We start from the raw sequence: 113,662 nt of genomic DNA on the forward strand, positions 1-113,662 counted from the left end.
TAGCCGCAGCCCACGCCCAGTGTTCTGTGCCCAAAGACTCCCGCCCTGCCGCTTCACCGCATTCCTCGCAATGCTCAACCCCAAGCCGAACCCGCCATCCCCCGGCCGCGAGCCGTCGAGTCGAATGAACGGACAGAAGATCCGCTCCAGATCCGCCTCAGCCACCCCGCCGCCCTCATCTTCCAGCCACAAATGCCAGAAGTCGCCGTCACGTTGCCCGCTGAAACGAACGATACCGCCACTCGGCGAATGACGAATGGCATTGCGCAGAATGTTCTCCAGCGCCTGCGCCAAGGTGTTGAGATTGCCCCGAACCCAACAGGACGAATCCACCGCGCACTGCAACTGGCTCGCCGGCCAGGCACTTTCATAACAAGCGTTTTCCGTGAGCATTTCCCACAGCGCCTGGACCTGGATCGCTTCGTCGGGCAACGGTGCGCGCTCGGTGTCGAGCCAGGCCAGTTGCAGAGTGTCTTCTACCAGCCGCTGCATGCCATCGACTTCCCGCCCGATGCGCTCGCGCAATTGCGCCAGCCCCTGCTCGCTTTCGCTGGCGACCCGCAGACGGCTCAGCGGCGTGCGCAGTTCGTGGGACAAGTCGCGCAGCAATTGCTGCTGCAGGGCCACAGTGCTTTGCAATCGCTCGGCCATGTGGTCGAAGGCCCGACCCAGCTCTCCGAGTTCATCCGAACGTTTGGTGGTGCTGCTCGACAGACGCACATTCAACTGGTCGGCGCGCCAGGCATTGGCCTGCTCGCGCAATTGATTCAACGGCACGACCAGCAGCCGATACAGGCCGACGCACAGCAACAGCGTGAACAATCCCGGGATGATGCCGTTGGTGATCACGCGCCAGAACAGCCTGTATTGGCCGGGCATGAAGCGCTGGGGCAGTTCGATGACCAGGCTGCCAGCCGTCGAATCGCCGGGAAACGGCACGCGCAGCCACGGCAGGCGTTTCTTGTGAATGGGCCAATCCAGGCCGCGCAGGAAAGTCAGTCGCTCGATTTCCTGGTCAGTGAGCGGCTGGCTGCTTAGGGACTGCAAATCACCGCTGATGACGCCAACCCAGCCTGTTTCACGCTGTTTCATACCATGCAGCCAGGCATCGACGCCCGCGCTCTGCTCCGAACGCCACGCCTGCTCGGCCTCGGCGGCATACCCCGTCAGCGTGACTCGGGCCTGATCCGACAAAAACTGGTTTCGCTGCTCCATGTAGCGCCCCCAGGACCAGCTCAGCCAGATCATCAGCAGACAGAACGCCACCAACAGACATGCCAGTTTCCAGAACAGCGAGTGTCGGCCCGGCAAGTCAGAGCATTTCATCGCCGGCACTCAACACGTAACCCTTGCCCCAGACCGTACGCACTTCCCGCTCGGTGTAGCCGATGCCCTTGAGTTTGCGGCGGATCTGACTGATGTGCATGTCGAGGCTGCGGTCATGGGCGGCAAAACCGCGTTGCAGCACGTGCTGATAAAGGAAGGCTTTGCTCAGCACTTCATCGCCATTGCGATTCAAGGTGTCCAGCAATCGATACTCGCTGCGGGTCAGGCCGGCGGCGAGTTCGCCATAGGAAACGTCACAGAGTTCGTCATCGAAACGCAGGCTGTCGACCGAGGACGTCGCCGCTGCCCGCTCCGGCCGACGGTCGAGCGCCACCCGGCGCAGGATCGCTTCGATGCGCACACGCAACTCGGCCATGCTGAAAGGCTTTGGCAGGTAATCATCGGCCCCCAGGCGAAAACCGCTGATGCGATCCGCCTCGGCGCCCAGCGCCGACATCAGCACCACCGGGGTCGAATGGCTCTGGCGCAGTTGCGTCAGCACGTTCAACCCGTTCAACCCTGGCAGCAAAATGTCCATCAGCACCACGTCGAAGGGTTGTTGGCGGGCAATGTCCAGGCCTTCCCGGCCGTTCTGGCACCAGGTCACCTGAAAACCGCACCGGCCCAGATGCTCGTGCACATAAGCGCCGAGCACGAGATCGTCTTCAATGGACAGGATGCGAGGATGGCCAACAGAGATGGGAGTCATGAGTATCTGCAAATAATTCTCAGTTGGAGATTATTCAAGATTGCCTGACGTTGGGCAACCCAAGGTTTGCCCGTGGCGCGAAAGCGCCGGTCCGGCCGAAGAATGACGACATCAATTTTACGAAGATTGCCTGCCTGCAAATCGCTACACTGGCCCGATGGCGCGTGCCGGACGCACGTGCAGGTCAATCAATAGCTGGATGCAGGAGAGATGCGTGCTCAAGAAACTGGGAATTAAAGGCCGCGTGCTGTTGCTGACCCTGTTGCCGACCAGCCTGATGGCGCTGATCCTGGGTGGCTATTTCACCTGGATGCAGCAATCCGACCTGCAAACCCAACTGATGCAGCGCGGTGAGATGATCGCCGAACAGCTCGCGCCCTTGGTGGCCCCGGCCATGGGTCGCAAAGACAACGAGCTGCTGGAGCGTATCGCCACCCAGTCGCTGGAAACACCGGACGTGCGCGCCGTGACCTTCCTCGCCGCCGACCGTACGCCCGTAGCCCACGCCGGCCCGACCATGCTCAACCCGGCGCCGTTGGGCAATGGCTCAAAAATGCTGCGCCACAGTGGCAACGATGCGACACGCTATCTGCTGCCGGTCTTTGGCAAGCACCGCAACCTTGCCGGCGACCTGATACCGGATGAAGCCGACCGACTGTTGGGCTGGGTCGAACTCGAACTGTCCCACAGCGGCATGCTGCTGCGCGGTTACCGCAGCCTGTTCGCCAGCCTGCTGCTGATCAGCGCGGGCCTGGCCGGCGCGGCGCTGCTCGCCTTGCGCATGGGCCGGACCATCAACCGGCCGATCAGCCAGATCAAACTGGCGGTGGCCCAACTCAAGGACGGCCATCTGGAAACCCGTCTGCCACCCCTTGGCAGTCAGGAACTGGATGAGCTCGCGTCCGGCATCAACCGCATGGCCGGCACGTTGCAAAACGCGCAGGAAGAGTTGCAGAACAGTGTCGACCAGGCCACCGAAGACGTGCGCCAGAACCTGGAAACCATCGAGATCCAGAACATCGAACTGGACCTGGCGCGCAAGGAAGCCCTGGAAGCGAGCCGGATCAAATCCGAGTTCCTGGCCAACATGAGCCATGAAATCCGCACCCCGCTCAATGGCATTCTCGGCTTCACGCACCTGCTGCAAAAAAGCGAGCTGACCCCGCGTCAGCTCGACTACCTGGGCACCATCGAAAAGTCCGCCGACAGCCTGCTGGGGATCATCAACGAGATCCTCGACTTCTCGAAAATCGAGGCCGGCAAGCTGGTGCTCGACAATATTCCGTTCAACCTGCGCGACCTGCTGCAGGACACCCTGACCATCCTCGCCCCGGCCGCCCATGCCAAACAGCTTGAGTTGGTGAGCCTGGTGTATCGCGACACGCCGTTGTCGCTGGTGGGCGATCCGCTTCGGCTCAAGCAGATCCTCACCAACCTGGTGAGCAACGCGATCAAGTTCACTCGCGAAGGCACCATCGTCGCCCGGGCCATGCTCGAAGAAGAACACGAAGACAGCGTGCAACTGCGCATCAGCATTCAGGACACCGGCATCGGCCTGTCGAACCAGGATGTGCGCGCGCTGTTCCAGGCGTTCAGCCAGGCTGACAATTCGCTGTCCCGACAGCCAGGAGGCACGGGCCTGGGTCTGGTGATTTCCAAGCGCCTGATCGAACAGATGGGCGGCGAGATCGGTGTCGACAGTACGCCGGGCGAAGGTTCGGAATTCTGGATCAGCCTCAGCCTGCCCAAGACCCGCGACGACGCCGAAGACCTGCCCGGCCCGCCGCTGCTCGGGCGCCGCGTCGCGGTGCTGGAAAACCATGAACTGGCCCGTCAGGCCTTGCAGCATCAGCTGGAAGATTGCGGCCTGGCTGTCACGCCGTTCAATACCCTGGAAAGCCTGACCAATGGCGTGACCGGCGCGCATCAGACCGATCAGGCGATCGATCTGGCGGTGCTCGGCATCACCAGCAACGACATGCCACCGGAGCGCCTCAACCAGCACATCTGGGACCTCGAACACCTGGGCTGCAAAGTGTTGGTGCTGTGCCCGACCACCGAACAGACGCTGTTCCACCTCTCGGTGCCCAACCCGCACAGTCAGCTTCAGGCCAAACCGGCCTGCACCCGCAAGTTGCGTCGGGCATTGTCCGATCTGGTCAACCCGCGCCAGCAGCGCAGCGAGCCCGGCGAACCGGTATCGAGCCGCGCACCGAAGGTGCTGTGCGTCGACGACAACCCGGCCAACTTGTTGCTGGTGCAAACCCTGCTCGAAGACATGGGTGCCAAGGTGCTCGCGGTCGAAAGCGGTTACGCGGCAGTCAAAGCAGTGCAAAGCGAGACTTTTGACCTGGTGTTGATGGACGTGCAAATGCCCGGCATGGACGGACGTCAAAGCACCGAGGCGATTCGTCAGTGGGAAAGCGAGCGGCATTGCACGCCGCTGCCGATCGTCGCCCTCACCGCCCACGCCATGGCCAACGAAAAACGCGCGCTGCTGCAAAGCGGCATGGACGACTACCTGACCAAACCGATCAGCGAACGGCAACTGGCCCAGGTGGTGTTGAAGTGGACAGGCCTGGCGTTGCGCAATCACGGGCCGGAGCGCTCCAGCGACAGCCATGGCGGCGCCCATGAATTGCAGGTGCTCGACCACGACGAAGGCTTGCGCCTGGCCGCCGGCAAGGCCGATCTGGCCGCGGACATGCTGGCGATGTTGCTGGCCTCCCTGGAAGCTGATCGCGAGGCCATTCGCCTGGCCCGGGAAACCAATGACAACAACGCCTTGATCGAGCGTGTCCACCGCCTGCACGGCGCGACTCGTTATTGCGGCGTCCCGCAACTGCGTGCCGCCTGCCAGCGCAGCGAAACCCTGCTCAAGCAACAGGACCCCAAAGCCCCCGGCGCCCTGGAAGAACTCGACCGTGCGATCAACCGCCTGGCCGCCCATGCCCGGATAAACGCTTGATGCAGCGCAATGGCGCCGGCCAGCATCGGCGCTAAGCTCACCGGGTTCTGTTCGTCGCGGCACCATTCCAGGTGTGGGAGCCCCTCGCCACAGCCGTTCGCACAATGGAACGGTGCGCGGCCACACAGGACTCGAAAAATATCAGGAGGACTGTATGCGCACGATTCTTTTCAGCAGCCAGACCTACGACCGTGACAGTTTTCTCGGCACCGAACTCCCTGCCGGTATCGAGCTGCACTTTCAATCGGCGCGGCTGAGCCTCGATACGGTGGCGCTGGCGGAGCATCACGAGGTGGTCTGCGCGTTCATCAATGATGACTTGAGCGCGCCGGTGCTGGAACGTCTGGCAGCGGGCGGCACACGCTTGATCGCCCTGCGCTCGGCCGGTTACAACCATGTCGATCTCGCGGCGGCGAAGCGTTTAGGGCTGTCAATTGTGCGGGTCCCGGCATACTCGCCGCACGCGGTGGCCGAGCACGCGGTGGCGCTGATCCTGGCGCTCAACCGCCGCCTGCACCGTGCCTACAACCGTACCCGCGAAGGGGATTTCAGCCTGCACGGCCTGACCGGTTTCGATTTGGTGGGCAAGACGGTCGGCGTGGTCGGCACCGGGCAGATCGGCGCAACCTTCGCGAAAATCATGAACGGTTTCGGTTGCCGGTTGCTGGCCTACGACCCCTACCCCAATCCGCAGGTCGAAGCCCTCGGCGCCCGCTACCTGAGCTTGCCGCAATTGCTGGCCGAGTCGCAGATCATCAGCCTGCACTGCCCGCTCAATGAGCAGAGCAAACACTTGATCAACCGTGAATCACTGGCGCACTTGCAGCCCGGCGCGATGTTGATCAACACCGGACGCGGCGGCCTGGTGGACACGCCGGCGCTGATTGATGCACTGAAGGACGGCCAATTGGGGTATCTGGGGCTGGATGTCTATGAAGAGGAAGCGCAGCTGTTCTTCGAGGACCGCTCCGACCTGCCGCTGCAGGACGATGTGCTGGCGCGGCTGCTGACCTTTCCGAACGTGATCATCACCGCGCACCAGGCCTTCCTGACGCGCGAAGCGCTGGACGCAATTGCCACGACCACCCTGCAGAACATCGCAGCATGGGCCGCTGGCACGCCGCAGAATCAGGTCGAGGGCTGAGCCGGTCAGGCCTTGGACAAGAGAATCATCAGGCCCAGCCAGCCGAAACCCAGCAAGCGTTGCCCCACGGAATGCCCGCGACGCAGCAGGAACCAGACAAAAAACGGCGGCAGGAAAAAAATCATCAGCTTCAGCCACAGTTCCACCGGACGCACGCCGTTGGAGGCGGGCATCGGCGCCGCCATCTCGATTGGGGCTTCGGTTTTGCGTTTACGCCCGAATGCGGCCGGGGTCACCCTGGCCACTTTCTCATCCTCCGGTAAACGCCCGAAAGAAAGGGGTGCCTGCACAGGCGCTGCCGTCGAAGTGGCCGCTTGCACCGTTCCCGCCGGTGCACCGCAATGAATGCAAGCAGGCGCCGTGGAGCTGATACGTTGCTTGCACTCATAACATTCGATTAACGCCATGTCCGTTCCTTAGAAATGCAAAAGCGGCAGTGTGCCATGAGTCGACCGGTGATTTGAACCAGATCGAAGGTCATCTGCGCGCGCCATGCTGCGAGCAGGCCCGTGATAGCATACCGCGCATATTTGGAGGACCCATGGTCGAACACGATTTCCGCTATAGCCTGATGAACCCGCAACACACCCTCACCGAATGCCGCGCCCTTGTGCCGGGGCGTTATCAAGTCACCGGCAACGGCGGCTCGATTCGTAATAACGACGTGCTGGTCGTGACCCTCAAAGGTGCCAAGGACCTGTCCATGCGCCTGACCGTGGAAACGGTTCGCCACTTGATCAACCCGCCCGGCCAATGGGTCGCAGTGGCCAGTGGTCCGGTGTTCGGCGAATTGGCGATCCACACCTGGAAAGTCAACTGCGACAGCTGCGCCAAAGAGCTGAGCTTTGAGTTTGCGGTCGATGCCAAACTGGGCAACAAGGCAGAAAAACCTGCCGCCACTGCGCGCATTGCCGAGCTGGGCTGGACCACCGTTGGCGAGAAGCACCTGTGCCCGACCTGCCAGGAGCCCGCGTGATGAAACACCTCGCCCTGACCGCCCTGGTTGGTGCCAGCCTGCTGGGCTGCGCCGCCGAGCCGGTGAAATTGCAACAAAACCGCAGCTACATCCTGGAATGGATCGGCGAACGTCCACTGATGGATTACAGCCACCTGACCATCACCCTCGGTGAAGACGGTCGGGCTTACGGCAATGGCGGCTGCAACCACTGGTTTGCACCGTACACGCTCGAAGGTGACAAGCTGAGCTTCGGCAAAATCGGCAGCACCCGCAAAATGTGCGCACCAGCCGTGATGGAGCAGGAAAAGCGCTTCATGCAGGCCCTGGAAAATGTGCAGCGCTGGGATGTTTCGCCGATCGAACAGATGCGCTTCTGGCCGGCCGAAGGCAAGCCGTTGCGTTGGTGGCTTGAAGAGGGTTGATAACCCCGAGCTGTGGCCAAGTGAATACCTGTGGCGAGGGAGCTTGCTCCCGCTGGGCTGCGCAGCAGCCCTAAAACCCGTCACCTCGGTTCATCAGGAACACCGTTTGTACCGGTTTTGCGACTGCTGCGCAGTTGAGCGGGAGCAAGCTCCCTCGCCACAAGATCCATGCGCAGTCACTTGACCGCTTGCAACGCCTCAAGCTTGGCCATCACTCCCGCCGCCGTCTGCTCGCCCATCAATTGCTCGCGCACCTTGCCTTTGTTGTCGATGATGTAGGTCACCGGCAACGCTTCGCTGCGCGGCAACTCGAAAAGATCCGCCGGGTCCGACGCCAGCACGGTGAACTTGATCCCCAGTTTCTCGCTGGCGCTTTTCAGCTCTTCCCCCTGCACATTGTCGAAATTGACCCCGAACACACCAATCTTCTTGTCCTTCAACTGAACGGCCAGCTCATTCAACTCCGGGATTTCGGTACGGCACGGGCCACACCATTCCGCCCAGTAGTTGAGCACCACCCATTGGTTGTCCAGACGTTCGGCGGCGACTTTCTGGCCGTTCTGGTCGATGCCATAGTCGTTGCCACAGCCCCCCAGCATCAACGCACCGATGATCGCCAATGCTGCTGCCAGTCGTCTTGTCATGTCGTAATCCTTGTTCAAAATTGAATGCGCCTGCGACCCATCGCCTCCCGAGGTTCTGGATTACGCGCTGCACAGTTAGAATAGCCGCCACCTTACGCAAGATGCGACCCGCACATGACCGATCTGACGCTTTATCACAACCCGCGCTGCTCGAAATCCCGCGGTGCGCTCGAACTGCTGGAAGCCCGTGGCCTGACCCCGACCGTGATCCGCTACCTGGAAACGCCGCTGGACGCCGCGCAAATCCAGAGCCTGCTGACCAAACTCGGCATCAGCGCCCGGCAACTGCTGCGCACCGGCGAGGACGAATACAAGACTCTCAACCTGGCCGACAGCAGTTTGAGCGAGGAGCAATTGATCGCCGCCATCGCCGCCAACCCGAAACTCATGGAGCGACCGATTCTGGAAGTCGGCGACAAAGCCATCATCGGCCGTCCGCCGGAGAATGTGCTGGAGTTGCTGCCGTGAGCGCGCCGTACATTCTGGTTCTGTATTACAGCCGCAGCGGCTCGACCAATGAAATGGCCCGGCAAATTGCCCGTGGCGTCGAGCAGGCCGGGATGGAAGCGCGCCTGCGCACGGTGCCGCCGATCTCCACCGAATGCGAAGCCGTGTCGCCGGACATCCCCGATGAAGGCGCGCTGTACGCCAGCCTCGACGACCTGAAGCACTGCGCGGGCCTGGCCATGGGCAGTCCGACCCGGTTCGGCAACATGGCCGCGCCGCTCAAGTACTTCCTCGACGGCACCAGCAATCTTTGGCTGACGGGGGCGCTGGTGGGCAAACCGGCCGGGGTATTCACCTCCACCGCAAGCCTGCACGGCGGTCAGGAAACCACGCTGCTGTCGATGATGTTGCCGTTGCTGCACCACGGCATGCTGATTACCGGCCTGCCGTATAGCGAATCGGCCCTGCTGGAAACCCGTGGCGGCGGCACGCCGTATGGCGCCAGTCATCATGCCGGGGCGGATGGCAAAAGCGGTTTGAACGAACATGAAGTCGCGCTGTGCCGGGCCTTGGGCCTGCGTCTGGCGAAGACTGCGCAGAAACTGGGGAACTGACGTGGCGAAAAAGCCGAAGATTCTGCCCTCGATCGAATGGCTCGAACCGCGGGTCCGGGCGATGCGCGCGATCAGCCTGCTGTGCTTTTTCGGGCTGGTGGGGCTGCTGTGCGCCTATTATCTGGTATTTGCCGACCTGCACGGCGCCCGGCCGTGGGTGATTTTGCTGATCGAACTGGTGCCCCTGCTATTGCTCGCACCGGGGATGATCATCGGCAGCGCACGCGGGCATTCGTGGATGTGTTTTGTGGTGAATCTGTATTTCATCAAGGGCGCACTGGCCGCGTATGACCCCAATCGGCAGCTGTTTGGCTTGCTGGAAATGGGCGCGAGCCTGGCGGTGTTTTGCTCGGCGCTGTTGTATGTGCGGTGGCGGTTTCAGTTGAATCGCAAGTTGGCGGGTGAAGGCGAGATCTCCGCCGCCTGATCTGACGCCTTCGCGGGCAAGCCTCGCTCCTACAAGGGCTGCACCGCACCTGTAGGAGCAAAGCTTGCTCGCGAAGGCCACGACTCGGTCTTAATGATTGACGGTGTACGCCAGCATCATCGAAATCTGGCTCATCGGCCGGCCGCCACTCTGTTCATGCCACTGGTTGAACACATCCTGCACCAACGCCAGGTCCCGCTGGCTGGTCGGCACCTTGTCGACGATCTTCTGCGCGTTCAGCCCCGCCACCACGTCATAGCTCGGCACAAACGTATCCTTGCCGACCATGCGCAAGAAACGCGGCGCCGACAACCCGCCCAATTGATGGCCGCGCTTTTTCAGGTACGTCCACAGCCCGACGATGTCCGTCACCGGCCAATCGGCGACCAATGCGCCGAAGCTGCCCTTCTCATGCGCCACGTCCAGCACGAACTGCGCATTGCGCGGCACGCTCTTGAGCTTGCCCAGGTGTCGGATGATCCGCGCGTCCTGCATCAGGCGCTCAAGGTGTTCGGCGCTCATCAGCACCACCTTTTCCGGGTCGAACTTGAAGAACACTTCTTCGAACGACGGCCACTTGGCGTCCACAAGACTGTGTTTGAGGCCGGCGCGAAACACGCGCAGGGCCATGGTCGAGAGATAACGATCGTCGCTGATCTTGCGCAGTTGCGCCGGGGTCTTGGGAACGGGCAGATGGGCTTCCAGTTCAGCTGCTGAACCGAAGCGATTCAGACAGTATTCGTGCAGCCACTTGTAATCGCGCATGCCCTCTCCTGGAGGTTGAAACAAAAAACAATTGCAGGAGTGAGCCTGCTCGCGATAGCGGTGTGTCATTCAACGTTGATGTCGACTGACACGACGCAATCGCGAGCAGGCTCGCTCCTACAGTTTCTGATTAGAGGTTGACCACGTTGACGAACCGCGAGGCGGCGGTTTCGTCGATCTTGAGGCTGGTGAAGTCGAACAGGTTACGGTCCGCCAGTTGCGACGGTTGCACGTTCTGCAAGCTGCGGAAAATGCTTTCGGTGCGGCCCGGGGTCTTGCGTTCCCACTCTTGCAGCATGTCCTTGACCACCTGACGTTGCAGGTTTTCCTGGGAGCCGCAGAGGTTGCACGGGATGATCGGGAATTGCTTGAAGTCCGAGTAGGCCTGAATGTCTTTTTCGTTGCAGTAGGCCAGTGGCCGGATCACCACATTGCGGCCGTCGTCGGCGCGCAACTTCGGCGGCATGGCCTTGAGCGAACCGTTGAAGAACATATTAAGGAAGAATGTCTCGACGATGTCGTCGCGGTGGTGACCGAGGGCCATTTTGGTCGCGCCGATTTCGTCGGCAAAGGTGTAGAGCGTGCCGCGACGCAGGCGCGAGCACAACGAGCAGGTGGTCTTGCCTTCCGGGATCAGCTCCTTGACCACCGAGTAAGTGTCTTTCTCGACAATGTGGTACTCGATGCCCAGCGTTTTCAGATAGGCCGGCAACACGTGTTCAGGGGAAGCCTGGCTGTTTCTGGTCCATGTTCACGGCCACGATCTCGAACTTGATCGGAGCGACCTTCTGCAAGTGCAAGAGCACGTCGAGCATGGTGTAGCTGTCCTTGCCACCGGACAGGCAGACCATGACCTTGTCGCCGTCTTCAATCATGTTGAAATCGGCAACAGCCTCACCCGCCTGACGGCGAAGGCGCTTTTGCAGTTTGTTCTGGTTGACCGTGAGAGTGCCCATGACGCGAGATCCGTAAGGTGTGACGAAAGGCCGGCATTTTACGCAAAAACCCACCGTCGGCGAAGTGCCTGGCGACTGCACTTTATCTGAGCTGAGCATACCCCTGTGGCGAGGGAGCTTGCTCCCGCCGGGTCGCGCAGCGGCCCCAAAACCATCCTGCACCATAGGGTCAGTCAAACCCCGTCGGCCGTTTTTGCGACGGCTGCGCAGCCGAACGGGAGCAAGGTCCCTCGCCACATTGGTCGCGCAAGACCCTACGGCGATTAACAGCAGGGTTTACAGCGCAATTTGCTCTAACGCCCTACAACCTGCGCCGTGAAGACCTTTCTATACTGCGACATAAGGTCGCATACATATCCAGACCTTTTACTTACTTGGCCACTTTGGCCTGTAGGCGCTCCACTGGGGGGCGACGGTAAAAACAAGAGGAGTGACTGGCATGATCCATCACGTAGTGGGGCTCTTCACCCACCCCGACCAGGAATGGAAAGAAATCCGTGGCGACCAAGAGGAAAGCATCAGCCACATGTACCTGACTCACACGCTGATTCTGGCGGCAATTCCCGCTGTGTCGGCGTTTATCGGCACCACTCAGGTCGGCTGGGTCATCGGCAATCGAGCGCCGGTCATGTTGACCCAGGAAAGCGCGCTATGGATGACGATCATGTCGTACCTGGCGATGCTCGGCGGCGTCGCGGTCATGGGCGCATTCATCCACTGGATGGCCCGTACCTATGACGCCAATCCAAGCCTGGCACGCTGCGTTGCATTTGCGACCTATACCGCGACCCCGCTGTTCATCGGCGGTCTGGCGGCGCTGTACCCACATATGTGGCTGGGGATGATCGTCGGAACGGCGGCCATCTGCTACACGGTGTACTTGCTGTATGTGGGGCTACCCACTTTCATGAACATTCCATCAGACGAGGGCTTCCTGTTTTCCAGTTCGGTACTTGCCGTAGGCCTGGTGGTGCTGGTCGCCATCATGGCGTTTACAGTGATTGTCTGGGGACTCGGCGTGGGGCCGGTCTACACCAATTAGCAACTCACCACCCAAAAACAAGATCTGCCAACACAGGCCGCCGCAAGGCGGCCTTCTAATGTGTGAGGGGTAACGACCATTCGGCGCCTCGGCGATTCGCAAGGCCCCAGGGTTGCGGCATACTCGACGTCTCTGGAGATCCATCAAGCATGCCCGAGCAACTCAATACCCGCGTCGAAGACTGTTATCAGCTGGCCGAATCCTTTTTCAAACGAACTTTCAAACGCCCCGTGGTGAGCCTCAAGCTGCGCGGTCAAAAAGCCGGTGTCGCGCATTTGCACGAGAACCTGCTGCGCTTCAATCCGCAGCTGTACCGGGAAAACACTGAAGACTTCCTCAAGCAGACCGTGGCCCACGAAGTCGCGCACCTGATCGCCCATCAACTGTTCGGCGACCGCATTCAGCCGCACGGTGAAGAGTGGCAATTGATCATGCGCGGCGTGTACGAACTGCCGCCCAATCGCTGCCACACCTACGACGTCAAACGCCGCAGCGTGACGCGCTACATCTACAAATGCCCGTGCGTCGACAGCGATTTCCCGTTTTCGGCCCAGCGCCATGGCCTGGTACGGCAAGGGCGGCGGTATTTGTGCCGGCGGTGCCGCAGCACGTTGGTGTTCAGTGGGGAGATGCGGGTCGAGTAGTCAGATTTGTGGTGGCGGTGCCGGACTCATCGCGAGCAGGCTCGCTCCCACAGGTATTGATTTCGAGCACAAGCTTTGTGAACGACACAGATCCTGTGGGAGCGAGGCTTGCCCGCGAAGAGGCCGGTACAGACGCTAGAGAATCACCTTGGCACGGCGCAATTCTGCAATCCGCTCAGCACTCATCCCCAACTCCCCCAACACCTGATCCGTATGCTGTCCCAACACCGCGCCGATATGCCGCGGCGCCGGCAACCCCTCGGAAAACTTCAAAGGACAAGCCATCTGCGCCTGAGTCGAACCGTCCCCCCGCGGCACCTGCGTCACCAACTCCCGCGCCTGCAACTGCGGATGCTGCACCGCCTCAGCCAAATTCAGCACCGGCTCGACACACGCATCGACCCCGGCAAACAACTCGCACAGTTGCGCAAAGTCATGTTTCTCGAATTCGGCTTTCAACTCATTCTTCAGTGCCTGTTGCTCGGCGGGTTTGGGCGACAGGCCCTTGGCCGCCAGCTCCGGCCGCCCCAGCGCGCTGCACAGTTGCTGCATGAAGGCCGGTTCCAGACTGCCCACCGATAACCAGCGCCCGTCCCGCGAACGGTAGTAGTCGTAGAAGCTGCCGCCATTGAGCATCTGATCCTCCCTGCCCGGCTCCACACCACAGGCCAGGTACCCGGCGCCGGCCATGGCGTTCAGGCTGAAGGCGCAGTCGGTCATGCTCACATCCAGATGCTGCCCCACCCCGCTGTGCTGGCGAGCGATCACCGCCGCCAGCAACCCGATCACTCCGTGCAACGAGCCGCCGGCGACATCTGCCACCTGCATGCCCAATGGCAGCGGCCCGCTCTCGGTGCGGCCGGTGTAGCTCGCCAGCCCCGCCAGCGCCAGGTAGTTGATATCGTGACCGGCGCGGTCCTTGTAGGGGCCGCTCTGGCCATAACCGGTAATCGACACGTAAATCAGCCGCGGATTGATCGCCTTCAAGGCTTCATAGCCCAGGCCCAGGCGTTCCATCACACCGGGGCGGAACTGTTCCAGCACGATGTCGTGGTCCGCCAGCAATTGCTTGATCACCTCCAGCGCCTCGGGCTGCTTGAGGTCCAGCGCCAGGCTGCGCTTGTTGCGATTGAGGTAGGCGTGGCTGGCCGACACCCCGTGATCGTGCGGCGGCAACACCCGGAGCAAATCCATACGGGTCGGCGATTCGATGCGCAGGACTTGCGCGCCCATGTCCGCCAGCAACAACGAGGCAAACGGCCCCGGCAGCAGTGTCGAGAAATCCAGAACCTTGAGTGATGCCAGTGGACCGGGCATGAGCGACCTCCGTGAACGATGCCTTCAGCCTAGGCAGGCAAACGCATTGCAGCAATCACCTGAAGTGTCAGCAGCTGTGACCGTTGCGCTCAAATCACGGGCAAGAAAAAACCCGCCGAAGCGGGTTTTTCAATGCAGCCAGTCTTACTTGACGTTGCTAGGGGTTGGGCCTTCGGCCACGCCCAGGTCGTCTTCTTCACGGGTGTCGGAGATACCGCGACCACCGGAAGCCAGCTCGACTTGCAGCTTGTCTTCGTCCAGCTCTTTCACCCACTTGGCCACGACCAGGGTCGCAACCGCGTTACCGACCAGGTTGGTCAGCGCACGGGCTTCGGACATGAAACGGTCGATACCCAGGATCAGCGCCAGGCCGGCAACCGGCAAGTGGCCAACGGCCGACAGGGTTGCTGCCAGCACAATGAAACCACTGCCGGTCACGCCTGCAGCGCCTTTGGAGGACAACAGCAACACCAGCAACAGGGTGATCTGGTGGGTGATGTCCATGTGGGTGTCGGTCGCCTGAGCGATGAACACAGCGGCCATGGTCAGGTAGATTGACGTACCGTCGAGGTTGAACGAGTAGCCGGTCGGGATTACGAGGCCGACAACGGACTTCTGTGCACCCAGGCGTTCCATTTTGATCAGCATGCGCGGCAGAGCGGATTCCGAAGAGGAAGTGCCCAGTACGATCAGCAGTTCTTCACGGATGTAGCGAATCAATTTGATTACGCTGAAGCCGTGCGCGCGGCAGATGCCGCCCAGTACCACGAGCACAAACAGGATGCAGGTGATGTAGAAGCAGATCATCAGCTGACCGAGTTGCACCAGCGAGCCAACACCGTAGGCACCGATGGTGAAGGCCATCGCACCGAACGCGCCGACTGGAGCGAGCTTCATGATCATGTTGATGATGTTGAACATCACGTGGGCAAAGCGATCGATGAAGTCCAGAACCGGCTTGCCGTAGGCACCCAGGCGATGCAGGGCGAAACCGAAGATCACCGAGAACATCAGCACTTGCAGGATGTCGCCGTTGGCGAAGGCGCCGACGATGGTGTTCGGGATCACATTGAGGATAAAGGCAACGATGCTCTGGTCTTTACCGGCCGAGATGAAGCCAGCGATTTTGCTGGTGTCCAGAGTCGTCACATCGATGTGCATGCCGGCGCCCGGTTGCACGACGTTGACCACGACCAGACCGATCAGCAAGGCAATGGTGGAGACGATTTCGAAGTACAGCAGCGCATAGCCACCGGTCTTGCCGACCGATTTCATGTTCTGCATGCCGGCGATACCGCTGACGACCGTACAGAAGATGATTGGCGCGATGACCATTTTGATCAGTTTGATGAACCCGTCACCCAGTGGCTTGAGTGCCACACCGGTCTGCGGATAGAAGTGACCGAGCAGGATGCCGATGGCGATAGCAACGATCACCTGGAAGTACAGGGATTTATACAGTGGCTGACGAGTCGTCATTGCAAAGTTCCTCAAGAGTGCCCCGTGACAACATCCGTCTGTTGCCCAAGACACTTCAATTGCGAACCCTCCTGCACTGGAGGGATTTGTTTTGTCGAGCTGCGCAACGGCAGGCATCTGCTTGTTGTATCGCAAGGCCCGTGCCACCTTTAAAAAAATGCCTGCATGCCTTTTGACATCAAGGGTTACAGGTCCAGCCTTGCCACTGACGGGTTACCACAATGTGGCGGATTTCCGCCCATCGACCAGGTCTCGTCCTACAATTTGGCGGATATCCGCCTGTTCATAACGAGGGTCGACAGCTACCATCCGTCGTTCATTGGGTCGGACCTGCCTGCCATGCGTGAACGCACCATCGCCAGTCATTTCGCCCGTGCCGCATTAGGTGGCGCGCGTCGGTTGGGTTATGACTATTCAAATCTGCTGCAACAACTCGGCATCAGCCCCGAGTTGCTGGATGAGCCACGGGCGCGAATTGCGCCGGAGCAGTTCACGCGATTGATCCAGGCGTTGTGGCTGGCCCTCGACGACGAATACCTCGGTTTCGGGCCGACGCCCAGTAAAACCGGGACCTTCGCAATGATGTGTCACGCCGTGATCCACTGCCGCAACCTCGATAAGGCGCTGCATCGCGGTTTATTGTTTTACAGCCTATTCCCTGACGGTCCGCGCCTGACCCTGACCCGCGAAGACGAATGGGTCCGCCTGAGCCTCGACGATTCAAAGTTCCAAGACCCTGATCATTTCCTCACCGAAAGCCAACTGATGGTCTGGCACCGGCTTGGCAGTTGGCTGATCGGCCAGCGCATTCGGCTGGAGCAGGCGACGTTCAGTTATCCAAAGCCCGAACACGGCGCCGAATACGATTTGCTGTTCCCCTGCCCCATGGAGTTTTCCACGGCGCAGAGCAGTTTGCTGTTTCACAGCCGCTACCTGCACATGCCGTTGTTGCAGGACGAACGCACGCTCAAGCATTTCCTCCAACATTCTCCCGCCGACCTGCTCTCGCGCCCGGATGACGGCGACAGTCTGAGCAGCCAGTTGCGCCGCTTGCTCAGCCGCGACAGTGCACGCTGGCCGGACCTGGAAGCGGTGGCTGCGCACCTGCACATCAGCCCGCAGACGTTGCGTCGGCACTTGCGCGAAGAAGGGTCGAGTTTTCAGGAATTGAAGGATCAGTTGCGCCGGGACATTGCGATTTATCACTTGGGGCGAGCAGATCTGTCGTTACAGCAGATTGCCGAGCAATTGGGGTTTTCCGAGCCTTCGGCGTTTCATCGGGCGTTCAAAAAATGGACCGGGTTGACGCCGGGCGCCTATCGCGCGCAAGAGAACTGAATCTGCGTTGAATTGGCCGGCCTCATCGCGAGCAGGCTCGCTCCTACAGGTGATCGGTGTGAACGCAAATTATGCATTCACCGAAGATCTCCTGTGGGAGCGAGCCTGCTCGCGATGAACGATGATGCGGTCTGCCTGAACGAACGACTACGGCGGATCAAGCCTGTCCAGCATCTGAAACTGGTTTTTGGGTTGAATTGACCGGCCTCATCGCGAGCAGGCTCACTCCTACAGGTGATCGGTGTGAACGCAGATTATGCATTCACTGAAGATCTCCTGTGGGAGCGAGCCTGCTCGCGATGAACGATGACGTGGTCTACCCGACTGAACGACTACGGCGGATCAAGCCTGTCCAGCATCCGAAACTGATTTTTGGGTTGAGTTGACTGGCCCCATCGCGAGCAGGCTCGCTCCTACAGGTGATCGGTGTGAACGCAGATTATGCATTCACTGAAGATCTCCTGTGGGAGCGAGCCTGCTCGCGATGAACGATGACGCGGTTTGCCTGACTGGACGTCTACGGCGGATCAAGCCTGTCCAGCATCCGAAACTGATTTTTGGGTTGAATTGACCGGCCTCATCGCGAGCAGGCTCGCTCCCACAGGTGATCGGTGTGAACGCAGATTATGCATTCACCGAAGATCTCCTGTGGGAGCGAGCCTGCTCGCGATGAACGATGACGCGGTCTGCCTGACTGAACGTCTACGGCGGATCAAGCCTGTCCAGCATCCGAAACTGATTTTTGGGTTGAATTGACCGGCCTCATCGCGAGCAGGCTCGCTCCTACAGGTGATCGGTGTGAACGCAAATGATGCATTCACTGAGGATCTCCTGTGGGAGCGAGCCTGCTCGCGATGAACGATGACGCGGTCTACCTGACTGAACGACTACGGCGGATCAAGCCTGTCCAGCATCCGAAACTGATTTTTGGGTTGAGTTGACTGGCCCCATCGCGAGCAAGCTCGCTCCTACAGGGGATCTGCGGAGCATGCACTTTTCGCGAGCGCCGCAGATTCAATTGTAGGAGCGAGCCTGCTCGCGATGAGGCCCGAAAAAACACCGCCAACCCCTCGATCAAACCACCGGAAAATGAATCCGGAACGCCGCCCCGCCCATCGGCGAATCCCCCAGCGTCAGCTTCGCGTTGTAGCTCTCGATAATGTCCTTGACCACCGCCAACCCGATCCCCTGCCCCGGGTGCTGGCGATCCAGCCGCTCGCCCCGTTGCAGAATCCGCGCCCGCTGATCCGGCGGCACGCCCGGACCGTCGTCTTCAACGCACAACTCGACCCCGCTCAGGGTTTCGCGCACGCTGATGCGCACTTCGCTCAGGCACAGGCGATAGGCGTTTTCCAGCAGGTTGCCCATCATCTCCAGCAGCGCACCCTGTTCGATCGGCACGTAACACGGCTCCGGCAGGTTGAAAGCAACGCGCACGCGCTTGTCGCGGTAGACCTTGTCCAGCGTGTCGCACAGACTTTGCAACACCGGCTGCAGGCGCACCTGGTGGCGTACCAGCCCACTTTTACGCAGGCTGGCGCGTTGCAGTTGATAGCCGATCTGCTGGCTCATGCGCTCGATCTGGGTTTGCAGCAACCAGGCCTGATCTCGGTTTTCCGGGCGCTGGGCCATGTCTTCGCTGACGCCTTGCAGCACGGTCAGCGGGGTTTTCAGGCTGTGGGCCAGGTCGTCGAGGGAATCGCGGTAGCGACTGCGCTGCTCGCGTTCGCTGTGCAGCAAGCGGTTGAGGGAGCCGGTCAGGCGCAGCAGCTCACGCGGGTGTTGTTCGCTGAGGCTTTCGCGGGCGCCGCTTTCGATTTCGTCCAGCTCCTGACTGAGCCGACGCAAGGCCTGCAAGCCCCAGGTCAGGCCGATCCACAGCAGCGCCAGCAGCACCAGCAACGCGGCACCGAAACCGAGGTAGAGGTTTTCGCGCAGGCCTTCGAGGGTGACTTCGTACTCGTGCACCGGTTGCAGGGCGACGATGCTGAACGCCGCGCTTTTGCCGCTGAGCAGTTTGACTTCGACGTCGTAGACAAAGAATTCCTGACCATCGGCCTCGCGAATGCGCGCGAATTCGTTGCCGCGTCCGTCGTAACGCGGTTTGTAGTTGATCTTCTCTTCGCCGGTGGCCTTCGAGCGCCAGACCAAATGACCTTCGCGGTCATAGATGTAACCGAGCAAGCGGCTGTCAGTCAGGTTGAAGCGCTCATCGGGCAACTGCGCCGGCATCTGCAGGGCGTTGTTTTCCACCCGCGCGGCGGAAATCAACGTGTTTACGTCCGACGCCAGGCGTTGCTCGATGGAATCCTGCAACGCCAGGCTGAACGCGCCCTGCATCGCTGGCAGCAACGCCAGCATGAACAGCACCGCCAGGGTGGCGGCGGCCAGCATCAAGCGGACACGAAGGGAGCGAATCAAGTGCAGCGCTCATTGAACAGGTAGCCGAGGCCACGCACAGTGTCGATCGGTTTGAAACCGGCCGGGCCTTCGAGTTTGCGCCGCAGACGGCCGACCAGCACTTCGATGACGTTCGGATCGCGCTCGTCGTCGTCCGGATAGAGCTGCTCCATCAAGCGGTCCTTGGCCACCACTTGCTGGTGATGGCGCATCAGGTACTCGAGGATTCGATACTCGTAGGCGGTCAGCGCCAGCGGTTGTTCATCGAGGGACGCTTGTTTGCGATTGAGGTCGAGCAGCAGCGGCCCGGCGACGATGGTCGACTGGGTGAAACCGCTGGAGCGGCGCAGCAAGGCATTCAGGCGCGCATCGAGCTCTTCGAACTGGAACGGCTTGACCACGTAATCGTCGGCGCCGGCGGCGAGGCCTTCGACCTTGTCTTGCCAGTTGCCACGCGCCGTGAGGATCAGGATCGGGAAGGCCTTGCCACGCGAGCGCAGATGACGGATCAGGTCGAGCCCGCTCATGCCCGGCAGGCCGAGGTCGATCACCGCCAGGTCGTGGTTGAACTGCTCGGTCTGGTACAACGCCTCCTCGGCGTTGGCCACGGACTCGACCACGTGGCCGCTGTCCGTCAGGCGGGTTTGCAGGTGATGGCGCAACAGCGCTTCATCTTCGACGACCAGCAGTTTCATAACGCTCTCCTAGGCAAATCGTTATCTCCAGCAGCACAGTTCTCAGTCACACCGCAGAACCCTGTAGGAGCGAGCCTGCTCGCGATGGCGCCAGCACATTCGACATTGATGTCGACTGACACGCCGCTATCGCGAGCAGGCTCACCCCTACAGGGATTGCACTTATCAGAAAGCGTAGTTCGCCGACAGGTAGGTCTGGGCGCTGCTGGTCAGGTCCAGCGAACCCTGCTTGCTGCCACCGCGCTCGCTCATCTCGGTGCTGGCGTTGCTGCGCAGGTAACGGTAACCCAGTTCGACCGAGGTGTTTTGCGACACTTGCTGCAATACGCCAACCTGGCCGCCAATGGCGTAGCCGATGTTGCTGTCGCGGCTGAACCCTGGGGACTCCTGGGTCATTTTGGTCAGGCCGGCCGTGGCACCGCCGAACAATTTGGTGCTGGCGCCTACCGGGTAGAACAGATCGTAGCTGCCCAACAGGTTTTCCTGACGCAGTTTAATGCCATTGTGCGAACCCGACACGTTGTCGTAAGTGGCGTAGTAGCGGCCCTCGCTGTTTTGCTGGCCCAGACGCACACCCCAGGTGGTGTCCTTGCCGATCACGCCGTCGGCGTTCGGGTGGTTGAGGTTGTCGTTCAGGGCGTGGGACTTTTTGACTTTGTCGCTGGTCTGTCCAAGAGTAAGGCTGGCGAAATTATCGTTGGAAGCGAAAGCCGCGGTGCTTGCGCCCATGACGGTGAAAGCCAGAAGCAGTTTTTTGAAGTGAGTCATTGGGGAATTTCCTCATGCGCTATTTGCTTTTTGGGTACGGGGCAAGGTTACGCACCCACCCCTGAACTCCCCCTGAACGCACTCTGAACCTAAGCTGAATCAACTCCACCCGGCTGTTTTGATGACTTTTATGCAGGAGCATCCGACCATGCGCGTTTTCCTCGCCCTCGTATTACTGGCCTTGAGCGGGCTCAGCCACGCCGAGATCAAGACTCAGGAGATTCCCTATCAGAGCCCCGACGGCACGAAGCTGATCGGCTATTACGCTTACGACGATGCTATTAAGGGTCAACGTCCAGGCGTGGTGGTGGTGCATGAATGGTGGGGCCTCAACGATTACACCAAGCGCCGCGCCCGTGATTTGGCCGGACTGGGTTACAGCGCGCTGGCCATTGATATGTATGGCGATGGCAAGAACACCGAGCATCCCAAGGACGCCATGGCCTTCATGCAAGCGGCGTTGAAAGACAGTGCCGCGTCCAGCGCCCGCTTCCAGGCCGGGCTCGATTTGCTGAAGAAACAGCCACAGACCCATCCGGATAAAATCGCTGCCATCGGTTACTGCTTCGGCGGTGCCGTGGTGCTGAATGCAGCGCGTCAAGGCGTTCCGCTGGCGGGCGTGGTGAGTTTCCACGGCGCGCTGGCGACCAAAACGCCCGCAACACCGGGCAGCGTGAAAGCGAAAATCCTGGTGGAGCATGGTGCGCTGGACAGCATGGTGACGGCGGACAACGTCGCGGCGTTCAAGGCTGAGATGGACAAGGCCGGGGCCGACTATCAATTCGTCAGCCTTGAGGGCGCCAAGCATGGGTTCAGCAATCCAGATGCGGATCGGTTGGGCCATGGCGATCATGGTGGGCCGGATATCGGGTACAGCAAGGCGGCGGATGAAAAATCCTGGGCGGATATGCAGGCGTTCTTCAAAAAAATCTTCGGTTAAGCAGAAGATCGAGGCGTGGCCTTCGCGGGCAAGCCTCGCTCCTACAGGGCTTGTGTCGTTACGCCATTTCGTGATCGGCTCAAACCTGTAGGAGCAAGGCTTGCCCGCGAAGAACGATAACGCGGTCTACGTCAGGGCTACCCAGCCCGAAGGCAACCCGGCAAAATGCGCGACATGAATGCCACCCCCGCCCTGCCCGTCTGCTGCACCCCGCTCGATGCCCATTGGCCGCTGCCGTTTGTGCTGCCTGATACGGTGCTATTGAGCACGCACTTCGATACCTCGCAACTGGCCCTCGATGATTTCACGCGCAGCGCCATCGAGCCGCCAGCGAGCATCCAGCGCTCGGTTGCCAAGCGTCAGGCCGAGTTTCTGGCCGGTCGGGTCTGTGCCCGGGCGGCGTTGCAGAAGCTGGAAGGGCTGAGTTTCAGCCCGGCCATCGGCGAAGACCGGGCACCGGTCTGGCCTGCGCATATCAGCGGCTCAATCACCCACAGCACCGGCCGGGCCGCAGCGATTGTCGCGAACAAGACCCACTGGCGTGGATTGGGGATGGACCTGGAAAACCTGCTAAACCCTGAACGGGCCGAACGCCTGGCCGGGGAAATCCTTACCCCGGCGGAATTGCAGCGCATGGCCGCAGGTCATCGTGATCAGTTGGCGATGCTGGTCACGCTGACGTTTTCGGTGAAGGAGAGTCTGTTCAAGGCGCTGTATCCGATTGTTCGGCAGCGGTTTTATTTTGAACATGCGGAAGTGCTGGAGTGGAGCGAGAGCGGTGAGGTGCGGCTGCGATTGCTGACAGATCTGTCCAGCGAGTGGCGCAATGGCACGGAGCTGGATGCGCAGTTTGGGGTGGTGGATGGGCAGTTGTTGAGTCTGGTCAGCATCAGGGCTTGAGGATTTTTGGTGTTGGCTCGGGCCTCATCGCGAGCAGGCTCACTCCTACAGAGGATCTTCGGTGTCGCACAGATCCATTGTAGGAGTGAGCCTGCTCCGGGCGGCGTTCCGACGATGAGGCCAGCCCAGACAACCGAGATCTCACCGCCTCTCCTGATTCCTCGGCCAACTCAGGCTGAAGCACGCCCCGCCCAGGCTCTTGCTCTTGCTGATCAACGCCCGCCCGTCATGCCAATGGATAATCCGCCGCACAATGGACAGTCCCAAGCCATGCCCGCCCGACGCCCGTGTACGGCTGTCATCAAGGCGCAGGAACGGCGTGAAGATTTTTTCCCACGCCGACTCTGGCACGCCCGGCCCGTCATCTTCGATGTCCACCCGGCAACGCTGCTGCCCCACCTGATAACTGACCGTCACCCGCGACGAGGCATGGCGCATGGCATTGCTCACCAGGTTCTGGATCGCCCGGTGTAAATAGCGCGGCTCGGCCTCGACCCAGGCATCGTCACAATCGGCGGCGGACAGGCACAACCCGCGCTGCACGGTGACGTCGGCGCGTAGCGGTGCCAATTCCTCGATCACTTGATTGACCAACGCATCCAGATCGATCCGCTGGAAATTCAGCGCGGGCGAGCCCTGCTCCAAACGCGCGTAGGTCAGCATTTCGTCCACCAGCTTGTCGAGGTCCTCGATGTCGTGGTCCATGCCTTCGCGGTATTTCTCCAGGGCCTGTGGCGTGGTGGCCGAACCGATCATCTCCAGGCCAAAACGCAGGCGCGCCACCGGGGTGCGCAATTCGTGGGACACCGCGCGCACCAGTTCACGCTGGATCGCCAACAACTGTTGCAAGTGCTCGGCCATGCCATTGAACGCCGAGGCCAGCCGCCCCACCGAATCCGCGCCGCGCGCCGGCACGCGGGTTTCCAGGCTGCCCTTGGCAATGCGCGTGGCAGCGGCTTCGAGACCACGCAAGCGACGCTCAAGTTGTCGCACCAACAGATAGACGATCAAGCCGATCAGGCTCAAACCAAGGGCCGCGATCAGCACCAACCATTCGGGCGGATAAGGATTCATCTGGTACAGCGGGCCGATTTCCAGGACCCACGGCGTGCCGACCATGCCGGCAAACACCCGGATCGAGTCACCGCCCTTGCCCAATGCCATCACCGTGTCGCCTTCGGAGATCCGGCGGCTCTGGTCCTCGTCCATGTCCGCCTGGTCGACGGTGACCAGGCGCAAGTCGAAACCGAAGCCTTTGTCTTGTTTCAATTGCGCCAGGCGCTTGGGCTGCTCAGCCACCGGCACGCGCACCAGTTCGTCGGCCAGCAGATAGATAGTCGCTCGCGCCAGTTGCTCGCTGATCTGCTGGACTTCTCCCGTCAAAACCAACTGCTCCTTGTCGCTGACCAGCCGATACACCTTCGCTGCATGCGGGCCGGTCTGTTCCACCAGCGCCTGGCCGCGCAGCACGCGGGTACGCTGCGTCAGGTCGAGGTCGGTCTGGGCGAAGGTCTTCAGCGCCAACGGAATCCCCAGCAAACGCTCCCACACCAGCAAGGCCCGGTGGCGTTCGGTTTCGTTCATCGGTTGCAGGTTGTCGGCCATCAGCGAGAAGGTGCCGTGGGCCAGGCGTTCGCGGTATTGCTCACTGCGCACCTGGTTGAGCAGGTGCAAGGCCAGTACGCCAAGCACCGCGACCAGAATCAGCGCCGCACACATGCCGCCGTAGATACGCAGGAAGATCGAGTTCACAGGGTGCAGGCTTCCGGAACGAACAGATACCCTTTGCTGCGGATGGTCTTGATCAGTCGTGGATGCTCCGGATCGTCGCCGATTTTGGGACGGATGCGCGAGATGCGCACGTCGATGGAGCGATCCTGGCCGTCATAGCCGATGCCGCGCAGGGCGGTGAAAATTTCTTCCCGGGACAGGATGCGCCCGGCGTTGGCCACCAGCAGCCACAGCAGATCGAATTCGGCGCTGGTCAGCTCGATGCCGTTGTCGTTCAGCCAGGCCTCGCGCAATGCGTTGTCCACCACCAGCGGGCCGAACTGCAGGCGTCGTTGTTTTTCCGGGGCCACCTCAGGGGCTTCACTGCGGCGCAACAGCGCCTGGATGCGCGCCAGCAGCAGGCGCGGACGCACCGGTTTGCACACGTAATCGTCGGCCCCCAGGTCCAGGCCAAGAATCTGATCGGTATCGTCGGTGCGGGCGGTGAGCATCAGGATCGGGCCGTCATATTTATTGCGGACCTTGCGGCAGATGCTCAGGCCATCTTCGCCCGGCAGCATCAGGTCGAGGATCACCAGGTCCGGCTTTTCATTAATGATGCGGGCCGCGGCCAGGGCGCCATTGCCCTCGATCGATACGCGCAGGCCATTGGCTTCCAGGTAATCGCGGGTCAGTTCGGCCAGACGCTGGTCGTCCTCCACAATCAATATCTGCCAGGCTTCTTGCTCCACGGTGACCTCTGCTTGCCAACAACACTTATAAGGAAGGATCCGCCCGTCTTTTTGTAATGATTGGGGAGGATAAGAATGCATACACACTGGCCGATTGTATAAACGCCGAACGCCGAGAACACAAGCCGGCAAATGCGTTCGGACAACCCGGATTTTTGTGATAGGGTTCGCGCCCTTAAAAATCCGAATGACTGTTTTCAATCGCTGAAAATCAGTGAAAAACGGTTCGCTCCCGCTAGGTCGCGGCCTACACGCCTGTTCCTTCTTTCACACACAATTTACGCACAGGTTTATCCACAGGTAGTACGTTGCAACACCCTCCAAAACGCATTATCTTGTAGCCCGGCGCCAAAAAAACCCTACATGTAGGGTTTTTGCTTAAAAAGCCTAACCACATTTCAGACCAGAAACTCAAGCGCTTTATTGCTGTTTCCGGTTGAACCAAGCGTGAATTTGAAAGCCCAAACCGCACCTGCGGATGGCACCGTTTTTTGAGGCCAGAACAGCCGGAACGGTACGGGTGTTGCAGTCATTACTGTCACCCTGAATGGAATCCGGTTTCGGGCCCTGGCTCGAGACCAAAGACTTCGGCAAGGAAGCGGCATCATTAGCCTTTTCCTACTGTCCCGAAGTTGTTATGCCCGAGGCCCCTCGGTTGTAGTGCTTCAGGACAGAACGGTGGGCACCATGAAGGTGCTCAAACAAACATAGAGAATGTGGAGACACTCCCCCATGCAAACCGACACAACTCGCGAGAACCCGCAGGGCACCTTGCCGCAGGCCGCTGATTCGACTTCGGATCTGTCCGCCACCGCGCCTGGCCAACTGCGCGTGATCAAGCGTAACGGCACTGTCGTTCCTTATACCGATGACAAGATCACCGTCGCGATCACCAAAGCGTTTCTCGCAGTTGAGGGCGGCACCGCTGCCGCCTCGTCGCGAATCCATGACACCGTTGCGCGCCTGACCGAACAAGTCACCGCGACCTTCAAGCGTCGCATGCCTTCGGGCGGCACCATCCACATCGAAGAAATCCAGGACCAGGTCGAACTGGCCCTGATGCGTGCCGGCGAGCAGAAAGTGGCCCGCGACTACGTGATCTACCGTGACGGTCGTTCGAAAGAACGCGCTGCCCACGCACCGGCCGAAGAAGCGGTCAACGCTCACCCGTCGATCCGCATCACCCGCGCCGATGGCTCATTTGCGCCTCTGGACATGGGCCGCCTGAACACCATCGTCACCGAAGCGTGCGAAGGACTGGAAGAAGTCGACGGCGACCTGATCCAGCGCGAAACCCTGAAAAACCTGTACGACGGCGTGGCCCTGACCGACGTCAACACCGCCCTGGTGATGACCGCCCGTACCTTGGTCGAGCGTGAGCCGAACTACTCGTTCGTGACCGCTCGCCTGCTGATGGACACCCTGCGTGCCGAAGGCCTGAGCTTCCTGGAAGTCGCCGAAAGCGCGACCCACCACGAGATGGTCGACCTGTACGCCAAGGCCTTGCCTGCGTACATCGCCAAGGGTATCGAATTCGAATTGCTGAACCCGGTCCTGGCCACCTTTGACCTGGAAAAACTCGGCAAGGCGATCAACCACGAGCGCGATCAGCAGTTCACTTACCTGGGCCTGCAAACCCTGTACGACCGTTACTTCATCCACAAGGACGGTATCCGCTTCGAACTGCCGCAAATCTTCTTCATGCGCGTGGCCATGGGCCTGGCGATTGAAGAGAAGCAGAAAGAAGACCGTGCCATCGAGTTCTACAACCTGCTGTCGTCCTTCGACTACATGTCGTCGACCCCGACCCTGTTCAACGCCGGCACCCTGCGTCCACAGCTGTCGAGTTGCTACCTGACCACCGTGCCGGACGACCTGTCGGGCATCTACCACGCGATCCACGACAACGCCATGTTGTCGAAATTCGCAGGCGGCCTGGGCAACGACTGGACGCCGGTTCGCGCATTGGGCTCGTACATCAAGGGCACCAACGGCAAATCCCAGGGCGTTGTCCCGTTCCTGAAAGTAGTGAACGACACCGCCGTCGCCGTTAACCAGGGTGGCAAGCGCAAAGGCGCTGTCTGTGCCTACCTGGAAACCTGGCACATGGACATCGAAGAGTTCATCGAGCTGCGCAAGAACACCGGTGATGATCGTCGTCGTACCCACGACATGAACACCGCCAACTGGATCCCTGACCTGTTCATGAAGCGCGTCTTCGATGACGGCAAGTGGACCCTGTTCTCGCCGTCCGAAGTACCGGACCTGCACGACCTGACCGGCAAGGCTTTCGAAGAGCGTTACGAGTACTACGAAGCCCTGACCGAGTACCCGGGCAAGGTCAAGCTGTTCAAGACCATCCAGGCCAAAGACCTGTGGCGCAAAATGCTGTCCATGCTGTTTGAAACCGGCCACCCATGGCTGACCTTCAAAGACCCGTGCAATCTGCGCAGCCCGCAGCAGCACGTCGGCGTGGTTCACAGCTCGAACCTGTGCACCGAGATCACCTTGAACACCAACAAGGACGAGATCGCCGTTTGCAACCTGGGCTCGATCAACCTGCCGAACCACATCGTCAACGGCAAGCTGGACACCGCCAAGCTGGAACGCACCGTGAACACCGCCGTTCGCATGCTCGATAACGTAATCGACATCAACTACTACTCGGTGCCACAAGCGAAGAACTCCAACTTCAAGCACCGTCCGGTCGGCCTGGGCATCATGGGCTTCCAGGACGCTTTGTACCTGCAGCACATTCCTTACGGTTCCGACGCGGCCGTCGAATTCGCCGACAAGTCGATGGAAGCGGTCAGCTACTACGCGATCCAGGCTTCCTGCGACCTGGCCGACGAGCGCGGCGCCTACGAGACGTTCCAGGGTTCGCTGTGGTCCAAAGGCATCCTGCCGCTGGATTCGCAACAGATCCTGATCGAGCAACGTGGCCAGAAGTACATCGACGTTGACCTGAACGAATCCCTGGACTGGGCACCGGTTCGTGCCCGTGTGCAGAAAGGCATTCGTAACTCCAACATCATGGCCATCGCACCGACCGCGACCATCGCCAACATCACCGGCGTATCGCAGTCGATCGAACCGACCTACCAGAACCTCTACGTGAAATCGAACCTGTCGGGCGAATTCACCGTGATCAACCCGTACCTGGTTCGCGACCTGAAGGCTCGCGGTCTGTGGGACTCGGTCATGATCAACGACCTGAAGTACTACGACGGTTCGGTGCAACAGATCGAGCGCATCCCGCAAGAACTCAAAGAGCTCTACGCGACCGCCTTCGAAGTGGACACCAAGTGGATTGTTGACGCGGCAAGCCGTCGTCAGAAGTGGATCGACCAGGCTCAGTCGCTGAACCTGTACATCGCTGGCGCTTCGGGCAAGAAGCTGGACGTGACCTACCGCATGGCCTGGTACCGTGGTCTGAAAACCACTTACTACCTCCGTGCCCTGGCCGCAACCAGCACCGAGAAGTCGACCATCAACACCGGCAAGCTGAACGCTGTTTCCAGCGGCGGCAACCACGGTGAAGATTCGGTCCTGGCAGCGCCTGCCGGCCCTGCTCCAGTACCGAAGGCTTGCGCCATCGACGAGCCGGATTGCGAAGCTTGCCAATAAGCTGAGCCGGTGAGCGCCGCAAGGCGCTTACCTGGAGAGCCCCCGATCAGTCCTCTGGATTGTCGGGGGTTTTCTTTTGCCCCAAGGAAAGTGGTGACCGGGCTGACGCCTTCGCGAGCAGGCTCGCTCCTGAACTGGACAGGCGCCGCACTGAAGATCCTTTGTAGGAGCGAGCCCGCTCGCGTAGGGGCCATCACTGACAACGCAACATTCGGCACTCGAGACAAATCCCGCTCATAAAAAAGCCCCTCTCACGAGGGGCTCTTTATTCAGCGCGAACCAGCATCAGGTCATCTGAATGATGGTCTGCATGATGGTGCTCTGAGTGGAGATGGTCTTGGCGTTCGCCTGGTAGTTGCTCTGCGCCTTGATCAAATCGACCAGTTCGTTGGTCAGGTTGACGTTGGACTCTTCCAGGGAGTTGGACACCACCGCACCCAGCGTACCGGTTTTCGGAGCATCGACACCCGCCTCGCCCGAGGCGAAGGTTTCTTTCCAGCGCGTACCACCGATGGGCTGCAGGCCTTGCTCGTTGGCGAAGCTCGCGACCGCCACCTGGCCGATGGCCTTGGTTTGCTGGTTGCTGAAGTTAGCGGTCATGACACCGGTTTCGTCGATGGTCAGGCTGGAAATCTGGCCAGTGGCGTAGCCGTCCTGAAACTGCTGGGTACGGGCAGTCGGCGAATTGTAAGAGGTGGTCTTAGTCATGTCGAAGGACAGGCCGCCAGTGGCCGCAACCGAACCGTTAGGCCCCCAGACTTTTGGCGTCACGTTGGCATTGGTCACCACGCCTGGCACCCAACCGGTCAACTGGAAGACTTTACCGGTCACAGCAAAGCCAGGACTGCCGGTCATGGTGTTGACGGTGCCGTCAGAGTTGAAGGTCACGTTGGCCGTCACTGGCACCGGTGGCTCGGCGGCCGGGTTGGACGGCGAACGACCGTCGACGTAGGTGTACACGGTCCACGCGTTGGTACCGGTTTTCACGTAGTACTGGTCCAGGTTGTGCTGGTTGCCCTGGCTGTCATAGATATGCGTGGAGATCGGCTTGTTGTAGCTCAATGGCTCGGCCGGGTTGAACGGTGTAACGGTCGGCAGGGTTTCCGAGGAGTTCAGGTTAATCGTCTGGTCGACGCGAGTGGTGGCCTTGGGCGACAGGCTCGAGGTGTCGATTTTCAGGTCGGTCAGCACGCCATTGATGATCTTGCCGTTGTCATCAACGCCGTAACCTTGCAGGCGGTTGCCGTTGTTGTCGACCACGTAGTTTTCGGCGTCAGTCTTGAACGCACCGGCACGGGTGTAGCTCAGGGAACCGTTGTCGCTGAGGATGAAGAAACCGTTGCCCTGGATGCCCATGTCCAGCACGTTGCCGGTGTTGTTCACGTCGCCCTGGCCGAACTGCTGGGAAACGTTGGCCAGACGCACGCCGTTGCCGACGGTCTTGCTGCCGGTACCCAGGCGAGTGGCCGAGTACACGTCTTCGAATTCTGCACGGGAAGATTTGAAACCGGTGGTCGCGACGTTGGCGATGTTGTTGCCGGTCACGTCCAGTTGTTTGTTGGCTGCATAGAGACCGCTAAGGCCGATATTGAAAGACATATTCCACTCCTTTGTGCCGTGTTAGTCGGCTCTATATACCAATGGTCTGTACTTTGGACAGGGCGATACTGCCCAGGCCTGCGAGGTTCAGCATCAACTCACCGCCGGTCTGGCTGATGGTCACGCTGTTGACGGTGGCCGGCAGGTAGGTCACCAGCGCGGTCGCCTTGCTGTCGTAAGTCGCGGTGGCGGCAAATTTGTACGTGCCCGCCTTGGCCACTTCGCCCGCATCGTTCTTGCCGTCCCAGATGAAGCTGGCGTTGCCGGCCTGCTGGCTGCCCATGTCGATGGTGCGAATCACTTTGCCATCGGCGTCGGTGATCTTGATCGTCACCGGATCCACCGATGCCGGAACCACGGCCGTGCCGTTGAAGCTCTTGGAGGTATCGACCACCGCTGTGTCGGTCTGCGCGACCACCGAGCGGCCCACCAGCGAAGATGCTTGCAGCGCTTGCGACGAGTTGTAGTTGCCGGCAATGCCGCTGACCGTATCGTTCAGCGTGGTGATGCCTTCCAGGCTACTGAACTGTGCCAGCTGAGCCACGAAGTCACCGTTGTCTTGCGGCTCGAGCGGGTTCTGGTTCTTCAGCTGGGTAACCAGCAATTGCAGGAACGCGTCCTTGCCCAACGCCTTCTTGCCGGTGGCGCTGTTGGTGGCCGAGGCCAGGCCGTCGCTGCTGGTGTTATTGGCCTTGACCGAAGAGTTGGCCAAGACGTCCTTGATGTTCACGCCGCTGGTGGTATCGGTAACACTCATCTGAGTCGCCCCTTATCACTGACCGAGGGTCAGGACCTTCTGCATCATGGTTTTGGCGGTGTTCATCATTTCAGCGTTGGTCTGGAACGAGCGACTGGCGGAAATCATGTCGGCCATTTCTTCGACGACATTGACGTTCGGGTAGTAGACGTAGCCCTTGGCATCGGCGGCCGGATGGTTCGGCTCGTAACGCGCGTCAAGGTTGCTTTGGTCTTCGACCACGCCCAGCACTTGCACGCCTTGGCCGGCGGCGTCCTGGTTCTGGAACAGCGAATCGCTGCCGCCGCTCTGGCCGCCCTGGAACATGGTGGCGAACACCGGGTGACGGGCGCGATAGGTCTGGTCGATGCTCGACGAGACGGTTTCGGCGTTGGCGATGTTCGAGGCCACGGTGTTCAAGCGCGTGGTCTGCGCGCTCATGCCGCTACCGGCAATGTTGAAAACACTGGATAGGGACATGACTTACTCTCCGCGCAGGGCTGACATCAGCCCTTTGAATTTGCTGTTGAGCAGGGTGAAGCTGGCCTGGAAGCCGACGGCGTTTTCCGCGTAGTTCGACTGTTCCAGTTGGGCGTCCACAGTGTTCTGGTCGATCGACGGCTGCATCGGCGTGCGATACATCAGCGACTCGTCGCCATTGCCCAGGCCTTCGGCCTCGATATGGCGGTTGTTGGTCATGTTCAAGGCAAACGTACCACCCTTGGTTTTCTCGTTCTGTGCGGCGAGCACTTTGGAGAACTCCAGGTCCCGAGCCTTGTAGTTCGGGGTATCGGCGTTGGCGATGTTGTTGGCCAGGACTTCGGCACGCTGAGCGCGGAAGCCCAGGGCTTGTTCATGGATACCGAGCGCTTTATCGAAGCTGATGCTCATGTCGGGAAACCTTCGGGTGACCTGATTTTTCGTAACAGAGACATAGCAAGTGGCGTGCCAATTCAAAAAACCCCGGAAACCGGGGCTTTGCCGGCAGTGGCAAGACGGCAATGCCAGAAAAGCGGCAACCGATTTCCGCCGCCTGCCGCTTTTCTGCCGCTTATCACCCTCTAAAGAACACCACCATCCCTGTGGGAGCGAGCCTGCTCGCGATAGCGGTGTAACAGAAACATTGATGTTGGCTGACACGACGCCATCGCGAGCAGGCTTGCTCCCACAGGGGGATCGTGGTGATGTCAGGGAAATCATCGGGCAAAAAAAACGGGAGCCCCTGAGGACTCCCGTTTTTTGATGCGGCCAACGAATCACTTCGCCTGGTAAATGATCCCCGGGCTGCACTGGACCATCTGGTAATGATCCGGCAAACCGTTCAGCGCTTCGGAGGCGCCGAGGAACAGATAACCGCCTGGCTTGAGCGTGCTGTGAATACGCAACAGGATGTCTTTCTTCACCTCGGCGGAGAAGTAGATCAGCACGTTGCGGCAGAACACGATGTCGAACTTGCCCAAGGCCGCGTAGCTGTCCAGCAGGTTGAACGAGCGAAACTCCACGCGACTCTTGATCGGCGCCTTGATCGCCCAGCGCCCCGGCCCCTTGGGGTCGAAGTAACGCTGAAGACGCTCGGGCGACAGACCACGGCCGATGGCCAGGCTGTCGTACTCGCCGGTCTTGCAGTTGGTCAGCATGGTGCCGGACAAGTCGGTCGCGACGATTTGCGCGCCCATCTTCAACTGGCCCATGTTGACGCGCTCGAACTCATCGATCGACATCGACAGCGAATACGGTTCCTGACCCGACGAGCACGCCGCCGACCAGATCCGCAAGCGCTGGCCGGGGGCCGCCTTGATCGCTTCGGGCAACACCTTGTTCTTCAAGACTTCAAACGGATAGGTGTCACGAAACCACAGGGTTTCGTTGGTGGTCATGGCATCCACCACCATCTCGCGCAAACCGCTGCGCGGCTGGGTCTGGATGCGCTGAACCAGCTCACCCAGGGATTTGATGCCTTGCTGCTCCATCAGCTTGTTGAGACGGCTCGAGACCAGGTACTGCTTGTTTTCACCGAGCAAAATGCCACAGGCTTTTTCCAGGAATACCCGGAACTGTTCGAAATCCAAATTACCCGTAGACAAAGATGCCGCCTCTTAAATCGTGTTGACCGCCAGGGGCAGAAGGCCCCTAGCTGATATCTGCTGCTTTGATCCGGTCGACTACCCGGGATGCCAGGTCATCAGGACGGAATTTTGCCAGGAAGTCGTCCGCGCCGACCTTCTTGACCATTGCCTGATTGAATACACCCGACAACGAAGTATGCAGGATGATATGTAGCTTTTGCATGCGCGGGTCGTTGCGGATCTCGGCCGTCAGGGTGTACCCGTCCATTTCCGGCATCTCGATGTCGGAAATCATCATCAGGAACTCTTCTTCCGGCTTCTTGCCCTCATCGACCAGCTTGCGCAAGTAATCCAGCGCTTGCCTGCCGTCGTTCAATGCCACCACTTCAACGCCGACCGTTTGCAGGCAACGGGTCACCTGCTTGCGCGCCACCGACGAGTCATCGACCGTCAATACCCGCAAGGACAGCGCCTTGTGCTGGGTTTCGACATCCACCACGCCGACCGAAATCGCTTCCGGTGTCGGCGCCACTTCCGCCAGCACTTTCTCGACGTCGATGATTTCGACTAACTGATTGTCGACCCGAGTCACAGCCGTCAGGTAGTGATCGCGTCCCGTGCCCTTGGGTGGCGGATGAATCTCCTCCCAGTTCATGTTGACGATGCGCTCCACCGATCGCACCAGGAATCCCTGGGTCTTGGTGTTGTACTCCGTGATGATCACGAAGGGATTGCTTTGATCTTTAAGTGCGCCGGAGCCGGTCGCCATCGCCAGATCAAGAATCGGAATGGTCGCCCCCCGGATATTTGCCACACCGCACACGACAGGACTGGACTTGGGCATCAGGGTCAGTTTGGGGCATTGCAGCACTTCCCGAACCTTGAACACGTTGATCCCATACAGCTGCTGGCCGTCGAGACGGAACAACAACAGCTCAAGGCGATTCTGCCCAACCAGTTGCGTGCGCTGGTTTACTGAATCCATTACACCAGCCATGCACTGACTCCTACACCAACGCTTAAGTGTGTTGCGACGCACATTTATTGCTAAACGGCACGGCGCTTGCTTTTTAACTCTTATGAACACAGAACCGACATTTTTCCGACGCCTGACATCAATTACCCGCAAATTGCTTTGCGCAATGTCGGCCATCTGCCTGTTCAACGCTGGCAGCCCTGCCCTTGCTGACGCGGTTACCTTGCCTGACATGCTTATCGGCGTCACTCAGGGCTTTCTTGAATTCACCGTAGAAGACTATTTGGCTACCAGTCAAACGGAAGGACGCTACGAAATCGAAGTCAACCAGCTCGATCCGCGACTGCGCATGCCCATGTGCGACAAGGAATTGACAGCCACCCTGGAGAGCCCGGCGACCCCGATCGGACGGGTCACGGTCAAGGTCCGTTGCGACAGCACATCCCCCTGGACAGTCTTCGTGCCCGCTCAAGTCCGCCTGTTTCGGGACGTTGTCACCACCACCCGGCCGCTCAAACGCGCCGGGGTCATCGAGCCCGGCGATGTCATGTTGCGCGAGCGAGACATCAGCCTGATCAACCAGGGTTATTTCACCTCCCTGGAACAAGCCGTGGGGCAGAAACTTACCCGACCAACGGTCGCCAATCAGGTCCTAACGCTGGTCCATCTCGAACAGGCGGAAGTCATCAGCAAGGGCGACCAAGTGGTGATCACCGCCCGCAGTGGTACGCTCAGTGTGCGTATGCCGGGCGAAGCCCTGTCCAACGGCGGCCTGCGTGAACAGATTCGTGTGAAAAACCTCAACTCCCAGCGGGTCATCAAGGCGCAAGTCATCGCGCCGGGCCAGGTGGAAGTTGCCATGTAGAACAATCTGCTGGTGAAAGATGGCGCGCCGCCCGGCTGTTCCCTAAACTGTGCCGCAGGCAGGACAAGCGCTGGCGCATGCAAGCTCATTGATAAATGGGCCTAAAGTTTTCGCAGGGAGAGCCGAAAACATGGCAAGCGTCCAAATACCCAGAGGTTTTTTACCATGGTCATCGATTTCAGCCGTTTGAACAGTTCCTCGTCACTTACCGGTAGTACGCGTACCAGCACCGCGAAGGAAACCGCCGAAACCGGCACATCCGCGCCGCTGAATACCCCGGCCGAACAGGCCAGTACCGTCAAAAGCGGGGAATCGGTACACCTCAGCAATGAGGCTCAACAGTTGCAGAAGGTCACTGACAAGCTGCGCGATCAGCCTGCCGTCGACAACGCCCGCGTGGCCGAGTTGAAAGCAGCGATTGCCGATGGCAGCTATAAAGTCGACAGCAACCGTGTAGCCAGCAAACTGCTCAACTTCGAAGCCCAGCGCTAGGCCACGGCCTGCGCCAGGCTTTTGGACGCTTAAACCCCAAGGCCAGCCATGCACGACACTAATTTACTGCAACTGATCACCGACGACTTTGCTCCAGCGCAACGCTTGCTGGAGTTACTGCAAACCGAGTCCCTCGCCTTGCACGGTCGCGACATGCCGCTGCTCGAAGATATTCTGGCGCAGAAGCAGGCAATGATCATTCTGCTTGAACAGCATGGCCGCAAGCGCAGTGAAATCCTCGTCAGCCTCAATCTGCCGGCCGATCGCAGTGGCCTGGAGCAACTTGCCAGCCAGTCGAGCATCGGCGATCAATTGCTGGAACAGAGCGAGAAACTGACCGATCTACTGGCTCAATGCCAGGCAGCCAACGTCAGTAATGGCCAGTCGATCCTGGTCCAGCAGGCCGCCACGGCCAATCAGCTGAAAATCCTCACCGGCGGCGAACCGCCAGCGCTTTACGATGCCCGCGGATCAACCTCCAAGCTCGCAAAGCCGCGCCCGCTTAGTCAGGCTTGAGCCTGTTGATGAGCACGCTCTATCAAGACGCCTCACATGCTGGCAGTATGCTAGCAAGTCGCAGTCAAATTTTGCCTGGAGAATGATGAACCGTGTTCAATGCCTTAAACGCGGACGATGCTCCGCAGCCACCCAAGGTGCTATCCACGCCGATGGAAATCGCCGGTAACCTGCGGCAGCTGCAAGAAAGCCATGATCCGCTGATCATCACGTTCCATGAGCGCACCCAACGCTTCCAGAGCTATCTGGTGAACGTTGATCGCGACAGCAATTCGATCGCCCTGGATGAAATGATCCCGCGTGACGGGGAACGTTTTCTGCTGGCCGGAGAACCATTCAAGGTTGAAGGCTTTCATGACGGCGTGCGCATCGCCTGGGAAAGTAACGGTACGCTGACCATCGATGAGTCCGGCGATGCTCGCTGCTATCGTGGCCCACTGCCCGCTGAAGTGATCTATCACCAGCGCCGTAATGCGTTCCGTGCGGCGTTGAAACTGGCGCAACTGGTCAACGTCGAACTGGGCGGTGAGAAACTCAAATCGACCTTGGGCGGCAAGCTGCTGGACATCTCGGCCACCGGCTGCAAACTGCGTTTTGAAGGTGACATCACCGGCAGCCTGCAACTGGGCCAGGTCTATGACCGCTTTGTCGCCGCCCTGCCCTTCGGCAACATGACCGCACCGGTCGAATTGCGTTACCTGCACTTCGAAGAGAGGATCTCCACCACCTTCGCCGGTGTTCGCTTTCATAACATGAGCGGTCTGGTGCAGCGGCAAGTCGAACGGTTCGTCTATCAGCTACAGCGTGAAGCACGCCGTTTCGACAAAGACGACATGTAATACGGTGCTTCAACAAAAAACGGGCAGTCCCTTGCGGTGACTGTCCGTTTTTTTATGCGCGGGTTTAGGGCCTGGCTTCAGTGAAGCTTTGCTCACGCCCCGCATCCGGGTCTTCTGATGGTGGATCGGTCTCGGTCTCGGGATCCGGCTCTGGTTCAGGCGCAGGTTCCGGGCTGATCGGATTTTGCATCTGATCCTGCACCACCTGCTCATCGACCCGCGGGTCAAGGCATGCCACCAGTGGCGAACTCGACATGCTGTCCGGCATAGCCACGTGATGCAACGGCGCATCTTCCACCTGATGCAGGTTGGTGACGGCTTTCGGGCGAATCCGCCACACCAGCACCAACGCGAAGAAGCTGAAGAAGGCATACAGCATGTGGCTGCCGAACAGCTTCATCAGGACCCCGGCCACCAACGGCCCGATGCTGGCGCCCACGCCGTAAGTCACCAGCAACATCGCTGTCAGGGACACGCGACGATCACCTTCGACGTGGTCATTGGAGAAGGCCACCGCCAGCGGATACAGGCAGAACATCACCAGCGAACAGAAGAACCCGGCGACGAACAGAACCTCCAGCGGCACCTGCTGCATGATCGCCAGCGGCAACGCGGTCAGGGCCAGGACCACTGCAAAACAGCGGATCAACAACGCCCGGTCATAACGGTCAGACAGCCAGCCCAATGGCCACTGCACCAGCAGCCCGGCAAAAATGCAGCTACCCATGAACAGACCGACCTGCTCGGTGGACAATCCTTGCTGCGAGGCATACAGCGGCGCCAGACCGTAGAAGGAGCCAATGATCAGCCCCGCGCCCAGCACCGTGCTCAATGACTGCGGCACGCGCTTGATGAAGAACCGCGGCTCCATCGGCGCCGGATGCAATGGCGCCGGGTGAATCCGCCGGGTCAAGGCCACCGGCACCAGACACAGCGCGAAGCACAAGGCGACCAGCATCAGCAGCTCCAGGCCCAGGGCCGGGTGCATGACCAGAATCAGTTGGCCCAGCACCAGTCCCAGGTAGGACGCGATCATGTAGCCGCTGAACACCGTGCCACGCTGGGACGCTTCGGCCTGCTCATTGAGCCAGCTTTCGATCACCATGTACTGGCACATCATGCCGAGGCCGACGATCACCCGCAGGAATATCCACGCTGGCAGCCAGTCGACCAGACCGTGGCCGAGCACCGCCGCGCCGACAATCCCGGCGCAGGCCGAATAGGCGCGAATATGCCCGACCCGGGCGATCAGTCGGTGACCGATCTTGCCACCCAGCACCAGGCCGAAATAGTTGGCGGCCATCAACGCACCCACCCACAAGCTGTCGACGTTATCCGCCGCCAGACGCAAGCCCAGGTAGGTACTCAGCAAGCCTGAGCCGATCAACATCATCAGCGAGGCAAAATAAAGCGCTCGAAAAGGTTTCCAGATTTGGCGCATCGGCGTTCCGAGCGGCTCCTTGCGGTAAGAAACGGGCTATCCGAAAAGATAGCCCGAAGACGACAGGTCGTCAGGCCTGGGTGGCCAGAACACGGCGCTCCCAGGGGGTAATTTCATCAAAGAAGCTGGTCAACTCCATGGTCTTCGAAGCGACGTAGCCTTCGATGAACTCCTTGCCGAACAGTTCCTTCGCCAATTGGCTACGTTTCAGACGTTCAAGAGCGGCATGCAAGGTACACGGCAACGAAAGATTATCCGGGACTTCGAATTCGCCCTGGATCGCCTCGCTCGGCTCCAGTTCGTTCTCGATGCCATACAAACCGGCGGCAAGACTGGCGGCGATCGCCAGATACGGATTCGCATCAGCCCCCGGCAAGCGGTTTTCGACCCGACGGGCGGCTGGTGAACTGGCCGGAATGCGCAATCCGGCGGCCCGGTTGTCGTGGGACCAGCAGGCATTGTTCGGCGAAGCATACGGATGGCACAAGCGCTGATAGGAATTCACATTCGGCGCAAACAACGCGGTGAAATCCGCCATGCCGGCCTGTTGGCCACCAATGAAGTGACGGAAGGTCGCTGTCGGTTGGCCTGCCGCGTCGCTGAACACATTTCGTCCGTTGCCGATCTCGACGATGCTCTGGTGAATGTGCATCGAACTGCCCGGCGTGTGCGCCAGCGGCTTGGCCATGCACACCACGCTCAGGCCGTGCTTGAGCGCGACTTCCTTGAGCAGGTGCTTGAACAGGAACGTCTGGTCGGCCAGCAGCAACGGATCGCCGTGCAGCAAGTTGATCTCGAACTGGCTGACGCCCATCTCATGCATGAAGGTGTCGCGCGGCAAACCCAGGGCCGCCATGCATTGGTAGACTTCGCTGAAGAATGGCCGCAGACCGTTATTGGAACTGACACTGAACGCCGAATGACCTTCCTCGCGCCGACCGTCCAGGCCCAACGGCGGCTGGAACGGTTGCGTCGGGTCGGGATTGGGCGCGAACACGAAGAATTCCAGCTCGGTCGCCACCACCGGCGCCAGGCCCAGCGTTGCGTAACGGGCGATCACCGCCTTGAGTTGGCCACGGGTCGACAGCTTCGAGCTTTCGCCGGTCAGTTCATCGGCGTCGCAAATGGCCAGTGCCCGCGGTTGCTGGCTCCAGGGCAGGCGGTGGATGTGTGCCGGGTCAGCCACCAGCGCCAGGTCGCCATCATCGCTGCCGTAAAAGCGTGCGGGCGGATATCCGCCCATGATGCATTGCAGCAGCACACCCCGCGCCATCTGCAAACGCCTTCCTTCGAGAAACCCCTCGGCGGTCATTACCTTGCCCCGAGGCACGCCGTTCAAATCCGGCGTGACACATTCAATCTCATCAATGCCCGTCAATCGCTGTGCGAGTGAACGCTGGCCATCGGTTGTCATGACGCAATCCTTTGTAATTGTGCGAGCCGCGAACGGCGACCCGTACAAAATAGGCTCCGCCTGTTCGGAATATCAAGCAGCGCCACACAAAAAGAAACGTCAGGGCAAACAGAGGCTGAACACCCCACCACCCAACGGCCCGCCGTTGCTGATCCGGGTGCGTCCTTCCACGCCATTGCGCTGATGCAAGGCGGCGATCCGTCCGGCGAAATACAAGCCCAGGCCTGTGCTGCCGCTGCTGTGGTTGATGCCCTGCACATAATCGGCCTGACGCTCGATCATCTCGACCGGATAACCGTCGCCATCGTCGTTGATGGACAGCACCAGTTCGCCGGCCTCGTCGCCGACACTGATCAGCAATGACTGGCGGGCGTAACGAATGGCGTTGTTGATGCAGTTGGCCAGCACCGAGGCCACCAGCTCGCGATCGAAGAAACCCAAGGGGCTCAACGGGTCGACTTCATAAGTCGCGACAATGCCGCGACTGGCGAACACTTCCTGATGAGCGGCCAGTTGCGCTTCGATGAAATCATCCAGCTCATGGTAGGCCGGCTGCAACGGCATCTGATTGACGCCCAGTTTGTACAGCCCCAGCAACTGCACCAGCATGCCGTTGAGGTGAGCGAACTCGTACTCGATGACGCCCTGCTCCGGGCTGTGCCGCTCGGGATCGGGCAAGCGGGCCAGCCATTGGCTGTGGGCTTGCATCAGCAGGGTCAACGAGTTCTTCATGTCGTGCACGGTGGAGGCAATCACCGTCGAAAAATCCAGTGCAGAGTTGTCGTGGCTCATCCGCTGAACGCCTTGATTTTCAGTTTCTGAAAGCGCGGATACCGCGCGTCGGTGTCGGGCATCATGCCCACCAGTTTCAGGCAAGCCCGGCATTCATCGAGCTCGGCCGACGCTACGCTGGTATCGGTGCCGTGCAGCAGCGATTGCGCCATGTTAAGGGCGATACTGATGTTCTTCGGTTGCAGCGCCAGCGCTTTGCGAAAGATTGCCCGGGCTTCGACCAGGTTGCCGGTCTTGTACACCTGCACACCCTGTCGGTTGAGGTCGGAGGCCGCGTTGCTCTGGCTGAGGATCGTCGGGTCATCGGTCAGTTTGGCGATCCCTTGCATCACCACCGGATCGTCACCGTAGATTTCCGCACAGTTTTTCAACATCGTCGCGCCGGCGCTCGCCTGGCCGAGCATTTGCAGCTGCTTGGCCACCAGCAGCGCGGCTTCGGCGCTCATGAACTGCTCCATGCCATCGAGGCGCATCATCGCCTGCTCGGTGAGCTTCTCGGCGGTTTCGGCGTCGTTGAGCAACAGGCTGGTGGCTTTCATCAGGCGCGCACGAATTTGCAGGCCAGGATCAGACGGGTTTTCCTTGGCCACCAGACTGAGGGTCGTGTTGATCTCCAGTCGGGTGCGGGTATCCAGGCCTTTCTCGCTGCCTTTGCTGATCAACGCATGGGCCAGGCCGAGGTTGCTTTCGGCATCCTTGAAGCGTGACTGCGCGCCTTGGGACACGGCCTGGCGATAAGCCTTTGAGGCCGTATCGAAATCTTCGTTGGCCATCGCCAGTTTGCCCAGCAGAGCTTGCCGGCGCACCGCCAGCGGCGACAGGCGAATGGCTTCTTCCAATACTTTCTGCGCGCCCTTGGTATCCCCTTCGGCCACCAGCACATCAGCCATGCCGTCATACAGCGCCGGCATCATCGGAAACACTTTCAGGGCTTTTTCGTAAACGCCTTTAGCCTGGCTGACCTGGCCACGCTTGAACAGCAACTTGCCCAACCCGGCAAACGCCCACGGCAACGGCCGATCGGCAATGATGCTGTCGTAGAGACGTTCCAGCGCTTCGTTTTGATTCAGGTCGCGCAAGGCGTCCGCGCGGTAACGCAGGCACAGCGGCGAATAACGGATGTCCTTCTTGCACAGCTCGATGCAGGCATTGAGCACTTCGAGCGGTTTGCCACGATCGAGCGCTTGCAGGATCGGCTTGAGCAGGTTCTTGCGCTGCTCCAGACGCTCCAGGCGCTGGGCCAGGCCGGAACGGTTGAACGGCTTGGTCAGGTAAGCGTCGGGTTCGTGTTCCAGCGCGCTGAGCACCATGGCCTGGCTGGTTTCGGCAGTGACCATGACGAACACGCTTTCATGGCTGATCAGCTTTTCGATCATCAAGTCTTCGAGGACTTGCTGGCCGTTCTTCTTGCCGTCGCCGAGGTGAAAATCCTGCAGGATGAAATCGTAGGCCTTCTGCGAACACATGCGCAGCGCCTGCTCCCCGGTGTCTGCGGTGTCGACGTCCTTGACCCCCAGTTCACGCAGCATGGACCTGACGGAACTGCGGAAATCCGAGAAATCATCGACGATCAGAAAACTCTTTTGGTGATACGACAGCATCGAAGATTTCCAGGCAATTTGAGAAGAAGACAATGACCGTTCGGGTTATCGGCCAGGAGTGCCGTTCCCTTGAGAACTCCAGCCAATCAAGTGTCTCTAAATATTTGAAGGTGTTATTGAAAAACGGGATTATGCTGCTTTATTGACGCGCTTTTTATAACCGAAGATATCAATAGACCGCAGTCGCCGACTAAGGCAGAAGAAATGACCAGCACCCCCCAGCACTCGGCCCCGGCTCCTGAGCGTAAGGCCCTGAAGCCCAGCACCCTGGATTTTCCAGTGGTAGGCGTTGGAGCGTCGGCGGGCGGGCTGCAAGCCATCAAACTGTTTTTCGAGAACATGCCGCATGACAACGGCATGGCGTTCGTGATCATTCTTCACCTGTCGCCCGATCACCAGAGCATCGCGGACAAGATCATCCAGGAATCGACCCGGATGCCAGTCCTGCAAGTCACCAAAACGGTGCCGATCGAGAAAAATCACGTTTACGTCATCTCGCCGGCTCAGCGGCTGACGATGAATGACGGGGTGCTTGAAGTCAGCAGCAACGACCCGCACGGGTCTCGGCACGCCTCGATTGATCTGTTTTTCCGCGACCTGGCCGAAGTCCACCGCGAGCGCGCTTTCTGCCTGGTGCTGTCAGGCAGTGGCTCCGATGGTGCGGTCGGGCTGTCGCGCATCAAGGAACACGGTGGCATCACCATGGCCCAGGCACCGGAAGATGCCGAGTTTGACGGCATGCCTCGCGCTGCCATCGAAACCGGCAATGTCGATCTGGTGTTGCCGGTGGTGGAAATGCCGCAAAAGCTGCTGGAGCTGTGGCGAAACTCACAGGAAATCAGCCTGCCCACCGCCAACGACCCGGACCTGCAAACGTTCGCCTCCGTGTCCGAGCGTGACGCGGCGCTCGCCGAACAGCTGCTCCATGACATCCTGATCCAGCTGCGCACCGGCACCGGCCATGATTTCAAGCACTACAAGCGCGCGACCGTGTTGCGGCGGATCGAGCGCCGGATGCAGGTCACGGCCCAACCCGACCTGGGTGCCTATTTCCGCTTCCTGCAAAACAATCCCGACGAAACCAAAGCCCTGCTGGGCGATATGTTGATTGGCGTGACCAACTTCTTCCGTGATCGCGAGGCGTTCGAAGCCCTGGAGCGGAACGTGCTGCCGCAACTGGTCAGTGCCGCCGTGTCGGCGCAGCCCGAGAAAGAAGAAATCCGTGTCTGGTCCGCCGGTTGTTCAACGGGCGAAGAAGCCTACAGCCTGGCGATGCTGCTCAACGATCAACTGCAACTGGACGCCAGCAAAGCCTCGCTGCAACTGTTCGCCACCGACATTGACGAGCGCGCCATCAGCATCGGCCGGGCCGGTCTGTACCCGCAAGCGATCGTGACCGATGTGCCGCCGACGCGCCTGCGGCATTACTTCGTCAAGGAAGATGACCACTACCGGATTCGCAAGGAAATTCGCGAAAAGGTCCTGTTTGCCAAACACAGCCTGTTGTCCGATCCGCCCTTTTCGCAGATTGACCTGATCGTTTGCCGCAACCTGCTGATCTACCTGGATCGCGAAGTGCAGCGTGAAATTCTGCAAATGTTTCACTTCGCACTGCGTCCGGGCGGTTTCCTGTTCCTGGGCTCTTCCGAGAGCGCCGATGCTTGCCACGAACTGTTCGCTCCGGTGGACAAGCGCAACCGGATCTTCCGCGCCAAGACCGGCACGACCAATAGCCGACGTACCCCAACCATGCCGCGCGGCGGGTATGTGCGCAGCAATATTTCCCGTGAGACGCCGCAAAACGCGGTGCAGCGCAAACTGTCCTTTGCCGACATCCATCAGCGCGCCCTCGAAAGCGCGGCGCCACCGAGCATGATTGTCGATGCCAACGCCGACATCCTGCACATGAGCGATAGCGCTGGGCGCTTCCTGCGCCATGTGGGCGGCGAGTTGTCGCGTAACTTGCTGACGCTGATTGTTCCCGAGTTGCGTCTGGAGATTCGCACCACGCTGTTTCAGGTCCAGCAGAGTGGCCTGGTGGTCAAATCCCGTGCGGTGCCGATCAGCCGGGACAACCGGCGTTACAAAGTCGACCTGATGGCGCAGCCTTATAAGGACGAAGAGTCGGACGGCGAGTTTGTCCTGGTGATTTTCGAAGAGGCCGAAGTCGATCCCTCGGAACAGGCCGCCTCGACCCTGACGCAAACCGAAAGCCAGGTGCTGTCCAACCTTGAACGCGAACTGCAACGCACCAAGTTGCACTTGCAGGACACCATCGAACAATCGGAAGTCTCCAGCGAGGAGCTGAAGGCCTCCAACGAAGAAATGCAGGCAATCAACGAAGAGCTGCGCTCGGCCACCGAAGAGCTGGAAACCAGCAAGGAAGAACTGCAATCAATCAACGAAGAGTTACTGACGGTCAACTTCGAGCTGAAAACCAAAGTTGAAGAAACCGACAAGATCAACGACTACCTGACCAACCTGATCGCCTCCACCGACATCGCCACGGTGTTCGTTGACCGCAACATGCGGATCAAATGGTTCACTCCGCGCGCCACGGACATTTTCAGCATGTTGCCGGTGGATACCGGGCGCTCCTTGCTCGACATCACCCACCGACTGCACTACGACGACCTGGCCCGTGATGCAGCGCTGGTCTTCGAGTCATTGAACATGATCGAGCGCGAAGTCAGCAGCACCGACAAGCGCTGGTACATCGCCCGCCTGCTGCCCTACCGCTCCAGCGAAGACCATATCGACGGGACGGTGCTGACCTTCATCGACATCACCAAACGCCGCGCCGCCGAAGAAGAACTGCGCCTGGGCGAAGAACGCATGCGTCTGGTGGCTGAAAGCACCCGCGATTACGCGATCATCACGCTGGATGAACAAGGGGTGATCACCAGCTGGAACAAAGGTGCCGAGTTGATCTTCGGTTATGGCAAGAGCGAAGCAGAGGGGGCTTATTACGACTTTATTTTCTCTGAAGAGGACCGCGCCAGCGGCGTGCCCGAGAAAGAACTGCAGACGGTGCGCGACCATGGGCGCAGCGAGGACGAACGCTGGCACTTGCGCAAGGATGGCAGTCGGTTCTTTTGCAGTGGTGAGGCGACGTTGCTCAGCGGTGACAACCTCCGAGGCTACGTGAAGATTGCCCGGGACCTGACCGGCCACAAACGTCAGCACGAAGCGCAAAGCCTGGCGCTGGCCGAGACCCGCAACACCAATTACCTCAAGGACGAGTTCTTCGCGGTCATGTCCCATGAGCTCAAGCACCCGCTGAACCTGATCCAGCTCAACGCTGAGTTGCTGCGTCGCCTGCCGGTGACCAAGTCCGTGGCTCCGGCCGCCAAGGCCGTCAATACGATCTGCGATGCCGTCAATAGCCAGGCCCGGATCATCGATGATCTGCTGGATGTCGCCCGTGTCCGTACCGGCAAACTCAAGCTACAACCCGTCGCCACCGACCTGGTCAGCGTGCTGCGTGATATCCACAGCGTCGTGCTCAACGAACGGCACGAAACCACGGTCGAGTTGCATGTGCCTTCAGAGCCGTTGATGGTGCATGCCGATCCGACACGCCTGGAACAGATTATCTGGAACCTGGTGAACAACGCGCTGAAATTCACCCCGCCCAATGGCCACGTGCAACTGATCGCCAGCCAGGACGGGAACAGGGTGCGGCTGGACGTCAAAGACAACGGCACCGGCATTGCCGCCGAGAACCTTGAGCACGTGTTCGATCTGTTCGGGCAGGCAGAGAAGCAACATGCCACGCACAACCGTGAAGGGCTGGGGATCGGCCTGTCGCTGGTCCGCCAACTGGCAGAAGCACAACACGGCTCGGTTGAAGTGAGCTCACCCGGGTTGGGTGCAGGGTGCACGTTCAGTGTCTACTTGCCGATGGCCAAGACTGATCATGACGCTCAAACCGCTACGCAGGTCGACGAGGGGGCCGGACGGCTGAGCGGCTTGACCATTCTGCTGGTCGACGACTCTGCCGAAGTGCTGGAAACCTTGAAGATGCTGCTGGAAATGGAGGACGCGCAAGTGATTGCCTTCGACCGTCCGGTGGCCGCGCTGGACGCCGCAAAAGGCACGCACTTCGACCTGATCATTTCGGACCTGGGCATGCCAGTCATGAACGGTCACGAACTGATGAGCGCTTTGCGGCAACTCCCGCTGCTCAGGGATGTGCCGGCCATTGCGCTGACGGGCTATGGTGCTCAAAGCGATATTCAGAAATCCCGGCAATCGGGCTTCGACCAGCACATCGGCAAACCGGTGTCCTACGATGAACTGATCGAGACCATCGAGGAACTGCGACGCTCCTCGAGCCTGTCGATCGGCAAATGACTCAGCGCAGATAGGCGCGTTGCACACTGATGCGCCGATCAATCGCCTGCCGCAGGCGCTCCTTGTGGTCCGCCCACACCCCGGGGTCGACTTTGGTGGCGCGCATCAGCTCAAGCATCGCGGCTTTGGCCGCCAGGTACTCCGACCAGGCGTCTTCGGAACGGATTTTCAAACGCTCCCGTTCGGTCATCTCCATGCGCCGCAAGGCCAGTGTCGGTTCATCGGTAATCACCGGGGCCAACGTCAATTGCACCCGATGCGGCGCGACAAACGCTTGGCTGTCCGCCACCAGCTCTCTTGCCCGCTGAGCGCCCCACTTCAATGCGGAACAATAATATTCACCTACCGCCCGGTCATGAAACTCCTCGCAAATCGCCCCGCCACCGTCAGCGTATATACCGATGAACACCTGCGTGACGCCCCCATGACCGACCCGTGCCTGCACCTCGACCTGCACACCATCGCTGAGCACTTCTTCATGGGTATGGTGAAGTAGCCTGCTGTTGGTCCATAACCAGAAATGTGCACCTCTGTGTCGCATCGCGTCACTCCTTGAATGGTACGAGGAGTAAGGCACAGCAACGATGGACTTGCCATGTAGGTCGTCGGGTCGACGGGCATAAAAAAGCCCCGCTGGAGGATTCTCCGGCGGAGCTTTTTATCACAGCGCAGGGCTGTAAATCAGGTGGTGTCCCAGGGCAGGTTCGAACTGCCAACCTTCCCCTTAGGAGGGGGATGCTCTATCCAATTGAGCTACTGAGACACAGATCGCCCCGCTGGGATGCGGTGCGATAGACGGCGAGCATGTTAACGGCCAGGCCTGCTTTTGTCATGTCGTCCGTAGGGCTTTTTAAGTGTAGGCAGCCGCCCCTTGTCATCGTGGCTTAATTTACCGTGCAAATTGCATCCTCTCAAAATGCCATCATTGCAATTTGCAACGACGGCCTCTTAAAGTAATAAGTTAATTCTTTGTTTTTAAAGGATTTAATTGCCGTTAGACTCTTGGCACGCGGGCTGCTTTAGCTGTTCTCACGAACAACCGAGGTTAGCCTCATGAACAGCGTCCTTTTACTCTCGAATGCAATCGCTCTTACCGTCCTGCTGGGTGGTCATTTTGCCGCCGAGAACGACGCTGTGCAGATTGCGCAACGAATGCCGCATTACCTCCAGCTGCAAAAAGCCCCGCAATTGGCGGTCATGAACGATCAGCGCGGCTTTGTTGGCCAGGACGTAAGCCAGCAAAATTATCTTCCGGTGTCTCAGACTTCGGAACGCTTGGTATTTTGAATCACCCTATCAGGAGCACAGCAATGTCCAAATCAGCCGCAGGATTTTTGATCCTTGCCTTACTGAGCGGCATTCTTCATCTGTCATTGGTCCCGGACACGGTTGCCACCGTACCCCTGATCGCCTGCGGCGTTTTCGGCGCGTTATTCGTGCTGGCGCTGATTATCGGACGCAAAATCAAATTCGATCCGGTTCTGCGCTGACGTTCAGCAATTTCAGAAGATTGGCGACGGTGACGGCAATCTCGCCAGAGTTGTCGAGTCGGTAGATCTGCGAATCACCGAGAGGATCCTCCGCTGTAAATAACCTGTTGCGGCGCAATCTGGCTTCAATTTCTGCAAGGCTCTCACGGCCTCGCTTCATCAGTCGCTCGCGTAATACCTCATCCTGGACCGTCAACAGCACCGGCAACAATGTCGGGTAGCGTTGCAGTGCCTCGGCCAGGTGGCCACGAGAGCCATTGACCAAGACATGACGACCTTCTTCCAGCCAATGGTCGATCTGGACCGGAATGCCGTAATCCAGGCCATGAGCGTGCCACGACAGCGCAAAGTCACCCTTGTCGCGGCGTTGTTCGAACTCCTCGCGAGAGACTCCGATGGCATCTTCGCCTACGGATTCAGCCGAACGCGTAATGACCCGTCGTACCACTTCGCCGTTTATCGAGCGTAAAGGTTGTCGAGCCGCTTCGATGAGGCTGTCTTTGCCGGATCCGGAAGGCCCCATCAAGTAAATCAGCCTGCCATCCATCCTGAATCCCCCCCCTGTGCGGGTCTGCCACTAGTAAATCGGCCATTTGCCACTATCCTGTATAAGGTAAGGACCAAGGATCGAATCCGCGTAGCATGCACCTTCAGGCGTCTTCGGGCATCACCTGACGGGAAGAGCACGTGGTCAGCGATACGGGCAGGGACCAAAGTTTTCTAACCAGTCCACATTTTCGATAAAGGTGCTGGCATAACGCCTTTACCCAGCTCAATATTTGTCACAGAATTGACGCCAATGATCTGGCTGCTTTGAGGCATGATGCGAGCCTCTATCAATTCAGGTTGAACATTTGGCCAGAGAGCTTGTCCTATCAGACATCCTGCGGCCAATCCCGAGAACCGCTCCCCTGAACTAACCGGTTAAATATATGCGCCCATTGAAACAGGCAATTTATTCCAGCCGTACGGCTGACAAGTTCGTCGTACGTCTGCCAGACGGAATGCGTGAACGCATTGCCGAGGTGGCTCGCAATCATCATCGCAGCATGAACTCCGAAATCATTGCGCGCCTTGAGCAGAGTCTTATTCAGGAAGGTGCACTGGGCGAAGAGTTGAGCATGCGCCTGGACAGCCCGGAGCTGTCATTGCACGAACGTGAACTGCTGCAACGCTTCCGCCAACTCTCCCATCGTCAGCAAAATGCTCTTGTTTCGCTGATTGCCCATGACGCCGAAATGGCCGCAGACGCTTCCTGATTCGACCCGAAAGCCAAGCCAGCATAATCGCTGGCTTTTTTTTGCCTGAAATTCGGCCATAAAAAACCCGCCGAATTGGCGGGTTTCTTAAAGCAGGCAAGTCAGAGCAGGAAAATCGTTGCCAGCCCGAGGAAGATGAAGAACCCGCCGCTGTCAGTCATGGCAGTGATCATAACGCTGGCACCCATCGCCGGATCGCGCCCAAGCCGCGCCAGAGTCATCGGGATCAAGACCCCCATCAACGCCGCCAGCAACAAGTTAAGCGTCATGGCGGCGGTCATCACCACCCCGAGGGACCAACTGCCATAAAGCAGATAGGCCACAACGCCAATCACGCCCCCCCAGACCAGGCCATTGATCAAACCGACGGCCAGCTCCTTGCGCATCAATCGCGAGGTATTGCCGGTGCTCACCTGGTCCAGCGCCATGGCTCGAACGATCATGGTGATAGTCTGGTTGCCCGAGTTGCCACCGATACCGGCCACGATCGGCATCAATGCCGCCAGTGCCACCAGTTTTTCGATGGAGCCCTCAAACAGGCCGATCACCCGGGATGCGATAAACGCGGTGATCAGGTTGACCGCCAGCCAGGCCCAACGGTTGCGCAGGGATTTCCAGACCGAAGCGAAGATATCTTCTTCTTCGCGCAGACCCGCCATGTTGAGTACTTCGTTTTCGCTCTCTTCACGGATCAGGTCGACCATTTCATCGATGGTCAGACGGCCGATCAGCTTGCCGTTCTTGTCGACCACAGGCGCCGAGATCAAGTCGTAACGTTCGAACGCCTGAGCGGCGTCGTAGGCATCTTCGTCCGGGTGAAAACTCACCGGGTCGCTGGCCATGACTTCCGAAACCTGCTTTTCCGGATCGTTGACCAGCAAACGCTTGATCGGCAGCACGCCCTTGAGCACGCCGTCGTAGTCGACCACAAACAGTTTGTCGGTGTGGCCCGGCAGCTCTTTGAGACGACGCAGATAACGCAAGACGACTTCGAGACTGACATCCTCACGGATGGTCACCATCTCGAAGTCCATCAGCGCACCGACTTGCTCCTCGTCATAGGACAACGCGGAGCGGACGCGCTCACGCTGTTGACCATCGAGGGTTTCCATCAGTTCGTGGACGACGTCTCGCGGCAGCTCGGAAGCCAGGTCAGCAAGTTCGTCGGCGTCCATGTCCTTGGCCGCAGCCAGGAGCTCGTGATCGTCCATGTCGGCGATCAGGGTTTCACGAACCGAGTCGGATACTTCGAGGAGAATGTCGCCGTCGCGATCAGCCTTGACCAATTGCCAGAGCGTCAGACGATCGTCCAGCGGCAAGGCTTCAAGGATGTAGGCAACGTCGGCGGAGTGCAGATCATCGAGCTTGCGTTGCAGCTCGACGAGGTTTTGCCGGTGTACCAGGTTCTCGACCCGGTCGTGATGCGGACCTTCCTGGCGATGAGTCAGGTCTTCGACCACCCGCTGGCGCTGCAGCAGCTCAACGACTTGAGCGAGGCGGTCCTGCAAGCTTTCCTGCGTTTTCTTTACTTCTACTTCAGACATAGGCGAACTCCACTCCCAGCAGCGGGGCACGCCGGAAGGATCAATCAGTCAATTCATGATTGGAAAAACGGGATACTGAGTAACTACTGGGTAAGTCCATGGAGGTATTCCACAAGCCCCGGCGGGGCTGACGGGCGCAATGATACACCGCCCGACGGTTTTAAACGTCAAAAAATCATGGCTGAAACAAGCGGTTGCAAGACAAAGCTGAGCGCAGTCCTGATCTCTCCAACTGCGACGACTCATTCTGAAAAGAAAACACACCCTCATCGAAAAATGTAGCGGCTACCCTGACATGGACCGTCATGGAGGACGTTTAATGCCATCGATTGCCTTTTATTTTTTACTGCTTGCCCTGCTCTGCCTTTCACCCCGGTTGCAGGCAACCATCCTTCACCGTTGCGAAGCACCCGACGGTCGCCTCACCTTCACAACCCTGAGTTGCGCGGAGGGTGAAAGCTTCTCGCAGCAAGAGGTGCGCACTTTCACGCCCGGCAACGCGATAGCGCTCATGCCTGAGGCTGACGTTCGGGAGACACCCTCGACGAAAACCGGAAGGAAGGAGCCAACCATTGTCGGCCAGACTGAGGACAAGTGCGCAAACCTGATAACCGCCAAGGAACGTCGCGAAGCAATCATCAATCAACGGATAGTCGCGGGCATGACACAACAGGACGTCGAGAGCGCCCTGGGCAAGCCGGACAAGATCAGTATCAGGAATTCCGCAACAAGCTACCGCTACGAACTCAAGCGAGGTCGCAGCGCACATGTGGAGTTCGACGAGAAAGGATGTACAAAGGGAAAAGCCAAATCCCGGACGGCAAAAAGCCCGCGTTAAACGCGGGCTTTTTGGTGTTTGGTGCACTCGACAGGATTCGAACCTGTGACCGCTCGGTTCGTAGCCGAGTACTCTATCCAGCTGAGCTACGAGTGCATTTGTGTTTTTATACCAGATCACAACTGGTTGGAGCCAAGTCATTTGCATTGCTGCAAACAACTCTTAAATGGTGCACTCGACAGGATTCGAACCTGTGACCGCTCGGTTCGTAGCCGAGTACTCTATCCAGCTGAGCTACGAGTGCATTTGTTGCCGCGCATTATAGGCCGTCTAATCTCTATGTAAAGCACTTTTTCTAGTAATTTCAAACACTTACCGAAAAAGCCAGATTACAACGTACTACGCAAATAATGGCGGAGAACGGGGGATTCGAACCCCCGACACCCTTTTGAGGTGTACTCCCTTAGCAGGGGAGCGCCTTCGGCCACTCGGCCAGCTCTCCGCAACACGGGGCGTATATTAACCAGCTTCTTCCCCGTTTGCAAACATAAAAAACGATAAAAATTAATGGCTTGGTTCGTCGTCCTTCTCTTTCTTGATCCGCAAGTAGATTTCCTCACGGTGAACCGCAACCTCTTTAGGTGCGTTAACGCCAATACGCACTTGATTTCCTTTGACGCCGAGCACGGTCACGGTGATTTCGCCATCACCAATAATCAGGCTTTCTGCGCACCGACGAGTCAGAATCAGCATACCTTTCTCCTCACGCATTTCATTTCAGGGACAACAGTCTGCAAAAAAAAGGCACTCGACCTACAACCGGAAAACGATCGCAGCCCTACATGCCTGAGTATTGACCAGCGCGAGCAAAAGAACAGTTCCTGGGTCGCGCCATTCAAAAAAGACAAAGGGCGCGGTCAGACCGCGCCCTTTGGCAAACGCATCACTCGCCTGTTCGGGCCGGTGCGTCCAGTTCGAAAGCTGTGTGCAGAGCGCGCACAGCCAGTTCCAGATACTTCTCTTCGATCACAACGGAGACTTTGATTTCCGACGTCGAGATCATCTGGATGTTGATGCTTTCTTTCGCCAGGGATTCGAACATGCGGCTGGCCACGCCTGCGTGAGAACGCATGCCGACGCCGACGATCGAGACCTTGGCGATCTTGATGTCACCGACCACTTCACGGGCACCGATCTCGCGAGCGGTGTTTTCCAGCACGGTTTGTGCGGCCTGGAAGTCATTGCGGTGCACGGTGAAGGTGAAGTCGGTGGTGTTATCGTGCGCAACGTTCTGCACGATCATGTCGACTTCGATGTTCGCGGCACTGATCGGGCCGAGAATCTTGAATGCAACGCCCGGGGTGTCTGGCACGCCACGGATGGTCAGCTTGGCTTCATCGCGATTGAAAGCGATGCCGGAAATGATCGGCTGTTCCATGGTTTCCTCTTCATCAATAGTAATGAGGGTGCCCGGACCCTCCTTGAAGCTGTGCAGTACGCGCAGCGGAACGTTGTACTTGCCGGCGAATTCCACCGCACGGATCTGCAACACCTTGGAACCGAGGCTGGCCATTTCCAGCATCTCTTCGAAGGTAATCTTGTCCAGGCGCTGGGCCACGGACACCACACGCGGGTCGGTGGTGTAGACGCCATCGACATCGGTGTAGATCTGGCATTCGTCGGCCTTCAAGGCCGCCGCCAGCGCCACGCCGGTGGTGTCGGAACCGCCACGACCGAGGGTGGTGATGTTGCCATGCTCGTCGACGCCCTGGAAACCGGCGACAACTACCACACGACCTGCCTTCAGATCACCGCGAATCTTCTGGTCATCAATCTGCAAGATACGCGCTTTATTGTGCGCACTGTCCGTCAGAATCCGCACCTGGTTGCCGGTGTAAGACACCGCAGGCACGCCGCGCTTGATCAGCGCCATGGCCAACAGTGCAATCGTCACCTGCTCGCCCGTGGAAACGATCACATCCAGCTCACGCGGAACCGGTTGGCCATCACCACTGATTTGCTTGGCCAGATCGATCAGACGGTTGGTTTCGCCGCTCATTGCCGACAGGACAACCACCAGGTCATCGCCGGCATCGCGGAATTTCTTAACCTTGTCGGCGACCTGCTCGATTCTCTCGACAGTGCCGACTGAGGTGCCTCCAAATTTCTGTACGATCAAAGCCATTTCAAAGCCGCCTCTGCCCATGAAGGGCGCCCAAATAATCACTCAAACAGCGTTCCCGCCCGCCACTAGACGACGGGCCGGACACCCTGCCTTATAAACCCTGCTCTACAAATGGAACCGTCAGGGCCAGTGCCGCGTCCAGTGCGCCAGCGTCAGTACCACCGCCTTGCGCCATGTCTGGACGACCACCGCCCTTCCCGCCCACTGCCGCAGCGGCTTGCTTCATCAAATCACCGGCTTTGAGTTGGCCAGTCAGGTCTTTGGTTACGCCTGCAACCAGAACGACCTTTTCCTCATGGACACTGCCGAGCAGGATCACTGCGCGGCCGAGTTTGTTTTTCAGCTGATCGACGAGCGCCAGCAGCGCCTTGGCGTCCTGACCGTCCAGACGCACGGCCAGCACTTTCACGCCTTTGACGTCCAGGGCAGAAGCCGACAGATCGTCGCCCGCCGCGCTGGCCGCCTTGGCCTGCAACTGCTCGAGTTGCTTCTCCAGCAGACGGTTGCGCTCCAGCACAGCCGACAGCTTGTCGATCAGGTTATCGCGGCTGCCCTTGACCAGGTTGGCCGCTTCCTTGAGTTGTTCTTCTGCAGCGTTCAAGTAAGCCAGTGCCGCAGCACCGGTGACTGCCTCGATACGACGCACGCCCGACGCAACACCGCCTTCGCTGATGATTTTCAGCAGGCCGATGTCACCGGTACGGTTGGCGTGGATGCCACCGCACAGCTCGACGGAGAAATCACCGCCCATGCTCAGCACGCGCACGTTGTCGCCGTACTTCTCGCCAAACAGCGCCATGGCGCCTTTTTTCTTGGCGGTTTCGATGTCGGTTTCTTCGGTTTCAACGGCGGAGTTCTTGCGAATCTCGGCGTTGACGATGTCTTCCAGGGCCTTCAGTTGCTCAGGCTTGATGGCTTCGAAGTGGCTGAAGTCAAAGCGCAGGCGCTGACTGTCGACCAACGAGCCTTTCTGCTGAACGTGATCGCCCAGCACTTTACGCAACGCCGCATGCAGCAAGTGAGTGGCCGAGTGGTTCAGCGAAGTGGCGTGGCGCACCTCGGCTTCAACGTGGGTTTCAACCGGCGAACCGATGATCAGGCTGCCCGATGCCAACACACCGTGGTGCAGAAATGCGCCGCCGGTCTTGGTGGTGTCACGCACGTCGAAGCGGCCACCGCTCGATTGCAGATAACCGCAATCGCCGATCTGGCCGCCGGACTCAGCGTAGAACGGGGTCTGATTGAGAACGACCACGCCCTCTTCGCCTTCACTCAGTACGTCGACCGCCTGGCCTTCTTTATAGAGGCCAACAACTTTCGCCGAACCGCTGGTGGCTTTGTAACCGGTGAATTCGGTGGCCACATCAACCTTGACCAGGCTGTTGTAGTCCATGCCGAAGGAACTGGCGGAACGGGCACGGACGCGCTGGGCTTCCATTTCGCGTTCGAAGCCTGCTTCGTCGATGGTCAAGTTGCGCTCGCGAGCGATGTCGCCCGTCAGGTCCATCGGGAAGCCGTAGGTGTCGTAGAGCTTGAACACCACATCGCCCGGCACCACGTCGCCTTTGAGTTCGGCCAGATCCTGCTCAAGGATTTTCAGGCCCTGCTCCAGGGTCTTGGCGAACTGCTCTTCTTCGGCTTTCAGGACGCGTTCGATATGTGCCTGTTGAGCTTTCAGCTCAGGGAAGGCTTCGCCCATCTCGGCAACCAGGGCCGCTACGATCTGGTAGAAGAAGCTGCCCTTGGCGCCCAGTTTGTTGCCGTGACGGCAGGCGCGACGGACGATCCGGCGCAGCACATAACCCCGGCCTTCGTTGGACGGCAGCACGCCGTCGGCAATCAGGAAACCGCACGAACGAATGTGGTCAGCCACGACTTTCAGGGAAGCCTGAGCGTCGTTGGTGCAGCCGATAGCCTTGGCCGATGCGCTCAGCAGACTCTGGAACAGGTCGATTTCATAGTTCGAGTGAACGTGCTGCAGCACGGCACTGATCCGCTCCAGGCCCATGCCGGTGTCGACCGACGGCGCTGGCAGCGGGTGCAACACGCCATCGGCGGTGCGGTTGAACTGCATGAACACGTTGTTCCAGATCTCGATGTAACGGTCGCCATCTTCTTCCGGCGAGCCCGGCGGGCCGCCCCAGATGTCGGCGCCGTGATCGTAGAAAATCTCGGTGCAAGGACCGCACGGGCCAGTATCGCCCATGGTCCAGAAGTTATCGGAAGCGTATGGCGCGCCCTTGTTGTCGCCGATGCGGACCATGCGCTCGGCCGGAACACCGATCTCCTTGGTCCAGATGTCATAGGCCTCGTCATCGCTGGCGTAGACGGTGACCCAGAGCTTTTCCTTCGGCAGGTTCAGCCACTGCTCGGAGGTCAGGAAGTTCCAGGCGTAGGTGATCGCGTCGCGCTTGAAGTAATCACCGAAGCTGAAGTTACCCAGCATTTCGAAGAAGGTGTGGTGACGGGCGGTATAACCGACGTTTTCCAGGTCGTTGTGCTTGCCGCCGGCGCGCACGCATTTCTGGCTGGAGACAGCGCGGGTGTACGCGCGCTTTTCCTGGCCCAGGAAGCAGTCCTTGAACTGGTTCATCCCCGCGTTAGTGAACAGCAGGGTTGGGTCGTTGCCCGGAATCAAAGAGCTGGAGGCTACACGGGTGTGGCCTTGCTCTTCGAAGAAGCGAAGGAAGGCTTCACGGATTTCTGCGCTTTTCATTAGGTTCTTCCACGGAGGCTGCGGCCAAAGGCCTGTACGAAACGTCAACAGACGAAGCGACGGCAAAGGGCCGCATTATATCGGCCCAGCGCGCGGGGTACAGCGTGTTTATACGATAGAAACGGTCAATTGGACCGCCAAGGCGATCAGTTGCGAGAAAACTCGACGAATGTCGCGACGACCTGCTCGATTTGAGCGCGGTCAACGTCCATGTGCGTGACCATCCGCAGGCGTCCGGCAGCGCTCAGCTTGATGCCACGCTCGGCGGCAAAGGCCTTGATCGCCTCGGCCTTGTCGCCCATGTTCACGTAAACCATGTTGGTCTGCACCGGCTCGACTTCGTAACCGGCCTTTTGCAGTCCGTCGGCCAGAAATTGCGCATTGGCATGATCGTCGGCCAGACGCTGAACGTTGTTATCCAGCGCATAAAGCCCCGCCGCGGCCAAAAGACCAGCCTGGCGCATGCCACCACCGACCATCTTGCGCAGGCGACGCGCCTTGCCGATCAACTCTGCCGAACCACACAACACCGACCCGATCGGCGCGCCCAGGCCTTTGGACAGGCAGACCGAAACCGAATCGAAGTGCTGTGTGATCTCGCGGGCATCAACACCCAACTTGACGGCCGCGTTGTAAAGCCGAGCGCCGTCCAGGTGCAGCTGCAACCCATGTTCACGGGTAAGACTGCGTGCCTGGGCGAGATATTCCAGCGGCAGGACTTTGCCCTGCATGGTGTTTTCCAGCGCCAGCAACCGTGTACGAGCGAAATGGAAGTCGTCCGGTTTGATCGCGGCGACGACGTGCGCCAGGTCCAGCGAGCCGTCAGCCTGCACTTCCAGCGGCTGCGGCTGGATCGAGCCAAGCACCGCCGCGCCGCCACCTTCGTACTTATACGTGTGCGCCTGCTGGCCGACGATGTATTCGTCACCCCGTTCGCAATGAGCCATCAGGCCCAGCAGATTGCTCATGGTGCCCGTCGGCACGAACAACGCAGCGGCAAACCCCAACCGTTTTGCCAGTTCCGCTTCCAGGCGGTTGACCGTCGGATCTTCGCCATAGACGTCGTCACCGGTGGGCGCACTGGCCATCGCGTCGAGCATTCCGGCGGTCGGTTGGGTAACGGTGTCGCTGCGAAGATCGATAACGCTCATGAATCTGGCCTCGGTAAGCAGGGGAAAATCCCTTTCAGGTAGGAATTACTGCGGTCATGACAACGATTAATCAACCCCAAGCGAAGGAAAAGACCCGTCAAGTGAGCGAAAAAGTCGATAGCAATCATCAGATAGCAGCAATGCACAGGCAGGAAATATGTGTTAAAAAAGCTGCGCCGCCAAACAATCTGGCGGCAAAACGTTCTCAGGGCGGGGTGCAACTCCCCACCGGCGGTAATTGCGCGCAATGCGCATAGCCCGCGAGCGCTTGGTGACAGACACGGCTTCGGTGGTGTCTGGCGGCAAGGTCAGCAGACCCGGTGTGATCCCGGGGCCGACGGTCATAGTCCGGATGAAGAGAGAACGGGATTGGCGCCAAAGGGCCGTCCGCAGGCATTCGTGCGAGCGTGCGTACCCTTAAATCCCATTCGATTCATATGCCCTGTTTTTTACATAAACAGGAGTCAGAACATGCAACCCACCGCAATCGATAGCAAAAGCAAAAACCATCAGGGCGAGCGCGTTGCGTTCATCCAGGCCTGCTGGCACAAGGAAATCGTCGACCAGAGCCGTAAGGGCTTCGTTGCCGAAATGATTGCCCAGGGTTATCAGGAATCGGAGATCGATTTCTTCGAAGTCGGCGGCGCCTTTGAAATTCCACTGCACGCCAAGCTGCTGGCCAAGTCCGGCCGTTATGCCGGCATCGTCGCGGCGGGCCTGGTGGTCGACGGCGGCATCTACCGTCACGAATTCGTCGCCCAGTCGGTGATCAGCGGCCTGATGCAGGTTCAACTGGAGACTGAAGTGCCGGTGTTCTCGGTGGTTTTAACCCCGCACCACTTCCATGCCGGCGAAGAGCATCAGAAGTTCTTCTTCGAGCATTTCGTGCATAAAGGCCAGGAAGCGGCGAAGACCTGTGCCGATACGCTGCACAAGATGCGTGCGTTGCGTCGCAGCGAGCCTCGCGCGGTAGCCGTCTAAACCCCGAGCCAGCCCCCGTAGGAGCGAGGCTTGCCCGCGAAGGCGATTTTAAATTCAACATCAATGTTGATTATGAAATCGCTTTCGCGGGCAAGCCTCGCTCCTACAGGGGACTACTGTGTCTGTTATGCGAGGTTTTCGTCGGTGGCGGGCACGATCAGGATGCCGGCGCGCAGGCCGTTTTTGACCTTGGGGTTCGGGAAAATGATCCGGGCGCCCTTCTCTTCGATGATCCAGCGGGTCTGGGCGATGTCTTCGGCCAGTACGTAACCCACGTCCAACTCCGAAAAGTTCTCGATGTCCGCCGGCAGGTTCAGGCGGAAGCTATCGCTGTGCTTGATGATTTCCCGCGCCACGCTGAACAACTGCAAACCGTCCAGGCCTTCGTCGGTCACCGCAGGCTCGGTGCCTTCGATAATCTGCTGGAGACGGGTTTCAAGCAGCGAGACGTTCACACCGTCGTTCTGCCCAAACGGCCGCGCCTTGCCCAGCTCAAGAGTGAAAGACTCGGCAGCGAGCTTGTCGTAGGTGTAAGAGCTGAACACAATCGACGGCTTGTTCTGCAACAGCACCGCTTCCATACCGGCAGCACGCAAACGGGCCAGCTCGAGGCGTGAATGCTGGCGCCCCTCTTTCCAGGGATACAACGCGAACTGCTCGATTTTCGAACCACGAATCGCGGTGTGCAGGTCGTAATGCAGGCGGCTGCGATCCGGCAGGCTGAAAAAACTCGCCGCCAGCCGCTCCAGTTCACAGGCGCGCAGGGCTTCGGAGCCGCTGGTTTGTTCGTGACGGCCGTTGAACAGCCGATTGACGTCCTGCTCGACGAAGCGCTCGCCTTTGCGAATCGCTTCCGGGTTGCCGAACAGGAACAGAATGCGTGCGCGCGGCTTCAAGTCGCCGCGAGCGATGTCATGCAACAGGCGATCGAGCAACTCGATCGGCGCTGTTTCGTTGCCATGGATACCCGCTGACAGCAGCAGGTCCAGGCCATTGTCGCGCGCCTCAGGCGGCCGGACTTCCAGCGCACCTTCGCTCAACCAGCGCATGCGCACGCCTTCGACAGTCAGTTGAGTCTTCTCCGCCGGTTCGCGGCCGGCGAGGGTCAGTTCAAGCAGTTTGCCGAGGGCGAGCATAGAGCGATTTCCTTAGTGGTCGTGTGCGCAATCCGGGCCGTGCACGTGGTCTTCGTCGCCGACTTCAGCCGGTTCCATTTCCAGTTGCAGACTTACCAGATTAGTCGCCAATGGGCGCAGCAGCAGGTTTGCGTATTCGGCATCACCTTCTTCAACGTCCACGCCGATCAGCAGCTGGCCGCGGCCGTCCTGCTGGATCCACAGCTCTTTGCCTTGCCACAGGACCGCGACGCGGGTGCAGGACGTTTCCAGTTGCGTGCCGTCGGTGTCTTCAAGGATCAGCTGCAGGGTATCGCTCATGTTTTTTACGCTCTCGACGTTCAATTGATCTGGAAAGGATAAACCGCGCCCAGTTTAAGGATTTGCGTCAGTTCATCCAGTGCCGTCCGGCACTCAAGCAGCAATTGCGGGTCCGCCAGGTCGGTTTCGGCCATGCGGTCACGGTAGTGCTTGTCGACCCATTCGGTCAGCGTGCCGTACAACGGTGCCGTCATGATAACCCCTGGGTTGACCGCCGCCAGTTCGGTTTCATTCAGTGCGACACGCAACCGCAGGCAAGCCGGGCCACCGCCGTTCTGCATACTTTGTTTCAGATCGAAAACCTTCACTTCGCGGATCAGGCCGCCGGAGCTGGTCAAACCTTGCAGATACTGCCAGACGCGTTCATTGCCACGGCACTCTTCCGGCACGATCAACAGCATCGAACCGTCAGGGCGGGTCAGCAATTGGCTATTGAACAGGTAGGAACGAACGGCGTCTTCGACGGTAACGGCAGAACGCGGGACGCAAATTGACTGGAATTTCCCACCGACTTTTGCAAGTTTGCCCTGCAGTTCAGCGAGCATCTGCTCGGTGTCGAGGAACGCGTCCTCGTGATAGAACAGCACCTCGCCGTTACCTACCGCGATCACGTCGTTGTGGAAAACGCCCTGATCGATCACCGATGGGTTCTGCTGGGCGTAGACCACGCCGTCATCGCTCAAGCCGTGCAGGCGAGCAACGGCTTGCGAGGCTTCAAGCGTCTGGCGCGCCGGGTACTTCTGGGGAGCCGGGTAGCGGGTGTCGAATGCGCTGCGCCCGAACACGAAGAACTCGACGCCGGCGTCACCGTATTCACGGCAGAAACGGGTGTGGTTGGCCGCACCTTCGTCGCCGAACTGCGCCACCGCCGGCAAGGCGGCGTGGTGAGCAAAGTGTTTCTGGTCAGCGAACATCGCCCCCAGCACGCGGCTGGTGGTCGGGTGTTCGATGCTGCGGTGGTATTTGCAGTTGAGGTTGGCAGCGGTGAAATGCACGCGGCCATCCGCAGTATCGGCACTCGGGCTGACCGTGGCGGCGTTGGCCACCCACATGCTCGACGCCGAGCAACTGGCGACCAGCAAGGGCATCGCATCTTTGGCGGCTTTCTCGATCACTTGCGCGTCGGTGCCGCTGAAGCCCAGACGGCGCAGGGCCGCAACGTCAGGACGTTCCTGGGGGGCCAGAACGCCTTGCTGAAAGCCCATTTCCATCAGCGCTTTCATTTTCGCCAGGCCTTGCAGCGCGGCTTCCTTCGGGTTCGAAGACTGCTGGCTGTTGCTCTGGGACGCGACGTTGCCGTAGGACAAACCGCCGTAGTTATGGGTCGGCCCCACTAGACCGTCAAAATTGACTTCATAGGATTTCATCAGCGAGGCTCCACGAGAATCTGTTGTTATGGCTTCAGTAACTATTCAGTAAGACCGCGTCGCGGCCATCGCCAGCAAGCTGGCTCCCACAGTGATGGGGTCGTACACAAAATGTGTGAACACCACCGAACCTGTGGGAGCCAGCCTGCTGGCGATGGACATCACGCCATCTTCACGCCAGGCGTAAGCGAAGCAGGCAACACCAGGTTCGGCGTTTCCAGCGAGGCCACCGGGTACGCGCAGTAATCTGCGGCGTAGTAGGCGCTGGCGCGGTGGTTGCCCGAAGCGCCGACGCCGCCGAATGGCGCGCTGCTCGCGGCGCCGGTCAGCTGCTTGTTCCAGTTGACGATACCGGCACGGCTTTCCAGCCAGAACTGCTGATAACGCGCTTCGGAATCCGACAGCAAACCAGCCGCCAGCCCATAGTCCGTGTCGTTGGCTTCAGCAATCGCCGCTTCAAAATCAGCGTAGCGGATCACTTGCAGCAACGGGCCGAACAGCTCCTCGTCAGGACGATCGGCGACAGCCGTCACGTCCAGGATGCCCGGTGTCAGCAACGCGGCTTGCGCCTGAGGCTGAGTCATTTCCAGCAGCGCCACGGCGCCATTGGCCAGCAGATGCTCTTGCGCATCCATCAGCGCTTTCGCCGCGCCGAGGGAAATCACCGAGCCCATGAACGGCGCCGGTTGCTGGTCAAACGCACCGACTTCAATCGTCGAACTGACCGCCACCAGACGCGCCAGCAACGTGTCGCCCCAGGCGCCCTGCGGTACCAGCAAGCGACGGGCACAGGTGCAACGCTGGCCGGCGGAAATGAATGCCGACTGGATGATGGTGTAAACGGCAGCATCGAGGTCTGCGACCTGATCCACCACCAGCGGGTTGTTACCGCCCATCTCCAGGGCGAGGATCTTGTCCGGACGACCGGCAAATTGCTGGTGCAGGTGATTGCCGGTGCGGCTCGAACCGGTGAAGAACAGACCGTCGATGCCCGGGTTCGCCGCCAGGGCGATACCGGTTTCGCGAGCGCCTTGCAGCAGGTTCAACACACCCGCCGGCAGACCGGCTTCGATCCAGCACTTAACCGTCAGTTCGGCGACTTTCGGCGTCAGTTCGCTGGGCTTGAACAGCACGCTGTTACCGGCCAGCAGTGCCGGCACGATGTGACCGTTCGGCAAATGCCCCGGGAAGTTGTAAGGCCCGAACACCGCCACCACGCCGTGTGGCTTGTGGCGCAACACGGCGGTGGCGTCGCCCAGCGGACCGCTCTTCTCGCCGGTACGCTCGCGGTAGCTCTGCACCGAGATCGCAATCTTGTTGACCATGCTGGTCACTTCCGTTGCGGCTTCCCACAACGGCTTGCCGGTTTCCTCACCAATGGTGCGGGCCAGTTCGTCAGCGTGGTTTTTCAGCGCGGCGGCAAAGGCTTCAAGCACAGTAATGCGCTCGTCCAGGGTGCGACGGGCCCAGCCCGGAAACGCCTGACGAGCAGCCTGCACGGCCGACTCAACCTGAGCGGCGGTCGCGCCTTCGCCGGTCCACAGCACTTGCTGGGTCACCGGGTTCAGCGACTGGAAGGCTTCGCCCTGACCGGCCAGCCATTCACCTGCGATGTATAGCGAATTCATTATTTCGACTCCCTGGCAGCAGACAACGGAACGGCGCGCACTTGATCACCGGCGTTGAGTTGAAGACGTTTGGCGGTCAGCGGATCAACGACCAACGTACCGGCGGCGAAGCGTGCTGGCGCGGCAGTGATGCGGCAGTCTTCGCGCTTGCGGTTGTGAATCAGGAACGGAGTAGCGTCATCACCCGGCGTGCCGATGGCCAACACCAGTGCCTGGCTGTCGCGCACGGCGCGGATCTTGCCGGTTTCGCACTCGACCGCAGGGCCGGCGTCGAAGATGTCGACGTAGCCTTGGTAGCTGAAACCTTCGCTCTTGAGCATGGCCAGCGCCGGCTCGGTGTCAGGGTGAACCTGACCGATGACGTTGCGCGCGTCTGGCGACAGAAAGCAGGTGTACAGCGGAAATTTCGGCATCAGTTCGGCGATGAACGCCTTGTTGCCCACGCCAGTCAGGTAATCGGCCTGGCTGAATTCCATCTTGAAGAAGTGACGGCCCAGGCTTTCCCAGAATGGCGAGCGCCCGGCTTCGTCGGACACGCCGCGCATCTCGGCAATGATCTTGTTGCCAAACAGCTGCGGGAACTCGGCGATGAACAGCATCCGCGCCTTGGCCAGCATGCGGCCGTTGAGGCCCGTGCGGTAATCGGCGTGGAGGAACAGCGAGCACAACTCAGAGTTGCCGGTCAGGTCGTTGGCCAGGAACAGCGTCGGGATCTCGCGGTAGATGTTCAGTTCTTGCGAAGCGCTGACCGTCAGGCCGACCCGGAAGTTGTACCAAGGCTCACGCAGGCCGACAGCGCCGGCGATGGCGGAAATGCCCACCACGCGGCCATCATCGTCTTCGAGCACGAACAGGTAGTCTGCATCGCCCCGCCCGGCTTCACCGCGAAAGGTCTTCTCGGCCCAGCCGACCCGATGGGCCAGACGTTCTTCGTTGGCCGGCAAGGTGGTCAGGCCGGTGCCGGTGCTGCGGGCCAGGTCGATCAGAGCGGGTAAATCGCTGCTGCGTACAGGACGAACGATCATGCTATCTCCTCAAACGGGCCGCTTGCGCCACCCGCGAAACTTCGCTGCTTTCTAAACACTCAAGCAGTCGTTAAACCGCCACCAGGCGCACGCTCGCACCCTCACCGACGCCCAGGGCTTCGGCCGCTTCCAGATCCAGGGTCACGGGTTTGCCCGGCGCGTAATCGAGCTCAAGCAATACAGCGCGGTAATCCTGCAACTGGGCGTTGGCCACCAGGTACTGACGACCGACACCTTTGACCGCCTCGCCGATTTTCACCGGCACCACACGGCTCTGCGCGATCGAACGGATCCCGGAGACGCGGGCATGCAACGTCGGGCCGCCGTCGAAAATGTCGATGTAGTGATCGGTCTCGAAGCCTTCGCGCATCAGGATGTCGAAGGTGATCTGGGCTCGCGGATGCACCTGGCCCATCGCTTCTTGAGCGGTGTCCGGCAGCAAAGGCACGTAGATCGGGTAATGCGGCATCAGTTCGGCGAGGAAGGTCCGGCTCTTCAGGCCGCACAGACGCTCGGCTTCGGCGTAGTTGAGGTCGAAGAAGTTGCGACCGATGGCGTCCCAGAACGGCGAGTCGCCATTTTCGTCGCTGTAACCGACGATCTCGGTCACCACGGAATCGGCAAAGCGCTCCGGATGGCTGGCAACGAACAGCAGACGACCACGGGAGTTGAGCTCGGCCCAAGGCGAACCCACCAACTCGCGCTGCACGTAGAAACTGGTCAGCAAGCTGTTGCCGGTCAGGTCGTGGCACTGCGAGAGCACGTGAATCTTGTTATGAATCTTCAGCTCGCGGGAGGCGTGCACGAAGGTTTCATTGCGAAAGCTGTAGAACGGCTCGGAGTAACCGGCGGAGGCAACGATTGCAGAGCAACCGACCAGTTTGCCGGTGGTCGAGTCTTCGAGGACGAAGAAATAGCTTTCTTCGCCGTTGAAGCTGACTTCCGCGGAAAACGAGGCTTCGCTTGCGGCGATCTTGTCGCTCAGGCGTTCAACGTCATCCGGCAAGGAAGTGACACCAATCGGGCTGTCCGCAGCCAGACGCTGTACCTCGCCCAGATCAGCCATTTGCGCGGGGCGCATCACCAGCATGGTGTCACTCCTTTCTCGTAACTCTTTTGGGGGAAATAAGCCGAACCCTTGCAGGAGCGAGGCATGCCCGCGAAAGCGGTGTGTCAGCCAATAACAAGGGGTCTGACACGCCGCTTTCGCGGGCAAGCCTTGCTCCTACAGAAGAGCGGGTCCGGCATAAAAATTGGGTTCGACGCCTGAAATGTCAGGCGCCGAAGGGTCTATCAGGCTTGCGTCAACTTGGCCACAGCGCGTTCGAAGCGGTCCAGGCCCTCGTCGATGTCTGCGTCTTCAACCACCAGGCTTGGGGCAAAACGCACCACGTCGGGGCCGGCTTGCAGAATCATCAGGCCTTCACGCTCGGCGGCGTTGAAGACGTCTTTGGCCTTGCCTTTCCAGGCGTCGCTCAGTACACAACCGATCAACAGGCCCATGCCGCGGACCTTGGTGAAAATGCCGTACTTCTCACCGATCTGCTCAAGGCGCGCCTTGAACTTGGCATGCTTGGCCTTGACGCCGGCCAGCACTTCAGGGGTATTGACCACGTCGATCACCGCTTCCCCGACCGCGCACGCCAGCGGGTTGCCGCCGTAGGTGGTGCCGTGGGTGCCGACGACCAAATGCTTGGCCAGGTCTTCGGTGGTCAGCATCGCCGCGATCGGGAAACCGCCGCCCAGGCTCTTGGCGCTGGTCAGGATGTCCGGGACTACGCCGTAATGCTGATAGGCGAACAGGTGGCCGGTGCGACCCATGCCGGTCTGCACTTCGTCGAAGATCAGCAGCGCGTTGTGCGCGGTGCATAGATCGCGAGCGCCTTGCAGGTACTCAAGCTCAGCCGGGATCACACCGCTTTCGCCCTGGATCGGTTCCAGAACCACGGCGCAGGTCTTGTCGGAAATGGCGGCTTTCAGCGCAGCCAGATCGTTGTACGGCACGTGGGTGATACCGGTGATCTTCGGACCGAAACCATCGGAATACTTGGACTGGCCACCGACGTTCACGGTGAACAGGGTACGGCCGTGGAAGCTGTTGAGCGCGGCGATGATTTCGTACTTCTCGCTGCCGAACCGATCAAAACCGACGCGACGGGCCAGCTTGAAGGCGGCCTCGTTGGCTTCGGCGCCGGAGTTGCAGAAGAAAGCACGCTCGGCAAAGGTGGCGTTGACCAGCTTATGCGCCAGGCGCAAGGCCGGCTCATTGGTGAACACGTTGGACACGTGCCACAGCTTGTTCGCCTGCTCGGTCAAGGCACTGACCAGCGCCGGGTGCGCATGGCCCAATACGTTAACGGCAATCCCGCCAGCGAAGTCGATCAGCTCGCGGCCAGACTGGTCCCAGACATGGGAACCGGCACCACGCACTGGAATGAATGCGGCAGGCGCGTAGTTGGGAACCATTACCTGGTCGAAATCGGCGCGTTCTACCGCAGCGTGCTCAACGGACATCGGAGTCTCCTGAAGAGGAACACTCGCCGGAAACTGGCGAGCGATGGGGGGATTGTAAGGACAGTTTTCAGCCCGGCCTTGCCGCCAAGCGACAACTTCTTATAGCGCAAACCCCGGTTTCAGCCGGGTTTACGGCAATGCGACATATAGGGTCGCAAAGGCGCAGTTTAAACCGCCGGCACAGGTTATAGGCAGGCTTGTCGAGCGGTGCGGTAAATATGTACCGCACCCGCCCCGCCATCGTCTGTTTTGCTGGCGACTCATCCAAACGCTAAGGGAATAGCGCATGAGTCGACACGAAAACGATCGCCCTTCAAATGTCGGTGGCAATGAATCCGCCACGCAACCGGACGATCACTACCATCATCTGTTCAACAACCTGCCGACCTGGGTATTGGAAGCCTCGCCCGCGACACGCGATGCCCTCAAAACCGCCTCGCTTGCCGCGCCGCACTGGCACGGCACCGCGACATCCCTGCAACACCAGTCGCTGAAAAAGCTCAGCCAGGAACATTGGACCCAGCGAAATCGTCTGGACTCAACGCTGTCGAGGCTGCAAAGCGCACGCGCCTTCGCCGAAGCGTTGCTAAGCGCGGCCTTGAAAACCCGGTTTGATCTGGAACTGGACGTTAAAACCACCTTCCTGCGCCTGTACATTCCACAAGCCGTGCCCTGGTTCGGGATCAAGACGGGCGCTGCGCGCACCTGGACCGTGTCGCTGCTCGACGCCGCCTTGCATAACTTTCAGGCATCGGAAATGGCGGCGGATGCTTACGAGCCCGCCTCGACGTTCATTACCGAACCATCGCCCGCAGGGCAGTTCGATACGCTGCCGGCGGTCAAACAGAAACTGACCATCGCTGCCTTTGTGAGGCTGTGCCGGGAACTGGACATCGGCGCCCGCTACACCACGTACCTCAAAGACAATCTGGGGCTGACCAACCCGGTGGCCGGCGCGATGTTGAAAGCGAAGGTGATCAGCTCGCATAAAACGGCACTCAAAGCCGCGCTACAAATGGCTCAAATCCGCAAGGATATTCCAAAGGATGCCTATCACTCGATCCTGCGCCTTGTGGAAGGTCGTTCCGGGGCGCGACTCAATGGCCAGCCGCTGTACGGTCATGACCTGACCCTCATGTCCTCCTCCCTGACCGGGATTGTCGTTTTCGCGCCGAGCCTGGAGCGCGCGCGCAAGGGAACACGGATCATTGCCTACATTCCCGACGATCCCGAGCACCCGCTCAAGGAGTACCCGAACACCCTGGCGTTCATGACCGAGCTGACCCGCAAGCTACGCGCCCCGGCCTACCAGACGTTCTTCAGCCGCTTCGTCGAGCATAAGGAAAGGGGCCCTTTTTTTGCTGATCTCAACCGCCGCCTCCAGCACGTGACCTGGCATCAACACAAGCGTGGCGACCCACTGCCGAGCTGGCGCGAAACACCCATCGACAGGCCCAACCTGCGGTTTTCAATGACGCCGTTCAGCGCGGACCTGTGGAACTATCTCTATCAGCGCCAACTGAACAAGATCCTCAACGACGCCAGCACGCTGGCCGTCTCCACCGCCTCCGCCGACCGAAATGCGCGCTGGGCTTTGTGGGATGCCGTCAGCAAAGTAGCTTCGACGCTGCTTGAAATCGCAACATTCGTGGCATTGCCGTTCGTCCCGTTTCTTGGCGAAATAATGCTGGGTTATATGGCTTACCAGTTACTCGACGAAACCTTCGAAGGCATCGTAGACCTGGCCGAAGGACTGAAAACAGAGGCGGTCGGGCATTTGATTACACTCGCTGAAACAGTGGTTGAGGTGGGCACATTCGCGGTGGGTGGTGCGATCGCTGCCGGCGCCTTCAGCCGTTTGCTTTCGCGCGAAGCGGTCGCGCTGGTCGACCCGCTCAAACCCGTCGCAACGCCGAAAGGAAAAACCCGCTACTGGAAGCCGGATCTGACCCCTTACGAACAGGCACAGCGTTTGCCCGAAGGCGCCAAACCCGATCAGCTTGGCCTCTATCGCCACGGGGGCAAGACGCTGCTGCCTCTGGAAGGAAAACTGTATGCCGTGAAACCCGATGGCACCTCCAACGCGTTTCAGATTGAGCACCCGACCCGCGCCGATGCTTATCAGCCTTCTTTACTGCACAATCACCACGGCGCCTGGCACACCGAGCTGGAACAACCGCTGGAGTGGGATCGGGAAACGGTCATGCGTCGAATCGGCCAGGGTGTCGAGTCGTTCAGCAACGCCGAGCGCGAGCAGATCCTGCGGGTCAGCGGTTTCCACGACAACGCCGTGCGCGAAATGCATGTCGAACATTACCGCCCGCCTTCGCTGCTGACCGACACGATCAAGCGTTTCAAGATCAACCGGGACATCGACACCTTTATCGAGCAGATCGGCAGTGATCAACCCGAGCACTACCGAAAGGCTGATTCGACCCTGCAACATCAACTGCTGAGTGGCTACGACGGCTGGCCTGTCGACACGCCAATGCCGACAGCGCAAGCCCAAACATCAGCCTTCAGACAACGGACCGCAGAACTGGCCCGGGATTACCGCAAATCGCTGTTCGATCTGCGTTATCGCGCGTTGGAAAAAACCGATGACCTGCGGGTTCAGCGGCTGATCGATGATGTGCGGGGGTTACCTACCGATATCGCCGAGGAACTGGTGAGCAATGCGTCCGGCACAGAACTGAAACAGCTGCACAACGGCCGCACGCCACAGCGTCTAAAGGATGCCGCGCTCAAAGCAATGGAGGCCGTGCGTGCCATCCGAGCCTCTGAAGGTTTTTATTCCGAAGCGCTGGACACCACCGACACCCACCGACTGGCCTTGCAAAGCCTGAACTCACTGCCCGATTTACCAGCCGGGTTGCGTATCGAAGTGCGGGACTACTCGGCCGAGGGGGCTTTGCGCGACAGCATTGGCCAACCCGATGCGCCCCTACAAAAAATACTGGTTCGCGCTGAAGACGGGACTTACCACGTACACCAAGACTCGGATTCGTCGCCGGAGGATTTTTATCAGGCCTTGTTCCGGGCGCTGCCGGATGCGCAACGCAACAAGTTGAACCCTTCGATCACAGATGCCCAGGCACTTAAACAACGCATCGCCGAACACGCACTGGAGCAACCGGCCTTACGCAGGCTGTTTGCAAAAAATCCCCATCGGAAACCGTTCTATGACCCGACCACCATGCGCCTGCCCGGTGGTACCGAGGGCTACAGTCGAATCGCCCGCGAGACACCGACGCTCAACGACCGGGTTCGCGAGGTTTACCCCAACCTGCCTCAGGAAGAAATGCAGTCCATTGTCCAGACACTGCAACTTCATCCCGATGGTGCTCGCGTAGAACTTTCACGCTTGAGGAGGGAGTTGGCCCGACTGCATCAGGACCTGCGCGCCTGGGTCAGTGATTCCCCCACAACCCATCCTGAAACCGGAAGCCCGCTCAGCGAACTGGATCAACAAGCCGAGCGAAACAACCGCCGGTTGCTGGCCCAGGAAATCCAGCGCAGCTGGCGTCGACAGTCCGACCGGGATTTCGACACACCGGAGGGGGTGACCCAATATGTGCTCAGGTTTGCAGAGCCGATCCTCGGCGACTTGCCGTCGTTGACTGCCGATTTCAGTCATGTGTCGCAGCTGTCCCTGGAAGGCACCCGCAGCGCACAGGCCATTCCCGCGTTTCTACGAGGTTTCAGTGGGCTGCGCCGCCTGGAATTGCGCCGCTTTTCCCTGAACACCCTCCCCGACGCCATCAGCCAAATGCCCGACCTTCACGCCTTGGTCTTGAGCGATTGCGGCATCCGGGTCGACGCCGCCACGTGGTCGAAGCTGGCGTCAATGAAGCAACTGGCCATGCTCGACCTGTACAAAAATCCGTTTGAAACCCTGCCGCATATCGACACGATGAGCGAGCTGGCGCACCTGGACCTGAGCGACACCCGCCAGACAGGGATTGCGGCCAGCCTTCTGCAACACCCGAAGCTTCAAACCCTCCTGCTGATGAACAACCACATCAGCGAGTTGCCTGCCGGGTTATTCGAGAGTTCGCTTTACGACAAGCGCGGCCTGCACCTCACCAACAACCCGCTGTCGAACAGCGCGCGAGAATTGATCAAGCAACACCACTTCGAAACCGCCTACGACATGGGCGTCTATGCACCCGAAGCCGATATCGATCGGGTCAAGGCGCTGTACCCCAGCATGGAAATCGAGCAGGCGAGCGAGTTCGTCTACGAATTGCCGGGGACTCTGGAGGATGGCCGCAGCTATTTGACGCGCCTTGAACAAGAGCTCACCCAGCTGAAAAACGATTTGTCCGCATGGACCGCCGATGTTCCGCAGCAGGACCCGGTGACGGGCGAACCGTTCAGCGACGAGCAACTCGTTGCCGAGCAAACGAACCGCGACGAATTCAAGCAAGCGCTCGAGAAGTGCTGGCAGCGCGAGTCGGAACTGGATGAGTTCAACGAAGCACTTGAGCCGACGTTCGAACTCAGGGTCCGTCCGGTCATCAATGGAGAACTGCCGACCTTGAGTGCGGATTTCAGCCATGTTTCCGCGCTTGAGGTTGACAGTGCCGAGGGCGCAACACGCCTGGGGCGTTTCCTTGAGTCCTTTCTCAACCTCAAAAGCCTGCGGCTGCGCGAGTGTGACCTGGGTGACATTCCCGATTCGGTGTTCAAGATGGGACGCCTGCGCTCGCTGTCGCTCCCCGATTGCCGGGTCAGCCTGTCAGCGGAGTCGGCAAGTGCATTGGCGGGAATGGAGCAGCTTGATTACCTCGACCTGAGCTTTAACCCGTTGGGGCGCACGCCGGATCTAAGCCAAATGCCCGACTTGTCGACCGTGCTGCTCAACGACACCGGCATCACTGACATACCCGACGGCCTGCTTCAGCTGGCGGATCTCGACTGGGCTGACCTGAGCATGAATGCAATAACCGAGGTGCCCAGCGACCTGCTGGAATTGCCGGTGGAAATTGCTGAAAACATCACCTTGAGAGGCAATCCGTTTTCCCAGGAAAGCCTCGCGCGACTGGTCCGCTTCTTTGAACTGACCCGTGCGGATTTTGGCGTGGAGGAGGTTATCAACCGAGGGGAAATACAGGTGTCGACCTCAGAGGGTTCCGAGATCGACGAGTAACATCAGCCGCGCTCGGACGGCACCGACGACAACTCGAATGGACTGCTGCTGCGCCGCTGGTTGCGATCTTCCCGCGGCGTGGCACCGAAGAAGTTGCGGTAGGCGCTGGAGAAATGCGGCCCCGATGAGAAGCCACAGGACAGGCCGATCTGAATGATCGACTTGCTGGTTTGCATCAACATCTGCCGGGCCTTGTTCAGGCGAAGTTCCAGGTAGTACTGGCTCGGCACGCGGTTGAGGTATTGCTTGAAGATCCGCTCCAGTTGTCGACGGGACACGCACACGTGCTGGGCGATTTCATCGGTGGTCAGCGGCTCTTCGATGTTGGCTTCCATCAGCAACACCGCTTGGGTGAGCTTCGGATGGCTGGAACCGAGGCGGTTCTGCAGCGGGATGCGCTGGCGTTCGCCACCCTCGCGGATACGCTCGACTACCAGTTCTTCCGACACAGCGCCGGCCAGTTCGGCGCCGTGATCACGGGCCAGCACGGCCAGCAACAGATCGAGTACCGACAAGCCGCCACACGCGGTCAGTCGATCACGATCCCAATCGAACAGATGGCTGGTGGCGATCACTTTAGGGAAGCGTTCGGCGAAATCGTCCTGCCAGCGCCAATGCACGGCAGCGCGGTAACCGTCGAGCAAACCCAATTGCGCCAACGGGTAGACACCGGCAGACAAACCACCAATCACGCAACCGGCACGCACCAGTTGTTTCAGCGAACTGCTGAGCGCCGGCGCGAGGGTGGTCGGCGGCTCATCGGCGAGCAGAAACAGCTTCTGGAAGTTTTCGAGCTTGCCGGCCCACGGCTCACCCGGCAGTTGCCAGGCGCCTTCGGTCGGTGGTTCGGCCTGCAAAAACGACAATTCGTAGACAACATCCGGATGCACACGCTGGGCAACACGCAAGGCCTCCTCAGCCAGCGCAAGCGTCAGTGCTTTAGTGCTGGGCCAAATCAGGAAACCAATTCGATGGGCAGTCATGGCGGGCAATCCGAAACGAAAACAGTGATGAAGGCATGGGCCAATGCTAGCCCGTAAATGAACGCAAATCTCGAAACCTGCAGCATTCCCCTGTTGGAGCGAGGCTTGCCCGCGAGAACGGTGGTTCAGTCAACATGATTGCTGTCTGAACCACCGCATTCGCGGGCAAGCCCCGCTCCTGCAGGGATTGGGACCAGCCTTTAGGTTGCGAAGCATGCACTATCCCGGTGCGCAACGGGAGTTCGGTTTACTTCAGGCTGCCCGACAGGAATTGCTGCAAGCGTTCAGACTGTGGATTGACCAGCACTTCACGCGGGTTGCCGCTTTCTTCAACGATACCTTTGTGCAGGAACACCAGCTGATTCGACACTTCACGGGCGAAGCCCATTTCGTGCGTCACCACGACCATGGTCCGGCCTTCCAGCGCCAGGGCCTGCATCACTTTCAGTACGTCGCCGACCAGTTCCGGGTCGAGGGCCGAGGTCGGTTCGTCGAACAGCATCACCTCAGGCTCCATCGCCAGCGCACGGGCAATCGCCACGCGCTGCTGCTCGCCGCCGGACATGTGGCCCGGGTAAGCGTCTTTACGATGGGCCACGCCGACCTTGTTCAGGTAGTGCTCGGCTTTTTCACGGGCCTCGGCCTTGGACATGCCCAGCACGTGAACCGGCGCTTCCATGATGTTTTCCAGCGCGGTCATGTGCGACCACAGGTTGAAATGCTGGAACACCATCGACAGGCGTGAGCGCATGCGTTGCAGCTGTTTCGGGTCAGCCGCTTTCAGCGCGCCGTCCTTGTTCGCCACCAGTTTCAGCTCTTCGTTGTTGAGCAGAATCTTGCCCGCGTGCGGCTGCTCGAGCAGGTTGATGCAGCGCAGAAAAGTACTTTTGCCAGAGCCACTGGAGCCGATGATGCTGATCACATCACCAGCCGCCGCTTTCAGGGACACGCCCTTGAGCACTTCGTGACTGCCATAGCGTTTATGCAGGTCTTGGACTTCAAGTTTGTACATGCGGTCGGTTCTCACAAAAACAGTCAGTCAGTCGTTGAGCAAGCGCCCGTGACGCAGCGCTTCGCGCCCCGCCACCTTGGCCAGCCAGAAACCGGGTTGGGCATAACGCAGCCGTTCAATGGCAAACAGCACCCCGGACGTACCAGCACACACCGTGCTGACCCGATCCGATAACGGATCGATCACTTCGAAAATCTCGTCGCCGGCTTCGATCCACTCACCGGGTTTACGCAAAAAGCTGATCACACCCGGGTGCGGCGCGAACAGCAACTCGGTGCCCTCGAACGGCATGCCTTCGCACGCCTCTTGCGCAGGCTTGGGCCATTCGCCGCTGATCAAGCCTTGCTCGGCGAGGAACGCCAGAATGCCTTCGGCATAAGCCTCGGCCTCCGCGCGACCGGTATCAGCCTGACCACCCAGTTCGATGGTCGTCGCCAGACAGGCCAGCGGAATCTGCGCATCCGGGAACTGACGCGACAAACGCAGCCACGGCAGCGAGCACGCCTCGTCAAAGGAACTGCCGCCGGAATCTTCCGCCAGCAGCCCCACTTTCACGTTCAGGTGCGCGGCGAGCGAACGCCATTGCGGCCAGTGTTGCGGCAAGGCGTACATGTGCAGCGCCGCTTCGGCATCGCAATGCAAATCCAGCACGACATCAGCGGTGCAGGCGTGGCTGAGCAAGATGCGCTGCATGCCTTGCAACTGGCTCGCCGCCGGAGGCAATGCCGCCAGTGCGTCGCTCATGGCTTGGCGGATCAAGCGGATATTGGCGTGCGGATCATCGCCCAGGTGCCCGTCCAGCTCAGCGGCCACTGGCGCGCTCAGCTCGACGAAATCGCGGTTGAAATTCTTGCCGCTGCCCGCTTCGAAACGACCTTGATGGCTGCCTTGCAACAGTTGACCGAGGCCCAGTGGATTGGCCACCGGCACCAGCTCGATCACGCCGTTGAGCAGGCCTTGGGCTTCGAGTTCGGCCAGGCGCTTTTTCAGCTCCCAGGCCGTGCGCATTCCCGGCAGTTCATCGGCGTGGAGGCTGGCCTGGATGTAGGCCTTGCGCTCGCCACTGCCGAAGCGGAACACCGAGATCTGGCGCTCGCTGCCCAGGTGGTTCCACGGCAATGAATGATCGATGCGTTCCATATCAGTGCTTCCGCGGGGCCAGATAGCCCAGCCAGCGGCGCTCGGCCAGTTTGAACAGCTTCACCAGAATGAAGGTCAGGCACAGATAGAACACGCCGGCCGTGATGTACGCTTCGAACGGCAAGTAGTACTGAGCGTTGACCGTGCGCGCGGCACCGGTGATGTCGATCAGGGTCACGATGGACGCCAGACTGGTGGTCTGCAGCATCATGATCACTTCGTTGCTGTACTGCGGCAGCGCCCGGCGCAGAGCCGATGGCAGCAGGATGCGCTTGTACATTTTGTAGCGCGACATGCCCATGGCCTTGGCCGCTTCGATCTCGCCGTTCGGCGTGGCGCGCAGGCTGCCGGCGATGATTTCAGCGGTGTAGGCGCTGGTGTTGATCGCAAAGGCCAGGCACGCACAGAACGTTGCACTGGACAGCCACGGCCACAAGAAGCTTTCACGTACCGCTTCGAACTGCGCCAGACCGTAGTAGATCAAGAACAGCTGCACCAGCATCGGCGTGCCGCGGATCACGTAGGTGTAGAGCCAGGCCGTCATGTTGACGACGGCGTTCTTGGAGACGCGCATCAAGCCCAGCGGCAACGCACACAGCAGGCCGAAAAACAGCGACAGCGCGAGCAATTTGAGGGTGGTCACCAGGCCGCCGAAGTACAGCGGCAAGGCCTCCCAAATGACGTTGTAGTCGAAGATCATAGATCAGCCGCCCTTACGCCTACCGAGTAGCGCTTCTCAAGGTGACGCAATGCCAGCAACGAGACACTGGTAATCACCAGGTACATCGCCGCCACTGCGAGGAAGAAGGTGAAAGGCTCGCGGGTGGCGTCTGCCGCCTGCTTGGCCTTGAACATCATGTCTTGCAGACCCACCACCGAAATCAGCGCGGTGGCCTTGGTCAGTACCAGCCAGTTGTTGGTGAAGCCCGGAATGGCCAGACGGATCATCTGCGGCACCAAAACCCGGAAGAACACCTGGAAACTGCTCATGCCGTAGGCCATGCCGGCTTCTGCCTGACCTTTGGGGATCGCCATGAAGGCGCCGCGGAAGGTTTCCGACAGGTACGCGCCGAAGATGAAGCCCAAGGTGCCGATACCGGCGGCCAGCGGGTTCAGGTCGATGTAGTCGTCAAAGCCGAGCATCGGCGCCACGCGGTTGAGCAGGTCCTGACCACCGTAGAAAATCAGCAGGATCAGTACCAGATCGGGAATACCGCGGATCACCGTGGAATACAGGTCGCCCAGCCAGGCCAGCCAGCGAACCGGCGACAGACGCAATGCCACGCCGATCAGGCCCAGAAAGATGGCCAGGACCATGGAGGACAAGGCGAGCTGAAGCGTCAGCCATGCGCCATCGAGGATGACAGCCCCGTAGCCTTTCAACATGATTCAGGTCCTCGAATGTTGGGATGAAAAAATGGCGCAAACCTCAGAGATCCTGTTGCTTGCGCCATTTCGGACTTGTCGCCGGGACGTGTTACTTGCCGTAGATGTCGAAGGCGAAGTATTTGTCCTGGATTTGCTTGTACTTGCCGTTCTCGCGAATGGCAGCGATCGCGGTGTTGATCTTGTCTTTCAGCGCGTCGCCCTTGCGAACCGCGATACCCACGCCGTCGCCGAAGTATTTGACGTCGGTGAAGGCCGGGCCAACGAAGGCGAAACCTTTGCCAGCGTCGGTTTTCAGGAAACCGTCATCGAGCAGCGTAGCGTCTGCCACGGTGCCGTCGAGGCGGCCAGCGGCCACGTCGAGATAGATTTCGTTCTGCGAACCGTAAGGCTTGATCTCGGCACCCAGCGGGGCCAGGACTTCGCGGGCGAAACGCTCGTGGATCGAACCACGTTGCACGCCGATGTTTTTGCCCTTGAGCTCAGTCAGGCCGTCGCTGACTTGAGTGCCGGCCTTCATGACCAGGCGCGCCGGGGTGTTGTAGTACTTGTTGGTGAAGTCCACGGATTTCTTGCGGTCTTCAGTGATCGACATGGACGACAGGATCGCGTCGATCTTGCGCACTTTGAGCGCCGGGATCAGACCGTCGAACTCTTGCTCGACCCAAGTGCACTTGACCTTCATCTCTTCGCACAGAGCGTTGCCGATGTCGTAGTCAAAACCAACAATGCTGCCGTCCGGTGCTTTGGAAGCAAACGGAGGGTAAGCCGCTTCGATACCGATTTTCAGAGGTTTTTCATCAGCGAAAGTCGGCAGGGACAGCACGGACAGTGCCAGGGCGCCAAGCAGCACGAGTTTCTTCATCTTGGGACTCCATCGGTAAAGGGCTAAAACGGCAGAGTGAGCGACAGCCCAATATGCGAATGAGTGGAACCGCAAAGCGGTGCTGCGTCGTAGGAACCGCGCGCTTTTTTCAACGCGAGCCACAACGAGCGAGTGATCGGCATTCTAACGACAGGCCCGAAGCCGATATTTCTTCAATGCGACAACTAATTACAGATGCACCGAGAAAGCCGCTTGAGCGCGTTGACAGCCCTGCAAATTCATGCAAGAGCAAAAGACAGTGAACCGATCACTGCTGCAAATTGCGGGCCTATTATTGGCAAACCCTTCTAATCCGGCAAGCGCAGCGTTGTGTCTTATTTTTTAGCCGGGCTGGAGAGGCCCGGGAGTGGGGGTTGGCGTTTCCCAATGCCCCGCATCGGAGCGCGCGGTTACACATTCAGTTACTTGAAGGGTGGAGGGTAACAGTGGGAAAGCGCCTACAAGTGAAGTCGATAATTATTGGCCGTTGTTTATTGAGTGCCTGACAGATCGCCATCGCTAGCAGGCTAGCTCCCACAGGGATCTCCAGGGGATTCGCAATTTGAAACGAGCGCAGTTCCCTCTGTGGGAGCTAGCCTGCTAGCGATGAGGCCCGACCGGCCAACACAAAAACCTCAGACAAAAAAAGCCCCATCCGGCACAACACCGGATGGGGCTTTTACTGACTCAGAGATGTCGGTTAAGCGACATTCATGATCTTGTGCTCATCAATCAAATGCTGCACCACACCCGGATCCGCCAGGGTGGAGATATCACCCAACCCATCGTATTCGGCAGTCGCAATCTTGCGCAGGATCCGGCGCATGATCTTGCCCGAACGGGTTTTCGGCAGCCCCGGTGCCCACTGGATCACGTCCGGCGAAGCAATCGGACCGATCTCTTTACGCACCCAGTTTTTCAATTCCAGACGCAGTTGCTCGCTCGGCTCTTCACCCGCGATCAACGTGACGTAGACATAAATGCCCTGCCCCTTGATGTCGTGCGGCACACCGACCACGGCCGCTTCGGCAACTTTCGGGTGCGCAACCATCGCGCTTTCGATCTCGGCGGTACCCATGCGGTGGCCGGACACGTTGAGTACGTCGTCCACACGCCCGGTGATCCAGTAGTAACCGTCTTCATCGCGACGTGCGCCGTCACCGGTGAAGTACATGCCACGGAAGGTCTTGAAGTAGGTGTCGACGAAGCGGTCATGGTCGCCGTACAGCGTGCGCGCCTGGCCTGGCCACGAATCGAGAATCACCAGGTTGCCCTCGGCCACGCCTTCGATGATGTTGCCCAGATTGTCGACCAACGCTGGCACCACACCGAAGAACGGACGTGCTGCCGAACCCGGCTTGAGGGCGTGAGCGCCCGGCAGCGGGCTCATCATGTTGCCGCCGGTTTCGGTCTGCCACCAGGTGTCGACGATCGGGCAACGGGACTTGCCCACATTCTTGTAGTACCAGTCCCAGGCTTCCGGGTTGATCGGCTCACCCACCGAACCCAGCAGGCGCAAACTGCTGCCATCAGCACCTTCAACAGCGGCTTGACCCGACGCCATCATCGCGCGGATCGCGGTCGGTGCGGTGTAGAGGATGTTGACCTTGTGCTTGTCGACGATCTTCGCCACCCGGGTGATGTCCGGATAGTTCGGCACGCCTTCGAACAGCAGCGTGGTCGCGCCGTTGGCCAATGGGCCGTAGACGATATAGCTGTGGCCAGTGACCCAGCCGACGTCGGCGGTGCACCAGTAAACTTCGCCCGGGCGGTAGTCGAACACGCGCTCGTGGGTCATGGCGGCGTACAGCAAGTAACCGCCGGTGGTGTGCTGCACGCCCTTCGGCTTGCCAGTCGAACCGGAGGTGTAAAGGATGAACAGCGCTTCTTCAGCACCCATCTCTTTCGGCGCGCAGACACTGCCCGCCACTTTCATCAGGTCTTCGTACCAGATGTCGCGATGCTGGTTCCACTTGATGTTGCCACCGGTGCGCTTGCACACGATGACTTTCTGGATGCTGCTGGTTTCCGGGTTGGTCAGCGCGTCATCGACGTTGGTCTTGAGCGGGATCTTCTTGCCGGCACGAATGCCTTCGTCAGCGGTGATGACCACTTTGGATTTGCAGTCGATGATGCGACCGGCCAGGGCTTCCGGCGAGAAACCACCGAACACCACCGAGTGAATCGCGCCGATCCGGGTGCAGGCCAGCATGGCGACCACGGCTTCGGGGATCATCGGCATATAGATAGTCACCACGTCGCCGCGGTGCACATCCTGGCCGCGCAAGGCGTTGGCGAACTTGCAGACTTGTTCGTGCAGCTCGCGGTAGGTGATGTTGCGGCTTTCGGCCGGGTCATCCCCTTCCCAAATGATCGCGACTTGATCGCCGCGCTCGGCCAGATGACGGTCGAGGCAGTTGTAGGAAACGTTGAGGGTGCCGTCGGCGAACCATTTGATGTCGACATGGTGATCGTCGAAGGAGGTCTGCTTCACCGTGGTGAAAGGCTTGATCCAGTCGAGGCGCTTGGCTTGCTCGCGCCAGAAGCCGTCCGGGTTGACGACCGACTGCTGGTACATGGCTTTGTAGGTTGCCTCGTCAGTCAGCGTATTGGCCAGAACCTCGGGACGAACGGGATACAGAGAAGCCGCACTCATCTTTCTTACCTCGGTGGAATAGTTGTTTTTGTATGGCCCCAGTTGTAGCCGGGCCGGGCCTATAGAACCATTCGACGATGGTAGTAACAAGCCCCTACAAATTACCGTGATAAGCCTGGAATGCGCCGCTAAAAGCACATCAAACCCCTGTGGGAGCGAGGCTTGCCCGCGAAGAACGATAACGCGGCCCACCTGAAAAACCACATCACCGAGATCGCCAATTGTTCGGTTTTTACCACCTTAATCGGTGATTGTTACGAAATCTGTCAAAGGTGTTTATCAAAACCCCACCTATATGAATGCCCCCCCCACGCCTAAAATCAGCCCGCCAACAAGGCAACGTGATTAACCAAGTTGCAGCCCCCACGAAGGCCGTTAATCCAAGACTCTTTAATCAAGCTCCACACGCAATCCCAAAAAGGTTGCGTGACCCCATTCGACCTCTAAAAGGTAAATCTGAAATGAAAGCTTTATTAGTTCTGGCCCTCAGCAGCCTGTGCGCAACCGCCATGGCAGACGAGGTCCCGACTGATGTCGCACAGCAGAAACCCGCCATCGAGGAATACACTTACTCGACTCACCTGGACATCGCCAAAGTTATCTCCATGAGTGAAGTTCCTAATGTGTGCGAAGTTGTTCCGGTGAAAATGGAATACGACGACTCCCAAGGTCAACGCCACATCCTGCGCTACAGCATCATGGGCAACGGCTGCACTAACGGCTGATCACCCGCCCGCCTCTTAACGGTTCGACCCATCCGCCCCGCCCTTTCAAGGCTGATGCAGCGCCGAACCGTATATATCGATTAATACGATTATTTTAAGCGTTTATTTGCGCTTTTTAATCAAATTAGTTGGCGTAGCATTCACTCCATACCCAAGGCACAAAACGCCAACGAACCTGGAGCACTACCATGAAAACCAAACTGATCCTCGCCCTGACCCTTTCTGTTCTGGCCGCCAACACCTTCGCTGCTGACGGTTTCGACCGCACTGTCGCTTCTGACGGCTACGACCGTACCGGTACGGCTTCCTTTGCCGCCGATGGTGCCGATCACGTCGGTGCAGCCAAACTGGCTTCGGATGGCTTCGATCACACCGGTGCCGCCAAAGTCGCCGCTGACGGCTTCGATCACACCGGTGCGGCCAAACTCGCTGCCGATGGCGCCGATCACGTCGGTGCGGCACGCCTGAGCTGATCATCGAGCGTGACTTTACAGCCCGGCTTCGGTCGGGCTTAGTTGTGTCTTGAACCACCGAAAACCGATTCAAAACACAACATGTAGTGAAAAACCGCTTTTTTTGCCTATTTTTTGAACAAAAAAGTAGCGCATCAAAATTTATGAAAAAAAATCTTAACCCGCGATCTCCAGCCAAAGCCCTGTAAACCCTCGCTCCGACCGAAAAACCCGCCTTCTCGACCGCTCCATGCGCGGATTCGCCCCACCACGGCCGCAAAAATTTCCCTATAATGCCGGCTTAAACGGGCCTGCAATATTCCCTTACAGGGATAACAGCCAGTCTGAAGCCCACGCCGACGTCCTCACCGATTTCTGCGCCCCTCAGAGGCTCTCGGAACCCCGTAAAAATTTATGTTTATTTGCCTGCGTGTACCGCTGCAAAAAACGCTATCCAACGCGGCCAGTACGGCCGTGTGAAAAATAACCAATCAGTTTTCACACGGGCATCTGGCCCTCACGCAGGAGACGACACGTCATGCTGAGCTGGGACGAATTCGACAAAGAAGACAGCGGCGAGACCGTGGTAAAAGGCGCCAACGCCGGCCACGCGACTGAAGCCAACATGGACCGACTCGACACCGCTGGTGGTGTCGCCGCTCAAGAAGCTCGCGCCGTTACCGCGAACGACTCTGCCGCCATCGCCCGTGCCAAAGCAGCCCTGGACAACCTCGACATCGCCGAAGGCCTCGCCGAACTCGAAGGCGCCTCCGCCCGCGTCGCTGTCGACGAAAAGCGCATGATCAACTGCCGCGCCGACCTCAACCAACTCGTACCGTTCAAGTACGACTGGGCCTGGCAGAAATACCTGGACGGCTGCGCAAACCACTGGATGCCGCAAGAAGTCAACATGACCGCCGACATCGCCCTCTGGAAAGACCCGGAAGGCCTGACCGACGACGAGCGTCGCATCGTGATGCGCAACCTCGGCTTCTTCTCTACCGCCGACTCCCTGGTTGCCAACAACCTGGTCCTGGCCGTGTACCGCCTGATCACCAACCCGGAATGCCGCCAGTACATCCTGCGCCAGGCCTTCGAAGAGGCGATCCACACCCACGCCTACCAGTACTGCATCGAATCGTTGGCCATGGATGAAGGCGAGATCTTCAACATGTACCACGAGATCCCATCGGTCGCGAAAAAAGCCACTTGGGGCCTCAAATACACCCGTTCGATCTCCGATCCGAAGTTCGAAACCGGCACCGTCGAAACCGACAAAGAACTGCTGCGCAACCTGATCGCCTACTACTGCGTTCTGGAAGGCATCTTCTTCTATTGCGGCTTCACCCAGATCCTCTCCATGGGCCGCCGCAACAAAATGACCGGCGTCGCCGAGCAGTTCCAGTACATCCTGCGCGACGAATCCATGCACCTGAACTTCGGCATCGACGTGATCAACCAGATCAAAATCGAAAACCCACACCTGTGGGATGCCGAGATGAAGGAAGAAGCTTCGCAGATGATTCTGCAGGGCACTCAGCTGGAGATCGAATACGCTCGCGACACCATGCCTCGCGGCGTGTTGGGCATGAACGCGGCGATGATGGAGGACTACCTGAAGTTCATCGCTAACCGTCGTTTGAGCCAGATTGGTTTGAAGGAAGAGTACCCAGGGACGACTAACCCGTTCCCTTGGATGAGCGAGATTATGGACTTGAAGAAAGAGAAGAATTTCTTTGAGACTCGGGTTATTGAGTACCAAACCGGTGGTGCGCTTAGCTGGGATTGATTTTCGAGCTTGCCACGATTTGATGATGGTTATTTGAATCGGCAAATCGAATAAGCAAAAGCCCCAATCTGATCGAACGATCTGATTGGGGCTTTTTTTATTGGGAAGTGAATAACCATTTTCGTCCCTACACGACAACGCTAAAACTCCTACAGAACTTACAGCGGCTTCCTCATTGATGCCCATTCAAAGCACCTCTAAGCTCCATTACAGGTGCCTAAGAAACGCCCAACGTAGAAAGCTTGGCCATTCATTCATATCCGCAATCACCTTTAGGTGATTTGTCGTTCGGGTGTGTGATGGCTTTGCTCGTTGGGATTTCTTAAGTCCACTCTACGTTGGGTTCAGGCCCTCCAAAATCTAAACGTAGAGGTAATGGATATGCCTAAACATGATCGACCCAACACTCTCGCAATTCTGGAGATCAGCTATGTCTGATCCCTTTTCGGTAATGGCCTTCTCACGCCACAACCTAGTCCTCCACGCCCTCCTCCTGGAAAACCAACCCTGGTTCTGCGCCCGCGATATTGGTCGACTGATGGGTTTCCACCTGAACGATCGCGTAGTCAGCAAACTGGATGAAGATCAGCGGCACACGTTGCTGATCGACTACCACGGGCAACCAGAAAAACGATTGATGCTCAGCGAGTCCGGCGTCTATGCGCTGCTGGTCTATCACTACGCACCGGGGAATCGCTTGTTGCGCGAGTGGCTGACTCATCAAGTGGTGCCGGCGTTGCGCGACGCGGGGCCGTCGAAGAATGCGGATCGACCGATGTTGAGTTTGTTGGATTGGCCGGAGATGTCGTTGAGTCTGTTGCATTGGCAGGATGAAGGTTGGATTCGGCTGCGGGACATGCCTTATCTATTATTGAATCGAACGCGAAGGCGCGTTCCAGTAGTTAAGCCATGGTGGCGTAAGGTCTTTGAGGCGTTTCACTCTTCAAAGCATTCAGTCGGTTAGACCTTGTAGGATCGACAGAAATAAGCATCGCAGTGTGCCGTAGGATTTCTCGCAGACAGTTCACTCTGTATCCTCCGAGGGTTCAACCCTCGGAGTTGTTATAAGAAAGCGACTGGAGCGCCCTTCAGATTAGGTTCAATAGCCTTGGCGCATCGCTCAATCAGCGTTCAATGACTTCCAGCCGCTGCTTCAGCCTCTCATTCACCAACGTCCCGTGCACTCCAGAATGAATTTCCCTATGGCAACTTGGGCATACTGCCCCCACATAGCGTGGATGATCTAACCCACCATCTGAGAGTCGGTTTACGTGATGGGGCTCTAAGTAGGGCGTGCCATCCTTTCTCATAAAAGGAGCCGGCTTCTCACAGCTCTCACATTCACCCTCGGCGCGCATCAACACATAGTGCGCAACCTTACGGCTGCGTTGGTAGATCTTACGAGGAGCAGATTGCCCCAAATCATCGCTGCTAGGCTTACATGCAGCAAGCGCAGCCAACCGCGCAGCAGCTAGAGACCCGGAAAAGTCAGCCTCATCTTCATCCTGTTCTTCAGCTTCAATGATTTCACCAGGAATGCCCACAGGGACTAACCGAAAAACAATCGCAGTCCGATCCTGGCCACTAACATCCGGCTGGGTCCGCTCAAACATGTCGGCGCAAGAAAACTCGCCCACGTAAGCGTTGCCTTTACCTTTGCCAAGGGACTTAAACAAGTGCAGCGCTCGGCCATCCTCGGCGTGCTCAGCAATAGCTCGGTTACCTCGGGTCAAAGTCATCGGTCCGCTTTGTCCCTCACCGGTATAAAGATAGGCGCCGTTGTCCCAATCGTCGGTATACCCAAATTGCGCCCCACTGTCGCCAGTGAATAAAAATATTGCAGGGTAGGTAGCAGACGGTGCTATGCCGCTTTGCAGGCTCCCCCCGAACGGTCCATTGATTTCGGTTTTCCGGTCGTAAACAGCCCCCGGCGTGAACTGCAATACGGGCACGTCCTCCCCACGCGGTAACTCCACAATAGTAAAGCCTCGCTTTTCAAGGTACCTGTTAGTGGGGTGCCCGCCAGAGAAGTCTCCTACGGCAATGCCAGTAGCCAACGAGACAATTTTTTTCGCCGGATATAGTTCACCGCCCTCGTGAACGGCGTAACGGTGAGCTAGATTATTTTCCCAGCCCTGCCACTCGCGTTTACTCCGAAATTTACGATCAAACTCCAGCAACGCTTTGTCTATCCGTTCCTTCGAAACCGCTTTGATAACCACGAGCGCAGCCCTTTATCGACAATCGCCGTAGGAAAATTCCTACAGCTGTCAAAGTAACAAAGGGTTTCACTACGTAACAGGGGCGAATAGCCACTATTTCTAGAGTTGGCCACACTAGCTGAAGCCGACCGCTTGGCGAGCCTGCTCTTGGCAGAGTGCCGCGAAAGGTTGTGAATGATGGTGCGTAGAACAAATATTGAGTGGTGCTCAATTTTTTTCGCGAACATGCTCGCTCCTACTGCCCCGGCAGATAAATGCGAGTTTTGTGGGAATATGAAAACATTCAGTGCAACCCGCCCCGCCTCCCGCTATTAATACCCTTCCCCCCTCAAGGACCCGAGCCCGCCATGAAATTCGACCTCGCCTACTGCCTCAGCCTCGACGACAAGCTGTCGATCTATGACGTGCGCGATCTCAATTTCGACGAAACCATGGATTTCGATTCCGCCAAAGAACACTTCCAATGCCCCAATGACGCCTGTCGTTTGGCCTTCGATGCGGCGAATGTACTGACGACGTTCAACGCCAAAAACGTGAATTACGTTCGCACCCCGCACTTCAAGAACACGCCCAGCACCCGGCATGTGGCGGATTGTCCTTATGCCAGTCTCAAGGCGTCGGTGTCAGGTGTGGACGCGGACGGCGCGGAAACGGATGACAGCCGCGAGGAGCATTTCCCGTCGGAGTTGTTGCTGACTCGGCGTGAGTATGTGCGTAAGCCGTCGAACCCGGCGGTGGCGGCGGATGTGGTGCGGGACGATCCGAAGCCAACCACTGAGGCTAGCAACACAGAACACCCAAGCCGTGAATCGGCGCCGGACAAGACCAGTGTCTTCGCCCATCCGGTGGAATGTTTTGTGTCGAACTTCGAGGACAAGGACCTGCTCAAGCGCATGCCGCTGAAGATTGGCGAGCACACGGCGCCTTATGGGTCGTTCTTCAAGAAGATCGAATACCTGACGGACAACAAGGGGCTGATTTACTGGGGCAAGATCAAGGAGATCAAGGATTACACGCAGAGCTTTCGCATCGATTTCGAGCAGAAGGTCTGGTTCAAGCAGGCGGACGAGGCGAAGAAGAAGCCGTATTCAGTCAACGTTTACCTGAGCAAGAAGTTGATCGAGAACTACCGCAAGCGCAAAGCGTTTCTGGAAGAGATCAAGCACGCCATCGACAGTGAAGCGGAGTTGTATTGCTTCTTTTATGGCGTGACGCCGGAGTTGAAGCAGGTGCCGAGCAAGAAAAACCCCGAGCAGACGTTCGGGGTGTTCAGTGCGAATATCGAGAACCTGGATCACTTCATTATTCGGGAAGCGCCGGGGTTATCGGGTACGCAATCAGGGCAGCTGTAGCGCAACGCCGCCGGGGTGTTGCTTGATCAGGCTATACGGCAGGACACCCCAGCCCACATTTCCACACACTGCGGCCACGTGAGGAAAGGACGGATCTAACTTGATCCCCTGCTCGGTGAAATACCAGGAAGGAAAACTCCAGCGGTCCTCGTCATCGTAGTCGCAGTCGTCGTCCCCTTCTGGTGTGACCGCCATTTGATTGGGATAGAGATTAAGCAATTGCGCCACCAGCCACGGCGCCAGCTCTTTGCCGCGGTAATCAGAATAGGCACTGAATGACTCAGACGAAGAAATGTAGGCGTCGTAGTTTTCCTCGTAGTGCAGCGGCTTTCCCTGTCCCACCCACAGCACGTCATCAAGCGTCAGAGATTGGCCCGTTTTAGCATCGAGGTTGAGTGAGTCATTGACCTGATCCGGGTAAGCACCGCCACAGAAGTACTCGGTTGAGACACGGACGCTCATGACGTTCGGCGTCATCCACAGAGGCTGGCTCGTCTGTGCGTAGTAGGCGTCAGCGTAGTTAGCGAAGCATCCGTAATACCCCACAATCTCCTGCCACAAACGGCCCATCAATTGCTGATTGATACGCTTACGCTCCTCAGCGTTGTAGCCCGAAACCACTTCAAACAACTCGGCTTTGGATTGTGGGTCGCGCCACCATTGCAGCGTGTAACCCATGAAGGTTTCAGTCTTGCCTTGTGTAAGCTTCATACCCTGCAAGCGCAGGTATTCATAAGGCGCCTTGTCGTGAAGTCTGGCGAGATAGGGCAAGGTATCAGCGGGAATCTGAGGAAGGTTCGCTGGCTGCAGATCAATCTTCAAGACTTTGCCTTTAGGACTAGTCCATTCTCCGGACCAGCCGCTGGACTTTGGTTGTAGGCGAATTGTCGGAAAAGGTTTGTGCTCTCCATATCGCTGGTCGCCCTCTTCCAGCACAAGTGCTTTTCCTTCCTTTGAGCCACTAAGCACCAAGTCCTTGCGGTACTTTTGGTAAAAGTAACGACCCTCACTGCCATCGGCGCTCACCTCCAGCACAATCGGCATTTTTCCCAGAGTCCCGGTATAGACCTGCCTGCCGCTGTCGGCCCACAACATCGTAGAAAACGTGGAGCACACCAATACGACAATGCCAGCAAGACGAAACAGTCCTTTAAACATCAAATCATCCTTGAATGCAGCGAGTATTGGCTCGCAAGAAAGAGCGGCGGATTATGGCGAACCCATGTTCGAGAATCGATAAAAAGCTGACTAGATAACGATCAGCTCAGGCACATACTGACCATCACCAACACCAGTAACCCCACATAGACCCGCGCATGCACTCGATCCGGAATCCGTCCGATCCACGGCGTAGCCAACCGAATCCCCACCAGCGATCCCATCGTCAACACTCCAAACGCCAGCAGATCCACATAGCCGATAAACCACGGCCCCAGATCAAACTCGGTGAACCCCGCCATCGCCATGTAAGTCAGCGTCCCGGCCAACGCCACCGGCAGGCTTAACGGATTAGCCATGGACGTCGCCTGACTCATGCTCAACCCACAACGTCGCAACAACGGTACGGTCATGACGCTGCCGCCTACGCCGAGAAACGTCGCGATCGCGCCGATTCCTACACCACCGCCAGACACTTCTGCCCTCCCCAACCGTCGTGGGATTGTGGTGTCGGACGCTGTCAGAAAACCACGTCGGAACAGGCAATCCACAATGGTCACGCCCAGGTACGCGATGAAGGCATAACGAATCACCTCACCACTCACCCACATCGCGGCGAGCGCTCCGAGGATTGCGCCCAGGCCGATGAACCCGCCCAGCGGCCACAGATAATGACGAATGAGATTGCCGGCACGACGGTGTTTGCCGGTGGCGATCAATGCGTTAACGATCATCACGCAGGTCGAAGTCGCCACGGCAATGTGCATTGCCGATTGGCTGACGGGGTCATCGGCACCATGGCTAGCCATGAGCATGCGATAAAGCAATGGCACCACAACGAAGCCGCCGCCGAAACCGAACAACACCGCAGTGACGCCAGTCACGCACCCGAAAAATGCCAGCAGGAGATAAAACATTGCGCGTCGTCCGTTGGTTGAGAGCGGTCGACAATAGAGCGATGCGCCTTGGCCTGCTTCAGCAAGTCAGCCAATAATGTTCGCGTTTACGCCAACCGCGAGAATCCGCTCAATGCGCAATGTTTCGATCAATCTGCTGGATGACACGCCGCGCTCGGTAGTGGCGGTCGGTACGGATTATCCCCACGGTCATGTGTTGCCCCGTCATACGCATCGGCGGGCACAACTGCTGTACGGCGCGACGGGGGTGATGCAGGTCAGCACGCACGATGGCAATTGGGTGGTGCCGCCGCAGCGGGCGGTGTGGATTCCGGCGGGGGTGGCGCATGAGGTGCTGATGCTGGGGGTGAGCACGCGCAGTTTGTACATCGAACCTGATGCGGTTGATTTGGGGGATCGTTGCCAGGTGATCAGTGTGTCGCCGTTGATGCGGCACTTGTTGATGGAGGCGGTGGAGATCCCGCTGGTGTACGACGAGGCCGGGCGCGATGGCGCGCTGATCGACTTGCTGTTGCATGAACTGGCGCGCAGTGCTCACTTGCCGTTGCACATTCCGTTACCGGTCGATGCGCGGTTGCTGGGGTTGTGCCAAGGCTTTTTGCAGCGGCCCGACGCGCATCAATCGCCGCAGCAATGGGCCGATCAATTGCACATCAGCTTGCGCACGTTCAATCGGCTGTTCCGTCAGCAGACAGGGCTGAGTTTCAGCCAATGGCGCCAGCGGGCCTGCGTGGTGCTGGCCCTGGCGCGGTTGGCGGCGGGGACGCCGGTGACGCGGATTGCGCTGGATTTCGGTTATGACAGCCCGGCGGCATTCTCGACCATGTTTCGCCGCGTATTGGGGCAGGCACCGTCCGTCTGGATGGAGGGGGCGACATAGAAAAAATCAAAAAATGAGTTTGATCCGGGCGCAAAACAACTGTACAAAACAACAGTACTTTTTGGATTAGCACTCTCGAGCCCGGAGAACACCATGGCCTCTCTTGCGATGAAAATCACCCTGGAACGTATCGCCCTTTTCCAATTCACCCCGGCCCACTGTGCCCAGGCCCGAGCGATGCTGGGTTGGAGCGTGGAAGAGCTCTCGGAGGAATCCGGTGTCTCCGTGGACGCCATTGTGCGATTCGAGGCCGAACGCGATGTGCTGGATGTCACCCGGCTGGCGTTGGCGTATCGGTTTGAATCGGAAGGCCTGGTGTTCTTCCCGGGATTTGCGCCGGGTCGGGGGATGAATGTGAGAGGGTCGACGCCTGATCCGGTGGGTCGGGCGGACTACGCGATGGTTGAGTGAGGAGTCAGCAGATGAATGGAATCGATGAATGCGACAGGCTTGGTCATCCGTCTTCGGGTGCTGCCGATGCGGGGGAAATGAGGGCCAAGGCCGAATACCTGATGAAGATCGGCATGCTGCTCGACACCGGTCAGTTGGGCAAGCTGGAAGCGGCGCAGAGGCTTGGACTGTCAGCGGGGGAAATGGATGAAATTCTCGACGGGAATGTTTGCGACCTGACGGTGGCGAAGATCGCGGGCCGCTCCATGGCGAGCGGCCCGACGGCAGAAGATCAGGCGTTCTGAGGCGTGACAGGATCGCCCTTTCAGGAAGGCTCATGGCTTGCCTCGCTGGTCGAGCAGCCACGGCCCTTAACGCCCACCATCACCTGCCTTGGTCTTGGACCTTACTGCTCCCGAAACGCCGGATTCTGACGCTCTAACGACGCTTGTTCATAGCTGTAAGCCAGCGCCAGCAGTTGGGGTTCACTCCAGCGCTGGCCGAAAAAGAACACAGACGTTGGCAGTTCATCGCTGTTCATGCCCGACGGTACGGTTATGGCTGGATAGCCAGCGACTGCGGCACTGAATTGCGAGTAGCCATCGGCATCGGCGAACATTGCATCCAGATTATGTTCAGCCATTTGCTCATCAATGGCAGCCTTGAAGCTGGCACTGAGCACGCCGAACATCTCGGTTGCCTGTGAGTGGGTCATGTCCAGTTCGTTGATGTCGTTCAGCATTTGCTGCCCGTAACCTTCGGCACCCGGATTCAGTTCGTTGAAATCGATCAACTGTTGAAGCGTCTGAATCGGCAACCCTGAGCGGCTGGCCAGGTACTCGGGCAGTTCATGTTTCATGCCTGCCATGAGGGTGTTGAAGTAGCCATCGATATCCGGCAGTCGGACGCTCAACGGCACCAAGGTCGCGCCTTGCTCTTCCAGTGTGGCCAATGCCATCAGGAATTCAAAACAGGGTCGAAGCACAGTGCCGTTGGTGCCGACGTACTCGGTCGGATAACCGATTCTTTTGCCTTGCAGTGCATCCGTGTTGAGCAGCGCGGTGTAGTCAACGCCCACTGGCGCATCGCTGGTGACAGGGTCACGGGCGTCAATGCCTTGCAGGGCGTTGAACATCAGCGCGGCGTCACGAACGGTGCGCGTCAGGGTACCCGGCGTATCCTGCAGACGGGTGATGGGAATGATGCCCGATCGGCTGAACAGACCCAGCGTAGGCTTGACGCCCACCACGCCATTAGCCGAAGCAGGGCACGCGATGGAACCGTTGGTTTCGGTCCCCATGGCCAACGGTGCGAAACCGGCGGCAACACCGGCGGCTGAACCCGAGCTGGAACCACAGATTTCGCCATTTAACACGTGGGGGTTTTTACCCTGGCCACCTCGGCCACTCCAACCGTGGGGCAAGCCCATTTCCCGGACGTAAGCCCATTCGCTCATGTTGGTTTTGCCGAGGATGACGGCACCTGCGTCACGCAGCTGTTGGACCACAAACGCGTCGTTCGCAGCAGGCTGACCGACCATGGCCAACGAACCCGCGCTCGTTTGCATCTGGTCCGCCGTGTCGATGTTGTCCTTGAGCAGAACAGGAATGCCGTGCAGCGGACCACGCACTTTTCCGTCCTGACGCTCCTGGTCCAAAGCGGTGGCAATGTCGATGGCCTGTGGGTTGAGCTCGATAATCGCGTTGATCGTCGGCCCTTGCTTGTCCAGCGTGTGGATGCGCGCCTGCAAATACTCCACCAGTGTGACTGAGGTGAGTTCGTTGCGCGCCATCCGCTCGGTAAGCTCGCTGACGCTCGCATATTCGAGCGACTGGGCAGTGACGGAGGCGTTGCTGTCTGCGAATGCAGGTCCGGTGACCGATAGCAGAATGATCTGCGCCAGTGCCGTCATGCGGCTTTTTAAAACGTCCTTCATTTACAGCATCCTTGATATGGCCAATTGCGGGTGAGTCATTTCACCCGCCGCACAGCCTACCGAAACCGTAGGAAACGGCTGTCAGTCACAAGGAGCTGTCAATGTAGGAAACATCATCCAGACTTGTAGCCGCTACAAGCTAAACGCCCTTCTTCCTTCACTGTACTTTCCATTTCCGACCACCATGCGGCCCCTCGCTGTGGGTACATGACGTTGAACGCTTCGCCCATTTGCGGCGTGGTGATCGACACATTGCGTTCCCAGGCCAAGGCGAGGATCCGGTCGAAGGGCTCGAACCAGGCGTGCATCGACAAATCGAAAGTGCCGTTGTGGATGGGCAGTAACCAGCGGCCCTTGAGGTCGATGTGCGCTTGCAGGGTTTCTTCCGGCTGCATGTGAATGTGCGGCCACTCGACGTTGTAGGCGCCGGTTTCCATGAGGGTCAGGTCAAACGGGCCATGCTGTTCGCCGATGCGTTTGAAGCCATCGAAATAACCGCTGTCGCCGCTGAAGAAGATCCGCGTGTCGCCATCGATCATCACCCACGAGGCCCAGAGCGTGCTGTTGCCATCGAACAGGCCGCGCCCGGAAAAGTGCTGCGACGGTGTGGCGATGAACTGGATGCCATCGACTTCCGTGCCCTGCCACCAATCGAGTTGGCGCACTTTGCTGGCATCGACGCCCCATTTGACCAGGGTGTCGCCCACGCCCAGTGGGGTCAGGAAGTAGTTGGCCTTGTCCGCCAGTGTGAGCACCGTTTGATAATCGAGGTGGTCGTAGTGGTCATGTGACAGGATCACCGCCGCTATCGGCGGCAAGTCATCGAGGCTGATCGGTGGCTGGTGGAAACGCTTGGGGCCGGCCCATTGCACGGGTGAAGCGCGCTCGGCGAAGACCGGGTCGGTGATCCAGAATTTGTCCCGCAGTTTCAGCAGTACGGTGGAGTGGCCGAGGCGATAGACGCTGTGGTTGGGCGCGGCGATCAACGCGGCGTGGCTCAGGGATTGCACCGGGACGGGCGCAGTTGGGCGAGTGTCGCGCGGTTTGTTGAAAATCATGTTCCACATGATGCGCAGCATTTTTCGCACGCCTTCACGTTGCACAGGCACATGATTCTGGAACAGTCCTTGTGCCTGACGGGAAGCTTCGGGTGTGGAGGCATTGTCCGCAGGGGAAATTGAGTCGGCCATGTCTGAGTAACTCCAGAAAAACCGCAAAGCGCGGATTTCACGGTGGGACGATAATTGGCCAAAGCACGCACGCATCAGCCGGAGATTCTAGTATTCACTGCACAGGATTAACGAAACATTACACTGCACAGTGTAGTTTCTAGGTTGCATCAAAGCGGATCACAAGTAAACTGCCGAGTGTAATTCTTCTCTGCCGACTGCCGAAGCGTACTTATGACAGCTCCACAGCGCCTCACCGACCGAAAACGCGAAGCCATCATTCAGGCGGCGATTGCCGAATTCCGTGCCAACGGTTTCGACATCACCAGCATGGACAAGATCGCCGCCACCGCTGGGGTGTCGAAGCGCACGGTGTACAACCACTTCCCCAGCAAGGAAGAATTGTTCGCCGAAATCCTCAATCAACTGTGGGCGCGGGTGACCGCCGAACAGGAAACGTCCTACCGCCCTGACCTGCCCCTGCGCGAGCAAATGCGCCAGATGTTGCAGGCGAAATTGCAGATGCTGGGCGATGAAAACTTTCTCGACCTGGCGCGGGTGGCGATCGCCGCCACCATCCATTCTCCCGAGCGCGCGCAGAACATGGTGGCCCGGATGGGCGAGCGTGAAGAAGGCCTGACTGTGTGGATCCGCGCCGCCCAGGCGGACGGTCGATTGAAGCCGGTCGCCCCCGAATTTGCCGCGCAGCAGATCCAGGGGATGCTTAAATCCTTTGCGTTCTGGCCGCAGATTTCCATGGGGCTGCCCCCGCTGTCAGATGAGATGCAACGCACCGTGGTGGAGTCAGCACTGGACATGTTCCTGGCCTGTTATCAGCGCTGAATCGAGCTGCCATAAATGACAATCTCTGCCGTAAAACCGATCACGGGGCGCGCTGAATAAAACGCGGCAATGTGTTTCAAAATGAAAATGGCGCTGGGGCTATAGTGAACGTCAGTCCCAGCGCCACGCAGAGATCATCATGACCACGCCGACCCACGAAACCAAACCCGCCGCTGCCGTCGATCACCTGCGCTTTCACCGCCCCCATGCTCACTTGGAGCCAACGTTCGGCAACGACAAGTTCGCCCTGCGCGCCGAGGCCTTTGCACGGTTCTTCGGCACGCCGACTTTCCTGGGCGCCCAGACGCTGATCGTGGCGATCTGGATCTGCCTTAACGTCTCTGGCGTGACCCAGTTCGACGTTTATCCGTTCATCCTGCTCAACCTGGCGTTCAGCCTGCAGGCGGCGTATGCCGCTCCCCTGATCCTGTTGGCCCAGACCCGTCAGGCGGCGCGGGACAAAGCCCAGACCGATGCCGATGCCCTGCACCGCGAATCCATCGCCGTGGCCAACAGCGAACGCCAGGCACAAGCGGCGCAGAACACCGCGCAACTGCTCGAGCTGCTTGAACTGAACACCCGGCTTACGGAAATGACCAAGAACCTGACCGAACGCATTGAAAGCCTGACCTCGGAAATGCATCAGCATTTAGTGAATGATCATCCGAAGGATTAGCACCCGGTCACGGCAGTCGAAGCGCCCGCCCCAGCTCATCGAACAACGTCACCACCGAGCGCAACGCGCGGCAGTCCGGACGGGTCAGCAACCAGAGCGCGGTGTCGTAACCGTGCAGCGGGCCAGTCAGTGGTTGCAGTTCATCACCGATCAAAAAGTCCGGTAACGCCGCAACGCCCAGCCCGGCACGCACCAACTCGGTCACCGACAACATGCTGTTGCAGCGATAACCAGGCGTGACGCCGGGCAGTTGCTGGCGCCGCCATGCCACGGTGGGGTGGTCGGGAAGAAAGTCATCCGGCGCGATCCAGGCCAGCGAGGCCAGGTCTTCAGGATCGACTGATTTCAGGTACGCCGCACTGGCACAGACCCGATAGGAAATATCCGCCAGACGTCGACCAACCAGATGCTCGGGCGGTGCGCGAGTCAGGCGCAAGGCGATATCAGCATCCCGTCGGCTGAGGTTGGCGAAGTCGTTGGAGGTGCTCAGTTCGAGGGTCAGCGCCGGGTAGGACGGCATGAACTGCGCCAGCGCCGGCAGCAGCAAACCTTGCAGGACAGAATCGGTGCAGGTCAGCCGCACCGTGCCGCTGATGACTTCACCGCCCTGCTCCACGCCAATGCGCGCCGCGTCCAGCGCTTGTTCCGCGCGCTCGGCTTGCTCGGCCAGGGTCTGGGCGAGTGTGGTCGGCAGGTAACCGGCGCGGCTTTTTTCGAACAGTTGCTGGCCCAGCGCGGCTTCCAGTCGGCGAACCGCGCGAAACACCGTCGACACGTCGACCTTCAATAACGCCGATGCCCGGGCCAGAGAGCCGCCGCGCACCAAGGCGAGGATCAGCGCCAGGTCTGGATAGTCGAGTCGATAGTGCGTCGCTGCATTGATCACTTGGGATAACGCCAATATTGAATGCGTGAGCGCCAATCTATAGTGGGTGCCAGGAATCAACAAGCGTCGAGATCACTCATGGAAAACACCGCCCTGCGCATCGCCCTTATCGGTGACTACGACCCACAGGTCACCGCCCACCAAGCCATTCCCGTGGCGCTCGGCATGGCTGCCGAACACCTGAACGTGGATGTGCAATTTCAGTGGCTGACCACCGATCACATAAACGCCGCCACCCCGTTACACCACTTCGACGGCTTCTGGTGCGTGCCCGCCAGCCCTTACCGCGACATGGACGGCGCGTTGCGGGCGATCCGTTTTGCCCGTGAGCAGCAGCGACCGTTCCTCGGCACCTGCGGCGGTTTTCAACACGCGGTGCTTGAGTTCGCTCGGAACGTATTGGGTTGGGAAGACGCCGAGCACGGCGAAACCCATCCCGGTGCAGCACGCGCATTACTCACGCCGCTGACCTGCTCATTGGTGGAAGCAACGGACAGCATTCGCCTGGTTGAAGGCTCGTTGATCGCCAACGTGTACGAAAGCGCCGAGATCCTTGAGGGATATCGCTGCCGCTATGGCGTGAACCCGGCGTTCGAGCGTGAGTTATTGAGCCAACAGTTGTGCGCCGTTGGCCATGACTCGACCGGCGACCTGCGGGCGGTGGAGCTCCAGGGTCATCCGTTTTTCGTCGCCACCCTGTTCCAGCCCGAACGCGCCGCGCTCAACGGCACGCTACCGCCGCTGGCCCGGGCGTTGGTCGAAGCCTGCAAAAGGCAACAGCCATGATTGCCGATACGCCATCAGCGCCGTACTACGCGGTGATTTTTACCTCGCTGCGCACCGACGGTGATCAAGGCTACGCCGAGGCCGCCGAACGCATGCTGGAACTGGCCCGTGAGCAGCCGGGGTTTCTCGGTGTTGAGTCGGCTCGGGGTGAGGATGGGTTGGGGATTACGGTGTCGTACTGGGCCAGCGAGGCGGCGATTCTGGCGTGGAAACATCATCCTGAGCACCGTGCGATCCGTGAGCGGGGGCGGTCGACGTGGTATTCGACGTGTCATACGCGGGTGTGCAAGGTTGAGCGGGCGTATGGGTTCAAGGCCGTAAAATGATGCGGTGTTCTTCTGGCCGCCTTCGCGTGCAAGCCTCGCTCCTACAGTTTGTCGGTGCCCTCTGTAGGAGCGAGGCTTGCCCGCGAAGAGGCCAGTCCAGACACAGCAAAACTTCAGCCCCGAACCAGACTCCGCACCGCCGAAATCTCCGGCACTTCCCGCCGATTCATGTAAACCCGCAACGGCTCGGTCACATTGATCCGGTCATCAATATTCTGATCCAGCAACAATTGAATCAACTCACGCTTGAGCGTCATGGCCTGCCCAGGCCCCGGCGCCCAGACAAATTCACTGGTGGGAATGATCCCGTCATCCGCCACGTCCATACCAAACGAGTCTTCGCTGAAACGCACAATGTAGTGGCCAGTTTTGCGATTGAGGCCAACGAAGCCTTTGAGTTGGTCGGCGGCCTGGCAGATAAGCTCGGAAGTGATGCGCATATAAACCTCACAAAAGGTCGTTAACGACCGGTGAACGATGGTTTACACGCAAGGACAGGCATTCGGATTTCCCTCTGCCGGGGAAACGCCGGGGCCAAGAGTACTGCAAAGAAGCGCACAAAAGCGCTGAAAAAATCTGCTTTAAACACGTTTATGTCGGTCTGGCGATAGCGCTGGCGGCGCTCAGTTGTTAAAAGAGACGTCTTTGAAAATTCAACGCGAAAGGACCTCGACCATGCCTGTTACCTTCACCAAAAGCGCCCTGCTGCTGAGCATGCTGCTGGGCTTCGGCCAGGCACAGGCCGCCAACGAGCCCAGCCCGACTGCACTGGCCACCCGTTTGGGCATCCCGCACCCGGCGGTCATCGCCCACCGCGGCGCATCCTACGATGCACCGGAATCCACGGCGGCGTCTTACAGACTGGCCCGTGATCTGGGCGCCGATTACCTGGAACTGGACCTGCAACGCAGCAAGGACGGCGTGCTGTTCGCCCTGCACGACAACAACCTGCAACGCACCACCGACGTTGCCACCAAATTCCCTGATCGCAAGGACAGCCCGGCCAACGCGTTCACCCTCGCCGAACTGAAAACCCTGGATGCCGGCAGCTGGTTCAACGCCGCGTACCCGGATCGCGCACGTCCGTCCTTCGTCGGCCTGAAGATCCTGACCCTCGACGAAATCATCGACATCGCCCAGGGCAATCCGCTGCACAAGCCCGGCCTGTACATCGAAACCAAAGAGCCAAAGCAATTCCCCGGCCTCGAACGCGACCTCAAGGACAAATTGCAGGATCGCGGCTGGCTGAGCCCGGCCGGTTCCAAACTGGCGAAAAGCAATCTGGCGGTCGGCCAGGGCAAGGGCAAGGTCGTGCTGCAAACCTTCGAGAAGAGCAGCCTCGAACTGCTTGAGAAGGAAATGCCGCAAGTGCCGAAGATCCTGCTGCTGTGGGTCGGCGAAGGCAGTATCGAGCCTAAGTCCAAAGTGACGTTTGCCGAGTCCGGCGACAAGGACAAGGCCACCTACTACGCCAAACAGGAACCGAAAGACAAAGCCGAATTCCAGCAATGGGTCGAGTACGCCAAGGCCCAGGGTGCGATCGGCACCGGTCCTTCGGCCGCGTTGACCAAGGGTGGCGATCAGAGCTATTCGGACCTGGTGAAACCGTGGATGAACCAGTACACCCACGATCAAGGCCTGCTGGTGCACGCCTACACCATCGACGAAGCGGTTGATTACCAGAAAGTCATGGACGCCGGCGTCGATGGCATCTTCACCAACCGCGCCAGTGAATTGCTGAAGTTCTACAAGCGCCCGGCGGCCGGGACGGTGGCGCAGTTGCTGCAGAACAACGGGTACTGATCGCTAGCTGACACGACACCGCGTCATCTTCTTCGCGGGCAAGTCGGATTGCCGCATCACTCGCTCCTACGGGTTCTGAGTCGATCACAAATAATGCGACCGCCCCAAATCCCGTAGGAGCGAGTGATGCGGCAAGCCGACTTGCTCGCGAAATCTTCCAAACGACACGGTGATTGGAATTAAGGGTGAATTAAGTTGCCACAGTTAATCTGGACTCACTTAAACAGATCACCCCAAGGAATGAACCCATGAAAACCCTGACTGCCCTGTTCACCGCTGCTGCCCTGACCCTCACCGCTGGCCTGGCTCAGGCTGACGTTCGTGTCGACCAGATCCCTGAGCTGGTCAAGAGCGGCAAGATCAAGCCACTGGAAGAAATGAACCAGGCGGCTCTGAAACTACACCCAGGCTCGACCATCACCGACACGGATCTGGACAACCACTTCAACAACTACGAGTACGAAGTGGAACTGAAAACCGCTGACGGCAAAGAATTCGACGTGGACTTCGATGCCACCACCGGCAAAGTCCTGAGCGACAAACAAGACACCTGATACCCGTATCAAACAAAGCCGCACGATCTTCGGATCGTGCGGCTTTTTTGCATGCCGGATTCGCATAATCAACACGCGCCAACTCGGCGGTAGCCCGCTAGAATCCCTCAACGGTGATTATGTAGAGATGGATTGAGATGGGGCAAACAGCGGCAGCAGACATCGCCACGATCGGCCGGATCAGCGCGGTGCCGGCGATTCTCCAGGTGATCCGTGAATTGACGGGGCTGCGCTTCGCTGCGGTGGCGCGTGTCACTGAAGACTCGTGGACCGCTTGCGCCGTACTCGATCAGCTGAACTTCGGCTTGCAGGTCGGCGGCGAGCTGGAGGTGGTCACCACCTTGTGCCACGAAATTCGCCAGGCGCATCAGTCGGTGGTGATCGACAAGGCCAGTGAAGACCCGCTTTACCGCGATCACCACACGCCTCGCCTCTATCAATTCGAAAGCTATATTTCGGTGCCGATCTTTCGCCCCGACGGACGCTTTTTCGGCACCATCTGCGCCCTTGATCCCAATCCTGCATCGCTCAAATCCAGCACGATCCAGAGCACCATGGAATCCTTTGCGCGAATGCTGGCGTTGCAGATCGAGGCGGAAGAGAACCTGCAAAAAACCGAAGCGGCATTGATGGCGGAACGCAAAAACACCGCGTTGCGCGAACAGTTCATCGCCGTGCTCGGCCATGACCTGCGCAACCCGTTGTTCGCGATCAGTGCCGGCGCCGAAATGCTCTTGCGCAAGCTTCCCGACCCGGCGAATCAGCAACGGGCCCGGCACATTCTGACCAGTGCCCGGCGCGCGACCCGACTGGTCGATGATGTGCTGGATTTCGCTCGTGGTTCGTTGGGCAGTGGTATTCCGGTGGACATCGCACCGTGCCCGGACCTGGGCGACGCCTTGCGGCACGTGATTTCAGAAGTCCAGAACATCTATCCCCAACGCACCCTTCGCATGTCCATTGGCGAGCTGCACGGTATTCAGTGCGATCGCGAGCGGGTCGCGCAATTGCTTTCCAATCTGGTGGCGAACGCCGTTGCCCACGGCGATCCCGAGGGCTCGGTAGACGTGAGCGCGCAGATCCACGACGGGCAGTTCGTGCTGAGCGTGACGAATCAGGGGCTCATCGCCGAGGACGCGTTGCCCCATCTGTTTCGCCCCTACGCGCGACCGGCCCGCGGAACACCGCAGACCGGCCTCGGGTTGGGGTTGTACATCGCCAGTCAGATTGCGCAGTCCCATGGTGGAAAGCTGGAAGTGCGCTCGACAACGAAGGAAGGCACGCAGTTTGTTTTCAGCTTTCCGGTGCAGACAGTTCCGGGAAAAGCTTAAGTCGCAGCAATGACGTTGAAGTTAGAATCGGGCGATACAGCGACATTTCCAGAGTCGTCGGCTAGCGTGTAATTCGCCTTCACGGGACCAAGCTTAATGAACTGTTTTTCAATGTAAAAGTGCACACCTGCCACCTCTTCAACCTCCGTGATTGTATGCGTGAACACCGACACGTCATTCCAGATCACTTCGAGCTTGTCCCCTTTGTTGTAGTTCTGGTTGCCTTCGACTAGCGTCCGCAATCCATTTTCGCCTACTGGTTCGGTGAGTTCGCCATCGTCAACCCCTTCTACTTTCAAACGACTTAATTGCAGATCCATAGACATAAAAACGCTCCTTGTGAATACAGCAGCGCCACTGCGCTGATAGCGCTATCAAACGCTCGTGCACGGCAATCGTCTACTGTCAGAACTAACAGGTGCTCCGTAAAACCGAACCAAAATGCCAGGCGCCCGACCAGCGGCATAACCCTTATGGATCCGAGAGCGACGGGCGTACCGACTCGGTAACCGACCTGATACGCCGCCGTTTCCGTTACGCGCTCAGACGCGCCGTCACTTCATTCAACTGCCCCGACAACCCATGCAAATGACGGCCGGCCGCTTCGGTGCGCTGCACGTTGTCCAGGTTGGTGCTGGCGATGCTGGTGATTTCAGTGAGGTTGCGTGAGATGTCCTCGGCCACCGAGGTCTGTTCTTCGGCGGCGGTGGCGATCTGGCGGTTCATGTCGCGGATGGCTTCCACGGCATGGGTGATCCGCTCCAGCATGGCGCCGGCCTGGGTCACTTGCTCGACGCTTTCTTCGCTGCGCGACTGGCCGCTTTCAATCGCCTGAGCCGCGTCCACCGCACCGGTTTGCACGGTCTGGATGATCTGGTTGATCTCGATGATCGACGCCGCCGTGCGCTGGGCCAGGCTGCGCACTTCATCGGCCACCACCGCAAAACCGCGTCCGGCTTCACCGGCACGGGCCGCTTCGATGGCCGCGTTGAGCGCCAGCAGGTTGGTTTGTTCGGCGATACCGCGAATCACTTCGAGCACCTTGCCGATGCGTCCGCTGTCCGTTTCCAGTTGGCGGATGACCGTGGCGGTGTTGGCGATTTCGCCGCGCATACGGGTGATGGTGTGAATGGTGCCCTGCATGACTTTTTCGCCGTGTTGGGCGGACTGGTCGGCATCGTCGGCGGCGCGTGCGGCATCGGCGGCGTGACGGGCGACTTCCTGTGCGGTGGCCGACATTTCGTTCATCGCCGTGGCCACCTGATCGGTGCGGTTGAACTGCTCATTGGTGCCGCTGGTCATGAGGCTGGCGATCGAGTTCAGCTCACTGCTGGCGCTGTCCAGGTCCTTGGCGCTGCGCTGCAAACGGCTGAACGTTTCGGCGAGGAAATCACGCAAAGTGTTGGCCGCAACCGCCAATTTACCCAGCTCATCCTGACGGGTGCTGGCCACGCGATCGGCAAACTTGCCCTGGCTGAGTTGCGCGACGTACTCGATCAGTTTGCGAATCGGTTCAATCAGGTTGCGGTTGACCAGCCACAGGCTCAAGAGCCCGATCAACAGCCCCGAGACGAGCATCACAATGAGCCCCAGCAACACGGTGCGATCGGCTTCGGCGCTGATTTGCTTCGACTGCTCGACACCCTGCTTGCGCAATTCGCTGACCAACTCGGTCATCTGTTCACTGGTCGCACGGTCGACACCTTTGACCGCCGCGTCGCCTGCCGTCGGGTCGGCGCCCGCCGCCACGTAGGCGTCACGGCCCTTCTGATAGGCAGCGCCCAGCAAACGGTGTTCGTCACGCAGGCGTTCGATGCGGGTTTTCAGTTGCGTATCGATACCTTTTTGCACAGCCAGCTCACCGAGAATGCTCTGCACATCGCGCTGACGGTCTTCGAACTGTTTCCAATACTTGTCCAGGTCGGCCGGTTGCTTGCCACGCAGCAGGACGTTTTTCCATTCCTGAACCTGCACCTTGAATTGCAGGTTGGCTTCATCGATCAACTGCGAGGTGTGCAGCGGGCCTTCAATCAGGTTGGCGTAGCTCTGAACGCCGCCGGACAGAAAGTGAAAGCAAGCCAGGGCGATCAACAGTACCGCCAACAGGCTGCCGCTCAACAGGGCGAGAATTTGTGCTCTCAGGGATTTTTGCAGCATCGAGTGATACTCATGACAGGGGGTGAGACACGCGGCAAACACAGCGTGAAAGGTGTCCGGACATCCCTGTCTGAAACTTGGCTCATGGCCGAAGCCGCGCAAGGTAACTTAAGCAAGATCGGCGGGCCAGAGCGGTTCTTGAATCTATTCCGACCACCGGCAATGCAATCGTTTGCGGTTATTTTTTCGTCACAAAAACGTCATCCACAGTTGCGATGATGCGGCTCAAGTGACCTGTAAAACCTGCGACAGGCGCCTCCCCTTGCGAGCCCCAATGAACCACAGCATCGACCAAAGCCATCGCGACCCGGACCTGTTCGGTCTGCTCTACGGTTTCAGCTTTCGCCCCGGTGAGCGGGGTCGGGAGATTGATTCGGCGAAAGCGCTGCAATACCTGCAACAGCCGGACGAGAGCGATGAATTCCTGTGGCTGCACCTGAACCTGGCGCATGCCGCGTGCGAGCGCTGGATGAAAAGCCATCTGGCATTGCCGGACGAGTTTTTCGAAGCCTTGCACGAAGGGTCTCGATCCACGCGCATCGAGCATGTGGATTCGGCGTTGCTGGCGGTGGTCAACGATGTGGTGTTCAACCTCAGCAGCATGGTGTCGTCGGATGTGTCGACGCTGTGGGTGTGCGCCCGCAGCCGGCTGATCATCAGCGCCCGCCTGCAACCGCTGCACTCGGTGGACAAGCTGCGCTCGTCGGTGAAGGCCGGCGAGTGCTTTCGTTCACCGCTGGAATTGCTGGTGCATTTGCTCCGCGATCAGGGCGAGGTACTGACCCAGATCGTGCGCAAGACCAGCCTCAGTGTCGATCAGATCGAAGATGAATTGCTGTCCTCGCGGCTGTCGACCAACCGTGCGGAACTGGGTGCCAATCGCCGGGTGCTGGTGCGCCTGCAACGGCTGCTGGCGCTGGAGCCCGGTTCGTTGTTGCGATTGCTCAACCGGCCGCCGCACTGGTTGCAGAAGGAAGACGTGAAGGAGTTGCGCAAGTCCACCGAGGAATTTGCGCTGATCATCAACGACCTCACGGCGCTGGGTGAGCGGATCAAGCTGTTGCAGGAAGAGATCGCGGCCAACCTGAACGAGCAGAGCAACCGCACGCTGTTCACCCTGACCGTGGTGACGGTGCTGGCGCTGCCGATCAACATCATTGCCGGTTTTTTTGGCATGAATGTGGGTGGGGTGCCGTTGTCGGGGGATCCGGAGGGGTTCTGGATTCTGGTGGCACTGGTGGCGACGTTTACCGTGATTGCGGGGCGTTGGGCGTTTCGCAAGCGCCAGGATTATTGAGCCTTCACCCCATCCCCTGTAGGAGCGAGGCTTGCCCGCGAAGGCGTTTTACCTGATACACCGCTTTCGCGAGCAAGCCTCGCGCCTACAGGGACCGGGTGAATTCTGATTAACGGATCAGCAAAAAAACCAAACCCTGATCTAGGGCAGTTTCCCTGTAACATTTGGCAACGATCATGACAGACACTCCTTCCTTCCTCAGGATTGTCTGTCATGGCTACGCCCTCCTACACCGCCCAAACCCAGGCTCCCGCCCGCAGTGCCAGGCCTCAACTCGATAAAAAACCCAGCCTGCTCACCCTCGTGGTGTTTTTCGGAGTGCTGGCCAGTGGGTTGTTGTTCACCGCCTACAGCCTGATGCACGACATGAGCGAACTCGGCACGGAGGTCACCACCTGGACGCCGTTTCTGCTGTTGGGCGTGGCGCTGCTGATCGCCCTGGGCTTTGAGTTCGTCAACGGTTTCCACGACACCGCCAACGCCGTGGCCACGGTGATTTACACCAACTCGATGCCGCCGAATTTCGCGGTGGCCTGGTCCGGGTTCTTCAACTTCCTCGGGGTGCTGCTGTCGAGTGGCGCGGTGGCGTTCGGCATCATCGCCCTGCTGCCCGTGGAACTGATTCTGCAAGTCGGTTCCTCCGCCGGTTTCGCGATGATCTTCGCCCTGTTGATCGCGGCGATCCTGTGGAACCTCGGCACGTGGTGGCTGGGCTTGCCGGCCTCGTCGTCGCACACCTTGATCGGTTCGATCATCGGTGTCGGCGTGGCCAACGCCCTGATGCACGGCCACGATGGCACCAGCGGCGTGGACTGGGCTCAAGCGACCAAGATCGGCTATGCGTTACTGTTGTCGCCGCTGGTCGGCTTCGGTTTTGCCGCGCTGTTGTTGCTGGCCTTGCGTGCGTTCGTCAAGAACCGCGCGCTGTACAAGGCGCCCGTCGGCAACACGCCACCGCCGTGGTGGATTCGCGGCATGTTGATTGTGACCTGCACCGGGGTCTCGTTCGCCCACGGTTCCAACGATGGCCAAAAAGGCATGGGCCTGATCATGCTGATTCTGGTCGGCACGCTGCCGATGGCCTATGCGCTGAACCGCACCATGCCGGCCGATCAGGCGCTGCAGTTCGCCGCCGTCGCCGAAGTCACCCAGCAAGCGCTGGTCAAAAGCGTGCCGATGCCGGCCCCCGCCGATCCGCGCCCGATCCTCTCTGAATACGTGCGCAGCAAGGAAGCCACACCGCAACTGATCCCGGCCCTCGCCGCCCTTACGGGCAGTATCGGCGCAGAGGTCAAGGGTTATGGCTCGCTGTCCAAAGTACCGGCCGAAGCCGTGGGCAACGTGCGTAACGACATGTACCTGACCAGCGAAACCATTCGCCTGATGGACAAGAACAAAGTCGGCCACTTTGACGCCGACACCACCGGCAAGCTGCAACTGTTCAAGCAACAGATCGACAACTCGACGCGCTTTATTCCGCTGTGGGTGAAGATCGCGGTGGCGATTGCGCTCGGGCTGGGCACGATGGTCGGCTGGAAGCGCATCGTGGTGACGGTCGGCGAAAAGATCGGCAAGACTCACCTGACCTACGCGCAAGGCGCCTCGGCGGAAACCGTGGCCATGCTGACCATCGGCGCGGCGGACATGTTCGGCTTGCCGGTGTCGACCACTCACGTGTTGTCCTCGGGCGTGGCCGGGAGCATGGTCGCCAACGGCGGCGGCTTGCAGATGAAGACCATCCGCAACCTGCTGATGGCGTGGGTGCTGACCTTGCCGGCGGCGATTGTGCTGTCAGGCAGCCTGTATTGGTTGTTCACCCAAATCTTCTAGCCCCACACATAACCCTGTAGGCGCGAGTGGTGCGGCAATCCGACTTGCCCACGAAGAGCGATAACCCGGTCATTCGGTCAGACCGCGTTATCGTTCTTCGCGGGCAAGCCTCGCTCCTACAAGGGCGGTTAGGTTGTGGACTGGATGACATTGGCCAGCCAGTCCATGAACGCCCTCACCCGCAGCGGCAAATGCCGTTGCCGGGCGTAGAGCAGCGAGACCTCCATCGAGGGTGCGCTGAACTGCGGCAGCACCGCCACCAGATCACCACTGTTCAAGTGCGATTGCATGCCCTTGACCGGCGCCTGAATCAGTCCGAATCCCCCCACGCACGCCAGCTCATAAGCATCGGTGCTGTTGACCGTCACGCTGCCCGCCATCGGCAGTTGCCGGGGCTTGCCTTCCACCTCGTACAGAAAGCCGTCCGACCGCGAACCCAATACGCCGACGTAATGCACCATCCGGTGCTGCGCCAGGTCTTCGAGTGTTTCGGGAATCCCGTAGCGCGCCAAGTATGCCGGGCTCGCGCAGTTGACCATGGCGAAATCACACACGCGACGAGCGACCACCGACTGGTCCGGCTGCGACCCCACGCGCAACACGCAATCAAAACCCTCCCGAAGCAGATCGACTCGCCGGTCAGTGGTGCTGATTTCCAGTTCCAGGTGGGGGTGGCGCGCCATGAATTCCGGCAGTTGCGGCATCACCACCTGGCGGGCCAGAAAGTTCGGCATGTCGATGCGAATCCGCCCGACCAACGAGGCCGGGTCCTGGCGAAACAGGCCCTCGATGTCGTCCATGTGCGACAACAAATCCTTGCTGCGTTCGTACAGCACCAGCCCGTCCTGAGTCGCCTGGACCCGGCGCGTAGTGCGTTGAAGCAAGCGTGTCCCCAGCAGCGTTTCCAGCGCTTGAACGTGATCGGACACCGTGGACCGGGGCAGACCCAGGCTCTCCCCCGCCAGAGTAAAACTCGACATTTCGCTGACGCGAACGAAGGTGCGCAGCAGTTCCAGCTTGTTCATGAGCCGCCCATGTATTGTTCGGATTAACCGACCAGTGATTCCGATTTCATCCTGTTTATCACTTCAGGGCGGATAAATAAACTTCCTCTACACCGTCACTCACCACCTTTGAGGAAGTCCCATGAACCGTAAAATCGCACTGATCACTGGCGCCAGCCGCGGCCTCGGCAAAAACGCAGCCCTGCATCTGGCCGCCCAAGGCGTCGACATAATCGGCACCTACAACAGCAAGGCCGATGAGGCGCAAGAACTGGTCGCCGACATCGAACGCCTCGGCGCTCAGGCGGTGATGCTGCAACTCGATGTGAGCCAAAGCGAACGCTTCGAAGCCTTCGCCACGCAGGTCGCCGATGTGTTGCACAGCCGTTTTGATCGCCAGCACTTCGACTTCTTGCTCAACAACGCCGGCATTGGCCTGACCGCGAACTTCGTCGACACCACCGTCGCCCAGTTCGATCTGCTGATGAACATCCACCTGAAAGGGCCGTTCTTCCTCACCCAGAACCTGCTGCCGCTGATGGCGGACGGTGGGCGCATCCTCAACGTATCCAGCGGTCTGACCCGTTTCAGTTTGCCGGGTTACGGTGCTTACGCCGCGATGAAAGGCGCGATGGAAGTGCTGACTCGCTATCAGGCGAAGGAACTCGGTGCCCGCGGCATTTCCGTGAACACCCTGGCACCGGGCGCCATCGAAACCGATTTCGGCGGTGGCACCGTGCGCGATAACAGCGACGTGAACAGCTACATTGCCGGCAATACCGCGTTGGGTCGGGTGGGTCAGCCGGATGACATCGGCGCTGCGATTGCTTTACTGCTGGCGCCGGGCAGCCAGTGGATCAATGGCCAGCGCGTTGAAGCATCCGGCGGGATGTTCCTGTAACCCCTGAACCTGTGGCGAGGGAGCTCGCTCCCGCTGGGTTGCGAAGCAGCCCCAAAATCTCGGTAACTGTCGAAGATTTTGCGAGCGCTTCGCACTCGAGCGGGACGGTGCGGCGATCCGCCAAGCTCCCTCGCCACAAAAGCGGTTCACTCTGGATTAGCGAGCAGTAGACACCATCAACATGCGCTCACGCACCACGTCATACGCCCAGTGATACACGTAGGTGTACGGCAGGAAAAACAGCAACACGCCGATATCCAGCAGGAACGCCTGCCACAGGCTGACGTTCAGCCACCACGCAATCAGCGGCACCCCCATCGCCACCAGCCCGCCTTCGAACAACAGCGCATGGACAACCCGTACCCAGGCGTTGTGCACGATGCCATAGCGTTTGAGCAAACGGTCGAACAGCCCGTTGAAGACCACGTTCCAGGCCAGCGCCAGGGCGGCGATGACCAACGTGACGACGCCCATCTCGAGCATCGGTTTGTCCATGATCCACGCCAGGAGCGGCGTACAGATCAGGATGGCCAGCACTTCGAAAGCGATGGCCTGGAAAATACGTTCAGTGATGGATTTGTTGACGCTCATGATCAGGAATCTCTGAGTGACTGTGGTTGCCATCATCCAGCCCTACGTCGATACTTTCCAACCAATAACCATCGACAAAGGCGATAGTTCATGGCTTCTCAGGAAGTGTTGCAAGCGTTTGTCCAGGCGGCGACGCAAGGTTCGTTTTCTGCGGCAGCACGCAAACTCGGCCGCAGCCAGTCGACCATCAGTGCAGCGGTTGCCAGCCTTGAAATCGATCTGAACCTGGTCCTGTTCGACCGCAGCAGCCGCAAGCCGAGCCTGACCCCGGCCGGGCACGTGATGCTGCAGCGGGCCGAGGAGATCCTGGCCGCCACCAGCCGCCTGGCAATGACCGCCAGTCTGCTGTCCCAAGGGGTTGAGCCGAAGTTGACGGTGGCGATTTCCGACACTTATCAGTCCGACCGTTTCGAAGCGGCGTTGAGCGCGTTCGATCAGCGTTATCCGGACCTTGAACTCGAATGCCTGATCGCTGAATGCGATGACCTGGTGGCCTTGGTGCAAAGCGGCCGGGCGCATGTGGCCTTTGCCGAAAAGCAGGACAGTTACCCGCCGGACCTGGTCAGCTCGACCGTGGATGAACGCACGGAAATTGCCCTGTTCGTGTCCCGCGAGCATCCATTGGCAGCGCTGGGCCTCGTCGATCAAGACGTGTTGCAAAAGCATCGGGAGTTGCGTCTGGCGACGATCGTCAATCCGTATGAAAGCCGTGCGAAGGGACGCGTCTGGTCGGCGCCGAGTTACCTGATGCTGCTGGAAATGGCCCAGGGCGGGTTTGGCTGGGCACCGTTGCCGCGATGGCTGGTGGAGCGGTTTGGCCCGGGGACATTGCAGGAGCTGGACGTGCGGGGCTGGCCGAAACCGGTGTTTGTCGATGCCTTGTGGTCGCGGCTGCATCCGCCGGGGCCGGCAGGGAGCTGGTTGCTCGGCAAGCTGCTGGAATGAAGGTCCTGCGGACCTTATCGCGAGCAGGCTCGCTCCCACAGTGGATCGCGGTGATCACAAAATTTGTGTACGCCCCTCCGTAGGAGCGAGCCTGCTCGCGATGGGGCCCGTCGGTTCACATCACCTCAGCGCCTTGATCCGCGCCTCGATAAACCGCCGCTCCGGCACCTGCTGCGTCAATTCCAGCGCCCGTTCATACGCCGCCCGCGCCTCTTCACCCCTCCCCAACTGCCGACAAAACTCCGCCCGCGCCGAATGCGCCAAGTGGTAATCCAGCAGATCACCCCTACCCAGTATCCCGTCCACCAACACCAGCCCCGCCAACGGCCCGTCTCGCCTGGAGATCGCCGCTGCACGGTTCAACTCAATCACCGGTGAAGGCACCGCCGCCAGCAGCACGTCATACAAACCCACAATCTGCTGCCAGTCGGTCTCCCCCGCCGTGGGCGCTTCGGCGTGCACCGCCGCAATCGCCGCTTGCAGGCAATAAGGCCCGAACCGTCCGGTGGTCAGCGCCGCCTCCACCAGCGCGCAACCTTCGGCAATCATCCCGGCATCCCACAACGAGCGGTCCTGTTCATCCAGCACAATCAGTTCACCGCTCGCCGACGTGCGGGCCGGGCGTCGTGATTCATGCAACAGCATCAACGCCAGCAGCCCTATCACTTCCGATTCCGGCAGCAACTCCATCAACAGCCGCCCGAGCCGGATCGCTTCGCGGGTCAGGTCCTCGCGGGTCAGTTCGGCGCCGACCGACGCCGAGTAACCTTCGTTGAACACCAGGTAAATCACCCTCAGCACACTGTCGAGACGCTCGGGCAGTTCCGCCAGTGTCGGCACTTGATAAGGGATTTTCGCGTCACGGATTTTCGCTTTGGCGCGCACGATGCGCTGGGCGATGGTCGCCGGTGCCGAGAGAAAGGCGCGGGCAATTTCCTCCGTGGTCAGGTCGCACACTTCGCGCAGGGTCAACGGCACCTGGGCATCCGACGCGAGGGCCGGGTGACAACAGGTGAAGATCAACCGCAAACGATCGTCTTCCACGTCCTCATCACTCCAGTCGGCCTGTTCCAGCTCCTCCAGTTGAGCAATCAACATCGGCCGGGACGCGGCAAAACGCGCGCGCCGACGCAACACATCAATGGCCTTGAAGCGACCGGTGGACACCAGCCACGTGCGCGGGTTATCCGGCACGCCGTCACGCTGCCAACGCTCGACCGCGACGAAAAATGCCTCGTGCAGGGCCTCTTCGGCGAGGTCGAAATCGCCAAGCAAACGGATCAGCGTCGCCAGAATCCGCCGCGACTCTTCGCGGTAGACCTGCTCGACCCGAGCCGTGACCGAAGCGTCAGTCATCAGTCCGGCATGCCTTCAGTCACCAGCATCACCAAGCGATCGAGGCTTTGTCCCCAGCCATCGTAAAACCCCATGGCCTCGTGGGCCTGACGATCTTCTTCGGACCAGTGCATGGCCCGGGCGGTGTAGAGGGTTTTGCCGTCCTTGTCTTCGAGGGTCACTTCGGCCGACATGAAGGGTTTGCCCGAAGGAATCCACCCGGGAGTGAACGCGTCGGTGAACACCAGGCGTTCAGGCGCGACGATTTCCAGGAAGACTCCCATGGTCGGATACTCAGTCCCGTCCGGTGCGCGCATCAGGGTGCGAAACTGGCCGCCGACCCACAGATCCATTTCGCACTCCGGCGTGGTCATGCCATGCGGCCCCCACCATTGAGTGAGCAAGGCCGGCTCGGTCCAGGCGCGGAAGAGCTTGCGACGCGGCGCGTCGATCAGACGACTGATGGACAGCTCGAATTCGGCAGGCTGATGCTTATAGGGTTGCGGACTCATGGGGATCTCCTGTCTTGTGCTTGTTATTCAGGGATTCAACTGGCGAACGGGCCGCACCTCGACGCTGCCGACCCGGGCCGCCGGGATGTTGCCGGCGACCTGGATCGCTTCATTGAGGTCTTTGGCATCGATCAGGTAGAAGCCGGCCAACTGCTCCTTGGTTTCGGCGAACGGGCCATCGGTGATCGACATCTTGCCGTTGCGCATGCGCACGGTGGTCGCGGTCTGCACCGATTCCAGCGCCTCGGCTGCGATCATCCGGCCGCTGCCCTGGATCGCCTCGGCGTAGGCCATGCACTCGGCGTCATGGGGACTGTCAGGCAGCGAGTGCAACTCCTGTTCGTTGCTGTAGACCAGGCATAGGTACTTCATGTGGGCTCTCCCGGATCGAACTGATCAACTATGGCTGCTGATTGGCGTTTTGGCGCTGCTTCCCGATAAACAGCCCGGTGATCAGGGTTCAAGGTTGAACAGCGCCGTGCCGCTGGTCATGTCGAACGGGGCCGACCAGTGTTCATGGACGATGCGCCATTGCCCGGCATCGCGCCGATAGCAGGCGGTCACACGCATCCAGCAGGCCTGGGTTTCACCTTGTTCGTTGGTGCCGCCGCAATGGGCCAGCCAGTGAGCGAAGGCGATGTGCTCGTCCGCGACGATGTTCAAGTGGGCGAAGTCGAACGTGTGCGCGCCCTGGCACATTTCCATGCACTCTTCCCAATGCGCGCGGTAAGCCGCCTTGCCGCGAAACTGCAAGGCCTTGACCGCGTCGTAGGAGACGATGTCGTCGGCATACAGCTGCATGAGTTCTTTGACGTCCTTGGCGATGACCGCCTCACGATAGGTGTCGATCAGGGCCTGGATTTCTTGGGTTGCGTTCATGGTGGTTCTCCGTGGTTTTTGTTGTGAAGACACCCTTAGTCGTCTGGCGCACCGCCAAATCGACAGTCGAAATAAAAATAATCCATGAATGCAAACTCGTTAGAATCCAACGCCTATTTTGTTGGAAAAAGGACACTCCAGTGACAACCCGACTCGTGCCTTACGAACGCCTGAACGCGCGCCAGCGCCAGCAAATCGAGGCCATCGAAGTGCATAAAGAGCAGATTAAATTCTCCGGCGACATCCACGGTGCATTGCACACCTTGCTGTCCAAACCCGGTCCCGGCGTCAAGGGATTTGCGCTACTGGCCGAGGAGGTTCCCGTGGCCTTCCTGCTGCTCAAACGCCCGCCCGTGTTGCCGGCCTGGGCCGATGAACACAGTGCGACCTTGCATGCGTTGCAAGTCGATCACCGCGCTCAAGGCAAAGGTTATGGGAAGGCTTGCCTGCAAGCTTTGCCCGACGTCGCCCGGCTGGCGTTTCCGGAAATCAAAGCGCTGGAACTCTCGGTGGACGCGGACAATGAGGCCGCCATTGCGCTCTATGCAAAATTTGGCTGGGTCGACAGCGGCGAGGCGTACAAGGGCCGGATCGGTTATGAACGGCGCATGAGTCTGGTTTTCTGAGGTGGTTATGCTCGACAGTATCGAAGCACTGGAAGCGATCTACGGCCAACCCCACGACCGCGCCGTGCGCAAACAGATTGCCTTTCTGAACGAGGACTATCAGGCCATGGTCCGCGCCTCGCCGCTGGTCATCATCAGCTCGGCCGGGCCTGATGGCCTGGACGGTTCGCCTCGTGGCGACACGCCGGGATTCGTGCGGATCATCGACCCGAAGACCCTGGCGATCCCGGACCGTCCGGGCAACAACCGCATCGACACGCTGCGCAATGTGGTGCTCGATTCGCGGGTGTCGCTGCTGTTCATCATCCCCGGCATCGGCGAGACGTTACGGGTCAACGGCACGGCGCAGATCAGCGCGGAACCGACGTTGCTGGAGAGCTTTGCGGTGAACGGCAAACCAGCGCGCACAGTGATGCTGGTGACCGTGGACGCGGCATACTTCCATTGCTCGAAAGCGATTGTGCGTTCGGATTTTTGGAACCCCGAGAAGCATCTGGAGCGCTCGGCACTGCCAACGGCGGGGGCTTTTCACAAGCGCTTGAATGACGGGCATTTCGATGCCGAAACGTATGACCGGGAAGCGCCGGCGCGGGTACGGGACAGTCTTTACTGACACGCCCCCTAACCAATGTGGGAGCGAGCCTGCTCGCGATGGCGGCATAACCTTCAACAGAAGTGTCGACTGTCAGACCGCCATCGCGAGCAGGCTCACTCCCACAGGGGATCTTCGGTGCTTGATATATGTTGGTTACAGCGCCAGAACCATCTCATGCCACGCCATTCCGCCGTGGTCGGAGGCCGACGGCTTGATGTAGGCAAAGCCGAATCCGGCGTACAGCGGAATATGCCGTTCCTTGCACATCAGATGGATGTGGGTCTTGCCCATCGCCCGCATGCGCTCGATGAATTCGCCCATCAAACGCTTCGCCAGCCCCTGCCCCTGAAAATCCGGGTGCACCACCACCGACATGATCACGACGTGCGGCCCGGCCGGGTCGTGGCCAATCAGCTCCTTGAACGCTTCGTCTGACATTTCCACCTGAAACGCCGCACCGGAATTGATGAAACCGGCTACAACGCCGTCTACTTCGGCGACGATGAAACCGTCGGGCCAGGTGGCGATGCGCGTGGCGATTTTTTCCCGGGTGGCGGCTTCGTCGCCTTCGTAGGCAACGGTTTCGATGGCGAAGCAGCGGTCCAGGTCGGCGGGAGTGACGTGGCGGATGACGGTGTTCATGGCAGCTCGGATTCAGCGTGGGAAAGGCTGGGGATCATAAATTAATAAGGTGTTCATATCGATCACTGCTGATGTCGTAAAGCCTTCGTATAGGCGCTTTCATTGCCGATCGGATCGGATTATTGGTGTTGCCTGTCTCTGATCATCGATAGGGGGAACACACCATGAGCAGCGTTCAGATCGGACTTCTCTTGCTGTTG

At 59.3% G+C, this 113,662-nt stretch carries 104 protein-coding genes, 4 tRNA genes, 1 pseudogene and 1 riboswitch (1 of these 110 only partly in view); of the genes and pseudogenes, 45 read left to right on the plus strand and 64 right to left on the minus strand.

The window, feature by feature from the left end; genetic code table 11:
* Positions 1 to 1,326: the 5' portion of a sensor histidine kinase gene (locus JIO00_RS21745; RefSeq protein ID WP_200666819.1), read on the minus strand. The gene continues 99 nt to the left of window position 1, outside the view; the window shows 1,326 of its 1,425 coding nt (coding positions 1-1,326); it begins with the start codon at positions 1,324 to 1,326; the stop codon falls past the left edge of the window.
* A complete protein-coding gene (locus JIO00_RS21750; RefSeq protein ID WP_200666820.1) occupies positions 1,313 to 2,035 on the minus strand; it encodes a response regulator transcription factor in 723 nt (240 codons plus the stop codon). Before JIO00_RS21750 ends, JIO00_RS21745 begins: the two co-directional genes overlap by 14 nt.
* Before the next feature lie 214 nt (positions 2,036 to 2,249).
* Between JIO00_RS21750 and JIO00_RS21755 the strand changes: the two genes are divergently transcribed.
* Both JIO00_RS21755 and JIO00_RS21760 read left to right on the plus strand, forming a co-directional pair.
* A complete protein-coding gene (locus tag JIO00_RS21755; protein WP_200666821.1) occupies positions 2,250 to 5,003 on the plus strand; it encodes a response regulator in 2,754 nt (917 codons plus the stop codon).
* Between the two features lie 154 nt (positions 5,004 to 5,157).
* Positions 5,158 to 6,147: a 2-hydroxyacid dehydrogenase gene (locus JIO00_RS21760; RefSeq protein WP_102595526.1), complete on the plus strand. Its 990-nt coding sequence runs from the start codon at positions 5,158 to 5,160 to the stop codon at positions 6,145 to 6,147.
* 5 nt (positions 6,148 to 6,152) lie between these two features.
* Here the strand turns inward: JIO00_RS21760 and JIO00_RS21765 are convergent, their stop codons facing one another.
* Positions 6,153 to 6,554 carry a hypothetical protein gene (locus JIO00_RS21765; RefSeq protein WP_010457107.1) on the minus strand — a complete coding sequence of 134 codons (402 nt, stop codon included), beginning with the start codon at positions 6,552 to 6,554 and terminating at the stop codon, positions 6,153 to 6,155.
* Positions 6,555 to 6,688: 134 nt separating this feature from the next.
* Between JIO00_RS21765 and JIO00_RS21770 the strand changes: the two genes are divergently transcribed.
* Entirely contained in the window at positions 6,689 to 7,123 is a 435-nt protein-coding gene (locus JIO00_RS21770) for a hypothetical protein (RefSeq protein ID WP_010457109.1), read from the plus strand.
* Positions 7,123 to 7,527: an META domain-containing protein gene (locus tag JIO00_RS21775; protein WP_077749203.1), complete on the plus strand. Its 405-nt coding sequence runs from the start codon at positions 7,123 to 7,125 to the stop codon at positions 7,525 to 7,527. Before JIO00_RS21770 ends, JIO00_RS21775 begins: the two co-directional genes overlap by 1 nt.
* Before the next feature lie 176 nt (positions 7,528 to 7,703).
* Here JIO00_RS21775 and JIO00_RS21780 read toward each other — a convergent pair whose 3' ends face one another.
* Positions 7,704 to 8,171, minus strand: coding sequence for a TlpA disulfide reductase family protein (locus JIO00_RS21780; RefSeq protein ID WP_102595525.1), 468 nt, complete (start codon positions 8,169 to 8,171; stop codon positions 7,704 to 7,706).
* A 114-nt stretch (positions 8,172 to 8,285) separates the two neighbouring features.
* Here JIO00_RS21780 and arsC point away from each other — a divergent pair, with 114 nt between their 5' ends.
* Genes arsC through JIO00_RS21795 form a run of 3 tightly spaced genes read left to right on the plus strand, consistent with a single transcriptional unit; the run spans position 8,286 to position 9,659 of the window.
* Positions 8,286 to 8,639, plus strand: coding sequence for an arsenate reductase (glutaredoxin) (gene arsC / locus JIO00_RS21785; RefSeq protein WP_077749201.1), 354 nt, complete (start codon positions 8,286 to 8,288; stop codon positions 8,637 to 8,639).
* Positions 8,636 to 9,232, plus strand: a complete 597-nt coding sequence (gene wrbA / locus JIO00_RS21790) for an NAD(P)H:quinone oxidoreductase (protein WP_010457117.1) — start codon at positions 8,636 to 8,638, stop codon at positions 9,230 to 9,232. The genes arsC and wrbA overlap by 4 nt, the downstream gene beginning before the upstream one ends.
* Position 9,233: 1 nt before the next feature.
* The gene (locus JIO00_RS21795) at positions 9,234 to 9,659 is read left to right on the plus strand and encodes a DUF2069 domain-containing protein (protein WP_010457118.1); all 426 of its coding nucleotides are present in this window, start codon (positions 9,234 to 9,236) and stop codon (positions 9,657 to 9,659) included.
* A gap of 90 nt (positions 9,660 to 9,749) precedes the next feature.
* Here the strand turns inward: JIO00_RS21795 and JIO00_RS21800 are convergent, their stop codons facing one another.
* Positions 9,750 to 10,424, minus strand: a complete 675-nt coding sequence (locus tag JIO00_RS21800; protein WP_010457120.1) for a DNA-3-methyladenine glycosylase I — start codon at positions 10,422 to 10,424, stop codon at positions 9,750 to 9,752.
* Between the two features lie 130 nt (positions 10,425 to 10,554).
* Positions 10,555 to 11,380: pseudogene (gene ttcA / locus JIO00_RS21805) on the minus strand (tRNA 2-thiocytidine(32) synthetase TtcA).
* A 439-nt stretch (positions 11,381 to 11,819) separates the two neighbouring features.
* Here ttcA and JIO00_RS21810 point away from each other — a divergent pair.
* Positions 11,820 to 12,422, plus strand: coding sequence for a Yip1 family protein (locus JIO00_RS21810; protein WP_010457124.1), 603 nt, complete (start codon positions 11,820 to 11,822; stop codon positions 12,420 to 12,422).
* A gap of 149 nt (positions 12,423 to 12,571) precedes the next feature.
* The gene (locus JIO00_RS21815) at positions 12,572 to 13,066 is read left to right on the plus strand and encodes a SprT family zinc-dependent metalloprotease (RefSeq protein ID WP_010457127.1); all 495 of its coding nucleotides are present in this window, start codon (positions 12,572 to 12,574) and stop codon (positions 13,064 to 13,066) included.
* A 135-nt stretch (positions 13,067 to 13,201) separates the two neighbouring features.
* Here the strand turns inward: JIO00_RS21815 and JIO00_RS21820 are convergent, their stop codons facing one another.
* Positions 13,202 to 14,383: a CaiB/BaiF CoA transferase family protein gene (locus tag JIO00_RS21820; protein WP_200666822.1), complete on the minus strand. Its 1,182-nt coding sequence runs from the start codon at positions 14,381 to 14,383 to the stop codon at positions 13,202 to 13,204.
* A gap of 144 nt (positions 14,384 to 14,527) precedes the next feature.
* Positions 14,528 to 15,862, minus strand: a complete 1,335-nt coding sequence (locus JIO00_RS21825) for a dicarboxylate/amino acid:cation symporter (protein WP_010457131.1) — start codon at positions 15,860 to 15,862, stop codon at positions 14,528 to 14,530.
* 339 nt (positions 15,863 to 16,201) lie between these two features.
* Here JIO00_RS21825 and JIO00_RS21830 point away from each other — a divergent pair, with 339 nt between their 5' ends.
* On the plus strand, positions 16,202 to 17,200 hold the full coding sequence (locus JIO00_RS21830) for an AraC family transcriptional regulator (protein ID WP_083377274.1): 999 nt from the start codon (positions 16,202 to 16,204) through the stop codon (positions 17,198 to 17,200).
* Between the two features lie 1,074 nt (positions 17,201 to 18,274).
* On the opposite strand, the gene JIO00_RS21835 is transcribed toward JIO00_RS21830, so the two are convergent.
* From JIO00_RS21835 to JIO00_RS21845, 3 genes are all read right to left on the minus strand, one after another.
* Positions 18,275 to 19,621 carry an ATP-binding protein gene (locus JIO00_RS21835; protein WP_010457134.1) on the minus strand — a complete coding sequence of 449 codons (1,347 nt, stop codon included), beginning with the start codon at positions 19,619 to 19,621 and terminating at the stop codon, positions 18,275 to 18,277.
* Positions 19,618 to 20,295, minus strand: a complete 678-nt coding sequence (locus JIO00_RS21840; RefSeq protein ID WP_077749196.1) for a response regulator — start codon at positions 20,293 to 20,295, stop codon at positions 19,618 to 19,620. The genes JIO00_RS21835 and JIO00_RS21840 overlap by 4 nt, the downstream gene beginning before the upstream one ends.
* A 165-nt stretch (positions 20,296 to 20,460) precedes the next feature.
* Positions 20,461 to 21,063: a membrane protein gene (locus JIO00_RS21845; RefSeq protein WP_010457138.1), complete on the minus strand. Its 603-nt coding sequence runs from the start codon at positions 21,061 to 21,063 to the stop codon at positions 20,461 to 20,463.
* Between the two features lie 148 nt (positions 21,064 to 21,211).
* Here JIO00_RS21845 and JIO00_RS21850 point away from each other — a divergent pair, with 148 nt between their 5' ends.
* Both JIO00_RS21850 and JIO00_RS21855 read left to right on the plus strand, forming a co-directional pair.
* Positions 21,212 to 22,003, plus strand: a complete 792-nt coding sequence (locus JIO00_RS21850; RefSeq protein WP_154501412.1) for a dienelactone hydrolase family protein — start codon at positions 21,212 to 21,214, stop codon at positions 22,001 to 22,003.
* Positions 22,004 to 22,177: 174 nt separating this feature from the next.
* Positions 22,178 to 22,903, plus strand: coding sequence for a 4'-phosphopantetheinyl transferase family protein (locus tag JIO00_RS21855; protein ID WP_200666824.1), 726 nt, complete (start codon positions 22,178 to 22,180; stop codon positions 22,901 to 22,903).
* 141 nt (positions 22,904 to 23,044) lie between these two features.
* On the opposite strand, the gene JIO00_RS21860 is transcribed toward JIO00_RS21855, so the two are convergent.
* Together JIO00_RS21860 and JIO00_RS21865 are read right to left on the minus strand one after the other, a co-directional pair.
* Complete coding sequence (locus JIO00_RS21860) at positions 23,045 to 24,655, minus strand: ATP-binding protein (protein WP_077749192.1); 1,611 nt, start codon at positions 24,653 to 24,655, stop codon at positions 23,045 to 23,047.
* On the minus strand, positions 24,652 to 25,365 hold the full coding sequence (locus JIO00_RS21865; RefSeq protein WP_010457146.1) for a response regulator: 714 nt from the start codon (positions 25,363 to 25,365) through the stop codon (positions 24,652 to 24,654). The genes JIO00_RS21860 and JIO00_RS21865 overlap by 4 nt, the downstream gene beginning before the upstream one ends.
* Before the next feature lie 732 nt (positions 25,366 to 26,097).
* On the opposite strand from JIO00_RS21865, the gene JIO00_RS21870 reads away from it, so the two are divergent.
* Positions 26,098 to 28,992 carry a ribonucleoside-diphosphate reductase subunit alpha gene (locus tag JIO00_RS21870; RefSeq protein WP_010457148.1) on the plus strand — a complete coding sequence of 965 codons (2,895 nt, stop codon included), beginning with the start codon at positions 26,098 to 26,100 and terminating at the stop codon, positions 28,990 to 28,992.
* Between the two features lie 285 nt (positions 28,993 to 29,277).
* Here JIO00_RS21870 and flgE read toward each other — a convergent pair whose 3' ends face one another.
* The 6 genes from flgE to JIO00_RS21900 form a co-directional block, all read right to left on the minus strand.
* A complete protein-coding gene (flgE, locus tag JIO00_RS21875; RefSeq protein WP_077749191.1) occupies positions 29,278 to 30,591 on the minus strand; it encodes a flagellar hook protein FlgE in 1,314 nt (437 codons plus the stop codon).
* A gap of 31 nt (positions 30,592 to 30,622) precedes the next feature.
* A complete protein-coding gene (gene flgD, locus JIO00_RS21880; protein ID WP_077749190.1) occupies positions 30,623 to 31,348 on the minus strand; it encodes a flagellar hook assembly protein FlgD in 726 nt (241 codons plus the stop codon).
* Between the two features lie 15 nt (positions 31,349 to 31,363).
* The gene (flgC, locus tag JIO00_RS21885) at positions 31,364 to 31,807 is read right to left on the minus strand and encodes a flagellar basal body rod protein FlgC (protein WP_010457154.1); all 444 of its coding nucleotides are present in this window, start codon (positions 31,805 to 31,807) and stop codon (positions 31,364 to 31,366) included.
* A gap of 3 nt (positions 31,808 to 31,810) precedes the next feature.
* The gene (gene flgB / locus JIO00_RS21890) at positions 31,811 to 32,218 is read right to left on the minus strand and encodes a flagellar basal body rod protein FlgB (RefSeq protein ID WP_010457156.1); all 408 of its coding nucleotides are present in this window, start codon (positions 32,216 to 32,218) and stop codon (positions 31,811 to 31,813) included.
* 365 nt (positions 32,219 to 32,583) lie between these two features.
* Positions 32,584 to 33,411: a protein-glutamate O-methyltransferase CheR gene (gene cheR / locus JIO00_RS21895; protein ID WP_010457158.1), complete on the minus strand. Its 828-nt coding sequence runs from the start codon at positions 33,409 to 33,411 to the stop codon at positions 32,584 to 32,586.
* Between the two features lie 46 nt (positions 33,412 to 33,457).
* Positions 33,458 to 34,390: a chemotaxis protein CheV gene (locus JIO00_RS21900; protein ID WP_010457160.1), complete on the minus strand. Its 933-nt coding sequence runs from the start codon at positions 34,388 to 34,390 to the stop codon at positions 33,458 to 33,460.
* 82 nt (positions 34,391 to 34,472) lie between these two features.
* On the opposite strand from JIO00_RS21900, the gene flgA reads away from it, so the two are divergent.
* From flgA to JIO00_RS21920, 4 genes are all read left to right on the plus strand, one after another.
* Positions 34,473 to 35,234 (plus strand): flagellar basal body P-ring formation chaperone FlgA, encoded by a 762-nt coding sequence (flgA, locus tag JIO00_RS21905; RefSeq protein ID WP_200666826.1) that lies wholly within the window; start codon positions 34,473 to 34,475, stop codon positions 35,232 to 35,234.
* Positions 35,235 to 35,399: 165 nt separating this feature from the next.
* Positions 35,400 to 35,726 carry a flagellar biosynthesis anti-sigma factor FlgM gene (flgM, locus tag JIO00_RS21910; RefSeq protein ID WP_010457164.1) on the plus strand — a complete coding sequence of 109 codons (327 nt, stop codon included), beginning with the start codon at positions 35,400 to 35,402 and terminating at the stop codon, positions 35,724 to 35,726.
* 48 nt (positions 35,727 to 35,774) lie between these two features.
* Positions 35,775 to 36,242 (plus strand): flagella synthesis protein FlgN, encoded by a 468-nt coding sequence (locus tag JIO00_RS21915; RefSeq protein ID WP_200666828.1) that lies wholly within the window; start codon positions 35,775 to 35,777, stop codon positions 36,240 to 36,242.
* 92 nt (positions 36,243 to 36,334) lie between these two features.
* Positions 36,335 to 37,081 carry a flagellar brake protein gene (locus JIO00_RS21920; RefSeq protein WP_042932643.1) on the plus strand — a complete coding sequence of 249 codons (747 nt, stop codon included), beginning with the start codon at positions 36,335 to 36,337 and terminating at the stop codon, positions 37,079 to 37,081.
* 64 nt (positions 37,082 to 37,145) lie between these two features.
* Here JIO00_RS21920 and JIO00_RS21925 read toward each other — a convergent pair whose 3' ends face one another.
* The 4 genes from JIO00_RS21925 to JIO00_RS21940 all read right to left on the minus strand — a co-directional run bounded on the left by JIO00_RS21925 (position 37,146) and on the right by JIO00_RS21940 (position 42,329).
* Positions 37,146 to 38,522, minus strand: a complete 1,377-nt coding sequence (locus JIO00_RS21925; RefSeq protein ID WP_010457169.1) for an MFS transporter — start codon at positions 38,520 to 38,522, stop codon at positions 37,146 to 37,148.
* 70 nt (positions 38,523 to 38,592) lie between these two features.
* Positions 38,593 to 39,834 (minus strand): glutamine synthetase family protein, encoded by a 1,242-nt coding sequence (locus tag JIO00_RS21930; protein ID WP_200668664.1) that lies wholly within the window; start codon positions 39,832 to 39,834, stop codon positions 38,593 to 38,595.
* A gap of 201 nt (positions 39,835 to 40,035) precedes the next feature.
* Positions 40,036 to 40,728 carry a sensor histidine kinase gene (locus tag JIO00_RS21935; RefSeq protein ID WP_154501414.1) on the minus strand — a complete coding sequence of 231 codons (693 nt, stop codon included), beginning with the start codon at positions 40,726 to 40,728 and terminating at the stop codon, positions 40,036 to 40,038.
* Entirely contained in the window at positions 40,725 to 42,329 is a 1,605-nt protein-coding gene (locus tag JIO00_RS21940; protein ID WP_010457175.1) for a tetratricopeptide repeat-containing response regulator, read from the minus strand. Before JIO00_RS21940 ends, JIO00_RS21935 begins: the two co-directional genes overlap by 4 nt.
* A 204-nt stretch (positions 42,330 to 42,533) precedes the next feature.
* Between JIO00_RS21940 and JIO00_RS21945 the strand changes: the two genes are divergently transcribed.
* Positions 42,534 to 46,685 (plus strand): CheR family methyltransferase, encoded by a 4,152-nt coding sequence (locus JIO00_RS21945; RefSeq protein WP_077749186.1) that lies wholly within the window; start codon positions 42,534 to 42,536, stop codon positions 46,683 to 46,685.
* Between the two features lies 1 nt (position 46,686).
* Here the strand turns inward: JIO00_RS21945 and JIO00_RS21950 are convergent, their stop codons facing one another.
* Both JIO00_RS21950 and JIO00_RS21955 read right to left on the minus strand, forming a co-directional pair.
* Positions 46,687 to 47,226 (minus strand): hypothetical protein, encoded by a 540-nt coding sequence (locus tag JIO00_RS21950; RefSeq protein WP_102595130.1) that lies wholly within the window; start codon positions 47,224 to 47,226, stop codon positions 46,687 to 46,689.
* Positions 47,227 to 47,371: 145 nt separating this feature from the next.
* Positions 47,372 to 47,448 (minus strand) — tRNA-Arg (locus JIO00_RS21955).
* A gap of 290 nt (positions 47,449 to 47,738) precedes the next feature.
* On the opposite strand from JIO00_RS21955, the gene JIO00_RS21960 reads away from it, so the two are divergent.
* Entirely contained in the window at positions 47,739 to 47,972 is a 234-nt protein-coding gene (locus JIO00_RS21960; RefSeq protein ID WP_200666830.1) for a hypothetical protein, read from the plus strand.
* A gap of 23 nt (positions 47,973 to 47,995) precedes the next feature.
* The gene (locus JIO00_RS21965) at positions 47,996 to 48,175 is read left to right on the plus strand and encodes a PA3371 family protein (protein WP_010457208.1); all 180 of its coding nucleotides are present in this window, start codon (positions 47,996 to 47,998) and stop codon (positions 48,173 to 48,175) included.
* Here the strand turns inward: JIO00_RS21965 and phnN are convergent.
* Entirely contained in the window at positions 48,150 to 48,722 is a 573-nt protein-coding gene (phnN, locus tag JIO00_RS21970) for a phosphonate metabolism protein/1,5-bisphosphokinase (PRPP-forming) PhnN (protein ID WP_083375935.1), read from the minus strand. The two genes, JIO00_RS21965 and phnN, sit on opposite strands and share 26 nt — an antisense overlap.
* Positions 48,723 to 49,107: 385 nt before the next feature.
* Between phnN and JIO00_RS21975 the strand changes: the two genes are divergently transcribed.
* Positions 49,108 to 49,434, plus strand: a complete 327-nt coding sequence (locus tag JIO00_RS21975) for an Arc family DNA-binding protein (RefSeq protein ID WP_003178899.1) — start codon at positions 49,108 to 49,110, stop codon at positions 49,432 to 49,434.
* Positions 49,435 to 49,535: 101 nt separating this feature from the next.
* Here JIO00_RS21975 and mgtE read toward each other — a convergent pair whose 3' ends face one another.
* Entirely contained in the window at positions 49,536 to 50,978 is a 1,443-nt protein-coding gene (gene mgtE / locus JIO00_RS21980) for a magnesium transporter (protein ID WP_010457218.1), read from the minus strand.
* A gap of 319 nt (positions 50,979 to 51,297) precedes the next feature.
* Between mgtE and JIO00_RS21985 the strand changes: the two genes are divergently transcribed.
* Positions 51,298 to 51,816, plus strand: coding sequence for a cell envelope protein SmpA (locus tag JIO00_RS21985; protein WP_083375934.1), 519 nt, complete (start codon positions 51,298 to 51,300; stop codon positions 51,814 to 51,816).
* Between the two features lie 19 nt (positions 51,817 to 51,835).
* Here the strand turns inward: JIO00_RS21985 and JIO00_RS21990 are convergent.
* From JIO00_RS21990 to ltaE, 7 genes are all read right to left on the minus strand, one after another.
* A tRNA-Arg gene (locus JIO00_RS21990) sits at positions 51,836 to 51,912 on the minus strand.
* A 71-nt stretch (positions 51,913 to 51,983) separates the two neighbouring features.
* Positions 51,984 to 52,060 (minus strand) — tRNA-Arg (locus JIO00_RS21995).
* A 107-nt stretch (positions 52,061 to 52,167) separates the two neighbouring features.
* A tRNA-Ser gene (locus tag JIO00_RS22000) sits at positions 52,168 to 52,258 on the minus strand.
* A 62-nt stretch (positions 52,259 to 52,320) separates the two neighbouring features.
* Positions 52,321 to 52,509: a carbon storage regulator CsrA gene (gene csrA / locus JIO00_RS22005; RefSeq protein WP_003178872.1), complete on the minus strand. Its 189-nt coding sequence runs from the start codon at positions 52,507 to 52,509 to the stop codon at positions 52,321 to 52,323.
* Positions 52,510 to 52,699: 190 nt separating this feature from the next.
* A complete protein-coding gene (locus JIO00_RS22010) occupies positions 52,700 to 53,941 on the minus strand; it encodes an aspartate kinase (RefSeq protein ID WP_008033100.1) in 1,242 nt (413 codons plus the stop codon).
* A gap of 91 nt (positions 53,942 to 54,032) precedes the next feature.
* Complete coding sequence (alaS, locus tag JIO00_RS22015) at positions 54,033 to 56,657, minus strand: alanine--tRNA ligase (RefSeq protein WP_010457228.1); 2,625 nt, start codon at positions 56,655 to 56,657, stop codon at positions 54,033 to 54,035.
* Positions 56,658 to 56,803: 146 nt separating this feature from the next.
* The gene (gene ltaE / locus JIO00_RS22020; RefSeq protein ID WP_083375933.1) at positions 56,804 to 57,808 is read right to left on the minus strand and encodes a low-specificity L-threonine aldolase; all 1,005 of its coding nucleotides are present in this window, start codon (positions 57,806 to 57,808) and stop codon (positions 56,804 to 56,806) included.
* 197 nt (positions 57,809 to 58,005) lie between these two features.
* Positions 58,006 to 58,177: riboswitch (FMN riboswitch) on the plus strand.
* Between the two features lie 102 nt (positions 58,178 to 58,279).
* Here ltaE and JIO00_RS22025 point away from each other — a divergent pair.
* Positions 58,280 to 58,789, plus strand: a complete 510-nt coding sequence (locus JIO00_RS22025; protein ID WP_007943897.1) for a 6,7-dimethyl-8-ribityllumazine synthase — start codon at positions 58,280 to 58,282, stop codon at positions 58,787 to 58,789.
* A gap of 125 nt (positions 58,790 to 58,914) precedes the next feature.
* On the opposite strand, the gene astE is transcribed toward JIO00_RS22025, so the two are convergent.
* From astE to JIO00_RS22060, 7 genes are all read right to left on the minus strand, one after another.
* Entirely contained in the window at positions 58,915 to 59,925 is a 1,011-nt protein-coding gene (gene astE, locus JIO00_RS22030) for a succinylglutamate desuccinylase (protein ID WP_010457232.1), read from the minus strand.
* A 12-nt stretch (positions 59,926 to 59,937) separates the two neighbouring features.
* Complete coding sequence (locus JIO00_RS22035) at positions 59,938 to 60,225, minus strand: hypothetical protein (RefSeq protein ID WP_010457234.1); 288 nt, start codon at positions 60,223 to 60,225, stop codon at positions 59,938 to 59,940.
* Positions 60,226 to 60,245: 20 nt separating this feature from the next.
* Positions 60,246 to 61,592 (minus strand): N-succinylarginine dihydrolase, encoded by a 1,347-nt coding sequence (astB, locus tag JIO00_RS22040; protein ID WP_200666832.1) that lies wholly within the window; start codon positions 61,590 to 61,592, stop codon positions 60,246 to 60,248.
* 161 nt (positions 61,593 to 61,753) lie between these two features.
* Positions 61,754 to 63,223, minus strand: coding sequence for a succinylglutamate-semialdehyde dehydrogenase (gene astD, locus JIO00_RS22045; protein WP_167362295.1), 1,470 nt, complete (start codon positions 63,221 to 63,223; stop codon positions 61,754 to 61,756).
* Complete coding sequence (gene astA, locus JIO00_RS22050) at positions 63,220 to 64,245, minus strand: arginine N-succinyltransferase (protein ID WP_010457241.1); 1,026 nt, start codon at positions 64,243 to 64,245, stop codon at positions 63,220 to 63,222. The genes astD and astA overlap by 4 nt, the downstream gene beginning before the upstream one ends.
* A 70-nt stretch (positions 64,246 to 64,315) precedes the next feature.
* Entirely contained in the window at positions 64,316 to 65,335 is a 1,020-nt protein-coding gene (gene aruF, locus JIO00_RS22055; RefSeq protein ID WP_010457242.1) for an arginine/ornithine succinyltransferase subunit alpha, read from the minus strand.
* A gap of 203 nt (positions 65,336 to 65,538) precedes the next feature.
* Positions 65,539 to 66,759, minus strand: coding sequence for an aspartate aminotransferase family protein (locus JIO00_RS22060; protein ID WP_010457244.1), 1,221 nt, complete (start codon positions 66,757 to 66,759; stop codon positions 65,539 to 65,541).
* 286 nt (positions 66,760 to 67,045) lie between these two features.
* On the opposite strand from JIO00_RS22060, the gene JIO00_RS22065 reads away from it, so the two are divergent.
* Positions 67,046 to 71,911 carry a dermonecrotic toxin domain-containing protein gene (locus JIO00_RS22065; RefSeq protein ID WP_200666834.1) on the plus strand — a complete coding sequence of 1,622 codons (4,866 nt, stop codon included), beginning with the start codon at positions 67,046 to 67,048 and terminating at the stop codon, positions 71,909 to 71,911.
* A 2-nt stretch (positions 71,912 to 71,913) separates the two neighbouring features.
* On the opposite strand, the gene JIO00_RS22070 is transcribed toward JIO00_RS22065, so the two are convergent.
* From JIO00_RS22070 to acs, 7 genes are all read right to left on the minus strand, one after another.
* Positions 71,914 to 72,894 (minus strand): GlxA family transcriptional regulator, encoded by a 981-nt coding sequence (locus JIO00_RS22070; protein ID WP_010457247.1) that lies wholly within the window; start codon positions 72,892 to 72,894, stop codon positions 71,914 to 71,916.
* A 247-nt stretch (positions 72,895 to 73,141) separates the two neighbouring features.
* Positions 73,142 to 73,906, minus strand: coding sequence for an ABC transporter ATP-binding protein (locus JIO00_RS22075; protein WP_010457249.1), 765 nt, complete (start codon positions 73,904 to 73,906; stop codon positions 73,142 to 73,144).
* 27 nt (positions 73,907 to 73,933) lie between these two features.
* Positions 73,934 to 75,046 carry a M14 family metallopeptidase gene (locus JIO00_RS22080; protein WP_200666835.1) on the minus strand — a complete coding sequence of 371 codons (1,113 nt, stop codon included), beginning with the start codon at positions 75,044 to 75,046 and terminating at the stop codon, positions 73,934 to 73,936.
* Position 75,047: 1 nt separating this feature from the next.
* Entirely contained in the window at positions 75,048 to 75,746 is a 699-nt protein-coding gene (locus JIO00_RS22085) for an ABC transporter permease (protein WP_010457252.1), read from the minus strand.
* On the minus strand, positions 75,743 to 76,432 hold the full coding sequence (locus tag JIO00_RS22090; RefSeq protein WP_010457254.1) for an ABC transporter permease: 690 nt from the start codon (positions 76,430 to 76,432) through the stop codon (positions 75,743 to 75,745). Before JIO00_RS22090 ends, JIO00_RS22085 begins: the two co-directional genes overlap by 4 nt.
* 91 nt (positions 76,433 to 76,523) lie before the next feature.
* Complete coding sequence (locus tag JIO00_RS22095; RefSeq protein WP_102595633.1) at positions 76,524 to 77,297, minus strand: ABC transporter substrate-binding protein; 774 nt, start codon at positions 77,295 to 77,297, stop codon at positions 76,524 to 76,526.
* A gap of 700 nt (positions 77,298 to 77,997) precedes the next feature.
* Positions 77,998 to 79,953, minus strand: a complete 1,956-nt coding sequence (gene acs, locus JIO00_RS22100; protein ID WP_200666836.1) for an acetate--CoA ligase — start codon at positions 79,951 to 79,953, stop codon at positions 77,998 to 78,000.
* A gap of 461 nt (positions 79,954 to 80,414) precedes the next feature.
* On the opposite strand from acs, the gene JIO00_RS22105 reads away from it, so the two are divergent.
* The 4 genes from JIO00_RS22105 to JIO00_RS22120 all read left to right on the plus strand — a co-directional run bounded on the left by JIO00_RS22105 (position 80,415) and on the right by JIO00_RS22120 (position 83,883).
* On the plus strand, positions 80,415 to 80,678 hold the full coding sequence (locus tag JIO00_RS22105; protein ID WP_010457261.1) for a DUF2790 domain-containing protein: 264 nt from the start codon (positions 80,415 to 80,417) through the stop codon (positions 80,676 to 80,678).
* A 188-nt stretch (positions 80,679 to 80,866) separates the two neighbouring features.
* Entirely contained in the window at positions 80,867 to 81,151 is a 285-nt protein-coding gene (locus JIO00_RS22110; RefSeq protein ID WP_077748655.1) for a hypothetical protein, read from the plus strand.
* A 517-nt stretch (positions 81,152 to 81,668) separates the two neighbouring features.
* Positions 81,669 to 82,919 carry a ribonucleotide-diphosphate reductase subunit beta gene (locus tag JIO00_RS22115; RefSeq protein WP_017340233.1) on the plus strand — a complete coding sequence of 417 codons (1,251 nt, stop codon included), beginning with the start codon at positions 81,669 to 81,671 and terminating at the stop codon, positions 82,917 to 82,919.
* Positions 82,920 to 83,349: 430 nt separating this feature from the next.
* Positions 83,350 to 83,883, plus strand: a complete 534-nt coding sequence (locus JIO00_RS22120) for a BRO-N domain-containing protein (protein ID WP_010457265.1) — start codon at positions 83,350 to 83,352, stop codon at positions 83,881 to 83,883.
* Between the two features lie 160 nt (positions 83,884 to 84,043).
* Here the strand turns inward: JIO00_RS22120 and JIO00_RS22125 are convergent, their stop codons facing one another.
* Positions 84,044 to 85,141, minus strand: a complete 1,098-nt coding sequence (locus JIO00_RS22125) for an HNH endonuclease (RefSeq protein WP_200666837.1) — start codon at positions 85,139 to 85,141, stop codon at positions 84,044 to 84,046.
* 347 nt (positions 85,142 to 85,488) lie between these two features.
* On the opposite strand from JIO00_RS22125, the gene JIO00_RS22130 reads away from it, so the two are divergent.
* Positions 85,489 to 86,493: a hypothetical protein gene (locus JIO00_RS22130; protein WP_200666838.1), complete on the plus strand. Its 1,005-nt coding sequence runs from the start codon at positions 85,489 to 85,491 to the stop codon at positions 86,491 to 86,493.
* Here the strand turns inward: JIO00_RS22130 and JIO00_RS22135 are convergent.
* Positions 86,479 to 87,651, minus strand: a complete 1,173-nt coding sequence (locus JIO00_RS22135) for a hypothetical protein (protein ID WP_200666839.1) — start codon at positions 87,649 to 87,651, stop codon at positions 86,479 to 86,481. The genes JIO00_RS22130 and JIO00_RS22135 overlap by 15 nt on opposite strands.
* A gap of 101 nt (positions 87,652 to 87,752) precedes the next feature.
* Complete coding sequence (locus tag JIO00_RS22140; RefSeq protein ID WP_169858041.1) at positions 87,753 to 88,568, minus strand: sulfite exporter TauE/SafE family protein; 816 nt, start codon at positions 88,566 to 88,568, stop codon at positions 87,753 to 87,755.
* A 112-nt stretch (positions 88,569 to 88,680) separates the two neighbouring features.
* Here JIO00_RS22140 and JIO00_RS22145 point away from each other — a divergent pair, with 112 nt between their 5' ends.
* From JIO00_RS22145 to JIO00_RS22155, 3 genes are all read left to right on the plus strand, one after another.
* Entirely contained in the window at positions 88,681 to 89,448 is a 768-nt protein-coding gene (locus JIO00_RS22145) for an AraC family transcriptional regulator (RefSeq protein ID WP_200666840.1), read from the plus strand.
* Between the two features lie 93 nt (positions 89,449 to 89,541).
* Positions 89,542 to 89,859 (plus strand): helix-turn-helix domain-containing protein, encoded by a 318-nt coding sequence (locus JIO00_RS22150; protein ID WP_010457271.1) that lies wholly within the window; start codon positions 89,542 to 89,544, stop codon positions 89,857 to 89,859.
* Between the two features lie 11 nt (positions 89,860 to 89,870).
* Positions 89,871 to 90,143, plus strand: coding sequence for a hypothetical protein (locus JIO00_RS22155; protein WP_010457272.1), 273 nt, complete (start codon positions 89,871 to 89,873; stop codon positions 90,141 to 90,143).
* Positions 90,144 to 90,244: 101 nt separating this feature from the next.
* Here the strand turns inward: JIO00_RS22155 and JIO00_RS22160 are convergent, their stop codons facing one another.
* Positions 90,245 to 91,774: an amidase family protein gene (locus JIO00_RS22160; RefSeq protein ID WP_200666841.1), complete on the minus strand. Its 1,530-nt coding sequence runs from the start codon at positions 91,772 to 91,774 to the stop codon at positions 90,245 to 90,247.
* A 113-nt stretch (positions 91,775 to 91,887) separates the two neighbouring features.
* Positions 91,888 to 92,964: an MBL fold metallo-hydrolase gene (locus JIO00_RS22165; protein ID WP_010457274.1), complete on the minus strand. Its 1,077-nt coding sequence runs from the start codon at positions 92,962 to 92,964 to the stop codon at positions 91,888 to 91,890.
* A gap of 213 nt (positions 92,965 to 93,177) precedes the next feature.
* On the opposite strand from JIO00_RS22165, the gene JIO00_RS22170 reads away from it, so the two are divergent.
* Both JIO00_RS22170 and JIO00_RS22175 read left to right on the plus strand, forming a co-directional pair.
* Entirely contained in the window at positions 93,178 to 93,786 is a 609-nt protein-coding gene (locus tag JIO00_RS22170; RefSeq protein WP_083375917.1) for a TetR/AcrR family transcriptional regulator, read from the plus strand.
* Positions 93,787 to 93,925: 139 nt separating this feature from the next.
* On the plus strand, positions 93,926 to 94,462 hold the full coding sequence (locus JIO00_RS22175; RefSeq protein ID WP_077748664.1) for a DUF1003 domain-containing protein: 537 nt from the start codon (positions 93,926 to 93,928) through the stop codon (positions 94,460 to 94,462).
* A 7-nt stretch (positions 94,463 to 94,469) separates the two neighbouring features.
* On the opposite strand, the gene JIO00_RS22180 is transcribed toward JIO00_RS22175, so the two are convergent.
* Positions 94,470 to 95,411 carry a LysR family transcriptional regulator gene (locus JIO00_RS22180; RefSeq protein ID WP_200666842.1) on the minus strand — a complete coding sequence of 314 codons (942 nt, stop codon included), beginning with the start codon at positions 95,409 to 95,411 and terminating at the stop codon, positions 94,470 to 94,472.
* 15 nt (positions 95,412 to 95,426) lie between these two features.
* Between JIO00_RS22180 and JIO00_RS22185 the strand changes: the two genes are divergently transcribed.
* Positions 95,427 to 96,134 carry a CTP synthase C-terminal region-related (seleno)protein gene (locus tag JIO00_RS22185; RefSeq protein ID WP_200666844.1) on the plus strand — a complete coding sequence of 236 codons (708 nt, stop codon included), beginning with the start codon at positions 95,427 to 95,429 and terminating at the stop codon, positions 96,132 to 96,134.
* Positions 96,131 to 96,460, plus strand: coding sequence for an antibiotic biosynthesis monooxygenase family protein (locus JIO00_RS22190; RefSeq protein WP_077748667.1), 330 nt, complete (start codon positions 96,131 to 96,133; stop codon positions 96,458 to 96,460). Before JIO00_RS22185 ends, JIO00_RS22190 begins: the two co-directional genes overlap by 4 nt.
* Before the next feature lie 113 nt (positions 96,461 to 96,573).
* Here JIO00_RS22190 and JIO00_RS22195 read toward each other — a convergent pair whose 3' ends face one another.
* Complete coding sequence (locus tag JIO00_RS22195; protein ID WP_010457284.1) at positions 96,574 to 96,900, minus strand: DUF2025 family protein; 327 nt, start codon at positions 96,898 to 96,900, stop codon at positions 96,574 to 96,576.
* A 235-nt stretch (positions 96,901 to 97,135) separates the two neighbouring features.
* Here JIO00_RS22195 and JIO00_RS22200 point away from each other — a divergent pair, with 235 nt between their 5' ends.
* The 3 genes from JIO00_RS22200 (at position 97,136) to JIO00_RS22210 (ending at position 100,148) form a co-directional block, all read left to right on the plus strand.
* Entirely contained in the window at positions 97,136 to 98,263 is a 1,128-nt protein-coding gene (locus JIO00_RS22200; protein WP_154501429.1) for a glycerophosphodiester phosphodiesterase, read from the plus strand.
* Positions 98,264 to 98,511: 248 nt separating this feature from the next.
* Complete coding sequence (locus JIO00_RS22205) at positions 98,512 to 98,817, plus strand: PepSY domain-containing protein (protein WP_200666846.1); 306 nt, start codon at positions 98,512 to 98,514, stop codon at positions 98,815 to 98,817.
* A 137-nt stretch (positions 98,818 to 98,954) separates the two neighbouring features.
* Entirely contained in the window at positions 98,955 to 100,148 is a 1,194-nt protein-coding gene (locus tag JIO00_RS22210; RefSeq protein WP_200666848.1) for a GAF domain-containing sensor histidine kinase, read from the plus strand.
* On the opposite strand, the gene JIO00_RS22215 is transcribed toward JIO00_RS22210, so the two are convergent.
* Together JIO00_RS22215 and JIO00_RS22220 are read right to left on the minus strand one after the other, a co-directional pair.
* Complete coding sequence (locus JIO00_RS22215; protein ID WP_200666849.1) at positions 100,145 to 100,474, minus strand: hypothetical protein; 330 nt, start codon at positions 100,472 to 100,474, stop codon at positions 100,145 to 100,147. The genes JIO00_RS22210 and JIO00_RS22215 overlap by 4 nt on opposite strands.
* 208 nt (positions 100,475 to 100,682) lie before the next feature.
* Positions 100,683 to 102,305, minus strand: coding sequence for a methyl-accepting chemotaxis protein (locus JIO00_RS22220; protein ID WP_200666850.1), 1,623 nt, complete (start codon positions 102,303 to 102,305; stop codon positions 100,683 to 100,685).
* Positions 102,306 to 102,579: 274 nt separating this feature from the next.
* Here JIO00_RS22220 and JIO00_RS22225 point away from each other — a divergent pair, with 274 nt between their 5' ends.
* The gene (locus tag JIO00_RS22225; RefSeq protein ID WP_010457297.1) at positions 102,580 to 103,602 is read left to right on the plus strand and encodes a transporter; all 1,023 of its coding nucleotides are present in this window, start codon (positions 102,580 to 102,582) and stop codon (positions 103,600 to 103,602) included.
* A 213-nt stretch (positions 103,603 to 103,815) separates the two neighbouring features.
* Positions 103,816 to 105,432 (plus strand): inorganic phosphate transporter, encoded by a 1,617-nt coding sequence (locus tag JIO00_RS22230; protein WP_010457300.1) that lies wholly within the window; start codon positions 103,816 to 103,818, stop codon positions 105,430 to 105,432.
* A 128-nt stretch (positions 105,433 to 105,560) separates the two neighbouring features.
* Here JIO00_RS22230 and JIO00_RS22235 read toward each other — a convergent pair whose 3' ends face one another.
* Positions 105,561 to 106,457, minus strand: a complete 897-nt coding sequence (locus tag JIO00_RS22235) for a LysR family transcriptional regulator (RefSeq protein ID WP_102594210.1) — start codon at positions 106,455 to 106,457, stop codon at positions 105,561 to 105,563.
* Between the two features lie 121 nt (positions 106,458 to 106,578).
* Here JIO00_RS22235 and JIO00_RS22240 point away from each other — a divergent pair, with 121 nt between their 5' ends.
* Entirely contained in the window at positions 106,579 to 107,337 is a 759-nt protein-coding gene (locus JIO00_RS22240; RefSeq protein WP_200666851.1) for an SDR family NAD(P)-dependent oxidoreductase, read from the plus strand.
* A gap of 156 nt (positions 107,338 to 107,493) precedes the next feature.
* Here JIO00_RS22240 and JIO00_RS22245 read toward each other — a convergent pair whose 3' ends face one another.
* Positions 107,494 to 107,928, minus strand: a complete 435-nt coding sequence (locus JIO00_RS22245; protein ID WP_200666852.1) for a multidrug/biocide efflux PACE transporter — start codon at positions 107,926 to 107,928, stop codon at positions 107,494 to 107,496.
* A gap of 90 nt (positions 107,929 to 108,018) precedes the next feature.
* On the opposite strand from JIO00_RS22245, the gene JIO00_RS22250 reads away from it, so the two are divergent.
* Positions 108,019 to 108,873, plus strand: coding sequence for a LysR family transcriptional regulator (locus JIO00_RS22250; RefSeq protein ID WP_077748674.1), 855 nt, complete (start codon positions 108,019 to 108,021; stop codon positions 108,871 to 108,873).
* Between the two features lie 120 nt (positions 108,874 to 108,993).
* Here JIO00_RS22250 and JIO00_RS22255 read toward each other — a convergent pair whose 3' ends face one another.
* The 4 genes from JIO00_RS22255 to JIO00_RS22270 form a co-directional block, all read right to left on the minus strand.
* Positions 108,994 to 110,229 carry an RNA polymerase sigma factor gene (locus JIO00_RS22255; RefSeq protein ID WP_200666853.1) on the minus strand — a complete coding sequence of 412 codons (1,236 nt, stop codon included), beginning with the start codon at positions 110,227 to 110,229 and terminating at the stop codon, positions 108,994 to 108,996.
* Positions 110,229 to 110,720, minus strand: coding sequence for an SRPBCC family protein (locus JIO00_RS22260; protein ID WP_010457306.1), 492 nt, complete (start codon positions 110,718 to 110,720; stop codon positions 110,229 to 110,231). The genes JIO00_RS22255 and JIO00_RS22260 overlap by 1 nt, the downstream gene beginning before the upstream one ends.
* Before the next feature lie 27 nt (positions 110,721 to 110,747).
* The gene (locus tag JIO00_RS22265; protein ID WP_010457311.1) at positions 110,748 to 111,092 is read right to left on the minus strand and encodes a YciI family protein; all 345 of its coding nucleotides are present in this window, start codon (positions 111,090 to 111,092) and stop codon (positions 110,748 to 110,750) included.
* A gap of 81 nt (positions 111,093 to 111,173) precedes the next feature.
* Positions 111,174 to 111,599: a YybH family protein gene (locus JIO00_RS22270; protein ID WP_145309282.1), complete on the minus strand. Its 426-nt coding sequence runs from the start codon at positions 111,597 to 111,599 to the stop codon at positions 111,174 to 111,176.
* 140 nt (positions 111,600 to 111,739) lie between these two features.
* Between JIO00_RS22270 and JIO00_RS22275 the strand changes: the two genes are divergently transcribed.
* Positions 111,740 to 112,225: a GNAT family N-acetyltransferase gene (locus JIO00_RS22275; protein WP_200666854.1), complete on the plus strand. Its 486-nt coding sequence runs from the start codon at positions 111,740 to 111,742 to the stop codon at positions 112,223 to 112,225.
* 7 nt (positions 112,226 to 112,232) lie between these two features.
* Positions 112,233 to 112,838, plus strand: a complete 606-nt coding sequence (locus JIO00_RS22280; RefSeq protein WP_200666855.1) for a pyridoxamine 5'-phosphate oxidase family protein — start codon at positions 112,233 to 112,235, stop codon at positions 112,836 to 112,838.
* Positions 112,839 to 112,973: 135 nt separating this feature from the next.
* Here JIO00_RS22280 and JIO00_RS22285 read toward each other — a convergent pair whose 3' ends face one another.
* Positions 112,974 to 113,462, minus strand: coding sequence for a GNAT family N-acetyltransferase (locus JIO00_RS22285; protein ID WP_010457320.1), 489 nt, complete (start codon positions 113,460 to 113,462; stop codon positions 112,974 to 112,976).
* Positions 113,463 to 113,662 lie beyond the last annotated feature (200 nt).

The sequence above is a fragment of the Pseudomonas sp. SW-3 genome, from assembly GCF_016615645.1.
In the GTDB taxonomy this organism is placed as follows: domain Bacteria; phylum Pseudomonadota; class Gammaproteobacteria; order Pseudomonadales; family Pseudomonadaceae; genus Aquipseudomonas; species Aquipseudomonas mandelii.

What these genes read in the sequence shown, in the direction of transcription:
- JIO00_RS21750 (WP_200666820.1), bottom strand. Translation starts at nt 2,035, where the DNA reads ATGACTCCCATCTCTGTTGGCCATCCTCGCATCCTGTCCATTGAAGAC.
- JIO00_RS21760 (WP_102595526.1), top strand. Translation starts at nt 5,158, where the DNA reads ATGCGCACGATTCTTTTCAGCAGCCAGACCTACGACCGTGACAGTTTT.
- JIO00_RS21765 (WP_010457107.1), bottom strand. Translation starts at nt 6,554, where the DNA reads ATGGCGTTAATCGAATGTTATGAGTGCAAGCAACGTATCAGCTCCACG.
- JIO00_RS21770 (WP_010457109.1), top strand. Translation starts at nt 6,689, where the DNA reads ATGGTCGAACACGATTTCCGCTATAGCCTGATGAACCCGCAACACACC.
- JIO00_RS21775 (WP_077749203.1), top strand. Translation starts at nt 7,123, where the DNA reads ATGAAACACCTCGCCCTGACCGCCCTGGTTGGTGCCAGCCTGCTGGGC.
- JIO00_RS21780 (WP_102595525.1), bottom strand. Translation starts at nt 8,171, where the DNA reads ATGACAAGACGACTGGCAGCAGCATTGGCGATCATCGGTGCGTTGATG.
- arsC (WP_077749201.1), top strand. Translation starts at nt 8,286, where the DNA reads ATGACCGATCTGACGCTTTATCACAACCCGCGCTGCTCGAAATCCCGC.
- JIO00_RS21800 (WP_010457120.1), bottom strand. Translation starts at nt 10,424, where the DNA reads ATGCGCGATTACAAGTGGCTGCACGAATACTGTCTGAATCGCTTCGGT.
- JIO00_RS21810 (WP_010457124.1), top strand. Translation starts at nt 11,820, where the DNA reads ATGATCCATCACGTAGTGGGGCTCTTCACCCACCCCGACCAGGAATGG.
- JIO00_RS21815 (WP_010457127.1), top strand. Translation starts at nt 12,572, where the DNA reads ATGCCCGAGCAACTCAATACCCGCGTCGAAGACTGTTATCAGCTGGCC.
- JIO00_RS21820 (WP_200666822.1), bottom strand. Translation starts at nt 14,383, where the DNA reads ATGCCCGGTCCACTGGCATCACTCAAGGTTCTGGATTTCTCGACACTG.
- JIO00_RS21825 (WP_010457131.1), bottom strand. Translation starts at nt 15,862, where the DNA reads ATGACGACTCGTCAGCCACTGTATAAATCCCTGTACTTCCAGGTGATC.
- JIO00_RS21830 (WP_083377274.1), top strand. Translation starts at nt 16,202, where the DNA reads ATGCGTGAACGCACCATCGCCAGTCATTTCGCCCGTGCCGCATTAGGT.
- JIO00_RS21840 (WP_077749196.1), bottom strand. Translation starts at nt 20,295, where the DNA reads ATGAAACTGCTGGTCGTCGAAGATGAAGCGCTGTTGCGCCATCACCTG.
- JIO00_RS21845 (WP_010457138.1), bottom strand. Translation starts at nt 21,063, where the DNA reads ATGACTCACTTCAAAAAACTGCTTCTGGCTTTCACCGTCATGGGCGCA.
- JIO00_RS21850 (WP_154501412.1), top strand. Translation starts at nt 21,212, where the DNA reads ATGCGCGTTTTCCTCGCCCTCGTATTACTGGCCTTGAGCGGGCTCAGC.
- JIO00_RS21855 (WP_200666824.1), top strand. Translation starts at nt 22,178, where the DNA reads ATGAATGCCACCCCCGCCCTGCCCGTCTGCTGCACCCCGCTCGATGCC.
- JIO00_RS21870 (WP_010457148.1), top strand. Translation starts at nt 26,098, where the DNA reads ATGCAAACCGACACAACTCGCGAGAACCCGCAGGGCACCTTGCCGCAG.
- flgE (WP_077749191.1), bottom strand. Translation starts at nt 30,591, where the DNA reads ATGTCTTTCAATATCGGCCTTAGCGGTCTCTATGCAGCCAACAAACAA.
- flgD (WP_077749190.1), bottom strand. Translation starts at nt 31,348, where the DNA reads ATGAGTGTTACCGATACCACCAGCGGCGTGAACATCAAGGACGTCTTG.
- flgC (WP_010457154.1), bottom strand. Translation starts at nt 31,807, where the DNA reads ATGTCCCTATCCAGTGTTTTCAACATTGCCGGTAGCGGCATGAGCGCG.
- flgB (WP_010457156.1), bottom strand. Translation starts at nt 32,218, where the DNA reads ATGAGCATCAGCTTCGATAAAGCGCTCGGTATCCATGAACAAGCCCTG.
- JIO00_RS21900 (WP_010457160.1), bottom strand. Translation starts at nt 34,390, where the DNA reads ATGGCTGGTGTAATGGATTCAGTAAACCAGCGCACGCAACTGGTTGGG.
- flgA (WP_200666826.1), top strand. Translation starts at nt 34,473, where the DNA reads ATGAACACAGAACCGACATTTTTCCGACGCCTGACATCAATTACCCGC.
- flgM (WP_010457164.1), top strand. Translation starts at nt 35,400, where the DNA reads ATGGTCATCGATTTCAGCCGTTTGAACAGTTCCTCGTCACTTACCGGT.
- JIO00_RS21915 (WP_200666828.1), top strand. Translation starts at nt 35,775, where the DNA reads ATGCACGACACTAATTTACTGCAACTGATCACCGACGACTTTGCTCCA.
- JIO00_RS21925 (WP_010457169.1), bottom strand. Translation starts at nt 38,522, where the DNA reads ATGCGCCAAATCTGGAAACCTTTTCGAGCGCTTTATTTTGCCTCGCTG.
- JIO00_RS21930 (WP_200668664.1), bottom strand. Translation starts at nt 39,834, where the DNA reads ATGACCGCCGAGGGGTTTCTCGAAGGAAGGCGTTTGCAGATGGCGCGG.
- JIO00_RS21935 (WP_154501414.1), bottom strand. Translation starts at nt 40,728, where the DNA reads ATGAGCCACGACAACTCTGCACTGGATTTTTCGACGGTGATTGCCTCC.
- JIO00_RS21940 (WP_010457175.1), bottom strand. Translation starts at nt 42,329, where the DNA reads ATGCTGTCGTATCACCAAAAGAGTTTTCTGATCGTCGATGATTTCTCG.
- JIO00_RS21945 (WP_077749186.1), top strand. Translation starts at nt 42,534, where the DNA reads ATGACCAGCACCCCCCAGCACTCGGCCCCGGCTCCTGAGCGTAAGGCC.
- JIO00_RS21950 (WP_102595130.1), bottom strand. Translation starts at nt 47,226, where the DNA reads ATGCGACACAGAGGTGCACATTTCTGGTTATGGACCAACAGCAGGCTA.
- JIO00_RS21960 (WP_200666830.1), top strand. Translation starts at nt 47,739, where the DNA reads ATGAACAGCGTCCTTTTACTCTCGAATGCAATCGCTCTTACCGTCCTG.
- JIO00_RS21965 (WP_010457208.1), top strand. Translation starts at nt 47,996, where the DNA reads ATGTCCAAATCAGCCGCAGGATTTTTGATCCTTGCCTTACTGAGCGGC.
- phnN (WP_083375935.1), bottom strand. Translation starts at nt 48,722, where the DNA reads ATGGATGGCAGGCTGATTTACTTGATGGGGCCTTCCGGATCCGGCAAA.
- JIO00_RS21975 (WP_003178899.1), top strand. Translation starts at nt 49,108, where the DNA reads ATGCGCCCATTGAAACAGGCAATTTATTCCAGCCGTACGGCTGACAAG.
- mgtE (WP_010457218.1), bottom strand. Translation starts at nt 50,978, where the DNA reads ATGTCTGAAGTAGAAGTAAAGAAAACGCAGGAAAGCTTGCAGGACCGC.
- JIO00_RS21985 (WP_083375934.1), top strand. Translation starts at nt 51,298, where the DNA reads ATGCCATCGATTGCCTTTTATTTTTTACTGCTTGCCCTGCTCTGCCTT.
- csrA (WP_003178872.1), bottom strand. Translation starts at nt 52,509, where the DNA reads ATGCTGATTCTGACTCGTCGGTGCGCAGAAAGCCTGATTATTGGTGAT.
- JIO00_RS22010 (WP_008033100.1), bottom strand. Translation starts at nt 53,941, where the DNA reads ATGGCTTTGATCGTACAGAAATTTGGAGGCACCTCAGTCGGCACTGTC.
- alaS (WP_010457228.1), bottom strand. Translation starts at nt 56,657, where the DNA reads ATGAAAAGCGCAGAAATCCGTGAAGCCTTCCTTCGCTTCTTCGAAGAG.
- ltaE (WP_083375933.1), bottom strand. Translation starts at nt 57,808, where the DNA reads ATGAGCGTTATCGATCTTCGCAGCGACACCGTTACCCAACCGACCGCC.
- JIO00_RS22025 (WP_007943897.1), top strand. Translation starts at nt 58,280, where the DNA reads ATGCAACCCACCGCAATCGATAGCAAAAGCAAAAACCATCAGGGCGAG.
- astE (WP_010457232.1), bottom strand. Translation starts at nt 59,925, where the DNA reads ATGCTCGCCCTCGGCAAACTGCTTGAACTGACCCTCGCCGGCCGCGAA.
- JIO00_RS22035 (WP_010457234.1), bottom strand. Translation starts at nt 60,225, where the DNA reads ATGAGCGATACCCTGCAGCTGATCCTTGAAGACACCGACGGCACGCAA.
- astB (WP_200666832.1), bottom strand. Translation starts at nt 61,592, where the DNA reads ATGAAATCCTATGAAGTCAATTTTGACGGTCTAGTGGGGCCGACCCAT.
- astA (WP_010457241.1), bottom strand. Translation starts at nt 64,245, where the DNA reads ATGATCGTTCGTCCTGTACGCAGCAGCGATTTACCCGCTCTGATCGAC.
- aruF (WP_010457242.1), bottom strand. Translation starts at nt 65,335, where the DNA reads ATGCTGGTGATGCGCCCCGCGCAAATGGCTGATCTGGGCGAGGTACAG.
- JIO00_RS22060 (WP_010457244.1), bottom strand. Translation starts at nt 66,759, where the DNA reads ATGTCCGTTGAGCACGCTGCGGTAGAACGCGCCGATTTCGACCAGGTA.
- JIO00_RS22065 (WP_200666834.1), top strand. Translation starts at nt 67,046, where the DNA reads ATGAGTCGACACGAAAACGATCGCCCTTCAAATGTCGGTGGCAATGAA.
- JIO00_RS22070 (WP_010457247.1), bottom strand. Translation starts at nt 72,894, where the DNA reads ATGACTGCCCATCGAATTGGTTTCCTGATTTGGCCCAGCACTAAAGCA.
- JIO00_RS22075 (WP_010457249.1), bottom strand. Translation starts at nt 73,906, where the DNA reads ATGTACAAACTTGAAGTCCAAGACCTGCATAAACGCTATGGCAGTCAC.
- JIO00_RS22080 (WP_200666835.1), bottom strand. Translation starts at nt 75,046, where the DNA reads ATGGAACGCATCGATCATTCATTGCCGTGGAACCACCTGGGCAGCGAG.
- JIO00_RS22085 (WP_010457252.1), bottom strand. Translation starts at nt 75,746, where the DNA reads ATGATCTTCGACTACAACGTCATTTGGGAGGCCTTGCCGCTGTACTTC.
- JIO00_RS22090 (WP_010457254.1), bottom strand. Translation starts at nt 76,432, where the DNA reads ATGTTGAAAGGCTACGGGGCTGTCATCCTCGATGGCGCATGGCTGACG.
- JIO00_RS22095 (WP_102595633.1), bottom strand. Translation starts at nt 77,297, where the DNA reads ATGAAGAAACTCGTGCTGCTTGGCGCCCTGGCACTGTCCGTGCTGTCC.
- acs (WP_200666836.1), bottom strand. Translation starts at nt 79,953, where the DNA reads ATGAGTGCGGCTTCTCTGTATCCCGTTCGTCCCGAGGTTCTGGCCAAT.
- JIO00_RS22105 (WP_010457261.1), top strand. Translation starts at nt 80,415, where the DNA reads ATGAAAGCTTTATTAGTTCTGGCCCTCAGCAGCCTGTGCGCAACCGCC.
- JIO00_RS22110 (WP_077748655.1), top strand. Translation starts at nt 80,867, where the DNA reads ATGAAAACCAAACTGATCCTCGCCCTGACCCTTTCTGTTCTGGCCGCC.
- JIO00_RS22115 (WP_017340233.1), top strand. Translation starts at nt 81,669, where the DNA reads ATGCTGAGCTGGGACGAATTCGACAAAGAAGACAGCGGCGAGACCGTG.
- JIO00_RS22120 (WP_010457265.1), top strand. Translation starts at nt 83,350, where the DNA reads ATGTCTGATCCCTTTTCGGTAATGGCCTTCTCACGCCACAACCTAGTC.
- JIO00_RS22130 (WP_200666838.1), top strand. Translation starts at nt 85,489, where the DNA reads ATGAAATTCGACCTCGCCTACTGCCTCAGCCTCGACGACAAGCTGTCG.
- JIO00_RS22135 (WP_200666839.1), bottom strand. Translation starts at nt 87,651, where the DNA reads ATGTTTAAAGGACTGTTTCGTCTTGCTGGCATTGTCGTATTGGTGTGC.
- JIO00_RS22140 (WP_169858041.1), bottom strand. Translation starts at nt 88,568, where the DNA reads ATGTTTTATCTCCTGCTGGCATTTTTCGGGTGCGTGACTGGCGTCACT.
- JIO00_RS22145 (WP_200666840.1), top strand. Translation starts at nt 88,681, where the DNA reads ATGCGCAATGTTTCGATCAATCTGCTGGATGACACGCCGCGCTCGGTA.
- JIO00_RS22150 (WP_010457271.1), top strand. Translation starts at nt 89,542, where the DNA reads ATGGCCTCTCTTGCGATGAAAATCACCCTGGAACGTATCGCCCTTTTC.
- JIO00_RS22155 (WP_010457272.1), top strand. Translation starts at nt 89,871, where the DNA reads ATGAATGGAATCGATGAATGCGACAGGCTTGGTCATCCGTCTTCGGGT.
- JIO00_RS22160 (WP_200666841.1), bottom strand. Translation starts at nt 91,774, where the DNA reads ATGAAGGACGTTTTAAAAAGCCGCATGACGGCACTGGCGCAGATCATT.
- JIO00_RS22165 (WP_010457274.1), bottom strand. Translation starts at nt 92,964, where the DNA reads ATGGCCGACTCAATTTCCCCTGCGGACAATGCCTCCACACCCGAAGCT.
- JIO00_RS22170 (WP_083375917.1), top strand. Translation starts at nt 93,178, where the DNA reads ATGACAGCTCCACAGCGCCTCACCGACCGAAAACGCGAAGCCATCATT.
- JIO00_RS22175 (WP_077748664.1), top strand. Translation starts at nt 93,926, where the DNA reads ATGACCACGCCGACCCACGAAACCAAACCCGCCGCTGCCGTCGATCAC.
- JIO00_RS22185 (WP_200666844.1), top strand. Translation starts at nt 95,427, where the DNA reads ATGGAAAACACCGCCCTGCGCATCGCCCTTATCGGTGACTACGACCCA.
- JIO00_RS22190 (WP_077748667.1), top strand. Translation starts at nt 96,131, where the DNA reads ATGATTGCCGATACGCCATCAGCGCCGTACTACGCGGTGATTTTTACC.
- JIO00_RS22195 (WP_010457284.1), bottom strand. Translation starts at nt 96,900, where the DNA reads ATGCGCATCACTTCCGAGCTTATCTGCCAGGCCGCCGACCAACTCAAA.
- JIO00_RS22200 (WP_154501429.1), top strand. Translation starts at nt 97,136, where the DNA reads ATGCCTGTTACCTTCACCAAAAGCGCCCTGCTGCTGAGCATGCTGCTG.
- JIO00_RS22205 (WP_200666846.1), top strand. Translation starts at nt 98,512, where the DNA reads ATGAAAACCCTGACTGCCCTGTTCACCGCTGCTGCCCTGACCCTCACC.
- JIO00_RS22210 (WP_200666848.1), top strand. Translation starts at nt 98,955, where the DNA reads ATGGGGCAAACAGCGGCAGCAGACATCGCCACGATCGGCCGGATCAGC.
- JIO00_RS22215 (WP_200666849.1), bottom strand. Translation starts at nt 100,474, where the DNA reads ATGTCTATGGATCTGCAATTAAGTCGTTTGAAAGTAGAAGGGGTTGAC.
- JIO00_RS22220 (WP_200666850.1), bottom strand. Translation starts at nt 102,305, where the DNA reads ATGCTGCAAAAATCCCTGAGAGCACAAATTCTCGCCCTGTTGAGCGGC.
- JIO00_RS22225 (WP_010457297.1), top strand. Translation starts at nt 102,580, where the DNA reads ATGAACCACAGCATCGACCAAAGCCATCGCGACCCGGACCTGTTCGGT.
- JIO00_RS22230 (WP_010457300.1), top strand. Translation starts at nt 103,816, where the DNA reads ATGGCTACGCCCTCCTACACCGCCCAAACCCAGGCTCCCGCCCGCAGT.
- JIO00_RS22235 (WP_102594210.1), bottom strand. Translation starts at nt 106,457, where the DNA reads ATGAACAAGCTGGAACTGCTGCGCACCTTCGTTCGCGTCAGCGAAATG.
- JIO00_RS22240 (WP_200666851.1), top strand. Translation starts at nt 106,579, where the DNA reads ATGAACCGTAAAATCGCACTGATCACTGGCGCCAGCCGCGGCCTCGGC.
- JIO00_RS22245 (WP_200666852.1), bottom strand. Translation starts at nt 107,928, where the DNA reads ATGAGCGTCAACAAATCCATCACTGAACGTATTTTCCAGGCCATCGCT.
- JIO00_RS22250 (WP_077748674.1), top strand. Translation starts at nt 108,019, where the DNA reads ATGGCTTCTCAGGAAGTGTTGCAAGCGTTTGTCCAGGCGGCGACGCAA.
- JIO00_RS22255 (WP_200666853.1), bottom strand. Translation starts at nt 110,229, where the DNA reads ATGACTGACGCTTCGGTCACGGCTCGGGTCGAGCAGGTCTACCGCGAA.
- JIO00_RS22260 (WP_010457306.1), bottom strand. Translation starts at nt 110,720, where the DNA reads ATGAGTCCGCAACCCTATAAGCATCAGCCTGCCGAATTCGAGCTGTCC.
- JIO00_RS22265 (WP_010457311.1), bottom strand. Translation starts at nt 111,092, where the DNA reads ATGAAGTACCTATGCCTGGTCTACAGCAACGAACAGGAGTTGCACTCG.
- JIO00_RS22270 (WP_145309282.1), bottom strand. Translation starts at nt 111,599, where the DNA reads ATGAACGCAACCCAAGAAATCCAGGCCCTGATCGACACCTATCGTGAG.
- JIO00_RS22280 (WP_200666855.1), top strand. Translation starts at nt 112,233, where the DNA reads ATGCTCGACAGTATCGAAGCACTGGAAGCGATCTACGGCCAACCCCAC.
- JIO00_RS22285 (WP_010457320.1), bottom strand. Translation starts at nt 113,462, where the DNA reads ATGAACACCGTCATCCGCCACGTCACTCCCGCCGACCTGGACCGCTGC.